At 72.2% G+C, this 98,703-nt stretch carries 95 protein-coding genes and 1 tRNA gene; 24 read left to right on the plus strand and 72 right to left on the minus strand.

What is annotated here, in order from left to right:
- Positions 1 to 22: 22 nt before the first annotated feature.
- The 6 genes from M3677_RS13830 to M3677_RS13855 form a co-directional block, all read right to left on the minus strand.
- The gene (locus M3677_RS13830) at positions 23 to 598 is read right to left on the minus strand and encodes a DUF6286 domain-containing protein (RefSeq protein ID WP_251160828.1); all 576 of its coding nucleotides are present in this window, start codon (positions 596 to 598) and stop codon (positions 23 to 25) included.
- Positions 599 to 610: 12 nt separating this feature from the next.
- Entirely contained in the window at positions 611 to 943 is a 333-nt protein-coding gene (locus M3677_RS13835) for a hypothetical protein (RefSeq protein WP_251160829.1), read from the minus strand.
- Positions 940 to 1,131: a DUF2273 domain-containing protein gene (locus tag M3677_RS13840; protein WP_066656066.1), complete on the minus strand. Its 192-nt coding sequence runs from the start codon at positions 1,129 to 1,131 to the stop codon at positions 940 to 942. Before M3677_RS13840 ends, M3677_RS13835 begins: the two co-directional genes overlap by 4 nt.
- On the minus strand, positions 1,124 to 1,588 hold the full coding sequence (locus M3677_RS13845; RefSeq protein ID WP_251160830.1) for an Asp23/Gls24 family envelope stress response protein: 465 nt from the start codon (positions 1,586 to 1,588) through the stop codon (positions 1,124 to 1,126). The genes M3677_RS13840 and M3677_RS13845 overlap by 8 nt, the downstream gene beginning before the upstream one ends.
- 288 nt (positions 1,589 to 1,876) lie before the next feature.
- The gene (locus M3677_RS13850; protein WP_251160831.1) at positions 1,877 to 4,663 is read right to left on the minus strand and encodes a non-ribosomal peptide synthetase; all 2,787 of its coding nucleotides are present in this window, start codon (positions 4,661 to 4,663) and stop codon (positions 1,877 to 1,879) included.
- 132 nt (positions 4,664 to 4,795) lie between these two features.
- On the minus strand, positions 4,796 to 5,905 hold the full coding sequence (locus M3677_RS13855; protein WP_066653401.1) for an acyl-CoA desaturase: 1,110 nt from the start codon (positions 5,903 to 5,905) through the stop codon (positions 4,796 to 4,798).
- A 306-nt stretch (positions 5,906 to 6,211) separates the two neighbouring features.
- Between M3677_RS13855 and M3677_RS13860 the strand changes: the two genes are divergently transcribed.
- Complete coding sequence (locus M3677_RS13860; RefSeq protein ID WP_251160832.1) at positions 6,212 to 6,460, plus strand: hypothetical protein; 249 nt, start codon at positions 6,212 to 6,214, stop codon at positions 6,458 to 6,460.
- 12 nt (positions 6,461 to 6,472) lie between these two features.
- Here M3677_RS13860 and M3677_RS13865 read toward each other — a convergent pair whose 3' ends face one another.
- The 6 genes from M3677_RS13865 to M3677_RS13890 all read right to left on the minus strand — a co-directional run bounded on the left by M3677_RS13865 (position 6,473) and on the right by M3677_RS13890 (position 10,764).
- Positions 6,473 to 7,144: a DUF4166 domain-containing protein gene (locus M3677_RS13865; protein WP_251160833.1), complete on the minus strand. Its 672-nt coding sequence runs from the start codon at positions 7,142 to 7,144 to the stop codon at positions 6,473 to 6,475.
- Positions 7,141 to 7,770, minus strand: coding sequence for an SRPBCC family protein (locus M3677_RS13870; protein ID WP_251160834.1), 630 nt, complete (start codon positions 7,768 to 7,770; stop codon positions 7,141 to 7,143). The genes M3677_RS13865 and M3677_RS13870 overlap by 4 nt, the downstream gene beginning before the upstream one ends.
- A gap of 220 nt (positions 7,771 to 7,990) precedes the next feature.
- On the minus strand, positions 7,991 to 8,971 hold the full coding sequence (locus tag M3677_RS13875) for a GNAT family N-acetyltransferase (RefSeq protein ID WP_251160835.1): 981 nt from the start codon (positions 8,969 to 8,971) through the stop codon (positions 7,991 to 7,993).
- Between the two features lie 122 nt (positions 8,972 to 9,093).
- Positions 9,094 to 9,167 (minus strand) — tRNA-Pro (locus M3677_RS13880).
- A 170-nt stretch (positions 9,168 to 9,337) separates the two neighbouring features.
- Positions 9,338 to 9,937, minus strand: coding sequence for a hypothetical protein (locus tag M3677_RS13885; protein ID WP_251160836.1), 600 nt, complete (start codon positions 9,935 to 9,937; stop codon positions 9,338 to 9,340).
- Positions 9,934 to 10,764 carry an endonuclease/exonuclease/phosphatase family protein gene (locus tag M3677_RS13890; RefSeq protein ID WP_251160837.1) on the minus strand — a complete coding sequence of 277 codons (831 nt, stop codon included), beginning with the start codon at positions 10,762 to 10,764 and terminating at the stop codon, positions 9,934 to 9,936. The genes M3677_RS13885 and M3677_RS13890 overlap by 4 nt, the downstream gene beginning before the upstream one ends.
- Before the next feature lie 71 nt (positions 10,765 to 10,835).
- Here M3677_RS13890 and M3677_RS13895 point away from each other — a divergent pair, with 71 nt between their 5' ends.
- Both M3677_RS13895 and M3677_RS13900 read left to right on the plus strand, forming a co-directional pair.
- Positions 10,836 to 12,350 carry a hypothetical protein gene (locus tag M3677_RS13895; protein ID WP_251160838.1) on the plus strand — a complete coding sequence of 505 codons (1,515 nt, stop codon included), beginning with the start codon at positions 10,836 to 10,838 and terminating at the stop codon, positions 12,348 to 12,350.
- Between the two features lie 90 nt (positions 12,351 to 12,440).
- A complete protein-coding gene (locus M3677_RS13900) occupies positions 12,441 to 14,606 on the plus strand; it encodes an ATP-dependent DNA helicase RecQ (protein ID WP_251160839.1) in 2,166 nt (721 codons plus the stop codon).
- A gap of 230 nt (positions 14,607 to 14,836) precedes the next feature.
- Here the strand turns inward: M3677_RS13900 and M3677_RS13905 are convergent, their stop codons facing one another.
- From M3677_RS13905 to M3677_RS13915, 3 genes are read right to left on the minus strand one after another with little or no spacing between them, the layout of a single operon-like run.
- The gene (locus M3677_RS13905; protein WP_066653379.1) at positions 14,837 to 15,706 is read right to left on the minus strand and encodes an oxidoreductase; all 870 of its coding nucleotides are present in this window, start codon (positions 15,704 to 15,706) and stop codon (positions 14,837 to 14,839) included.
- A 19-nt stretch (positions 15,707 to 15,725) separates the two neighbouring features.
- Positions 15,726 to 16,277 carry a hypothetical protein gene (locus tag M3677_RS13910; protein ID WP_251160840.1) on the minus strand — a complete coding sequence of 184 codons (552 nt, stop codon included), beginning with the start codon at positions 16,275 to 16,277 and terminating at the stop codon, positions 15,726 to 15,728.
- Positions 16,265 to 16,741 (minus strand): hypothetical protein, encoded by a 477-nt coding sequence (locus tag M3677_RS13915; RefSeq protein ID WP_251160841.1) that lies wholly within the window; start codon positions 16,739 to 16,741, stop codon positions 16,265 to 16,267. Before M3677_RS13915 ends, M3677_RS13910 begins: the two co-directional genes overlap by 13 nt.
- A gap of 212 nt (positions 16,742 to 16,953) precedes the next feature.
- Between M3677_RS13915 and M3677_RS13920 the strand changes: the two genes are divergently transcribed.
- Positions 16,954 to 17,139, plus strand: coding sequence for a hypothetical protein (locus M3677_RS13920; protein ID WP_066653367.1), 186 nt, complete (start codon positions 16,954 to 16,956; stop codon positions 17,137 to 17,139).
- A gap of 129 nt (positions 17,140 to 17,268) precedes the next feature.
- Here M3677_RS13920 and M3677_RS13925 read toward each other — a convergent pair whose 3' ends face one another.
- The 22 genes from M3677_RS13925 to M3677_RS14030 all read right to left on the minus strand — a co-directional run bounded on the left by M3677_RS13925 (position 17,269) and on the right by M3677_RS14030 (position 39,641).
- The gene (locus M3677_RS13925) at positions 17,269 to 17,769 is read right to left on the minus strand and encodes a hypothetical protein (protein ID WP_066653364.1); all 501 of its coding nucleotides are present in this window, start codon (positions 17,767 to 17,769) and stop codon (positions 17,269 to 17,271) included.
- Between the two features lie 11 nt (positions 17,770 to 17,780).
- Positions 17,781 to 19,307, minus strand: a complete 1,527-nt coding sequence (locus M3677_RS13930) for a hypothetical protein (protein ID WP_251160842.1) — start codon at positions 19,305 to 19,307, stop codon at positions 17,781 to 17,783.
- Positions 19,300 to 20,154, minus strand: a complete 855-nt coding sequence (locus M3677_RS13935) for a hypothetical protein (protein ID WP_251160843.1) — start codon at positions 20,152 to 20,154, stop codon at positions 19,300 to 19,302. Before M3677_RS13935 ends, M3677_RS13930 begins: the two co-directional genes overlap by 8 nt.
- Positions 20,151 to 20,702, minus strand: a complete 552-nt coding sequence (locus tag M3677_RS13940; RefSeq protein WP_251160844.1) for a hypothetical protein — start codon at positions 20,700 to 20,702, stop codon at positions 20,151 to 20,153. Before M3677_RS13940 ends, M3677_RS13935 begins: the two co-directional genes overlap by 4 nt.
- 80 nt (positions 20,703 to 20,782) lie before the next feature.
- Entirely contained in the window at positions 20,783 to 21,079 is a 297-nt protein-coding gene (locus M3677_RS13945) for a WXG100 family type VII secretion target (protein ID WP_058728075.1), read from the minus strand.
- Positions 21,080 to 21,208: 129 nt separating this feature from the next.
- Positions 21,209 to 25,672, minus strand: a complete 4,464-nt coding sequence (locus tag M3677_RS13950) for an FtsK/SpoIIIE domain-containing protein (RefSeq protein ID WP_251160845.1) — start codon at positions 25,670 to 25,672, stop codon at positions 21,209 to 21,211.
- Positions 25,673 to 25,730: 58 nt separating this feature from the next.
- Entirely contained in the window at positions 25,731 to 26,261 is a 531-nt protein-coding gene (locus M3677_RS13955; protein ID WP_066653332.1) for a hypothetical protein, read from the minus strand.
- A 70-nt stretch (positions 26,262 to 26,331) separates the two neighbouring features.
- The gene (locus M3677_RS13960; protein WP_066653329.1) at positions 26,332 to 26,931 is read right to left on the minus strand and encodes a hypothetical protein; all 600 of its coding nucleotides are present in this window, start codon (positions 26,929 to 26,931) and stop codon (positions 26,332 to 26,334) included.
- Between the two features lie 15 nt (positions 26,932 to 26,946).
- A complete protein-coding gene (der, locus tag M3677_RS13965) occupies positions 26,947 to 28,470 on the minus strand; it encodes a ribosome biogenesis GTPase Der (RefSeq protein ID WP_066653326.1) in 1,524 nt (507 codons plus the stop codon).
- 122 nt (positions 28,471 to 28,592) lie between these two features.
- The gene (gene cmk / locus M3677_RS13970) at positions 28,593 to 29,258 is read right to left on the minus strand and encodes a (d)CMP kinase (RefSeq protein ID WP_066657980.1); all 666 of its coding nucleotides are present in this window, start codon (positions 29,256 to 29,258) and stop codon (positions 28,593 to 28,595) included.
- Between the two features lie 218 nt (positions 29,259 to 29,476).
- Complete coding sequence (locus tag M3677_RS13975) at positions 29,477 to 30,601, minus strand: prephenate dehydrogenase (protein ID WP_251154836.1); 1,125 nt, start codon at positions 30,599 to 30,601, stop codon at positions 29,477 to 29,479.
- 20 nt (positions 30,602 to 30,621) lie between these two features.
- Complete coding sequence (locus M3677_RS13980; RefSeq protein ID WP_066657976.1) at positions 30,622 to 31,377, minus strand: pseudouridine synthase; 756 nt, start codon at positions 31,375 to 31,377, stop codon at positions 30,622 to 30,624.
- A 605-nt stretch (positions 31,378 to 31,982) separates the two neighbouring features.
- The gene (locus tag M3677_RS13985) at positions 31,983 to 32,381 is read right to left on the minus strand and encodes a hypothetical protein (protein ID WP_251160846.1); all 399 of its coding nucleotides are present in this window, start codon (positions 32,379 to 32,381) and stop codon (positions 31,983 to 31,985) included.
- A 191-nt stretch (positions 32,382 to 32,572) separates the two neighbouring features.
- Entirely contained in the window at positions 32,573 to 33,259 is a 687-nt protein-coding gene (gene scpB / locus M3677_RS13990) for an SMC-Scp complex subunit ScpB (RefSeq protein ID WP_285844818.1), read from the minus strand.
- On the minus strand, positions 33,249 to 34,016 hold the full coding sequence (locus M3677_RS13995; protein ID WP_251154860.1) for a ScpA family protein: 768 nt from the start codon (positions 34,014 to 34,016) through the stop codon (positions 33,249 to 33,251). The genes scpB and M3677_RS13995 overlap by 11 nt, the downstream gene beginning before the upstream one ends.
- Positions 34,017 to 34,128: 112 nt before the next feature.
- Positions 34,129 to 35,007: a ParA family protein gene (locus M3677_RS14000; RefSeq protein WP_066653324.1), complete on the minus strand. Its 879-nt coding sequence runs from the start codon at positions 35,005 to 35,007 to the stop codon at positions 34,129 to 34,131.
- 110 nt (positions 35,008 to 35,117) lie between these two features.
- Positions 35,118 to 35,951: an SseB family protein gene (locus M3677_RS14005; RefSeq protein ID WP_251160847.1), complete on the minus strand. Its 834-nt coding sequence runs from the start codon at positions 35,949 to 35,951 to the stop codon at positions 35,118 to 35,120.
- Between the two features lie 5 nt (positions 35,952 to 35,956).
- A complete protein-coding gene (gene priA, locus M3677_RS14010) occupies positions 35,957 to 36,703 on the minus strand; it encodes a bifunctional 1-(5-phosphoribosyl)-5-((5-phosphoribosylamino)methylideneamino)imidazole-4-carboxamide isomerase/phosphoribosylanthranilate isomerase PriA (protein ID WP_066653322.1) in 747 nt (248 codons plus the stop codon).
- Between the two features lie 109 nt (positions 36,704 to 36,812).
- Positions 36,813 to 37,448: an imidazole glycerol phosphate synthase subunit HisH gene (gene hisH, locus M3677_RS14015; protein WP_066653320.1), complete on the minus strand. Its 636-nt coding sequence runs from the start codon at positions 37,446 to 37,448 to the stop codon at positions 36,813 to 36,815.
- On the minus strand, positions 37,445 to 38,047 hold the full coding sequence (gene hisB, locus M3677_RS14020; protein ID WP_066653318.1) for an imidazoleglycerol-phosphate dehydratase HisB: 603 nt from the start codon (positions 38,045 to 38,047) through the stop codon (positions 37,445 to 37,447). The genes hisH and hisB overlap by 4 nt, the downstream gene beginning before the upstream one ends.
- Positions 38,044 to 39,168, minus strand: a complete 1,125-nt coding sequence (locus tag M3677_RS14025) for a histidinol-phosphate transaminase (protein ID WP_251160848.1) — start codon at positions 39,166 to 39,168, stop codon at positions 38,044 to 38,046. Before M3677_RS14025 ends, hisB begins: the two co-directional genes overlap by 4 nt.
- Positions 39,169 to 39,266: 98 nt before the next feature.
- The gene (locus tag M3677_RS14030) at positions 39,267 to 39,641 is read right to left on the minus strand and encodes a LysM peptidoglycan-binding domain-containing protein (protein WP_066653310.1); all 375 of its coding nucleotides are present in this window, start codon (positions 39,639 to 39,641) and stop codon (positions 39,267 to 39,269) included.
- Positions 39,642 to 39,876: 235 nt separating this feature from the next.
- Here M3677_RS14030 and lexA point away from each other — a divergent pair, with 235 nt between their 5' ends.
- A complete protein-coding gene (gene lexA / locus M3677_RS14035) occupies positions 39,877 to 40,521 on the plus strand; it encodes a transcriptional repressor LexA (protein WP_066653301.1) in 645 nt (214 codons plus the stop codon).
- A gap of 195 nt (positions 40,522 to 40,716) precedes the next feature.
- On the opposite strand, the gene hflX is transcribed toward lexA, so the two are convergent.
- Positions 40,717 to 42,255, minus strand: a complete 1,539-nt coding sequence (gene hflX / locus M3677_RS14040) for a GTPase HflX (RefSeq protein WP_251160849.1) — start codon at positions 42,253 to 42,255, stop codon at positions 40,717 to 40,719.
- Positions 42,256 to 42,316: 61 nt separating this feature from the next.
- Between hflX and M3677_RS14045 the strand changes: the two genes are divergently transcribed.
- A complete protein-coding gene (locus M3677_RS14045) occupies positions 42,317 to 42,931 on the plus strand; it encodes a class I SAM-dependent methyltransferase (RefSeq protein ID WP_251160850.1) in 615 nt (204 codons plus the stop codon).
- A 283-nt stretch (positions 42,932 to 43,214) separates the two neighbouring features.
- On the opposite strand, the gene dapF is transcribed toward M3677_RS14045, so the two are convergent.
- From dapF to M3677_RS14130, 17 genes are all read right to left on the minus strand, one after another.
- Positions 43,215 to 44,105 carry a diaminopimelate epimerase gene (gene dapF / locus M3677_RS14050; protein WP_251160851.1) on the minus strand — a complete coding sequence of 297 codons (891 nt, stop codon included), beginning with the start codon at positions 44,103 to 44,105 and terminating at the stop codon, positions 43,215 to 43,217.
- Entirely contained in the window at positions 44,102 to 45,070 is a 969-nt protein-coding gene (gene miaA / locus M3677_RS14055) for a tRNA (adenosine(37)-N6)-dimethylallyltransferase MiaA (protein WP_251160852.1), read from the minus strand. The genes dapF and miaA overlap by 4 nt, the downstream gene beginning before the upstream one ends.
- Positions 45,057 to 46,550, minus strand: a complete 1,494-nt coding sequence (miaB, locus tag M3677_RS14060; protein ID WP_251160853.1) for a tRNA (N6-isopentenyl adenosine(37)-C2)-methylthiotransferase MiaB — start codon at positions 46,548 to 46,550, stop codon at positions 45,057 to 45,059. The genes miaA and miaB overlap by 14 nt, the downstream gene beginning before the upstream one ends.
- A 61-nt stretch (positions 46,551 to 46,611) precedes the next feature.
- Positions 46,612 to 47,745 carry a RecX family transcriptional regulator gene (locus M3677_RS18490; RefSeq protein WP_251160854.1) on the minus strand — a complete coding sequence of 378 codons (1,134 nt, stop codon included), beginning with the start codon at positions 47,743 to 47,745 and terminating at the stop codon, positions 46,612 to 46,614.
- Complete coding sequence (recA, locus tag M3677_RS14070; protein ID WP_066653287.1) at positions 47,742 to 48,800, minus strand: recombinase RecA; 1,059 nt, start codon at positions 48,798 to 48,800, stop codon at positions 47,742 to 47,744. Before recA ends, M3677_RS18490 begins: the two co-directional genes overlap by 4 nt.
- 257 nt (positions 48,801 to 49,057) lie before the next feature.
- Positions 49,058 to 49,282, minus strand: coding sequence for a DUF3046 domain-containing protein (locus M3677_RS14075; protein WP_209686053.1), 225 nt, complete (start codon positions 49,280 to 49,282; stop codon positions 49,058 to 49,060).
- 65 nt (positions 49,283 to 49,347) lie between these two features.
- A complete protein-coding gene (locus M3677_RS14080; protein ID WP_058742950.1) occupies positions 49,348 to 49,656 on the minus strand; it encodes a helix-turn-helix domain-containing protein in 309 nt (102 codons plus the stop codon).
- Between the two features lie 155 nt (positions 49,657 to 49,811).
- The gene (locus M3677_RS14085) at positions 49,812 to 50,345 is read right to left on the minus strand and encodes a CinA family protein (RefSeq protein WP_081985245.1); all 534 of its coding nucleotides are present in this window, start codon (positions 50,343 to 50,345) and stop codon (positions 49,812 to 49,814) included.
- A 44-nt stretch (positions 50,346 to 50,389) separates the two neighbouring features.
- A complete protein-coding gene (gene pgsA / locus M3677_RS14090) occupies positions 50,390 to 51,025 on the minus strand; it encodes a CDP-diacylglycerol--glycerol-3-phosphate 3-phosphatidyltransferase (RefSeq protein ID WP_251160855.1) in 636 nt (211 codons plus the stop codon).
- Positions 51,026 to 51,029: 4 nt separating this feature from the next.
- On the minus strand, positions 51,030 to 54,092 hold the full coding sequence (locus M3677_RS14095; protein WP_251160856.1) for a DNA translocase FtsK: 3,063 nt from the start codon (positions 54,090 to 54,092) through the stop codon (positions 51,030 to 51,032).
- A gap of 68 nt (positions 54,093 to 54,160) precedes the next feature.
- The gene (locus M3677_RS14100; RefSeq protein WP_251160857.1) at positions 54,161 to 55,408 is read right to left on the minus strand and encodes an ABC transporter permease; all 1,248 of its coding nucleotides are present in this window, start codon (positions 55,406 to 55,408) and stop codon (positions 54,161 to 54,163) included.
- Positions 55,405 to 56,178 carry an ABC transporter ATP-binding protein gene (locus M3677_RS14105; RefSeq protein ID WP_251160858.1) on the minus strand — a complete coding sequence of 258 codons (774 nt, stop codon included), beginning with the start codon at positions 56,176 to 56,178 and terminating at the stop codon, positions 55,405 to 55,407. The genes M3677_RS14100 and M3677_RS14105 overlap by 4 nt, the downstream gene beginning before the upstream one ends.
- A complete protein-coding gene (locus M3677_RS14110) occupies positions 56,175 to 57,194 on the minus strand; it encodes an efflux RND transporter periplasmic adaptor subunit (RefSeq protein WP_251160859.1) in 1,020 nt (339 codons plus the stop codon). The genes M3677_RS14105 and M3677_RS14110 overlap by 4 nt, the downstream gene beginning before the upstream one ends.
- A gap of 88 nt (positions 57,195 to 57,282) precedes the next feature.
- The gene (locus M3677_RS14115) at positions 57,283 to 58,959 is read right to left on the minus strand and encodes a ribonuclease J (protein WP_209686063.1); all 1,677 of its coding nucleotides are present in this window, start codon (positions 58,957 to 58,959) and stop codon (positions 57,283 to 57,285) included.
- Positions 58,960 to 59,007: 48 nt separating this feature from the next.
- Positions 59,008 to 59,985: a 4-hydroxy-tetrahydrodipicolinate synthase gene (dapA, locus tag M3677_RS14120; RefSeq protein ID WP_058730183.1), complete on the minus strand. Its 978-nt coding sequence runs from the start codon at positions 59,983 to 59,985 to the stop codon at positions 59,008 to 59,010.
- Between the two features lie 415 nt (positions 59,986 to 60,400).
- Positions 60,401 to 60,907, minus strand: a complete 507-nt coding sequence (locus M3677_RS14125; protein WP_209686065.1) for a dihydrofolate reductase — start codon at positions 60,905 to 60,907, stop codon at positions 60,401 to 60,403.
- Positions 60,907 to 61,731: a thymidylate synthase gene (locus M3677_RS14130; RefSeq protein WP_251160860.1), complete on the minus strand. Its 825-nt coding sequence runs from the start codon at positions 61,729 to 61,731 to the stop codon at positions 60,907 to 60,909. Before M3677_RS14130 ends, M3677_RS14125 begins: the two co-directional genes overlap by 1 nt.
- Positions 61,732 to 61,809: 78 nt before the next feature.
- On the opposite strand from M3677_RS14130, the gene M3677_RS14135 reads away from it, so the two are divergent.
- Positions 61,810 to 62,721 carry a TIGR01777 family oxidoreductase gene (locus M3677_RS14135; protein ID WP_251160861.1) on the plus strand — a complete coding sequence of 304 codons (912 nt, stop codon included), beginning with the start codon at positions 61,810 to 61,812 and terminating at the stop codon, positions 62,719 to 62,721.
- A gap of 110 nt (positions 62,722 to 62,831) precedes the next feature.
- Here M3677_RS14135 and M3677_RS14140 read toward each other — a convergent pair whose 3' ends face one another.
- Together M3677_RS14140 and M3677_RS14145 are read right to left on the minus strand one after the other, a co-directional pair.
- A complete protein-coding gene (locus tag M3677_RS14140) occupies positions 62,832 to 63,299 on the minus strand; it encodes a tetratricopeptide repeat protein (protein WP_308201984.1) in 468 nt (155 codons plus the stop codon).
- Positions 63,296 to 64,048, minus strand: coding sequence for a 4-hydroxy-tetrahydrodipicolinate reductase (locus M3677_RS14145; protein WP_209686068.1), 753 nt, complete (start codon positions 64,046 to 64,048; stop codon positions 63,296 to 63,298). The genes M3677_RS14140 and M3677_RS14145 overlap by 4 nt, the downstream gene beginning before the upstream one ends.
- A 22-nt stretch (positions 64,049 to 64,070) precedes the next feature.
- On the opposite strand from M3677_RS14145, the gene M3677_RS14150 reads away from it, so the two are divergent.
- Positions 64,071 to 64,580 (plus strand): GNAT family N-acetyltransferase, encoded by a 510-nt coding sequence (locus M3677_RS14150; protein ID WP_251154818.1) that lies wholly within the window; start codon positions 64,071 to 64,073, stop codon positions 64,578 to 64,580.
- 50 nt (positions 64,581 to 64,630) lie between these two features.
- Here the strand turns inward: M3677_RS14150 and M3677_RS14155 are convergent, their stop codons facing one another.
- Both M3677_RS14155 and M3677_RS14160 read right to left on the minus strand, forming a co-directional pair.
- Positions 64,631 to 65,233, minus strand: a complete 603-nt coding sequence (locus tag M3677_RS14155; RefSeq protein WP_066657952.1) for a histidine phosphatase family protein — start codon at positions 65,231 to 65,233, stop codon at positions 64,631 to 64,633.
- 5 nt (positions 65,234 to 65,238) lie between these two features.
- Positions 65,239 to 66,573 carry a pitrilysin family protein gene (locus M3677_RS14160; RefSeq protein WP_251160862.1) on the minus strand — a complete coding sequence of 445 codons (1,335 nt, stop codon included), beginning with the start codon at positions 66,571 to 66,573 and terminating at the stop codon, positions 65,239 to 65,241.
- A gap of 245 nt (positions 66,574 to 66,818) precedes the next feature.
- On the opposite strand from M3677_RS14160, the gene M3677_RS14165 reads away from it, so the two are divergent.
- On the plus strand, positions 66,819 to 67,466 hold the full coding sequence (locus M3677_RS14165; protein WP_066653259.1) for a TetR/AcrR family transcriptional regulator: 648 nt from the start codon (positions 66,819 to 66,821) through the stop codon (positions 67,464 to 67,466).
- A 124-nt stretch (positions 67,467 to 67,590) separates the two neighbouring features.
- Positions 67,591 to 68,118 carry a YbhB/YbcL family Raf kinase inhibitor-like protein gene (locus M3677_RS14170; RefSeq protein WP_066653256.1) on the plus strand — a complete coding sequence of 176 codons (528 nt, stop codon included), beginning with the start codon at positions 67,591 to 67,593 and terminating at the stop codon, positions 68,116 to 68,118.
- An 81-nt stretch (positions 68,119 to 68,199) separates the two neighbouring features.
- Here M3677_RS14170 and M3677_RS14175 read toward each other — a convergent pair whose 3' ends face one another.
- Complete coding sequence (locus M3677_RS14175; protein WP_066653253.1) at positions 68,200 to 70,473, minus strand: polyribonucleotide nucleotidyltransferase; 2,274 nt, start codon at positions 70,471 to 70,473, stop codon at positions 68,200 to 68,202.
- Between the two features lie 306 nt (positions 70,474 to 70,779).
- Between M3677_RS14175 and M3677_RS14180 the strand changes: the two genes are divergently transcribed.
- Positions 70,780 to 71,991 carry a hypothetical protein gene (locus tag M3677_RS14180; protein ID WP_251160863.1) on the plus strand — a complete coding sequence of 404 codons (1,212 nt, stop codon included), beginning with the start codon at positions 70,780 to 70,782 and terminating at the stop codon, positions 71,989 to 71,991.
- A gap of 27 nt (positions 71,992 to 72,018) precedes the next feature.
- Here M3677_RS14180 and M3677_RS14185 read toward each other — a convergent pair whose 3' ends face one another.
- The 3 genes from M3677_RS14185 to M3677_RS14195 form a co-directional block, all read right to left on the minus strand.
- Positions 72,019 to 72,639 (minus strand): CE1759 family FMN reductase, encoded by a 621-nt coding sequence (locus M3677_RS14185; protein WP_066653250.1) that lies wholly within the window; start codon positions 72,637 to 72,639, stop codon positions 72,019 to 72,021.
- A 154-nt stretch (positions 72,640 to 72,793) separates the two neighbouring features.
- Positions 72,794 to 73,063 carry a 30S ribosomal protein S15 gene (rpsO, locus tag M3677_RS14190; RefSeq protein ID WP_058742593.1) on the minus strand — a complete coding sequence of 90 codons (270 nt, stop codon included), beginning with the start codon at positions 73,061 to 73,063 and terminating at the stop codon, positions 72,794 to 72,796.
- Positions 73,064 to 73,163: 100 nt separating this feature from the next.
- A complete protein-coding gene (locus M3677_RS14195) occupies positions 73,164 to 73,610 on the minus strand; it encodes a VanZ family protein (protein ID WP_066653249.1) in 447 nt (148 codons plus the stop codon).
- A gap of 103 nt (positions 73,611 to 73,713) precedes the next feature.
- Here M3677_RS14195 and M3677_RS14200 point away from each other — a divergent pair, with 103 nt between their 5' ends.
- From M3677_RS14200 to M3677_RS14210, 3 genes are all read left to right on the plus strand, one after another.
- Positions 73,714 to 74,814, plus strand: a complete 1,101-nt coding sequence (locus M3677_RS14200; RefSeq protein ID WP_251160864.1) for a glycoside hydrolase family 6 protein — start codon at positions 73,714 to 73,716, stop codon at positions 74,812 to 74,814.
- A gap of 84 nt (positions 74,815 to 74,898) precedes the next feature.
- On the plus strand, positions 74,899 to 75,951 hold the full coding sequence (locus tag M3677_RS14205) for a M4 family metallopeptidase (protein ID WP_251160865.1): 1,053 nt from the start codon (positions 74,899 to 74,901) through the stop codon (positions 75,949 to 75,951).
- Between the two features lie 17 nt (positions 75,952 to 75,968).
- A complete protein-coding gene (locus tag M3677_RS14210) occupies positions 75,969 to 76,247 on the plus strand; it encodes a protealysin inhibitor emfourin (protein WP_251160866.1) in 279 nt (92 codons plus the stop codon).
- On the opposite strand, the gene M3677_RS14215 is transcribed toward M3677_RS14210, so the two are convergent.
- From M3677_RS14215 to M3677_RS14225, 3 genes are all read right to left on the minus strand, one after another.
- Entirely contained in the window at positions 76,237 to 78,483 is a 2,247-nt protein-coding gene (locus M3677_RS14215) for an ATP-binding domain-containing protein (RefSeq protein WP_251160867.1), read from the minus strand. The two genes, M3677_RS14210 and M3677_RS14215, sit on opposite strands and share 11 nt — an antisense overlap.
- A 208-nt stretch (positions 78,484 to 78,691) precedes the next feature.
- Positions 78,692 to 79,528, minus strand: coding sequence for an aldo/keto reductase (locus M3677_RS14220; protein WP_251160868.1), 837 nt, complete (start codon positions 79,526 to 79,528; stop codon positions 78,692 to 78,694).
- On the minus strand, positions 79,528 to 79,899 hold the full coding sequence (locus M3677_RS14225) for an FKBP-type peptidyl-prolyl cis-trans isomerase (protein WP_058728797.1): 372 nt from the start codon (positions 79,897 to 79,899) through the stop codon (positions 79,528 to 79,530). Before M3677_RS14225 ends, M3677_RS14220 begins: the two co-directional genes overlap by 1 nt.
- Positions 79,900 to 80,144: 245 nt before the next feature.
- Between M3677_RS14225 and M3677_RS14230 the strand changes: the two genes are divergently transcribed.
- A complete protein-coding gene (locus M3677_RS14230) occupies positions 80,145 to 81,461 on the plus strand; it encodes an MFS transporter (protein ID WP_251160869.1) in 1,317 nt (438 codons plus the stop codon).
- A gap of 176 nt (positions 81,462 to 81,637) precedes the next feature.
- Positions 81,638 to 82,726, plus strand: a complete 1,089-nt coding sequence (locus M3677_RS14235; RefSeq protein ID WP_251160870.1) for a YihY/virulence factor BrkB family protein — start codon at positions 81,638 to 81,640, stop codon at positions 82,724 to 82,726.
- A gap of 103 nt (positions 82,727 to 82,829) precedes the next feature.
- On the opposite strand, the gene M3677_RS14240 is transcribed toward M3677_RS14235, so the two are convergent.
- From M3677_RS14240 to M3677_RS14250, 3 genes are all read right to left on the minus strand, one after another.
- Positions 82,830 to 84,314: an aspartate ammonia-lyase gene (locus M3677_RS14240; RefSeq protein WP_251160871.1), complete on the minus strand. Its 1,485-nt coding sequence runs from the start codon at positions 84,312 to 84,314 to the stop codon at positions 82,830 to 82,832.
- A gap of 125 nt (positions 84,315 to 84,439) precedes the next feature.
- Entirely contained in the window at positions 84,440 to 84,736 is a 297-nt protein-coding gene (locus M3677_RS14245; protein WP_066653232.1) for a hypothetical protein, read from the minus strand.
- A gap of 55 nt (positions 84,737 to 84,791) precedes the next feature.
- The gene (locus M3677_RS14250) at positions 84,792 to 86,048 is read right to left on the minus strand and encodes an inorganic phosphate transporter (protein ID WP_081984745.1); all 1,257 of its coding nucleotides are present in this window, start codon (positions 86,046 to 86,048) and stop codon (positions 84,792 to 84,794) included.
- A gap of 116 nt (positions 86,049 to 86,164) precedes the next feature.
- Here M3677_RS14250 and M3677_RS14255 point away from each other — a divergent pair, with 116 nt between their 5' ends.
- The 3 genes from M3677_RS14255 (at position 86,165) to M3677_RS14265 (ending at position 89,959) form a co-directional block, all read left to right on the plus strand.
- Positions 86,165 to 87,853: a sodium:proton antiporter gene (locus tag M3677_RS14255; protein WP_251160872.1), complete on the plus strand. Its 1,689-nt coding sequence runs from the start codon at positions 86,165 to 86,167 to the stop codon at positions 87,851 to 87,853.
- 349 nt (positions 87,854 to 88,202) lie between these two features.
- The gene (locus tag M3677_RS14260; protein WP_251160873.1) at positions 88,203 to 89,612 is read left to right on the plus strand and encodes an ABC transporter permease; all 1,410 of its coding nucleotides are present in this window, start codon (positions 88,203 to 88,205) and stop codon (positions 89,610 to 89,612) included.
- Positions 89,613 to 89,659: 47 nt separating this feature from the next.
- Positions 89,660 to 89,959 (plus strand): hypothetical protein, encoded by a 300-nt coding sequence (locus M3677_RS14265; RefSeq protein WP_066653223.1) that lies wholly within the window; start codon positions 89,660 to 89,662, stop codon positions 89,957 to 89,959.
- On the opposite strand, the gene M3677_RS14270 is transcribed toward M3677_RS14265, so the two are convergent.
- Positions 89,956 to 90,462 (minus strand): 8-oxo-dGTP diphosphatase, encoded by a 507-nt coding sequence (locus M3677_RS14270; RefSeq protein ID WP_251160874.1) that lies wholly within the window; start codon positions 90,460 to 90,462, stop codon positions 89,956 to 89,958. The two genes, M3677_RS14265 and M3677_RS14270, sit on opposite strands and share 4 nt — an antisense overlap.
- Positions 90,463 to 90,546: 84 nt before the next feature.
- Here M3677_RS14270 and M3677_RS14275 point away from each other — a divergent pair, with 84 nt between their 5' ends.
- Both M3677_RS14275 and M3677_RS14280 read left to right on the plus strand, forming a co-directional pair.
- Positions 90,547 to 90,897 carry a tryptophan synthase subunit alpha gene (locus M3677_RS14275; RefSeq protein WP_066653218.1) on the plus strand — a complete coding sequence of 117 codons (351 nt, stop codon included), beginning with the start codon at positions 90,547 to 90,549 and terminating at the stop codon, positions 90,895 to 90,897.
- 35 nt (positions 90,898 to 90,932) lie between these two features.
- A complete protein-coding gene (locus tag M3677_RS14280) occupies positions 90,933 to 91,823 on the plus strand; it encodes an aminodeoxychorismate lyase (RefSeq protein WP_251160875.1) in 891 nt (296 codons plus the stop codon).
- 138 nt (positions 91,824 to 91,961) lie between these two features.
- Here the strand turns inward: M3677_RS14280 and M3677_RS14285 are convergent, their stop codons facing one another.
- Positions 91,962 to 93,161 (minus strand): amidohydrolase, encoded by a 1,200-nt coding sequence (locus M3677_RS14285; protein WP_251160876.1) that lies wholly within the window; start codon positions 93,159 to 93,161, stop codon positions 91,962 to 91,964.
- A gap of 110 nt (positions 93,162 to 93,271) precedes the next feature.
- Here M3677_RS14285 and M3677_RS14290 point away from each other — a divergent pair, with 110 nt between their 5' ends.
- Both M3677_RS14290 and M3677_RS14295 read left to right on the plus strand, forming a co-directional pair.
- Positions 93,272 to 94,504 (plus strand): Fic family protein, encoded by a 1,233-nt coding sequence (locus M3677_RS14290; protein ID WP_066653211.1) that lies wholly within the window; start codon positions 93,272 to 93,274, stop codon positions 94,502 to 94,504.
- Positions 94,501 to 96,672 (plus strand): S9 family peptidase, encoded by a 2,172-nt coding sequence (locus tag M3677_RS14295; RefSeq protein ID WP_066657945.1) that lies wholly within the window; start codon positions 94,501 to 94,503, stop codon positions 96,670 to 96,672. Before M3677_RS14290 ends, M3677_RS14295 begins: the two co-directional genes overlap by 4 nt.
- Before the next feature lie 107 nt (positions 96,673 to 96,779).
- Here the strand turns inward: M3677_RS14295 and M3677_RS14300 are convergent, their stop codons facing one another.
- Positions 96,780 to 98,318, minus strand: a complete 1,539-nt coding sequence (locus M3677_RS14300) for a CYTH domain-containing protein (protein ID WP_251160877.1) — start codon at positions 98,316 to 98,318, stop codon at positions 96,780 to 96,782.
- A gap of 60 nt (positions 98,319 to 98,378) precedes the next feature.
- On the opposite strand from M3677_RS14300, the gene M3677_RS14305 reads away from it, so the two are divergent.
- Positions 98,379 to 98,651, plus strand: coding sequence for a mycoredoxin (locus tag M3677_RS14305; RefSeq protein WP_066653207.1), 273 nt, complete (start codon positions 98,379 to 98,381; stop codon positions 98,649 to 98,651).
- Positions 98,652 to 98,703: the final 52 nt, after the last annotated feature.

The following is a 98,703-nucleotide window of genomic DNA, read 5'->3' on the forward strand; positions in this document are numbered from 1 at the left end:
TTGAAGCCGCGGTTGGTGGTGGTCATGCCAGGGTTCCCTTCTGTTCCACGGTGACCTGCACCGACGAGCCGTGCTTGCCGCCGAGGCGACCGAGCCGGTCCCCGACGGCGTGCTCGACGGCGCTGGCGTCGACGGGGATGCCGGACAGGGGCACCACGTGCACCTGGGTGCGGTGCCCACGCGCGGACGCGGTCGTGTTGGTCTCCGGGACGCCTGCTGCGTGGGCGGCGGCGTTCGCGGCGGTGGAGGCCAGGATGCGGGTGTCGATCACGACCGCGCCGCGGTCACGGTCGATCCCGGAGCGGGGCTGCCGGCCGGGCTTGAGGGCCAGCACGACCAGGACGATGCCGAGGATCACCAGGGCGGCGGCGATGACCTCGATGATGGTGGTGAACGCGGCGTCGGGCGTGAGGGCGGTGTCGACCACGGTCTGCGGGTCCGCCAGCAGCGGCTGCTGCCCGATGGCCTTCAGGACCGCTTCGGTGCCGATCCACGCCGCGACCAGTGCGACGACGACCAGGGTGATCGCGACCGCGGTGGACCGGGACCGGTGGATGCTGCGACGACGCAGCCGCTTCTCGAGCTGTTCGGTGCTCATGTGCTCTGTCTCCTACCGGACCCGGCCCTCGTGCTCACGCACGATCCCGGTCAGTTCGATGTGGGTCCGACCCACGTGACGGCCCGCCAACTCGCCCACCCTTCTACCCACCGCGTCAGCGGCGGCAGCGGCCGCGGCGACGATGTCGGCTTGTTCGCGCACGGGACCCGTGACGTCGAGGACGATGGACCCCCGGTCGTCGTCGAGTCCCACGCGCAGACGCTTCGCGGGCACGCCGAGCTGTTCGGCTGCGGCTGCCCGCGCCAGCGCCGTGAGCGCTCGTGCGGTGATCTCGACGCGGCCCGGGACGGCAGTCGCGTCGACTCCTACCGGGCCGGCGCTCACCGGGAGCTCCGGCGTCCGGTCAGCACGTCGGTCAGGGCGCCGCGGTCGATCTTCCCGGTCGTGATGGCGGCCACGAGGGCACCGACCAGACCGAACACGATCACCAGGACGAAGCCCCAGAACCCGAACTGCAGTGCCACGACGGCGAGGATGGCGCCGATCAGCGCGCCGACGAGTGTGTTACTCAACGCGGGACTCCTTCTTGTCGTCGTTGTCGTCGTCATCACCCGGGATGTAGACGTCCTGGACGGTCACGTTCACCTCGGCGACCTCCATGCCGACGATCTGCTCCAGGGCACGGGCGACCGACGAACGGACACCGTCAGCGACCTGCTGCAGCGACACCGGGTACTCCGCGACGATCACGACGTCCGCGGCGACCTGCTTCTCGCCGACCTCGACCTTGACGCCCTGACCGTGGTCACGCTGCCCGATCGCGTCACGGATCGCGCCGATCGCACGGGCAGCGCCGCCGCCCAGCGAGTGCACACCGTTGACCTCACGAGCGGCGATGCCGGCGACCTTCGACACGACGGTGTCGTCGATCGTGGTCTTGCCCGCAGTACCCGAACCGTTCTGGCCGGCCGAGCGCGACGCCGCCGAAGCGGTCGCCGGAGTGGTCGAGGTGGTGGTGGTGTCAGCCATTGGTGTCTCCCTTCGAGGACCCGCCGGGACTCGTTCCCAGCGGTTGCTGTTCACGGATGAGACGGGCTGACACCGAGATTCGTCACGTCCCCCGTTCCGTGTCGGGCATTTCCCCAGGAAACGGACTTCGAGGGCCGTTCCTGTACCCCGATCTGCCACCGGAGTGCTCGTTGTGGTGCGCAACCGGACAGTGTCGGTGCGCTCCGGTCGGAAGACGCACGTCGACGACGGACGGGAGGCGCGACACCGGTCCGGTGCCGCGCCTCCCGTCCGTCCGTCCGCGCTCGCTCAGGGCGTCCCGCTCTGCCGGGCGACGAGCGCCGCCACCTCGGCGACGTGTGGTTCCCGCAGCACCGAGCTGTGCTCGGCGTGCACGCGCACCGCGTCCACCGGTCCCCGGAGGTACCGCGCCCACCGGGCCGGACCGGAGTCGTTGCCGTCGGCGACGACGAGCGTGACGGGGCCCGCGTACGGGCGCGGCTCCCACCGGCGGGACACGAGGAGCGCCTGGTCGAAGAAGGCCCGGAAGTGGCGCTGGCCCTGCCAGCGGACCACCCCGGCGCCGACGCCCCGAGCCCGGCGGCCGATGCGCGCGAACGGGGTGGCGGAGCGACTGCGGAGCGCACTCGTGCGCACGGCGAGCCGCCGGAGCACGCCGGGCACCGGACGCGCTGCCGGCCGGCCGAGGTCGAGCTGCCCGAACTCGACGGTGTCGGCCCGCTCGGAGGCCTGCTCGGGCAGGTGGGTGTCGAGCAGGACGACCCGGGCGACCTCGTGACCGGCACCGGCGAGCACCGAGGCCATCTCCAGGGCGACGAGGCCGCCGAACGAGTGCCCGACGAGGGTGTACGGGCCGGAGGGCTGTACGACCCGCAGGAGCTCGATGTAGCGGCGGGCCATGGCCGGGATGCTCCAGTCCGGCACCGAGCGCCGCTCCAGACCGTGCTGCTGGAAGGCGAACACCGGACGGTCACCCAGGTGACGGGCGAGCGGGACGAACGTCAGTGCCAGGGCTCCGGCACCCGCGACGCAGAACAGGGGGTCGGCGTCGCCCGCTTCACGCGCCGTCAGCGTCACGACGTCCGGGTGACCGGGGACCGCGGCGGCGCCGAGGCGGATCCGCGCGGTGAAGCTGCGCAGCGTCGGGTGCCGGAGGAGTTCCGACGAGGGGACGTCTACGCCGAGCCGGTCGGAGACGGCGGCGAGCATCTCCTCCGCCGAGAGCGAGTCGCCACCGAGTGCGGAGAAGTCGTTGTCGAGCCCGACCGCCGGCAGCTCGAGCGGCCCGACGGCGGGCAGCCCGAGCACCTCGGCCCAGATCTGCCCGACCGCGAGCTGCCACTGGTCGTAGGTGTCCTCGCCGAACGCCGCGCCGTCTCCGCCCACCGTGGTGCTGAGCGCGGGTGCCTCGGGCAGGCGGGTCCGGTCGACCTTGCCGCGCTCGTTCCGGGGCAGCGTCGTCACCGGGACGATCGTGGTCGGCACCATGTGGTCGGGCAGCAGGTCGCGGAGGGCCCTGCGGATCGCGGCCGGTGACGGCGAGCGGCGACCCGGGCGGCTCACGACGTAGGCGACGAGCCGGGTCGGCGCGGGTGGGGCCTGCACCGCGACGACCGCCGCTTCCTGCACCGCGTCGACGGTGCGGAGCGCCGCCTCGACCTCGCTCGGCTCGACCAGGTGCCCGCGCACCTTCGCCGCGTCGTCGGCGCGGCCGAGCAGGGTGAGCCGGCCCTGGTCGTCGAAGCGTCCGAGGTCACCGACCGTCCACGTCGGCGTGCCGTCCGCGGCGGTGCCCGCCCGGTCTGCGGTCGCGTCCGGCGCGCCCCAGTACCCGCTCGTCATGGCGTCGGAGACGCAGACGACCGCACCGCTCTCGCCGACGTCGGCCACGGAGCCGTCGGGTCGGCGGACCTCGATGCGCTTGCCCGTGACGATCCTGCCGGCGGGCACGCTGCGCTCGGGCACCGGGTCCCCCGCGCGGATCTCGTGCACGGCGTACACGGCGGTCTCGCTCGACCCGGTCTGGTTGCAGAACGACGCGCCGGGGCCGAGCAGCGGCCGCAGCGCCGTGACGTCCGTGCCCGTCACCGCCTCGCCGAGGGTGGCGACGACGCGGAGCGCACGCAACCGGTCGTCGGAGGGGTCGAGGGCGCCGGTGATCGACCGCAGCAGGTGCGGGGTGGTGTGCAGTGTCGTCAGGCGTGCGTCGCGGACCCAGGTGACGAGGCGGTCGACGCCGGTGCGACGCGGATCGGCGACGTGCACGGAGGCACCGGCGTGCAGGGCCGACAGCACGAGCGTCAGCCCGGCGGCGAACCCGTGCGGGAGCACCGAGGCCACGCGGTCCGTCGGGACGAGCCGGAAGGCCTCCCGTTGGGCGACGCTGTCGACGACGAGCTGCCGGTGGGTCATCGTGACGCCCTTCGGCACCCCGGTCGACCCCGACGTGAAGACGACGACCGCCGGGTCGCGACCACCGCGTTCCCGGGCTCCCGGGACGACGGCGAGGTCGCCCTCGGTCGCGGCGGCGGTCCGAGCGACTCCGAGCAGGTCCTCGAGCGACAGCACCCGGCCCTGCTCGGGGACGAGGGCCGCGGCGCGGTCGGCGTGCTCCGCGTCCGCGACGACGTCCACGATGCCGGCGAGCGCCACCACGTGCTGCAGCCGGGCCCCGGGGAGGGACGGGTCGAGCGCGACGACGACACGGCCCGCGTGCAGGAGTCCGAGGAGGGCGACGACCGACCCGGCACCGTGCGCGACCATCGCGCCGACGGGGACGGGTGCACGGCCCTGCTCGACGTCGACCCCGCGGCCGGTGTGGTCGTCGGGGGTGAGCTGTGCGTCCAGGAGCAGGCCGAGGGCGCGGGCGGTGCGGTCGAGGGCACCGTGGGTGGTCTCGCCGTGCTCGTCGACCAGGGCGAGGGCATGCGGGTCGCGGTCGGCGACGACGGCCAGACCGTCGAGGACGGACGGCTCCGTCCCCGCGTGCGGCGGCGCCGCCGCTCCGGGGTCCACCGTCGGCTGCCGCGTCGTCGTCCTGTCGGTCGTCGCCGTCGTGTCGGTCGCCGTGGTCACGAGACCCCCTTCACCGTGCGCGCGGACTGTGGTCGCCCGACGGTACCCCGGGGGTGCGCTCCGCAATGGTGGCTGTGCGGCAACCCGCGCAGACCTGCGAGGTCCCGCAGCCCGCCGGCGCGGAGGACCGCGTCAGTGGATGCGGAGCTCGGCGACCATCGGGCAGGCGAATGGGTCGCGTGCGGCGAGACCGACCCGGTTCAGGTAGCGGACGACGATGCCGTACGACCGCAGCAGCGTCGTCTCGGTGTACGGCACGTCGAGCGTCTCGCAGTGGTCGCGGACCAGCAGGCGGGCCTGCTTCAGCGCCGGTCGCGGCATCGACGGGAACAGGTGGTGCTCGACCTGGTAGTTCAGGCCACCCATCAGGAACGACACCCACCAGCCACCGCGGATGTTCCGCGAGGTCCGGACCTGTCGGGAGAAGAAGTCGACCTTGGCGCCGTGCGCGATGGTCGGCATGCCCTTGTGGTTCGGGGCGAACGAGGCGCCCATCATCACGCCGAACACGGCGAGCTGCACACCGAGGAACGCGCACGCCATGCCGAACGGCAGGAACCAGAACACGACCGTCAGGTAGATGCCGAACCGGGCGACGAGCATGCTGCCCTCGAGCCAACGGTGCCGTGCGTCGGCCTTCGACCCGGTGCCCGTCACGATCGACGTCACGGCGTAGCGGTGCAGGTTCAGCCCCTCGAGCGTGAGCAGCGGGAAGAACAGCCAGCCCTGGAAGCGCAGGAAGGTCCGCATCAGCGGGCCCTTCGCCTCGGCGGCGTCCTCGGGCAGGAAGCGGATGCCGTCGGGCGCGATGTCGGGGTCCTTCCCGACGGTGTTCGGGTTGCCGTGGTGGCGGGTGTGCTTGTTCATCCACCACGAGTAGCTCAGGCCGACCATGAACGTGCCGAGCCACCGGCCCGCGTGGTCGTTCCACTTCTGCGACGCGAACACCTGACGGTGCGCGGCCTCGTGCGACAGGAACGCGAACTGCGTGAAGATGACCCCGAGCGCTCCCGCGACGATCAGCTGGAACCACGAGTCACCGAGGAACGCGAACGCCACCCAGGCCAGCGCGAGACCTGCGACCAGGCTGCCGAACAGGGACCAGTAGAAACCGGTGCGCCGACGGAGCAGGCCGTTCTCCTTCACCTGCGCCAGGAGCGCGGAGTAGGTGGACGTACCGTTGCGGCTGCCCGGACCGGGTCGGGTCCGGGTGTAACCGGGGGCGAGCGGGGTGGTCGTCATCGAGGACCGACCTTCTGTGGTGAGCGATCCTTCGACCGATCCGGAGAGTTCACGCATCCGCGCTTCCGGCGACAGTAGGTCACGGAACCGGGAGAACGCCTGGACGGCGCGCGCACGTCCGGGAAACGCAACCCGTGGCGGACGGGAGGCGCGGGACGACGCCGCCACGCGCCTCCCGTCCGGCGGCCGGTGGCGGTCCGCCGGGCGCCCACGCTCGGCGACCATCGTTGCGGGATCGAGACGGCCCGTCACCCCGGTGCGTGCGAGCCTGGTCGCACCTGACCACGGGAGCGGACGGAGCACGCTGTGGACCGAGCGATCGCGTGGGTCGTGCTGGCACTCGTCACGGCCGTGCCGGCACTGCTCCTCGCCGTCACGCGGGTGAGCTCGTGCGCCGATGCGGCGCCGGGTGCGGGCACGAGCCGGTGCACGAGCGGACCCGTGCTCGGGGTCGCCGGGTCGTGGGCCGCCGGTGCGGTCGCCGTCGTGGTCGTCGCGATCGCGATCGTCCAGGTCGTGCTGGCGGTCCGTTCCGGCCGAGCGGCGACGGACTGACGCCCGGCCGTCTCAGGTCCGCGCTTCGGTGCGGACCGGCTTCAACCGGTCCGGCGCGTCGGTGGCGGGGGTCCACTCGCACGTGAACGTCCCGCGGTACCCGAACAGGAAGCCGAACACGCGGTTGTGCACCTCGAGGTCGACGTGGAACGCCTGGTCGTCCTCCGACCACCACTCGTGCAGGGTGGCGCGACCGCTCAGGAGCATCGGGAACCGGAACGAGACCGGCCCCTCGTGGAACCGCTGTGCGTCGGACGTCAGTACGAGCCCGCCCCGCTCGTCCACCGCCAGGTCGAGGTCGACCGCCAGGTGCTGGTGCGTGCCGAGGTAGTCGAGCACCCTGCCGTCGACGAGCACCATCGTCGCGTCGAAGCGCGCCGTGCGACCGGGCCTGGTCTCGTACGTCCGCACGAACGTCACCGTCTCGCGGCCGAGCTCGTCGCGGTACGGGTGGTTCTCGATCGTGAACGGCACGTCCTCCCCCACGTCGGGGACCAGGATGTTCCGGAGCCGTCCGATCTGCAGGAAGGGGACGGTCCACCACGGGCCGCGTCGGATCGACGACATGACGCCACGTCCGGTGCAGGCCTCGCCGGCGTCGAGGCCGACTCCGAAGCGTCGTCGCATCATCGGGTGGAGTCGCTGGAAGTCGGCGCCGAGCGCCTCCTCGAACACGGACGTCATCGGTCGTCCCTCGGGTCGGGCAGCGTCGCCAGCGTCGCCGGCGCGTCGTGCAGGTGGTCGGTGCGTCGGGCGCTGCCTGCGGGTGCCCGCAGCGTCCTGGAGGCTCGTGGCCGGTCCCGGCGCCAGGGCTGCAGGACCGATGTGAGCGGCCACGCCTCCGGTGCGGGTCCGCCCTCGAGCCAGATCCGGAGGCGGTCGAAGCTCCACGCGGTCGCCCAGCCGAGGAGCGGCCGGACGACCAGGTCCAGCGGCCCCCATCCGCCGTCGTAGTCGTAGCCGGTGACGAACCGCGTGCGCCCGTCGTCGGTCGGGACGTAGCGCCAGTAGCCCCGGCCCGTGCGGATCGGCGAGAGGCGGTCGGCGGTCCCGAAGCGCAGCGCCGACGTGCGCGATCCGTCCGGGCGGCGGCGTTCCCCGATGCTCACGCCGGTGCCGTGCACGTCGTGCAGCGGCGAGCGTCGGACGTAGCGGAAGTGCGTCGGTGCCCCGTCCTCCGCGCCCGCGGGCACGATCTCCGAGAACCGGACGTCCCAGCGCACGTGCTGCTCGGGGTCCTGCGTCGCGGCCCACACGCGGTCGAGGTCCGCATCGATGACGGTCTCGACGTAGATGCCCCTGGTCCCCACGTGCTGACAGTAGCGCCTGCGCGGCGGAGACCGGCGTCACGCCGGGGACGGGTCGTCGCGGCGGTGCCGTCGGTCGTCTATCAGCCGTTCCAGGCGTCCCGCAGCGCGCGTGCCAGAACATGGCGGGAGCGTGACGCAGCGGTCTTCGCCTGTCCTGTCGCCCTTCGTCCCGCGTGAGCAGCGACGGCCAGCGGCTCCAGCGAACAGGGTCGGTCCTCGGTCACCTGACGGGCCGCGACCCCGGCATCCCGGGCCAGCCGTCCGGCGTCACCCAGGCCAACGTGGCGCAGACCGCCCGACCGCTGGCGAGGGCGCTACGCAACGAGGGGGTGTTGTCGGCGTGGACGTGTCCCCAGAGCACGTCGGCCTCCGTCGCGGGGAGCCGCCGCGCCAAGGCCCGGAGGACCGCCGGCCCGAGTCCCTGTCCGCGGTGGTCGTCGTCGAGCGCGATCTCCTCGACGACGAACCCGGTGAACCCGTACGCGTCGTCCCGAGCGGCGGCGACGACACCGGCGGCCCGTCCGTCGACCACGACCTCGAACAGCAGTCCCTGTTCGTCGGCGTCGCCGAGCCCGTCCTCGTCGGCGGGCGCCGCCCACTCGTCCAGGTCGGGCGTGACGCGACGGACGGTCTCGTAGATCGCGGCGACCCTCGGCGCCGCAGCCTCGGGCGTGGTCGGGACGAGTCCGACCGCGGAGGCTCCCGGCGTCTGCTCACGACCGGCGATCACCGACACCGGCCCCGCGACCACGAGTTGGTCGGGTGCCACCGAGGACCCGTGTCCGGCCAGAGCGCGGACGCGCAGGAGGTCCCCGGGGAGTCGGACGCGGAAGCAGAGCGGCGAGAAGGCACGGAAGTCCTCGAGCACGGAGCCGAGCTCCGCCAGACCGGCTGCGTCGGGGCGCACGCTGGTCGCGATCACGTCGACGAACGGCTTCGACACGTCGCGGCCGCGGAAGCGGATCCCGGTGAGGGCCCATCCGCCGGAGGGCAGCTCGACGACCCGGTTCGCCCAGTCGAGCGGGTCCGGGACGGCGAGTCCGACGGCGTCGCGGACCGCCGCTCCCCACGAGGTGTCCCCCACCAGTGCGAGGTCGGGTCCGACCGTCCGCAGCAGGTCCGATCGCCAGTGCTCGTTCCAGCGGGCCAGGTGCTCCGGCGCCCACGGCACGAGGGCGGTGAGCAGATCGTCGTCGTCCATCCCGGTCGACGCTAGGAGGCCGAGCAGCGGCGGCGCAAGAGCGGCTGGCACCGCTCCCCCGTGCGGAACGCGGAGAAGCCCCCGGCGAGAACGTGTCTCGCCGGGGGCTTCATCGGTTTCGGTCGGGCTGACAGGATTTGAACCTGCGACCCCTTGACCCCCAGTCAAGTGCGCTACCAAGCTGCGCCACAGCCCGTGAGCTCTCACGAGCTCTGAGCCCCGAGAGGCTCGGAACTCCGTCTCCGGCGTTCCACCGCCCGCGTCCGACCGGAGCGCGAGCAGCCCGTCAAGCATAGCGGACGCCGGACCCTGCTCGTGCCACGGCGCGTCGCCGCCTCCACGGGAGCGATCGGTCGGGCCGGGCCGTCAGCCCTGCGGCGAGCGCGCTGGCTGCTGCACCACGTCCCGCTCGGCCGCCAGCCACGGCAGCGCGAGCCCGACCAGCAGCCCGCCGAGCCCGTCCGCGGCCAGGTCGCCGATCGTGTCGTCGTACCCGACGTAGATCGCCGAGTCGACGAAGTTGTGCCCGAGCCATTCGCACATCTCCCACACGGACCCGATCGCGAGCCCGAGGGTGAACACCAGGAGCGACACGGTCACGCGTCCGGCGTCCGGGGCGTGCGGCACGAGCCGGAGGTCTGCGGCGATCACCGCGAGCAGCGCCGCGAGCAGTCCGGTCAGGACGACGTGGATCAGCTTGTCCCAGAGGAACACCGACGTGTACCACTCGAGCGCGCTCGACCACCCGGCGACGAGCACCAGCACGCAGACCGCCAGGTCGAACGCGGGCCGGAGTCCGAGCATCCGCGGCAGGACCACCCCGAACAACGCGAGCGACATCACCGCGAACGACGTGCTCCCCCAGCCGATCGTGGCCACGGGGATGCTGAGGAGCGTCAGGACCCGCACCACGTCGGCCGGCAGGAACCGCCGGCGCAGGAAGGTCAGCCCGAGCGAGCGCATCACGAGGCCCACCGCACGACCGCGTGCACGGCCGCGTGGTCGGAGGGCCAGACACCGCCCGGTCGGCGCACGTTCACCGCGACCCGGTCGACGACGGCGTCCTCGGTCACGAGCACCCCGTCGATCCGCCGGCCGCCGACACGCGGCTCCCGGTAGTGCGGGTACGTCCCGTAGGCCTCCCCCACCTGCCGGGAGGCTCGTCCCCAGCTGTCGACGACCCCCGCGTCCGCCAGTGCTCGCCAGGGTGCCGACCCGGCCGGGCAGTTCCAGTCGGCCATCACGACGGCCGGCAGTCCGCGCTCGCGGACGATGCGCCCGAGCAGCTGCGCGCCGCGCAGCCGTGCCCAGGACGAGGCGACGTCGAGGTGCGTCGCGATCGCGGTGAACTCCCGCCCGGTGGTGCGGTCCGCGACGACGGCGCCGACGGCGTGCCGCGGGAAGGCCGTCGCCCAGGACCGTGAGCCCGGGCGCGACGGCGTCCGGGACAGCGCCCACGTGCGCCGCTCGACGACGTCGAGGCGCTCCCGGTCGAGGAACAGGCCGACCGCCTCGCCACCGCCACGCGCACCGCGACCGACGACCACGGGTTCCCAGCGTGACCCGAGACGGGCCGTGAGGTCCGCGGTCTGGGCGGGCAGTGCCTCCTGGACGGCCAGCACCGTCGGCTGCTCGCTGGCGACGAGCGCGACGACGGCGTCGCGGCGACGTTCCCACGCGTCGGCGTGACCGGGCGCGTGCGGCACCCGACGTCTGACGTTGAGGGTGGCGCAGTGCACCTCGGGGGCCACCACCGCCCCGATCGTCGGGTGGTCGTCCGGCGCGGATGGCATGCACCCTGTCTACGAGACGACACCTGTTGCGCTCACAGGGTGTCGTGACGGTCCCTCGTAGGGTGGCTCGGATGCGTTGCGCTCGTCCCACCCGTACCCTGCTCGCACTGTCGGTCGCCGGGCTCCTGCTCGGCGCTGCCGGCTGCACCTCCCACGACGACGCGCCGACGGTCGCGCAGCTGGCACGGTCCTCCGCCGACTCGGTGGACGTCGTGGCCCAGCAGGACCCGTCGGCGCGCTCCGTCGCCGCGAGCCGAGCGCTGTTCGCGTCGGCTCCCGGTGCGGTCGTGGCGTCGGCCTCCGACGCGGGTGCGGTGCGCGACGCGGCGAGCGCCGCGCGTGCGGCGCACGTCCCACTGCTGCTGACGTCCGACGGCGGCACGCCCTCGTCGACACCGTCCGCCGACGCAGGCGACGACGGTGACCGGGTGGCAGCCGAGCTCCGCCGGCTCGGGGCCGACTGGTACCAGGCCGAGGGCAGCGTGGCGGTCGACACCGACGTCCCGGAGCAGGACGCGCCGGAACGGGGCGACGTGCCCGAGGCGAGCGATGCCTCCCGTCCGGCGACCGTGGTCGTGTCCGACCGCCGGTCGGAGGCCGCAGCCGTGGCCACGGCGGAGGCTGCCGGCGCCCGTGTGGTCGCGATGCCGGACGGCGTGACCGACCCGGCTGCCGCCCCGGACGTCGTGTCGGCCCTCCACGACCGCGCGGAGCACCCGACCGTGCTGGTCGGCTCGGCGTTCGGCGACCTGCCGGACCCGCAGTGGACGGTCCGGGCGGCGGAGAGCGGTTGGCAGCTGCCGCACGGCGGGCAGCGGCCCTTCGACGGACACCGCTACGTGGCGCTGTACGGCGCTCCCGGCGCGCCGGTGCTCGGGGTGCTGGGCGAGCAGGACCCGGCGGCGACCGTGCGCCGCGCCGAGGGGACGGCGAAGGAGTACGACGGGCTCGGCGACGAGCCGGTGACGCCTGCGATGGAGGTCATCGCGACCGTCGCCGCCGGGGACGCCGGGGCGGACGGCGACTACTCGACCGAGCTGCCGGCGTCGACGCTGGAGCCCTACGTCGACGCGGCGAGCGACGCCGGGATGCCGGTCATCCTCGACCTGCAGCCGGGGCGGTCCGACTTCCTGTCGCAGGCGAAGCGGTACGAGTCGCTGCTCGCGAAGCCGAACGTCTGGCTCGCACTCGACCCGGAGTGGCGACTGACCGCCGACCAGGTGCCCCTGCAGCAGATCGGCAGCGTCTCGGCGTCCGAGGTGAACGAGGTCTCGTCGTGGCTCGCCGACCTGGTGCGGTCGAAGGGCCTGCCGCCGAAGGCGTTCGTCCTGCACCAGTTCCGGCTCTCGATGATCCAGGACCGGTCGTCGCTCGCGTCGCACCCGGAGCTCGACGTCCTCATCCACGTGGACGGGCAGGGCTCGCAGCCCGACAAGCAGGCGACCTGGAAGGCGCTGCACCAGGACGCACCGGAAGGCGTGCACTGGGGCTGGAAGAACTTCTACGACGAGGACACGCCGATGCTGTCACCGCAGCAGACGATGGCCGACGTGCAGCCGACGCCGTCGCTCATCACGTACCAGTAGCGGGGTCGCGTCTCGTCGCGTCCCGTCGTGGTGTCCACAGCCTGGAGGGCCGGGGCACGGTGCGTCGGCGGGTGCTGACAGCATGGGGTCATGTCTGGTCTCGGTGTCGGTTCGTCCGTCGGCTCACCTGCTCCTGCGGCCCCGCCGTCCGCCGAGATCGCTGCGGAAGCGCAGGCGGCCCTCGCCGCCCTGACCGGGCGACCGGACGCGGTCTTCCACCCCGGGCAGCTCGAGGCCATCTCGGCGCTCGTCGAACACCGGCAGCGTGCCCTCGTGGTGCAGCGCACCGGGTGGGGCAAGTCGGCCGTGTACTTCCTCGCGACCCTGCTGCTGCGGCGACGTGGCGGCGGCCCGACCGTGCTCGTCTCGCCGCTGCTCGCCCTCATGCGCGACCAGGTCGCAGCGGCCGCGCGGGCCGGCGTCCGCGCGGTGTCGATCAACTCGGCGAACGCGCACGAGTGGGCGGACACGCAGGCGGCCCTCGCGCGTGACGAGGTCGACGTGCTCCTCGTCTCCCCCGAACGGCTCAACAACCCGCGCTTCCGCGACGAGCAGCTGCCGACGCTGATCGCCCGGATGGGCATGCTCGTCGTCGACGAAGCGCACTGCATCTCCGACTGGGGACACGACTTCCGCCCCGACTACCGCCGGCTCGCCGAGCTCATCCGCTCCCTCCCTCAGGGTGTCCCCGTGCTCGCGACGACGGCGACCGCGAACGAGCGCGTGGTCGAGGACGTCGCGGAGCAGCTCACCGCGGGCCCCGACGCCCCGGTGTTCACGATCCGCGGTTCGCTGGCGCGTGCGTCGCTGCGGCTCGGCGTCCTGACGCTGCCGGACGCCCGGCAGCGCCTCGGGTGGCTGCTCGCGCACCTCGGCGACCTGCCCGGCAGCGGCATCATCTACACGCTGACCGTGTCCGGGGCCGAGGACATCGCCCGACTCCTGCGCGAGAACGGGTACGCCGTCCGCGCCTACACCGGGCGGACCGACACCGAGGAACGCGAGCAGCTCGAGCAGCAGCTCAAGGGCAACGACCTCAAGGCGCTCGTCGCGACGAGTGCGCTCGGGATGGGCTTCGACAAGCCGGACCTCGGGTTCGTCGTGCACGTCGGCGCTCCCTCGTCGCCCGTCGCCTACTACCAGCAGATCGGTCGTGCCGGGCGTGCGACCGACAACGCCGACGTGCTGCTCCTGCCCGGACGCGAGGACCGCGAGATCTGGCAGTACTTCGCGAGTGCGTCGATGCCGACCGAGGCCCGCGCCTCCGCCGTCCTCGGCGCGCTCTCCACCGACACGGCGATGTCGACCGTTGCGCTCGAGGGCCTCGTCGACATCAAGCGATCGACACTCGAGCTCCTGCTGAAGGTGCTCGACGTCGACGGCGCCGTGCACCGTGTCGCCGGCGGCTGGGTCTCGACCGGGCAGCCGTGGCAGTACGACGCCGCCCGGTACGAGCGGGTCGCCGCCGCCCGCGAGGCCGAGGCCGCGTCGATGCTCGCGTACGAGTCCACCTCGGCGTGCCGCATGCAGCTGTTGCAGCAGGACCTGGACGACCCGTCCGCTGAGCCCTGCGGGCGCTGCGACAACTGTGCCGGTGTCTGGTACCCGACGTCGATCTCGGAGTCGGACACCTCCGGTGCGGCTGCCGCGCTCGACCGGGTCGGCGTCGAGATCGCGCCGCGCGCGCAGTGGCCGTCCGGCATGGCCTCGCTCGGCGTGCCCGTGAAGGGCAGGATCCCGGCCGGCGAGCTCGTCGAACCGGGCCGCGCCGTCGCCCGGCTCACCGATCTCGGCTGGGGCGGGCCGCTCCGGGCGCTGTTCTCGGCCACCACTCCGGACGGACCCGTGTCCCGCGAGCTGGTCGACGGGTGCATCCGCGCCCTCAAGGACTGGCCCTGGGCCGAACGGCCGACCGGCGTCGTGGCGATGTCGTCGCGGTCGCGGCCGGAGCTCGTCGGGTCGTTGGCGCAGGCGCTGTCCTCCATCGGGCGGCTGCAGTTCCTCGGGACCCTCGGACGGAGCGGCGGGGAGCCCCGCGGAGACGGTGCGACGAACAGCGCCTACCGGCTGGCCGGGGTGTGGGACACCTTCGTGGTGGACCCGGAGCTGGCTGCGGCGTTGGCGTCGCACCAGGGGCCGGTGCTGCTCGTCGACGACCTGGTGGACAGCCGGTGGACGGTCACCGTCGCCGGGCGGGAGCTCCGGCGTGCGGGGGCGTCGGCCGTGCTGCCGTTCGCGCTCGCGACCGTGGCCTGACGCCGGCCGGGTCCGGCAGACCGTGTCCGTGGTCCGTCCGGTGGCGCGGGGTACGGAGGTGCGGGGTGTGGGCTGCGGGGTGCGGGGTGCTCGGTGCGGGGTGCGGGGTGCTCCCGCACAACCGGAAGCACGTCGTGCCAGGGATTCCCGTGGTGCGACGTGCTCCCGGTTGTGCAGGCGTCGGTGCGTGCCGACTCCAGCTTCGGCTCCGCCCGCATGCGCCGCTCGGGTCAGGCCGCGCCGATCGCGTCCAGCTCGCGGATCGCGTCCGCCGGCAGCGTGATGCCCGCGCCCTCGACGTTCTGCCGCAGGTGCTCCACGGATGACGTACCCGGGATGAGCAGGATGTTGTCCGAGCGCTGGAGCAGCCATGCGAGGGCGACCGACAGGCGCGACTCCCCCAACCGCTGCGCGACGGTGTCGAGCGCCTCGGACTGGATGGGCGAGAATCCGCCGAGCGGGAAGTACGGCACGTAAGCGATGCCCTCGGCCGCCGTGAGGTCGACGAGGTCGTCGTCGCCCCGCTGCGCCACGTTGTACATGTTCTGCACGCAGACCACGGGCGCGATCCGGAGGGCCTCGACGAGCTGCGCGCCCGTCACGGTCGACAGTCCGAGGTGGCGGATCTTGCCCTGCTGCTGCAGTTCGGCGAGTGCCTCGAACTGCGGTGCGATGCTGCCCGACTCCGGGGCGTCGAACCCGCCGACACGGAGGTTCACGACGTCGAGCTGCTCGAGACCGAGCCGCTCGAGGTTCGCGTGCACGTCCTCGACGAGCTGCTCGGGCTTCCGCGCCGGCGGCCACTGCCCCTTGTCGTTCCGGCGCGAACCGACCTTGGTGACGATGTGGACCTGCTCCGGGTACGGGTGCAGGGCTTCGCGGATGATCTCGTTCGTGACGTGCGGTCCGTAGAAGTCCGCGGTGTCGATGTGGGTGATGCCGAGCTCGACCGCGGTGCGCAGCACCCGGACGGCCTCGTCGCGGTCGGCCGGCGGGCCGAACACGTGCGGGCCGGCGAGCTGCATCGCGCCGTAGCCGAAGCGGGTGACCTCGAGGTCGCCGAGGTCGTAGGTGCCACCGGGGAGGCTGTTCGTCGTCATGGTCCGACCATGCTCCCGATCACTGCGGTGTGCCTGGCCCTGGTTGTCCCCTGGTCTGCGAGCCCTCGCCCGGTGTGGTTTCTGCGTCGACGGGCCAGGTGCCGATCTGCTGGTCGAGCGTTCGGCGTCCGAAGCTCGCCTGGTACCCGATCTTCTCGACGAGCGCAGGGGTCGACGGGAACCCGACGTCCCGCCAGCCGGAGTCCTGCGCGATCCGTCCGATCTCGAGTTGCGGCTCCGTTCTGATCCGCAGGACGACGCCTGCGTCGGGTTCGCGCCCGCGCGTGGACCAGGCCAAGGGAAGGACCGCGTCGATCAGCTCGGCGACGTCCTCCTCCGAGCGCCCCGCGTCGGGTGCCGAGATGTCGACGGCGATACGGTGGTGCGCGGAGAGCCCGTCCGTGGTCTTCTCCTCGTCGACCGTTGCAGTCGACACGTTGGGCAGGGCGTTGATCTCGGCAGCAACCGCTTCGCGCGATGCAGCCACTTCAGCGTCCGGGCCAGACGCCGAGCACCCGCTGAGCGCAGGGATGAGCGACAGCAGGACGCCCGCCGCGATCAGCCTCCACACGAGCTCATCCTGCACTGCATCGCCGTCGGTGCAGCAGCGGGCCACTCGCCCAGGCGCTCCCGCAGGAGACTCGCCGGGACGATCGCCGACGTCCTGCCGGGGACGGCGGCTCCTTCCTCGACCCAACCGGACCGCTGCAGGAGCTTCCCCACGCTCAAGTCGGGCGCGCCGCGCACGCCGATACCGACACCGTTCGCGAGTTCTCTGCTCGCGTGCACCGACCACCCCGTCTGGACGATCGCATCGATCTCCGAATCGGCGATCGTCTCGTTCGTGGATTCTGGTTCCAGGGTCAGGATGATCAATGCCCTGTTCGAGTTCGACGCGTCGAGCCCCGAGGTGCTCTGTTCGACCGAGACCTCAGCAGCGGCGATGCCCGGGAGCGTCCGGAGGTACTCCTTCGCGTCTTCAGGAGTCTGTCCCCGAGCAGCAGAAGCAGGCGTACAGCCCGGCAGGACGAGCACACCACACAGCAATACCGCAACGATCGACCAGGCTCGGACACCTCGTCCGCCATGCGGTGTACTCCTCGAGGAACGTCCGCTGGCCGTCCGGGTCGCGGGTCGACCACGGTGCTCGTCAGCGAGATCGCCCGATTGCTCCGCTCTCGTCAACTCAGTACTCACGAGGCACATCGAAGTCGTCCGGCAGCGCGAAACACGGCGATCCTGAATCGATGTCGATGACAGATCCGCCCTCTGCGAGCGGGCTGAGACCGCTCGACGAAGAGCAGCCGCTCAGCGAGATCGAGAAACCGCCGGCAACGACGATTGCAGTAACGATCATCGCCCTCGTACTCCTTGACCGCGCGCGCATCGAGTACCTGTCCCTCCCGCTCGACTGTTCACCGATGCTCCGTTGAGCCAGCATCGGACGAGGTGAGCGCTGCACGGGCGAACAGTCCCGCATCGTTGCACTTCACCGACCCACGCCGGCGTTCGCTCTCCTGCGCTCGCTCGTCAAGATTGCTGCGCTGTCCAGCGAAGCGCTGTCAGGGCGCTTCACCTGGCCAAGGACCGAAGCGTTCCTTGAGTTCGTTCGGGGAGAGCAGGACGAGCTGCTTCAACTCGGCGGTCGAAGTCGTGTAGGCGGCTTCTGACCAGCCCCGTTCCTTTGCCACATCTCCGATGGCGAGCTGCGGACTCGTCCTCAGACGGATGAACACTCCCGTGTCGGGTTCTGCTTCGTTGACGGACCATCCGAGCTGTGCGAGTTGGTCGACGAAGGCGGGCGCCGCCGATGCATCCTCGACCGTCGCAGCGATCGAGACTTCATGGTGTTCGTTGAGCCCGGACACGGTCTTCTCTTCTTCGATGGAGACGTCGGACAGCCCCTCGATCGAGGAGAGCTGATTCCGCGCCTCTTCGAGCGACTGCCCACCCGTGGGATCCTGCAGCGAAACCGATGGTGCGCTGGATGGAGCCGTGCGGAGTGCACTGCAACCAGACAGCGCCACGACCGCCATCATCGTGACGACGATGCCCGTACGCACCCTTCCGCCTGTCACTCTGATCTCCTCTGCACTTGGTAATCCGTCACGGTTGTCGTCTTCCCGTTCCCTCCGAGAAACTGCGTGATTGCAGGGTCGTCATTCACTGAGGGGTCACCGCTGGCCATGACCGCGTATCGATTCGCATCGTGTGCGGTGGCGACAGTCGGCGCGTCGTGTTCGTTGGCCTTCAGCGGCGGATCCCCACGAAGCGTCGTCCAATCTCTGGGATTCGGCGTTCCGTCCAAGGCCGCGATCGGATCAGCCGTGGACTCGAGGGCTGTCACGTGCACGTCGGACGGGATGTCCATCGCACCGATCGGGGAACCAGCGGTCACCACCTGCTGGATGTTGTATCCGCTGTCACCCGCGGCGACCGCACCAGCCGTGATCCCGCCGAGGCTGAAGCCTGTCAGCATCACGGGTTCGTCCTTGACCCCTGCCTTCCGTAGAGCCTCGATGACGGCCTGCGAAAGAGCGGTCTGGTCACCGTGACGCATCGCAATCACGTCCGAGGTCAGATCATTTGGGGTGTCGCCGGCCTCGGGATTCCAGCTCTGTGTGCTCGGGATCTGGACTGTGAAGCGAGTGACGCCGTTCTCGTCAACCGTCTTGAACACCCGGACGTTCGCGAAGTCTTCTTGGCCCATCCGGTCAATCTGACCCGAACTCGCGAGCAACGAGCTGACGTCGGTCGGGATGATGTTCCCGGCCCCATCGGTGGTGAACTGCTGACCTGTCTCACGGATGCCATCGACGAGAGCGCGCTGCCGCCGATCATCGACTTGGCTGTCGGACAGGACACCGTCGATGAAGCGCGGCACACCGTCCTCGAACAAGCCGAACTGGCGACCATCCCCGATCAACGTACTGAGGAGGCCGTCGTAGGTGTTCGTCGTGCGGAGATCGCCCAACCAGGCTTGCTCCATCGCGACGATGTCGGGACTCATCCACGGCAGAGCTGCGGAGAAGTTCCTGTTGAAGGACCGAGCCGCCGCCAGGGTGAACACCGCGGTGCGCTGGGTCAGGTCGCCATCGGTCCTCAGCGCGGTGAGCGCTGCTTCGCTGAAGGACACCGTGACGATGCCCAGGACGTCGAGTGCAACGCCGCTCCTGACAGCCTCGGTGGCGAGCGCTCCGAGGGCGATCGTGCCGTAGACGACGGTCCCGGTGACGAGCGCCACCGTCTCAGCGACATCCGTCGTGGTCGCCCAGGTCGCAGCTGCTGCGACCTGCAAGCCGGCGACGGTGAGAGCAAGCCCTGCCTCGGCCGCCTCGTACACCTTCGAGAACGACGCCGTGATGATCACCAGCGCCTCGGTGGAGACGATCGTCACGCTGAGCTGCGCCGAAGCGTTCATCACCGCGCCCTCGGCCGCGAGCGCCGTACCCGGCGACAGGATCGCCGAAGCGAGCAGGTTCCCGTCCACCGACAGCGCCCCGACCTTCGGTACGAGCGGCCCAGCGAAGGCGTTGAGCGCGGTGATCCCCGTGGTCAGGCGATCGATCTCCGCGTAGTCGACCTTGATCCCGTCAGACATCTCGATCCCTGATGAGTCCAGCGACGAGCCCGAGCAGATCCGTGCGGATCTCCTGGTCCGTCTGCGCCGTCACGGTGACCGTGCCGGCATCGGTGAGGAGTTCGGGCGTGACCTCCGAGCCACGCGCTTCCGCGTCGAGTCCGACGCTCATCCGCAGCCATCCGCGGCGGGTGCCGAACCAGTCCGCGACGAAGACCGGGCCACGGTCAGCGGTGAAGGCCTTCACGCGGAAGCCGTGCTGCACGGGCTCGGCCAGGCCACGGAACAGGCCGACCGCATCGGTCGGGACGTGCAGTTCGTCGACGACGGCATCGAGCACCCGGGCGTCGCCGCGCTGGATGGCGTCGACCAACGCTTGCGAGGCAACCGTGCTGACCGTCGTCGTCCCACGGGCCGGGTCGGTGACCTCGAGCGACGGGATGAGTTCGACGAGTGACGACCACGCCTGGTCGAGCACCGTTCCGCGCAGGTGCGCACGGCTGCCGTCGCCGGGTCGCGCGCTCCGCACGGTGAGGTGCGAAGCAGCGTCGCCCCCGATGACGGTCGAGTGCGCCCACGTCGTGTCGGGCGCCCAGGCGCTCACCTGGATGACGATCGAGCCGGCGTTCTGCAGTGCGAGCGTGAGCAGGAACGGCGCGTCGAGGTCATCCGACCACGACTCAGCGTCAGCGTCGGGCTGTCGCGTGAGCACCCCGCGCTCGACCAGCGCTCCCGTGGACTGCTGCTCCGGCGCACCCCCGGGCACGAACGACGGCAGGACGAGCCCGGGCAGGTGCTCACGGACGGTTCGTAGCTCGTCGGCGGTCAGGTCCCAGTCGATGACGTCGGTCGCCGGTGCCTCGGTCATCCCACGCCGTTCCGGATGGCGGCGCCGCGCACGTCGATCCAGTCCTTCGACCCGGACGGCGGCGGTGACGGCACCTGCGCGATGAACGACCTTGCTCTCGCGACCTGGCCGTCGGAGACCTGCTGACCACCGAGCTCGTGGACGGAGACACGGACGTGGTCGGGCTCCCCCGAGCCCGCGGCACCGATCACCTGCATGAAGCCGTTGACTGCGTTCGACGCGACGTCCTTGACGGCGTTCACGACGTTCGCCGCCAGGTGCGCGGCCTGGTTCCAGAGGTCACGTGCGATGCGTTCGGCTTCCGCGATCTGTGCCTTCACGGCGTCGACCGCCTTGGCGTGCGCATCGAGTGCGTCTGCTGCCTCGTCGAGCAGCTGCGCCTTCTTGCCGAGCTCCGTGCCCGACTCCTGGACTCGACGACGCACGGCGTCGGCGGCCTTCCCCGCCGACGACAGCCCGTCGGCCTGCGCCACGAGCGCGCTCGCCCGTGACCGCAGCCCGTCGGCATCGTCGCGCAGCGCACGGGCCTTCGCCCGGAGCTGTGCCATCTCCCCGTACATGCTCTACCCCCAACGGAGGAGACGGCCGGCACCTGCAGCGCCGGCCGTCCCTGGTCCGGTCGTCCCGATCAGCGCCCGAGTCGCGACGCGAGCTGCTGGTCGACGTCGCCCAGCGTCTGCGCGGTCGTGCGGAGGAACTGCGCGAGGTCGTTGAGCCCGCCGATGGTGTTCTGCGCTCCGCTCGTGAAGCGGTTGTACGCCTCGTTGTAGGCACCGGAGGAACGGTCCGTCTGGAACCCGGCCTGGGTCAGCGACGCGATCTGCGCCTGCAGCTTCGACAGGGTCGCGTTGATCTCGTCACGCCCTGCGAGCAGACGGTCGGCGTTGCTGTTGAGCTCCTGGTAGGAGACGTTGATGTTGGCCACGTTGCACCCCTTCACGGTGGACTGGATCGCCAGCCCCTCCGGCGACCGCGACAACGGTAACACCGGTCCGGAACAAATCGCCCATGCGATGTCCACACCCCCGTTCGAGGGGGACGAGCGGGTCCCCGATCAGGAGGACTCGGGGTCCCGAGCGACCTGCACGCGGGTGATCCGCCCGGAGTCGACCATGATGCCGCGCCCGACGGGGAAGTCGGTCCGGGTCACCCGCGGGAACGCCGTCCGGAAGAGCGTGAGCCCGTCGGTCTCCTCCGGTTGCAGGGCGATCCCGGCACGCGCGGTCTTCAGCTCGGCGAAGAGTTGCCACGCGTTCGGGGCCGTGACCGTGTCGGCCTCGGCGAGCACGAACACCCCGGCACGGCGGGCGGCCTTGATGAGCCGCGCGACCTGGCTCTCCGCGGGCAGCCCCTCGAAGTCACCGACGTTCTCGATCACGATCACCGGGTCCGGCCCGCTCGACGCACCGCTCTCGAGCGCGGTCGCGAGCTGCGAGGCGATGGCCTCGGCGTCCGTCGCGTCCTGCGCCGCCGACGCCCAGTCGGTGGCGTCGCGCAGCGTGGACCGCCTGCCGACGACCAGGTGCGCGGGTCGGTCCGGCCACGTCGCGCGAACGGACCGCAGGACGGTCCGCATGGTGGTCGAGCGTCCGGAGCCGAAGGGTCCCGTGACCACGAAGAGGCCGTCGGTCGGGATGCCCACCGGGCCGAGGGTGTCGTCCGCGAGGCCGATCGTCGGTCGCCCGGCCACGGCGACCGGCAGCGCGCCTCGATCGACGTCCTCGGGCAGTCGGCGGATCGGCGGGGCCTCCGCGACACCACGGCGCAGCAGGTCGGCGGCGAGCTCCTCGACCGCCGCTGCCTGCGCGACGAGGTCGGCGCTGCCACCGGGCACCGCCACCTGGACCTCGTGCTCGTCGACGAGTCCCCTGCCGGGCACGGCGTCCTCGAGCACGTCCGCCGGCACGTCGGCCGCGTGGTACTCCATCTCGGTCGCCAGGCGGAGCACGATGCGCTCGCCGATCGCGGCCTGCAGGTTCGACGGGAAGGCCGCGATGCGGTCCGCACTCATCACCAGGTGCACGCCCAGCGCGCGCCCGGTCGCCGCGATCGCGACGAGCTGGTCGAAGACCGGCTGGGTGCCGAGGCGGAACTCGTACTCGTTGCGGAACGCCCCCATGCCGTCGACCAGGACGAGGATGCGCGGTTCGGCGATGCCGGTCACGTCGCGGTACTCGCTGAGGTTCGCGGCCCGGGCGGCCGCGAACCGCCCGGAGCGGTCGGCGACCGTCGACTCGAGGTCGGCCAGGAGGCGCGTGATCCGTTCGTCGTCCGGCCCGCTGATCACGGTGCCCACCGTCGGCAGCGCCTCGAGCATGCGCAGGCCACCACCGCCGAAGTCCAGTCCGGTGATCCGGACCGGGAACCGGTCCGCTGCGGCGGAGGCCGCCACCGCCACGGCGCGGAGCGCCGCGGACTTCCCGGCCCCGCCCGCGCCGAGCACGGCCACGTTGCCGGCCGCATCGAGGTCGAGACGGAACGGGGTCTGCCGCTGGGACTCGGGTAGGTCGACCGTCCCGATCACCAGTGCCGACCCGTCGGAGGCGGGCAGTGCCTCCAGGCCGACGGCATCGGGCAGCTGGTCCAGCCACGGCTTCCGCGGGACCTCGAGGCCCTGCCGGTCCGCCGCGCGGACGATCGTGGCGGCGAGCCGCTCGATGTCGCGCGCCCGCGTCGAGTCGCGCGGTGCCCGCGGTGGACTCGGCCAGGTGCTGCCGGGGCCGAAGGGAAAGTCCTGCACGTCGACGTCCGGCTCGTGCACGACGTCGTCGGAGCGACCACCGAGGTAGGCGGTCTGGAAGTCCAGCACGCGTCCCGGGCCGATCTTGGCGGCCGCGCGACCGGGGGTGCCCGGGTCGAAGAAGGCGGCGTCGGCCACGCCGAGGACGTCCTCGCTGTCGACCGGGTCGGCGACGCGGAGGGCGATGCGGAGGTTCGTGTTCGCCCGGAGGGAGTCCTTGATGACCCCGCTCGGGCGCTGGGTCGCCATCACGAGGTGCAGTCCGAGGGACCGACCGCGCTGCGCGACGTCGATGACGCCGTCGATGAACTCCGGGATCTCGGTGGCGAGTGCGGCGAACTCGTCGATCACGATGACGAGCACGGGCGGTGCCGCCGGGTCACCGCGCTGCTCGAGCGTGACGAGGTCCTTCGCGCCACGATCGTTGAGCAGGTGCTCGCGGTACCGGAGCTCGGCCCGCAGCGAGGTGAGGGCGCGGCGGACGAGGTGCGGGTTGAGGTCGGTGACGAGCCCGACGGTGTGCGGCAGGCCGACGCACTCGGCGAACGCCGCGCCACCCTTGTAGTCGACGAGCAGGAACGTGAGTCGATCCGGCGCGTACTCGGTCGCCATGCCCATGATCCACGTCTGCAGGAACTCGCTCTTGCCGGCGCCCGTGGTCCCGCCGACGAGCGCGTGCGGGCCGTGGGCGCGGAGGTCGAGGGCGAGCGGCTCGCTCGGTCCCTGACCGACGACGGCACGGACGCCGCCGCTCTCGCGCCCGGATCCCGGTGACCACGCGGCAGTCAGGCTGTCGTTCTTCGACCACCGTTGGACGATCGCGGACGGGTCACCGGCGACGTCGCCCTCGTACAGGTCGACGAACGCCACGCTGTGCGGCAGGTCGGTCTCGTCGAGGACCCGCGCGCCGGAGTCCTGGATCGGGGCGATCGCACGGGCGACGGTCGCTGCTTCGATGCTGTCCACCCGGTCGAGCTCGTCGAGCACCACGGACTGCCCGGACCGGACGAAGCCGACCGTGGCAGACCCGCTCGTCCGGTCGAGCACGATGTGCGTCCGGCAGACGACGGGCAGTGCCTGCAGCGTGGGCGCGAGCCAGAGGACGTGGACGCCGAGGTCCGGGCCCTCCTCGGCCAGGGCGACGAGACGGGCACGGTCGGCGGGAGCCTCGGCGGTGACGAGCACGACGACGGCCGGCGTCGCGGGCAGGCGGTCGACGGACTCGCCGTGGTCCTCGTCGAGGGCGCGGGACTCGTCGATGCGCGACCGGACCTGCTCACCACGGCCCGAGCCGGCTGCACGGCGGGTCGCCACGAGTCCCTCGAGCTCGGCCAGCAGCGTCGAGGCGCCGGCGAAGTCGTGCACGAGCCCCGTGGACCGCAGTGGGCTGTAGGGCGAGTCGACGTGCGGGAGCCACTTCAGCCAGGACCACTGGTCGGTGGTGGTGCCACCGGCGAAGGCGGTGAGCACGAGGTCCGCCGGGCTGTGCAGCCCCGCGAGCTGCACCACGAGCGACCGTGCGACGTCGTCCGCCGCCAGCCCGGTGCCGGCGACACCGATCGCGCCGGCACGTTCGAACGTCTCCACCACGGGCACCGGCCCGACCGTGGCGTACTCGTCGACGAGTGCTTCGGCGCGGTTCCAGTCGTCGACGCTGCCGGAGTTCCTGGAGGGCAGCGTGACGGTCGACCGCGACGGCTGCGTGCCGGCACCGAAGCGGACCTCGAGGAAGGTGGTGTGCTCGGGCTTCCGGGTCCACAGCAGCGCCGAGCGGTCGCGCATCGCGGCCGTCACGACGGCCGGGGCGGGCGACTCGGCCGTCCGCGCCGCGATCTCCGTCGTGCGGGCCGCCGCCAGCCGCTCGCGCGAGTCGGCGAGCGACTCCTCGAACCGCTGGCGTTCGTCGCGCCGGCGCCGCCGGGCCTGGACACGCTGGTCGATCCACGTCCCGATCATGATGACCGGCGAGAGCGCGATGAAGATCAGCGTGTACGGCTGCTTCGTGACGAGGAACAGGACCGCGCCGAGGATGATCGGCGCGATGATCGCGATCATCGGCAGCCGGGGCTTCTCCCCCGGGACCGGGATCTCGGGCAGCGTGAACTGCCGGCCGCGGTGCGCTGGCTCGACGCGGGGCGAGCGGCTGAAGTCCACCTCGGGGACCGCGGACGCCGGGGTACCCGTGCCCGGCACGGACGGTGCGGCGGGCAGCGGTCGGATGCGCAGCGTGGTGTCACCGACCGAGACCGTCGTCTCCGGGTCGACGAACGCCCGCGCGACGAGCCGACCGTCGACCTCGACCCCGTTCGCGGAGTTCAGGTCGACGACCTCGACCGTGTCGCCGATCGTGACCGTGGCGTGACGACGGGAGACCAGGTCGTCCCCGGCGAGCCAGACCTGGGCCATCGCGTCGCGGCCGATCAGGTTCACCCCTTCGGACAGGGTGTACTCGTTGCCGGCATCCGGCCCCGAGACGACGTGCGCCACGGCCGCGGGGGCGTCCTCGACGTCGTCGCCCCGGCGGCGGTCGGTCGCGGCGACGACCTCGACCCGGCAGCCGGAACGGAGCGACGACTCGTGCACCGTCGCGGACGGGTTGAGCAGCCGGGGCTGCGGTCGGTCGGGGAACCACACGCGCAGCGTCAGCGGGACGCCGTCGGCCGCCGTCCGCCCACGGGACAGCCGGTCGGCGAGCGAACCGATGGTCGCCGTCACGTCCGCCGTCACCACGACGTCGCGGTCTGCTCGTGGCCCCGCGATGGTCACCTTGAGTTTCACACACCACCCCCGTGCCGACCATCGTACGGGTGCACGCCGACCTGGGGACCGCCGTCGGTCAGTCCGTGGAGTGGTCCTCCCGCGGCGTGCGGACCGGCTTCGGGAACGTCGCGCGCATGTGGTCGCTCGTCAGCACGTCGCCGATGCCGATCATCAGGAGCGAGAAGAGGATCTGCTCGATGACCATCCAGAACGGGTAGAGCCCGGGGATCGCAGCGACGACCAGGGTCACGACCGGGAAGATCCTGCTGAAGAGCCGGAGGCGCTGGTACGCCCAGTAGTAGCCGAGCTGCGCCCGCCACGCGAACACGTAGAGCGTCAGGGTGATGAGGAGCACCACGGTCGCCCGGAACCAGACGGCCCAGGCCACGGTCTCCCCCGCACGGGTGAGCAGCACGGCGACGACGATCGCCGCGAGTCCGACCGCGGTCTCGGCGACGAGCAACCAGCGGATCCACCGGAACGAACGGACCGTGTCCGGGTGGGCGAGCATGTCCTCGCGGATCACGTAGTCGGCCTGTCGCCCACCGGCGAGACGGTCCAGGTGCAGCCGGCACCAGAGACGGTCGGCGAGGACGGGGAGACGCACACGTCAATGGTGCCGCATCCGGGACGTGTCCGAGGTGCGGGCCGGTCCTCGTCGGTCGACGCGGGTCCCCTCAGTCGGCGGGGACGAGCAGTGCGACGCCGAGCACCTCGTCGGTCTCGTCGTCCACCAGGGCCGCGGAACGGGTGTCCGCCTGGAGCGACGAGCCGTCGGTGATGAGCGAGAAGCCCCCGGACGTGTGTTCGTCGACGGAGGCCGTCACGACGCCGGGGGCGTGCGCGAGGGTGCTGCGGTCGGGCATCGCGTCCGGCGACAGGACGAGTCGGACCGCGCGCGTGCCCGGCGGCGAGGACAGGTCGTCGATCCGGACCGCCACGGACGACTCGTCGATGCGCTCGATCCGGACGGTCGCGGCGATCCCGTCGACCAGGGGCACCACGGTGCCGGAGACGGGCAGGACCCGGCCGACCCAGTCCTCGACGCTGCGCGGGACGTCCGGTCGTCGGTCGGCACCGGGGATCGGAGCGCCGAGGGCGTTCGACACCCCGAGCGGTCCGGCTCCCTCCGGTGCCGTCGACGCTCGGTCGGTGGCACGTGCGGTCCGCACGACGTCGTCGTCACCGGTGACGAGCCAGGCGGCACCGACCCCGGACACGACGACGGCGAGCGCCAGCAGGCCCGCCAGGGGGCCTCGCCGTGCTCGCCGTGCCACGTCGTCGTCCGACCGCTACGTGCGCTTGCGGCGCTCGCGCACCCGCATGTTGACGTTGATCGGCGTCCCCTCGAAGCCCCACACCTCGCGCAGACGACGCGTGATGAAGCGGCGGTACTGCGGGTCGAGGAACGCCGAGGTGAAGAGCACGAACGTCGGCGGCTGGCTCGACGCCTGCGTCCCGAACAGGATGCGGGGCTGCTTGCCGCCGCGGACCGGGTGCGGGTGCTCCTGCACGAGCTCGGCGATGAAGGCGTTGACCTTGCCTGTCGGGATGCGGGTGTCCCACGACTCGAGTGCGGTCTCGAGCGCCGGGACGAGCTTCTCGAGGTGGCGACCCGTCCGGGCGGAGATGTTCACGCGCGGCGCCCAGGCCACGTGCGCCAGGTCCTGCTCGATCTCGCGCTCGAGGTAGCGACGCCGGTCGTCGTCGAGCAGGTCCCACTTGTTGTAGGCCAGGACGAGTGCCCGACCGGACTCGAGGACCAGGTCGATGATGCGCAGGTCCTGCGTCGAGATCGGCTCGGTCACGTCGAGCACGACGACGGCGACCTCGGCCTTCTCGAGCGCCGCGGTCGTGCGGAGCGACGCGTAGAAGTCCGCGCCCTGCTGCAGGTGCACGCGCTTCCGGATGCCGGCGGTGTCGACGAAGCGCCAGACGCGCCCGCCGAGCTCGATCTGCTCGTCCACCGGGTCGCGCGTGGTGCCCGCGAGGTCGTTGACGACGACGCGCTCCTCGCCCGCCGCCTTGTTCAGCAGCGAGCTCTTGCCGACGTTCGGGCGCCCGAGGATCGCGACGCGACGGGGGCCGCCGACCTCCTGCTTGGCGACGGCCGACGTGTCGGGGAGCGTCGTGATGATGAGGTCCATCAGGTCCGCGACACCGCGGCCGTGCAGCGCCGAGACGGGGTGCGGCTCGCCGAGCCCGAGGTTCCAGAGCTCGAAGGCGTCGAGGTCACGGCGGTCGTCGTCGGCCTTGTTCGCCACGACGATGACCGGACGGTCGGTCCCACGGAGCATCTTCACGACGTGCTCGTCGGTGGCGGTGATGCCGACCGTGACGTCGACGACGAAGAGCACGGCGTCGGCCAGGTCGACGGCGACCTCGGCCTGGGCGGCGACCGAGGCGTTGATGCCGCGGGCGTCGGGCTCCCACCCGCCGGTGTCGACGAGCGTGAAGCGCTTGTCGTTCCACTCGGCCTTGTAGCTCACGCGGTCGCGGGTGACGCCGGGGACGTCCTGCACGACGGCCTCGCGTCGACCGATGATGCGGTTGACGAGCGCCGACTTGCCGACGTTCGGCCGCCCGACGATCGCGAGCACCGGGTACGCGGGCAGGTAGTGGACGCCGTCCTCGCCGAGTTCGCCGGCGTCGAGGAGCGCGACGTCCTCGTCGTCGAGCTCGTACTCGTCGAGCCCGACGCGGAGCGCGTTCGCACGCTGGTCCGCCTCGGCGTCGTCGAGTCCGGCGAGCCGTTCGCCGAGCGCGTCGTCGTACTCCGGGAAGTCGTCGTTGTCGTGGCTGTCCTGCTGGGCCATGGTGGGTTTCCTCGTGTGCGACCGGAGCCGCGGTGTCGGTGGCCGGTGCCGGCCGGGCCGGTTCCCCGGCCGTGGTGACCGGGCAGCCCGGTCGTGGTGACCGGGCGGCGCCCGGTCGTGCGTCAGTGCGTGGCCGCTCGGGCCAGGTCGACGACCGCCTGGACGGTCTGGTCGAAGTCGAGGTCGGTGGAGTCGAGCGTCGTGACGCCGTCGGCGGCGTTCATGAAGTCGACGACCTTCGCGTCCGCCGCGTCTCGACGGGCGAGTGCGGCGGAGGTCTCGGCGGCTGACTGCGTGGTGACCTCTGCCGAGCGCCGAGCCATCCTAACCGACTCGTCGGCGGTCAGCAGGATGCGGACCTCGGCATCGGGTGCGACGACCGTGGTGATGTCGCGCCCCTCGGTGATGATGCCCTGCGCGTCGGCCTTCCGCATGACCTGTCGGAAGAGCTGCACGAGCTTCTCGCGGACCTCGGGCAGCTTCGCGATGTGCGCGACCGCTGCGGTGACCTCCGGCGTGCGGATCGCGTCGGTCACGTCGGTGTCGCCGACGCGCACGAAGTACTCGTCGGGGTCGGTGCCGATCGCGTAGTCGAAGGTGTCCCAGCTCGCCACGACGGCCGCGGGGTCGTCGAGGTCGATGCCCTGCTGCAGTGCGTGCCACGCCAGGGCGCGGTAGGCGGCACCGGTGTCCTGGTACCCGAAGCCCAGCGCACGGGCCGCGGCGCGCGAGACGCTCGACTTGCCGCTGCCCGCGGGGCCGTCGACCGCGATGACGGTCTTCGCCACGAAGGCGCCCTGCGGCAGACCGGACGGGACCGGGGCGCTGGTCGAACCCGGCTCGCCGCCGGGGGTGCCCAGGCCGCCGGCCGGCCCGCCGAGCGCGCCGCCGTCGGCTCCGCCGGCCGTTCCGTCGCCCGGCGGCGTCGGGGTGGGCAGGCCGGAGTCGGGACCCTCGGGTCCCCCGGTGACGCCGGACTCGTCCAGGGTGACGTGCGTGTCGTCGTTCATGCCCATGCTGCTGCGATCCTCCATCCGCGCCCCTCGAGTTCCTCGACGAGTCGCTGTTCCTGCTCGGGCACGACCGACACCTCGACGATGCCGATCGGTGCGCCCGGTGAGTGCTCGAGGCGCATGTCCTCGAGGTTGATGCCGATCTCCCCGATGAACTGCAGGAGTGCGGCGATCTGCCCCGGGGTGTCGTCGACGAGGACGACCACCTGGGCGAAGCGCTTGGTCGTACCGTGCTTGCCGGGGAGCCGCTCGACCCCGCGGTTGCCGGCGGCGATGGTCTCGGCGATCGTCCGGGGGGATCCCTGGCCGTCCGGGTCGTCGAGCGCGCGGAGGACCCGGTCGAGGTCGTCACGCAGGTCCGTCAGCACCGGCCGGATGTTCGCAGCGTTCGCCCCGATGATCTGCACCCACAGGCCGGGGTCGCTGGCGGCGATCCGCGTGACGTCGCGGACACCGCCGCCCGCCAGGTCGAGCGACCCGTCGGGGGCTTCCTGCAGCCGCGCGGCCATCAGGGTCGAGACGAGCTGCGGCGCGTGCGAGACGTACGCGACGGCGAGGTCGTGGGAGTCCGGCTCCATCGGGACGACCGTCGCTCCCACGTCGAGGGCGAGGTCCTCGACCACCGCGGCTCGCTGGTAGGAGATGGCGTCGTGGCCGGCGATCACCCACGGGCGTCCGACGAACAGGTCTGCCCGCGCCGCCGTCGGTCCGCTGCGCTCCCGGCCCGCCATCGGGTGCGACCCGATGTACCGGCTGACGTCGGCGCCCGATGCCCGCAGGCGTTCGAGCGGCCCGGTCTTCACGCTCGCGACGTCGGTCACGACCGCGCGCGGGAACGCGACGAGCTCACGCTCGACCACCGCTGCCACCACGTCCGGCGGGACCGCGACCACGATGAGCTCCGGCTCGTCGCCGTCGGCCGGTCGACGACCCGCGCCGTAGTCGACGGCGAGCGCCAGCGCGGCCGGTGAGACGTCGTCGAGCACGACGTCGACGCCCTTCTCGCGCAGGGCGAGCCCGATCGAGGCGCCGAGCAGCCCGGCGCCGACGACCCGCACGGGTCCGCGCAGCCGCCGGTCGATGTCCGGTTCGGCGAGCGGGGCGGGGGCGTCGGTCACGGGCCTCAGCCTACCGAGCGTCAGTCGGCAGCCTCCTCGTCGGCGTCGCCCGGTGCAGCACCCTTCGCGTCGCGGGCGATGCGGAGGAGCGCCCCGAGCTCGACCGTGGACAGCTCGCGCACCCTGCCGATCGGCAGCGATCCGAGCTGCAGCGGGCCGAACGACCGGCGCACGAGCTCGAGCACCGGGTGGTCGACCGCGTCGAGCATGCGTCGCACGATCCGGTTGCGCCCCGAGTGCAGGCTGATCTCGACCAGGGACTCACCGCGAGCGGACTCCAGCAGCCGGACCTTGTCCGCGGCGATCGGTCCGTCCTCGAGTTCCACCCCGTCGAGCAGCCGCTGCACCGTCGCCGGGTTCACGTTGCCCGCGACCTTGGCGATGTAGGTCTTCGTCACGCCGAACGACGGGTGGGCCAGCACGTGTGCCAGGTCGCCGTCGTTCGTCAGCAGGAGCAGCCCGGACGTCTCGGTGTCGAGCCGACCGACGTTGAACAGGCGCTCCTCGTACCGGTCGACGAACTCCGACAGGTCGCGTCGACCGCGCTCGTCCTGCAGGCTCGACACGATCCCGACCGGCTTGTTGAGCAGCACGTACCGCCGGGAGCTGTCGACCTGCACCGGCACGCCGTCCACCGCGATCGCGTCCGTCTCGGGGTCGACGCGGCGTCCGAGGGCGTCGACGACCTCACCGTTGACGGTGACGCGACCCTCGACGATCAGGTTCTCCGCGACCCGCCGGGACGCGATGCCCGCAGCGGCGATCACCTTCTGCAGACGCTCGCCGTCGGCCTGGAGGCTCGGGACACCCCCGGCGGACGCCCCTGCCTCGGTCGCGTCCCAGTCGGGGATGATCGGACGTTCGGGCGTGCCCTCCACCGGGACGCCGTGCTCGTCACGAGCGCCCTCCGGGCGCGGCGTCGTCCCGCGCTCCGCGCTGCTCGGCACGCGTCCCCGCGCGCCCGCGCCCGGCCGGTCACCGTTGCGTGCGGTGGTCGTGCCGCCGACGTAGCGACGGCCGTTGTGCCAGACGGTGCTCGGTCGGCCGTCGGGGGTTCGGCGGTCCTCGCGCGCTGGGTCACGGCGGTCGTCACGGCGGTCGTCCCGGCGGTCGGCGCTGCGGTCCGGTCGGCTACCGGCGTCGCGACGGTCTGCGCCGCGGCGGTCGTCCTCGCGCCCGCGGTACCCACCACGCTCACCACCCGAACGGTCATCACGCCCGCGGTACCCACCGCGCTCGCCACCGGACCGGTCGTCACGGCCGCGGTACCCACCGCGCTCGCCACCGGACCGGTCGTCACGGCCGCGGTACCCGCCGGAGCGGTCGTCTTCGCGACGGACGAACCCGCCGCGGTCGTTGCTGCGCTGGTCGGTGTCGCGGCTCACGAACCGTCCGCGGTCACCACCGGATCGCTCGTCCCTGCCGCGGTACCCGCCACGGTCAGCACCGGAACGGTCGTCGCGCCCGCGGTACCCGCCACGCTCGCCACCCGAACGGTCATCGCGCCCGCGGTACCCGCCCTGGTCCGAGCCGCCGCGGTACCCACCACGCTCACCACCCGAACGGTCATCGCGCCCGCGGTAGCCGCCCTGGTCCGAGCCGCCGCGGTACCCACCACGCTCGCCACCCTGCCGGTCGTCACGCCCGCGGTACCCGCCCTGGTCCGAGCCGCCGCGGTACCCACCACGCTCGCCACCCGAACGGTCGTCACGCCCGCGGTACCCACCACGGTCACCACCGGCACGATCCTCACGCCCGCGGTGGCCGCCGCGGTCGCCACCCGTCGGACGCTCCTCGCGTCCGCGGTACCCGCCACGGTCCTCACCGGACCGGCCGTCCGCACGGCCGGGACCAGCGGCGCGGTCGCGCCCCGCGCCTCCAGACCGACCCGAGCCGGAGCGGTCGGAACCGCGACCGTACCCGCCGGAGCGTCCGTCGGATCCCCCTCGGGACCCACCTCGTCGTTCGTCCTCAAACGCGGCCATCGGGGATCCCTTCGTTGTGCCCGAAACCGTCCGCGCCGTCCTCCAGCAGAGGCGAGATCAGCGGCAGTTCGTCGAGCGAGTTGATGCCGAGCTGCTGGAGCAGCAGGTCGGACGTGACGTAGTTGACGGCCCCGGTCTCGGCGTCGGTGAACGACTCCTCGATGAGCCCCCGGGTGACGAGCGTGCGGACGACACCGTCGACGTTCACCGCTCGGATCGAGGCGATCTGCGACCGGGTGATCGGCTGCTTGTAGGCGACGACCGCGAGGGTCTCGAGCGCGGCCTGCGACAGTCGGGCCGGCCGCTCGGCCTCGACGAACTGCTCGACGACGTCGTCGAGCTCGCGCCGCACGTAGAAGCGCCAGCCGCCGCCGACCTCACGGAGCTCGAAGCCGCGACGGACGGTGCCGTCGACACCGTCGAAGTCGGCGACGAGCCGCTCGATCGCCTGTCGGACGGCGGGCACCGGCGCGCCCACCGCGGCACCGAGCGACACGAGCGACTGGGGCTCGTCGGCGATCATCAGGATGGCCTCGAGCTGCCGGTCGACCGGCAGGTCCGGGTGCGGGGTGTGCTGGGCGTGCAGTTCCTGCTCGACCGCGCGGGCCTCGGCGACCTCGTCCGCTCCCCCGGGCTCGGCACTCGACGCGGCGGCACGTGTGTCATCCGTCATAGTCGGCTCCCAGGTTCGCGAGGCTCTCGTCGGACCAGTCCTCGGCGGTCCAGCGGAGTGTCAGCTCCCCCAGCGGTTCGAACTGCTCGAACGAGATCGACGCGTTCCGGTACAGCTCCAGGATCGCCAGGAAGCGAGCCACAACGATACCCGTCTCCGAGACGCCGGCCACCAGCTCACGGAACGACACGTCCTCGTCGGCGCGGGTCCGGAGGATCGACACGACGATCGCGGCCTGCTCCCGGATGCTCACGAGCGGGGCGTGCAGGTGGTCCAACCCCACGGTCGGGATCTCCCGCGGTGCGAAGGCCAGCGTCGCGATCGCGGCGAAGTCCTGCACCGACAGCGTCCAGACGAGCTCCGGCGTGCGGGCGCGGAACCGTTCCTCGAGGCGGACCTTGCGGACGTGCCGGCGGGACTCCTGCTGCCACCGTGCCCCGAACCACTCCGCGGCCTGCTTGAACGCCCGGTACTGCAGGAGACGTGCGAAGAGCAGGTCGCGGGCCTCCAGCAACGCCACGTCCTCGGCGTCGACGAGCTCACCCTGCGGGAGCAGCCCGGCGATCTTCAGGTCGAGCAGGGTGGCCGCGACCACGAGGAACTCACTGGCCTCGTCGAGCTCGTCGGCGGACTCGGCCTGGCGGACGTACTGGATGAACTCGCCGGTGACGGCGCCGAGGGAGACCTCGGTGATGTCGAGCTCGTGCTTCGTGATCAGCGAGAGCAGCAGGTCGAAGGGACCGTCGAAGTTGCGCAGTCGGACCCGGAAGCCCGGGGTGGTCGTGGTGCCCGCGGGCGCGCCGTCGACGGCGCCGTCGACGGCGCTGCGGTCGGCCGGCGTCGTCGGGTCGGCCGATGACCTCGGTGGGTCAGGCGACGGCGCCACGCTCGACGAGCTCCCTGGCGAGCGCCCGGTACGCGTGCGCCGCGGCGTGCTCCGGCGCCGTCTGCGTGATCGGTCGCGCCGAGACCGTCGCGTCCGGGAACTTCACCGTCCGGCTGATGACCGTGTCGAGCACGTGGTCGTCGAAGGTCTCCACCACGCGCTCCATGACCTCGCGCGAGTGCAGCGTCCGCGAGTCGTACATGGTCGCGAGGATGCCGTCGAGCCGCAGCGCCGGGTTGAGCCGGTCACGCACCTTGTCGATCGTCTCGATGAGCAGCGCCACGCCACGCAGCGCGAAGAACTCGCACTCGAGCGGGATGAGCACACCGTGTGCTGCCGTCAGGGCGTTGACCGTCAGCAGGCCGAGGGACGGCTGGCAGTCGACCAGGATCAGGTCGTAGTCGTTCGACACCTTGCGGAGGACGCTCGCCAGGATCTGCTCGCGGGCGACCTCGTTGACGAGGTGGACCTCGGCGGCGGACAGGTCGATGTTCGCGGGGATCACGTCGAGCATCGGCACGTTCGTCTGGCGGATGACCTCGCGCGGGTCCTTCACGGAACCCATCAGCAGGTCGTAGACCGTGGGCACGTCGTGGGTGCGGACCCCGAGGCCGGCGGACAGGGCGCCCTGCGGGTCGAAGTCGACGGCGAGGACCCTGCGGCCGTACTCGGCGAGCGCGGCGCCGAGGTTGATCGACGTCGTGGTCTTGCCGACGCCGCCCTTCTGGTTGCAGAGCGCGATGATGCGAGCCGGGCCGTGGCCGTCGAGCGGCGCGGGCACCGGGAACTGCCGGACGGGCCGACCGGTGGGGCCGACCGGGGTCTGCTCGGAGCCGGGGGTGGTCGTCGGGTTCGTGCTCACCCCGTCATCGTACCGGCGTGGCGCGAGCGGCCCCCGTCGCACCGCCGCACGGGCCGCAGCGGGCGGGACGGCGCCGGGCCGTGCCTCCCGGCCGCACGGTCGGTCCTGCGTCAGGCGGGTCGCAGCGCCACGCGCATGCTGTCCACCCGGTCCGCGATCACGGCGTCCGCCGTCCACCGCTGCTGCAGCCGGCCGACGAGCGCCTGGACGGCAGCCTGGTCGAGCCCCGGGTGCAGCGCCAGCCCGACCGTCAGCTCGGCACCGGCGAAGCGTCCGAGCGGGTCGCCCGGCGACAGCTCGACGCGTGCGACGGCGGACTCGTCGACGACGGAGGCGGCGAAGGCCTGCCCGACCTCGGCGTCCTCGAAGCACGGCGTCCACGGCAGGTCCTGCCCGATCGCCCACACGGCGGGTCGACGGAGCACGAACTCGGTCGGCGCGGTCGGGTCCAGCACGACGAGCTGCGTCTCCTCGCTCGCCGCAGCCATCGCCACCCGGCGTGCGTCCGCGGGGACCGGTCGGGCGGTGGCGTCCCAGGACCGCATCGCCTCGGCGGACGTGAACGCCGGCATGACGCTGCGCCCGTCGGGGCCGGCGACGGTGACGATCGACAGCTCCTGGGTCTTGTCGACGAGCTTCCCGTCGGGGGTGTGCCCGACGTCACCGGCCTCGGCCACGAGCGGGATGAGCAGTCGTGCGCCACGCAGGGCCTCGACGACCTCTCGCTGCGACCCGCCCTGCTGCAGGGCGGTGATCGCGGCGACGAGCGCCGGTTCCGCCAGGCCGTCGTCGTCGGCGTAGACGTCGTCGTGGGCGTCGAAGGTCCGTCCCGCCCACGGGTTCCCCGCCGAGTCCGCGGCACCGCCCGGGGTGTGGGCGTCGTCGTGCGCCCCCGATGCCGGTGCCTCGGGCCCGGTGCCGCGACCGTTCGAGATGCCCGCCACGGTGCCTACTCCGAGGCGATGTCGAGGGCGGCCGGCAGCGTGAAGGCGCCGGAGTACAGCGCCTTGCCGATGATGGCGCCCTCGAGACCGTGCGGCACCAGCTCGCGCAGCGCTCGGAGGTCCTCGAGCGTCGAGATGCCGCCCGAGGCCACCACGGGCTGGTCGGTGCGGTCGCAGACCTCGCGCAGGAGCTCGACGTTCGGCCCCTGCAGCGTGCCGTCCTTCGTGACGTCGGTCACCACGTAGCGGGCGCACCCGGCGGCCTCGAGCCGGTCGAGCACCTCCCACAGGTCCCCGGCGTCCTCGGTCCAGCCGCGGCTCGCCAGCGTGGTTCCGCGGACGTCGAGTCCGACGGCGATCTGCTCGCCGTACTCGCCGATGACGCGCGCAGCCCACTCGGGCTTCTCGAGCGCCGCGGTGCCGAGGTTGACGCGCGCAGCACCGGTCGCGAGCGCCGCCTCGAGCGAGGCGTCGTCGCGGATCCCGCCGGAGAGCTCGACCGAGACGCCCTCGACCTCGCGGATCGCCTTCGCGATGACCGCCCGGTTGTCACCGCGCCCGAACGCCGCGTCGAGGTCGACGAGGTGGATCCACTCCGCACCCTGGTCGCGCCAGGTGCGGGCCGCGGCGACGGGGTCGCCGTACGAGGTCTCGCTGCCGGCCTCGCCCTGCGTGAGGCGGACGGCCTGGCCGTCGACGACGTCGACGGCGGGCAGCAGGACGAGGGGCGGGGTCGAGGTGAGGTCGGTCATGGTCCTGTCGGTTCTCGGTGGGGTGTGGTGCGGCCGCCCCGGTGGATGCCACGGCCGGGAGGCGCGGCTCGCGTCCGTCGGGCGGTCGTGCGCCCGGTGGACGGCCGGGTCAGAGCGAGTCGACCCAGTTGCGGAGCAGCCGGATGCCCGGCTCCCCCGACTTCTCCGGGTGGAACTGCGTGGCCGTCAGTGGGCCGTTCTCCACCGCGGCGACGAACCGCTGCCCGTGCTCGGCCCAGGTCAGACGCGGCGCACGGAACGGGCCGTAAGCGTCGAGCGGGAAGTCCGTCACGCCGTACGAGTGGACGAAGTAGAACCGTTCGTCGTGCAGGCCGTCGAAGAGCACGGAGTCCTCGGGGGCCTCGACCGTGTTCCAGCCCATGTGCGGCAGGACCTCGGCACGGATCTCCTCGACCGTGCCCGGCCACTGGCCGAGCCCCTCGACGTCCGCACCGCGCTCGACCCCGCGGGCGAACATGACCTGCATGCCGACGCAGATGCCGAGCACCGGTCGCCCGCCGGCCAGACGGTGGTCGACGATCTCGCCGCCGCGGACGCCCTCGAGCTGGTCGACGACGGCGGCGAACGCGCCGACACCCGGCACGAGCAGACCGTCGGCGCGGAGCGCGGCCTGCTTGTCGGCGGTCAGGGTGACGTCGGCGCCGGCGCGCTCGAGCGCCTTGGCCGCCGAGTGGACGTTGCCCGATCCGTAGTCGAGGACGACGACGTTCGGCTTCGCGGTCACAGCTTCCCCTTCGTGGACGGGATGCCGTCGACCCGCGGATCGAGCTCGACGGCGCGGCGCAGCGCGCGCGCGAAGGCCTTGAACTCGGCCTCGGCGATGTGGTGCGGGTCGCGGCCACCGAGCACACGGACGTGCACCGTGATGCCGGCGTTGAACGTGATCGCCTCGAACACGTGGCGCACCATCGAACCGGTGAAGTGCCCACCGATCCGGTGGAACTCGAACCCCTCGGGCTCACCGGAGTGCACGAGGAAGGGACGACCGGAGACGTCCACCACGGCCTGGGCCAGGGCTTCGTCGAGCGGGACGAGCGCGTCGCCGTAACGGCCGATGCCGGCACGGTCGCCGAGGGCCTGCTTCAGGGCCTGCCCGAGCACGATGCCCGTGTCCTCGACCGTGTGGTGCACGTCGATGTCGGTGTCGCCCGTCGAGCGCACGCGGAGGTCGATGAGCGAGTGCTTGCTGAACGCCGTCAGCATGTGGTCGAAGAAGGGCACGCTCGTCGAGACGTCGGACGAACCGGTGCCGTCCAGGTCGAGCGAGAGCTCGATGCTCGACTCGCTGGTGCTCCGGCTGATCGAGGCGGTGCGGGCGGTCATGCGTCAACCCTAACCGGCGGCTGGGCGGCGGCCACGCGGCGCATGGCCTCGAGGAACGCGGTGGTCTCCTCCTCCGTCCCCGCACTCACGCGCAGGTGGTTCGGGATGCCGAGGTCGCGCACGATGACGTCCTGGTCGAGCAGGGCCTCGAACGCCGCGCTCGGGTCGGCGACCCCGCCGAACAGGACGAAGTTCGACCAGGTCTCGTACGTGCGGTACCCCATCGCCCGCAGCTCCGTGACCATCAGGTCCCGCTGCTGCTTGATGTCGTCGACCATCGCCAGCATCGCCGGAGCGTGCCGGAGCGCGGCCACCGCCGCCGCCTGCGTCAGCGCGGACAGGTGGTAGGGCAGCCGCACCAGGCGGAGCGCGTCGACCACGGCGGGGTCGGCCGCCAGGTACCCCACGCGGGCTCCGGCGAAGGCGAAGGCCTTGCTCATGGTGCGAGAGACCACGAGCCGCGGACGGCCGGGCAGCAGCGTGACGGCGCTCGGGGCGTCCGAGGGCATGAACTCGGCGTAGGCCTCGTCCACCATCACGATGCCGTCCGTCGCGTCGTAGGCCGCCCGGATCGTCTCGATGTCGAGCGGGGTGCCCGTCGGGTTGTTCGGGCCGCACAGGAACACGATGTCGGGTCGGTGCTCCCGGATGGCCGCGACGACCGTCTCCGGCGCGATGCGGAACTCGTCGTCGCGCTGCGCGGGGATCCAGCGCGTGCCGGTGCCGGACGCGAGGATCGAGTGCATCGAGTACGTGGGCGGGAACCCGAGCACCGACCGGCCCGGGCCACCGAACGCCTGCAGGAGCTGCTGCAGGACCTCGTTCGACCCGTTCGCCGCCCACAGGTGCGCAGGGGTGAGCTGCTGCCCGGCGGAGAGTCCACCGTTCAGGTAGCCCGCGAGGGACTCGCGGAGCTCGGTGAACTCGCGGTCGGGGTAGCGGTTCACGGTCGCCAGGGCCTGCCGGATCGAGGCGACGATGTCCTCGGCGACGGCCTCCGGTACGGGATGCGTGTTCTCGTTGACGTTGAGCTGGACGCGCACGTGCTTCTGCGGAGCTCCGTACGGGCTCTGCCCACGGAGGTCGTCACGGATCGGGAGGTCTTCGAGCGTGGTGTCCACCGACCCATCGTAGGCCGGGACCCCCGACGGCGACCGGCCGTCCGGACGGTGGTCAGGCGAGCGCCGACCGGACGGTGGTCAGGCGAGCGCCGACCGGATCAGTTGCCCGCGGTGTACTTGACCGGGATCGCGATCTGCTCGCCGGCCTGCAGCGTCGAACCGTCGAGGGCGTTGAGGCTCACGACGTCCTGCACGAAGTCGCGGGGGTCGGCCTGCGGGGCGGTCTCCTCTGCCAGCTGCCACAGGGTCTCACCCGGCTGCACGGTGACCGTCTCGAAGTGCACGGGAGCACCGGCACGCGAGGAGTCGCCGGCAGAGGCCTGTCCACCGTTCAGCACGGAGAGGGCGACGACGAGGAAGACCGGGAGGGCCGCGACGGTCGTCAGGACGATGCGGCCGCGGCGCGTGATGCGCAGGCGGGTACGGACGGCGGGCGTCGCGGTGCGCTGGTCAGCGATGGCGATGGTGCTCATGTCGTTCTTGCCTTCCCGTTCGGAGGAACCGAAGTCGTGTACCGAACATAGTTTCGAATGCGACCTCGCACAAGTCCCAGGAAGAGATCTGTGCGGGATTTTCTGCCGACACGCTCGAACAGGTGTTTGGCCGACCCGGAGCGGTCGGATACTGTTTCGATCGACTGGGACGAGTCAAGCGGGGACCACTGACATTCCTGCCCGACCGCCCGGCACCGACGAAGGGCGAGACGACGTGGCGGACGAACTGCGGGTCCAGAAGCCGTTGACGGCGAAGCAGCAGGCGATCCTCGACGCGATCCGCGCGTCGATCGCCAGCCGGGGCTACCCGCCGAGCATGCGGGAGATCGGCGACGCCGCCGGCCTCTCCTCGCTCTCGAGCGTCTCCCACCAGCTCGGCCAGCTCGAGCTCGGCGGCTGGATCCGTCGTGACCCGAACCGTCCGCGCGCGCTCGAGGTCCTGGTCGACGAACCGACCCCCGACGTCGAGACGCCCGACGTCGACGCCACGACCCTGGTCCCGCTCGTCGGCCGGATCGCCGCCGGTGTGCCGATCACGGCCGAGCAGCACGTCGACGAGATCGTCCCGCTCCCCCGGCAACTGGTCGGCACGGGTGACCTCTTCATGCTCAAGGTCGTCGGCGAGTCGATGATCGACGCAGCGATCTGCGACGGCGACTGGGTGGTCGTCCGGTCGCAGCAGACCGCGGACAACGGGGACATCGTCGCCGCGATGCTCGACGAGGAAGCGACCGTCAAGGTCTTCCGCCAGCGCGACGGCCACACGTGGCTGCTCCCGCGCAACTCCGCGTTCGAACCGATCCTCGGCGACGCGGCCACCGTCCTCGGCAAGGTCGTGGCGGTCTTGCGCTCGATCTGACGCCGGAACAACGCGGAGCAGCCCGCGCCGCGGACTTCCGTGGCGCGGGCTGCTCCGCGTTGTGCGAAGTCACGCCGCACCGTCCGACGGCGCGACGTGAGCAGGCGATCGCACCGTACCGCGCAGGGGCCGGACCGGCGCGCCGGAGCCGACCCGTGCCTCCCGGCCGGGGGTGTGGCGCGACCGCCTGCGGGACTACGCCGTCGCGACCGGCGTGACCACGTACGGGTCGAGCTCCGCGACCTGGCGCTGGAAGACGCGCACCCGCAGGCGGGTGCCGTCCTCGACGTAGTCGGTCGTCTCGACTGCTCCCGCGTCGTGCAGTGACGACACCAGGTCGCCACGGTCGTACGGGATCACCACCGTCAACTCGACGTCCGGTTCTGGCAGCCGTGCCTCGATCGCGGCGAGGAGCTCGGGCACGCCCTCGCCCGTGCGGGCGGAGACGAACACCGCGTCCGGCACGAGTCCGACCAGCACGAGTCGCTGCGCCTCGTCGATGAGGTCCGCCTTGTTGAACGCGACGACCTCGGGGATGTCCCGCGCTCCGACGTCACCCATGACGTCGCGGACCGTCGCGAGCTGCGCGGAGGGGTCTGGGTGCGACCCGTCGACCACGTGCACGATGACGTCGGCCTCGCCGACCTCCTCGAGCGTGGAGCGGAAGGCCTCGACCAGCTGGTGCGGCAGGTTCCGCACGAAGCCCACCGTGTCGACGAACGTGAACTCGCGGCCGGCGCTGCTCTCGGTCCGGCGCACCGTGGCGTCGAGGGTTGCGAACAGCTGGTTCTGCACCAGGACGCCCGCGCTCGTCAGGCGGTTCAGGAGCGAGGACTTGCCGGCGTTGGTGTACCCGGCGATCGCGACGCTCGGCACCTCGTTGCGGTGCCGGTCGGCGCGCTTGGCCTCCCGAGCCGGTCGGAAGCCCGCGATCTGACGGCGGAGCTTCGACATGCGCGTGTTGATGCGCCGGCGGTCGAGCTCGATCTTCGTCTCACCCGGACCACGGGACCCCATGCCGGCACCGCCGGAGACCTGACCACCGGCCTGGCGGGACATCGACTCACCCCAGCCGCGCAGACGCGGCAGCAGGTACTGCAGCTGGGCCAGCTCGACCTGGGCCTTGCCCTCGCGCGTGGTGGCGTGCTGGCTGAAGATGTCGAGGATCACGGCGGTCCGGTCGATCACCTTCACCTTCACGACGTCCTCGAGCGCTCGGCGCTGGGAGGGGGCGAGCTCCGTGTCCGCGACGACCGTGTCGGCGCCGGTCGCCTTGACGACCATGGCGAGCTCCTCGGCCTTGCCCTTGCCGAGGTAGGTCGCCGGGTCGGGGTTGGGCCGGCGCTGCAGGAGCCCGTCGAGGACCACGGCACCGGCGGTCTCGGCCAGGGCGGCGAGCTCGCGGAGGGAGTTCTCGGCGTCCTGGGCGTCGCCCTGGGGGTACACGCCGATCAGCACGACCCGCTCGAGCCGGAGCTGCCGGTACTCGACCTCGGTGACGTCCTCGAGCTCGGTGGAGAGCCCGGTGACGCGCCGCAGGGCGGCGCGGTCCTCGCGCTCGTACTGGTCGCCGTCGCCGGACCAGCCGTGCTCGTCGACCGATCGTGTCTGGATGGCCTGGGCCGGAGCGAAGATCGCCGACGTGGCCCGGGTCTCGGCATTGCGGAGGACGCGTTCCACGACACCCTCGGCGCTGTCGTCGGATCGTCCGTCGTTCATGGTGGTTTCCGTCATCTTCTCCACAGGGTACCGCCGCCACGCCCGGGACACACGGGCTCGCCGGTACGGTTCTTCCATGGCGAACGAGCACTACTTCTCCGCGAACCCCTCGTCGGAGGCCCGTGAGCGACAGGTGCACGTCACGCTCGCCGGACGGTCGCTCACGCTGTCCACCGCCGCGGGCGTGTTCAGCCCGGACGGTGTCGACCGCGGCACCAGGGTGCTGCTCGGCTCCGTGCCGCCGCCCGCGCCCGAGGGCGACCTGCTCGACATCGGCTGCGGGTGGGGGCCGATCGCGATCACGATGGCGCTCGAGTCGCCGGACGCCCAGGTCTGGGGCGTGGACGTCAACGAGCGGGTCCTCGGTCTCGCGCAGCGCAACGCCGTCGCAGCCGGGGTGTCGAACGTCACCGTCGGGCTGCCGGACGAGCTCCCGGCGGACCTGCGCTTCCGCACGATCTGGTCCAACCCGCCGATCCGGGTGGGCAAGGACGAACTGCACGCCATCCTGCTGACGTGGCTGCCCCGGCTCGAGGTCGGCGGGGACGCCTGGCTGGTGGTGTCGAAGGACCTCGGCGGGGACTCCCTGCAGCGGTGGCTCGGGGACGCGCTCGGGGACGGGTTCGCGGTGTCGCGGGCCACGACCGACAAGGGCTTCCGCGTGATCCGGGTCCGCCGGACCGCCGAGTAGCCCGGGGCAGGGCGCAGGCGGCGGGTCGGGCTGCGCTGGGCTGCGCCCGTACCCGCGCGAGACGCCGGCGTCGACGCGAGACGCATCCGGACAGCCGAGACGCCGCCGAGATCGACGGCGTCTCGCGCGCATGACGGCGTCGCGAGGACACGCCGGCGTCTCACGAGCACACCTGCGCGTCGTCTCCGCCTCGCCGTCCCACTGGCACGACGGCGTCCCGCTCGCGCCGGCACGGCGGCAGCGCGGTACCGCGGCACCGCAGCACCGCAGCACCGCAGCACCGTCAGACGGTCAGGTCCCCGGAGAACACGAGCTCCGCCGGACCGGCCAGCGCGACGTGCTCGCCGTCCTCCGCCGCGAACATCCGCACGGTGACGACCCCGCCCGGCACCCGCACCCGCCAGGTGTCCGGCGCCGAGGGCCCCGCCCAGTACCGCGTGGCGAGGGCGGCCGCGACCGCACCGGTGCCGCAGGACAGCGTCTCGCCGCTCCCCCGTTCGTGCACGCGCATGGTGATCTCCCCCACGCCGTCCTTGACGAGGGGCTCACCGGGCAGCACGAACTCGACGTTCGCGCCCGCTGCGGGCGCCGGGTCGAGGACGGGGACGTACGTCAGGTCGACCTCGGCGAGCTCGTCCTCGGTCGCCACGGCCACGACGACGTGCGGGTTGCCGACGTCGATGCCGAGTCCGGGTCGTGCACCGTCGAGCTCCTTCGCCCGCACGGTGACGTCGTTCGCCCCGCCGCCCTCGATGCCGAGGCCCCAGCGCCCGAGGTCGGCCGAGAAGCCGTTCGTGGTGCGCTGGACGTCGACGAGCCCCTTGCGGCTGCCGACCGTGAGCGTCTCCCCCGGCGCGAGGTCGACGAGCCCGGACTCGGTCAGGTACCGCGCGAAGACGCGGATGCCGTTCCCGCACATCTCGGCGACCGAGCCGTCGGCGTTGTGGTAGTCCATGAACCAGGTGGCGGCGGGTTCGACGGCGACGAGCGTGCGCCCCTCGGGGATCGCTTCCGACCGGACCGCCCGGATGACACCGTCGGCGCCCACGCCGAAGCGGCGGTCGGCGATGGCCCGGATGCGCTCAGGGGTCAGGTCGACCGTTGCGTCGGGGTCGGCGAACAGGACGAAGTCGTTGCCCGTCCCCTGGCCCTTCGTGAAGTGCAGCTCGGTCACGGCACGATCCTACGGGCCGCCGCATGCAGCCCCGCGACGTCGGCGCCGCTGACGTCGACCACCTCGGCGTCGTACCGCTTGAACCAGGACACCTGTCGCCTGGCGTACTTGCGGGTCGCGACCGCCGTCGCCTCCACCGCCTCGGCCGTCGTCGCTCGGCCGTGCAGGACGTCGAGCGCCTGCGAGTACCCGATCGCCGCGCGCGCCGTGCGTCCCTGCTCCAACCCCTCCGCGCAGAGCGCCTCCACCTCGTCGACGAGGCCGTCGGCGAACATCCGCTCGGCCCTCGCGTGCAGGGACGCGACGAGCCCGCTGCGCTCGCGGTGCAGGTGCAGCACCCGGGCCGGTCGCCATGCGCGGGGCGCGGCCGGGAGGCGCGGGGTCACGACCTCGGACCGGCTCGCGATCTCCACGGCCCGGATGAGCCGCCGGGGGTTGCGGGAGTCGACGTCGGCTGCCGCGGCCGGGTCCAGGGCGCGCAGGCGCGCGAGGAGGGCGTTCGGCCCGTGCTCGGCGTGCTCGCGCTCGAGCTCGGCGCGGAGCTCCGGGTCGGTGCCGGGGAAGGCGAGGTCGAACAGCACCGCCGACACGTAGAGCCCGCTGCCGCCGACGAGCACCGCGGTGCCGCCGTCCGCCGTGATCCGTTCGACGTCCGCACGGGCGCCGCGTTGGTAGGCCGCGACGCTCGCCTCGTCGGTCACCGCGAGCACGTCGAGCTGGTGGTGCGGGATGCCCCGCCGCTCCGCGACCGACAGCTTGGCGGTGCCGACGTCCATGCCGCGGTAGAGCTGCATGGCGTCGGCGTTCACGACCTCCGCGGGACGGCCGCTCGCCCGCAGCCGTTCCGCGACGGCGAGGGCGACCTCGGACTTGCCGGTGCCGGTCGCACCGACGACCGCGATCAGGTCGGGGGTACCGTCGTGGCGCGGTCCGACCGCCGCGAGCGGCCGGTCAGCGTCCGACACGGAGGCTCGGCAGCCCGAGCGAGACCGGACGGGGCCCGGTGCCCGGGGCGGACGGGGTCGGCACACCGCAGCTCTCGGCCTGCGCACGGTCCCAGGCGTCACCGGCACGGGTCCGACGGATCCGCAGGGGGCCCTCGTTGTCGGCGATCAGGAAGTGCGGGGCTGCGCGCGTGATCTCGACGGTGACGACGTCGCCGGGACGCGGGACGGCGGAGCCCTGCGGCACGGCGAAGTGCACGAGGCGGGAGTCCTCGGCACGGCCGGACAGGCGGTGCGTGGTCTCGTCCTTCTTGCCCTCGCCGGTGGCGACGAGCACCTCGACGCTCCGACCGACCTGCTTCGCGTGCTCCTCGGCGGTGATGCGGTCCTGCAGCGCGATGAGCCGGTCGTAGCGTTCCTGCACGACCTCCTTCGGCAGCTGGTCCGGCATCGTCGCCGCCGGCGTGCCCGGACGGATCGAGTACTGGAACGTGAAGGCCGAGGCGAACCTCGACTGCTCCACGACGCGCAGGGTGTCCTCGAAGTCCTCGTCGGTCTCACCGGGGAACCCCACGATGATGTCGGTGGAGATCGCTGCGTCCGGGATCTTCGCCCGCACGCGGTCGAGGATGCCGAGGAACCGTTCACTCCGGTAGCTCCGACGCATGGCCTTGAGCACCCGGTCCGATCCGGACTGCAGCGGCATGTGCAGCTGGGGCATGACGTTCGGGGTCTCGGCCATCGCGTCGATCACGTCGTCGGTGAACGCGGCCGGGTGCGGGCTCGTGAACCGCACGCGCTCGAGGCCGTCGATCTGACCGGCGGCCCGGAGCAGCTTGCCGAACGCTTGACGGTCGCCGAACTCCACGCCGTAGGAGTTGACGTTCTGCCCGAGCAGCGTCACCTCGATGGCTCCGTCGTCGACGAGCGCCTGGATCTCGGCGAGCACGTCGCCCGGACGACGGTCCTTCTCCTTGCCACGGAGCGACGGGACGATGCAGAAGGTGCAGGTGTTGTTGCAGCCGACGGAGATCGACACCCAGCCGCTGTGCGTGGAGTCGCGCCTGGTCGGCAGCGTCGACGGGAACACGTCGAGCGCTTCGAGGATCTCGATCTGCGCCTCGTCGTTGTGCCGGGCCCGCTCGAGCAGGGTCGGCAGCGACCCCATGTTGTGCGTGCCGAAGACGACGTCGACCCAGGGCGCCTTCTCGAGGATGACGTTCTTGTCCTTCTGCGCCAGGCACCCGCCGACGGCGATCTGCATGCCGGGGTGCGTGCGCTTGATACCCGCGAGCTGCCCGAGGTTGCCGTAGAGACGGTTGTCCGCGTTCTCGCGCACGGCGCAGGTGTTGATGACGACCACGTCAGCCTGCTCGCCGTCCGACGCCACGTACCCGGCCGCCTGCAGCGACCCGCTCAGGCGCTCCGAGTCGTGGACGTTCATCTGGCACCCGTGGGTGCGGACCTCGTAGGTTCTGGGGCGGGCTTCGACGGTGGCCATGATCGTCCCAGTGTAGGTCGACCGCGGCGTCCGCAGGACGGCCGTCGAGCCCGCCGCCGCGCTACTCGAAGCGGACGGTGCCCCCACCCGAGGGCGAGCGTCGCGGCGGACCGTCGAGCGCCCGCTCCACCGCGATGCGGACGACTCCCGAGCCGTACCCCTTGCGCATCAGGAAGCCGCTCAGGCGCCGCTCGGCAGTCGCTCGGTCGAGCCCACGGAGTTGGCCTGCACGCTTCTCAGCGAGCTCGATCGCGCGGACGAACTCGTCGTCGGCGTCGTCCTCCGCGGCCTCGAGCGCCGCGTCGATCGCCGCCTGGTCGATGCCACGGCGTCGCAGCTCGGCGACCACGCCCTGGCGGCCGAGGCCCTTGCGCTCGTGCAGCCGGTCCACCAGGTCGGTGGCGAGGGCCACGTCGTCGAGCAGACCCACGCGCACCAGTCGGGCGACCTCGTGCTCGACGACGTCGTCGTCGAGGTCCTGCTTCGTCAGCAGCTGCCGCATCTCCGACTCGCTGACCCCCTTGCGCCCGAGCGCCCGCATGCTCACGCGCTCGGCATCGGCGCGCTGCTCGTCGAGCGGCCGTGGGGCGTCCGCCGGGTCGATCTCGTCACCGCTGGCGATGGCGAACACCGATGCGCTCGCGGCGTCCGCAGTGTCGTCGTCGTACCCGTGCTGCTCGGCGCGTGCACTCCGACCGGAGCCGTCGCCGACGACCGGCGACACCCACTCCGCCTCGGACTGCTGTCCGCGGAAGGGGATCGCGGCCGGCACCGGCGGGTCGTCCTCGACGGGCGTCCCCGTCGCCGACCCCGAGCTGGCGGACTCGTCGTGCGCCGCGGTGGTCGACGCTCGGCCGAACCGCCGTTCGTCGTCACCCAGCACCATCGACTCGGGCGCCCAGCCGTCGTCGGACGACCCGGTGCCGCCGGGAACGCCACGCTCCGCGCGCGGAGCCAGATCGACCGGGCTCAGGCTCGGCTCGACCGGGTTCGGCTCGACCGTGCCCGGCCCGACCGTGCCCGGCCCGACCGTGCCCGGCCTGACCGTGCCCGGCTCGACCGTGCCCGGCTCGACCGGGCTCGATCGAACAGGTTCCGGCTCCGCCGGCGGGGTGCGTCGACCACGACGGGACCGCGCACCGAACAGGTCGGTGACCGGTGCGAGGCCCTCGTCGTGGTCGTCTGCGCCGGTCACGCGCCCTTGCGCTCCGCCAGCTTCGGCGCGATCGACTCGACCGGAGCATCGGCCTTGGCGCCACCGACGCCGAGCTTCGCGAGGATCTTGCCCTCGATCTCCGCCGCGATGTCTGCGTTCTGGATCAGGAACGAGCGCGAGTTCTCCTTGCCCTGCCCGAGCTGGTCGCCGTCGTAGGTGTACCAGGCACCCGACTTCTTCACGATGCCGTGGTCGACACCGAAGTCGAGCAGCGAGCCCTCGCGCGAGATGCCCGTGCCGTACAGGATGTCGAACTCGGCCTGCTTGAAGGGCGGAGCCATCTTGTTCTTCACGACCTTGACGCGGGTGCGGTTACCGACGGCGTCGGTCCCGCTCTTCAGCGTCTCGATGCGACGGATGTCGAGGCGGACCGACGCGTAGAACTTGAGCGCCTTGCCGCCGGCGGTGGTCTCCGGGCTGCCGAAGAACACGCCGATCTTCTCGCGCAGCTGGTTGATGAAGATCATCGTGGTCTGCGTCTGGTTCAGGCCACCGGCGAGCTTGCGCAGGGCCTGGGACATGAGGCGCGCCTGGAGACCCACGTGCGAGTCGCCCATCTCGCCCTCGATCTCGGCACGCGGCACCAGGGCGGCGACCGAGTCGACGACGATCAGGTCGATCGACCCCGAGCGGACGAGCATGTCGGCGATCTCGAGCGCCTGCTCACCGGTGTCGGGCTGCGACACGAGGAGGGCGTCGATGTCGACACCGAGCTTCTTCGCGTACTCGGGGTCGAGCGCGTGCTCCGCGTCGATGAAGGCTGCGATGCCACCCGCGCGCTGCGCGTTCGCGATGGCGTGCAGCGTCAGGGTCGTCTTACCCGACGACTCCGGGCCGTAGATCTCGATGATGCGGCCGCGCGGGAGGCCGCCGATGCCGAGTGCGACGTCGAGCGCGACGGAGCCGGTCGGGATGGTGGCGACCGGCGCGCGCTCGTCCGAGCCGAGACGCATGACCGTCCCCTTGCCGAACTGCCGGTCGATCTGGGCGAGTGCGGTCTCGAGGGCCTTCTCGCGGTCTGCGGGTGATGGCATGGGGTGCTCCTTCATGCTCGGTGTCGGCCGCCTGTAGGCTGTCGCGTCCACCCCAGCCGGTGGTGCAGGGCTGGTGTTCGGCGACAAGGCTTCGGGCTGTTCCCGATGACCTCGAACCTAGGGCGGGCCACCGACATCACTGCCTGCGACCGCGCGACCTGTGGACGATGGTCCGGGACAGCGCCGATGTGCAGGAACCTAGCACCGATCGAACACGCGTTCGAGCAACACGCCGAACACAGTTTCGGACGACGGCGTCAGTCGCGCGGCTCCGCCAGGCCCTTGCCGTGCCGCTTGTCCAGCGGGACGTCCTGGGAGTCACAGAGTGCTTCCCACACCCGCCTGGCGTCGATGCCCGCGTCGAGCGCGTCCGCCGCCGAACGTCCACCGAGCTCCTCGAGCACGACGTCGCGGGACACCACGGCGCCGTAGGCCTCCCCGAACACCTGGTCGACGGCTCGCCAGAACTCACTCACGCGCATCGGTCCAGCGTAACGACGAACGCCCCCGCCGGCGGACCGGCGAGGGCGTTCGAGGGGGTGGTGCGTCAGCGCACCGCGAGGTCGTTGTCGAACTCGGCGACGAGGTCGTCGGGCAGCGTGTCGGGGACCGGGGTGAGCCCCTCGACGACTGCGAGACGGTCGCCCACCTCGCGCATGATGGTCGAGATCGGGGTGTCGAGGGCATCCGCGACCGAGGCGAGGATCTCGGAGCTGGCCTCCTTCTGCCCACGCTCGACCTCACTGAGGTACCCGAGCGCGACACTGGCCTTGGATGCGACCTGACGGAGGGTCCGGCCCTTCTGCAAGCGGAAGTCCCGAAGCACGTCGCCGATCTCCTGACGAACGAGAACCATGTGGACTCCTCCTTCCTGTCGTCTCCGCGCCCGCCCGGTCCGGGTGACCTGGGGTCGGGTTCAGCAACAGTAGCGTTGCCGTTCGCAGCATGCTAACCACGCCGGCTGCCGTCCTGCTGGAGATTGCGTGGGATGTAACCCAGTGGCAACAGGACCTATTCCCCGCTGTCGACCTCGGTCGTCATCCGTGCCAGGAGTTCGGAGACGGTGGCCGAGCGGATTGCTGCCCGGTCCCCCTCGAGGTGCAACTCCGTCGCGACACTGCGTTCCGCGGATGCGATGCCGACGAAGACGGTGCCCACCGGCTTGCCGTCCTGCGGGTCCGGTCCGGCGACGCCGGTCGTGCTGATCCCCCACGTGGCGGGGACGCCGTCCACCGCCAGGGCCGTCCGGACGCCCGAGGCCATCTGCCGTGCAACCTCCGGGTCGACCGCGCCGTTCGACGCGAGCAGGTCGGCGTCGACCCCGAGCACCGTCGCCTTCACCGGCGTGGCGTAGGCGACCACCCCGCCGCGGACGACGGCGCTGGCCCCGGGGACGCCCACGAGCGTCGCGACGACGAGTCCGCCCGTGAGGGACTCGGCGACCGCGACGGTCTCGCCCCGGGCGGTCAGGACACCGACGAGCGCGCGCGCGAGTTCCTCGTCCGACACCGACCCCGACTGCGACCCCGACTGCGACCCCGGCATCGACGACCGACCCGTCGGACCGGCGGCCCCGGTACCGGCCGACGTCATGCTGCTCGGCGGTTGTGCTTCCAGGCCTGCCACAGGTAGTCCGCCCCGCTGAGCACCGTCGCGAGGAGCGCCGCCGTCATGAGGATGCCGTTCACCCAGTGCGCCAGGTCACCGACGACGTTCCACCACGGGAACAGTGCGAGCGTGATCGCGACGGCCTGCAGCACGGTCTTGATCTTGCCGCCGCGGCTCGCCGGGATGACCCGGTCGGACAGCACGGCGAAGCGGAACACGGTGATGCCGATCTCCCGGAGCATGATCAGCACCGTGACGATCCACGGCAGCTCATCCAGGATCGACAGCGCGACGAGGGCACCGCCGATCAGGACCTTGTCGGCGATCGGGTCGACGAGCTTGCCGAAGTCCGTGACCAGGTTCTGGCGTCGGGCGATGATGCCGTCCGCACTGTCCGTGACGATCGCGACGACGAACACGACGGCCGCCCAGACGCGCAACGACGTGTCCTGGCCGCCGTCGGAGAGCAGCATCACGAAGAAGAGCGGCGCCATGAGGATGCGCACCACGGTGATGATGTTGGCGACGTTCGCGGTCGATGCCGGGCCGTCCCCCTTGCGGAGCAACCGTCCGCGCCAGGGGAACCGAGCCCCGTGTGTGGTCTCCGAGCTGGTCACGTGCTCACTCCCTGCCCGTCAGTCCCCATGCGTCCTCGTCCGGTCCGTCGTCCTCGACCTCAGGGTACCCGCGGGTCATGTCCGCCACCGGGTCCGAGCCGTACCGGTCGTCGTCCTGACCACCGGCACCCGCCCCGGCGGGTCCGGCAGGAGCCCCGGAGCCGGCCGCAGCCGGAGCCGGGTCGGCCCCGGCGACGGAGGTCGTGCCTCCCGGCCGGACCGACGGCGGTCCGTCGGCAGCCGGAGCAGCCGGCGGCTCCTCGCCCCGGAGCTTCGCGAGCACGCCCGGGAGCTGGTCGGGCGTGACGAGCACGTCGCGGGCCTTCGACCCCTCGGACGGCCCCACGATGTCACGCGACTCCATGAGGTCCATCAGTCGGCCCGCCTTCGCGAAGCCGACGCGGAGCTTGCGCTGCAGCATCGAGGTCGAGCCGAACTGGGTCGAGACGACCTGTTCGACCGCGGCGAGCAGGAGCTCGAGGTCGTCGCCGATGTCGGCGTCGATCTCCTTGCGCTCCACCACGGCCTGGACGTCCTGCCGGTACTCGGGGCGCGCCTGGCGCGTGACGTGCGCGACGACCTCGGCGACCTCGCTCTCCTGCACCCAGGCACCCTGCACACGGACGGCCTTCGACGAGCCCATCGGCAGGAAGAGCCCGTCACCCTGCCCGATGAGCTTGTCGGCGCCCGGCTGGTCGAGGATGACCCGCGAGTCGGTGACGCTCGTGACCGCGAAGGCCACGCGCGACGGGACGTTCGCCTTGATGAGACCGGTGATGACGTCGACCGAGGGCCGCTGCGTCGCGAGCACCAGGTGGATGCCGGCGGCACGGGCGAGCTGGGTGATCCGGACGATCGACTCCTCGACGTCCCGAGGGGCGACGAGCATGAGGTCCGCGAGCTCGTCGACCACGACGAGCAGGTACGGGTACGGCTTGAGCTTCCGCTCGCTGCCGGCGGGCAGGACGATCTCGTCGTTCTGCACGGCCTTGTTGAAGTCGTCGACGTGCCGGAACCCGAACGACGCCAGGTCGTCGTACCGCATGTCCATCTCCTTCACGACCCACTGCAGCGCCTCGGCGGCCTTCTTGGGGTTCGTGATGATGGGCGTGATGAGGTGCGGGACCCCGGCGTAGATCGACAGCTCGACGCGCTTCGGGTCGACGAGGACCATGCGGACCTCGGACGGCTTCGCGCGCATCAGCAGCGAGGTGATCATCGAGTTGATGAACACCGACTTGCCGGAGCCCGTGGAGCCGGCGACGAGCAGGTGCGGCATCTTCGCCAGGTTCGCGACGACGAAGCCGCCCTCGACGTCCTTGCCGACGCCGATGGTCATCGGGTGCTTCGACTTCGTGGCCGCGCCGGAGCGCAGGACGTCGCCGAGGGAGACGATCTCGCGGTCTGTGTTCGGGATCTCCACGCCGATCGCGCTCTTGCCCGGGATCGGCGACAGGATGCGGACCTCGTTCGACGCGACGGCGTACGACAGGTTCTTCGACAGCGCCGTGACGCGCTCGACCTTCACACCGGGACCGAGCTCGATCTCGTAGCGCGTGACCGTCGGTCCGCGCGAGAACCCCGTGACCTTCGCGTCCACCTTGAACTCGGTGAGCACGCCGGTGATCGCCGCCACGATGTCGTCGTTCGCCTGGCTGCGGGCGACCGAGGGGGTGCCGGCGCTGAGGGTGGTGGCTGCGGGCAGGCGGTACGGGGCTGCCGGGTCCTCGTCGGCGGCGGTCGCGGCGGGCAGGCCGTCGTCGGCGGCTTCGGGCTCGGGCGCCGTCGGCGAGACCACCGGGGAGACTCCGGCGTCGGGCCGGGCGACCGCCGCGGGCTGCTCGGGCACCGGGGTGCCGAAGTCGCGGAGGGCCTGTTCGGCGACGGCGAGGTCCTGCTCGACCTCCTGTGCGCCGTGCACGTCGTCGTGCTCGACCGAGTCGTTGAGGTTCACCGAGGCGGGCACCGCGGGCGTGTGGTCCACGAGTCCGGCGGCCGCGCCCGCGTTCGCGCCGACGGCCGGAGCAGCGGCACCGGCAGCGGCAGCCGTCCCGGCACCACCGGCACCGGTTCCGCGGTCGGGCACGGCCTGCGTCGCCGACGCGGGCAGCACGGGGCTGTCGTACGCCGGGTCCTCCTCGCGCCCGGACTTGTTGCGGCGCCACCACGGGACGGTGCTCTCGGCGTCCTCACCGCCGGCAGCCTGCTCGTCCTCGAACCCGAGGTCCTCGAACAGCGGGAAGTCGGTCTGGTCCTTCGTGCGGCGCTTCGACGTCCGTGCTCGGGGCGCGGCCGGAGCGGCGTCCGCCTCGGTGGCGGGTTCGTCCTCGGCCACGGGGGCCGGCGCACCGAACAGGTACGCGTACAGCTCGTGGAGCCGGCGTCCGGTCTTGTTCGGCGGGGTCTTCGTGATGATGAAGAGCGACAGCACGAGCAGCACCACCGCGACCGGCACCGCGACCCACACGGTGGCGACCGCGACGAGCCAGCTGATCACCACCCAGCCGAGGACACCACCGGCGGCGGCCAGGGCGACCATGCCGTCGGACGCGCTCGGCTGCCCGCCGAACACGTGGCAGAGCGACGCGATGGAGACGAGCATCAGCCCGAGACCGATGCCGATCCGGGTGTTGTCGTGCACCGACGCCGGGTGGCGGAAGAGCCATCCGGCGAAGACGATCATGATGACGGGCAGTGCGACCGCCAGTCGCCCGAAGAGCCCGCCGAACGTGTAGGCGTCGAGCGTGACGGACACCGGGTTCGTGGGGTTGAGCCACTCGACGACACCGCCCGCGAGCGCGAGCACGAACAGGAGGAACGGGAAACCGTCGCGTCGTTCGTCCTTGGCGAGGGTCTCCTTGCCGAGCAGCCGGAACAGTGCTCCGACGCCGTGCGCCATCGCGAGCCATGCGGTCACGACGGGGTTCTGCTCGCGGAACACCGGGGTGGGTGCCGCCTGCGGCAGCTTCTTCGTCGTGGCCTGCGTGCGCGACGTACCGCGCGACCCGCTCCCGCGGGACGACGTGGACGCGCGCGAGCGCGTGGTCGACTTGGTGCCTCCGGCCATGCGAGGGAGCCTAATCCCCGCTCGGGACATTCCGTGGATGCCCCGCCGCGACCGGACGCCCTCCGCGCTCAGTACCGGATCGCGTCGATGACCTTGACCCGGACCGCCACGATCGCGGGCAGGAACCCGGCGAGCGCCCCGACGAGCAGCGCCGAGCCGACACCGATCAGCGCCGCCTCGACCGGGAAGGGCGCTCCCCCGACGTCGACCCCGCTCGTGATGAGCCCCCGGACGGTCTCGTTCCCGAGCACCGCCGCGCCGACCATGACGCCGATCCCGCCGGCGACCAGCGTCCCCAGCACGTTCTCGAGCAGCACGGCGACGAAGATGCGTCCGGCGGTCGCACCGACCCCGCGTCGGATGCCGATCTCGCGGATCCGCTGCCGGACGCTCACCAGCGACACGTTGAGCAGCCCGAGCCCGCCGAGCACCAGGACGAGGACGGCGACCCCGGCGATCACCCAGCGCAGCGCACCGAGCGGGTCGCCGTCGACCGAGCCGGCCGCGTCGGAACGGTTCGCGTCGACGGTCCACCCGGGGCCGAGCGCCCGCTCGGCATCCGATGCGATCCGTCCGGCGACCGCCTTCCCGTCGCTCTCCGGTACCCACACCTCGAACAGCCGCTGCGAGCCGTCGTCGGGTGCGGCCTCCGCGCTCGACGTCGCGACCGACTGCGCCAGCTGGTAGAACATCGGCTCGGTGTCGTACTCCGAGGACACGTACCGGCCGATCACGACCGCGGTGACGTCGGGCGTCCCCGGCAGGCGCACGACCGGGTGCGTGACGACGTCCGGGCTGCCGAGACGGTCGAGGAACGCCTGGTTGACGACGAGCGCCGGCGCGAGTCGGTCCCGGTCGTCCTCGGTGAACCACGCGCCGTCGTCGACGCGGACGCGGTGCATCTCGGCGTACGCGGGGTCGACGGTGACGCCCTGGGCCAGGGTGACCCCGTCGGGGAACTGCACGGGGCGCTGCGTCCACGACGCCTCGGTCGAGAACCGGACGTGGTAGCGCTCGGCGCCGGCGCGGAGTTCGCGGTCGAGCGCCGCGGCGTCGGCCGCGGCAGCGGCACCCGTGCCGTCCCCCGTGGCCGAGGACGAGCCGGTGACCTGGTAGGTCGCCGGCCGTCCGCCGTACTGCTCGTTGAAGGCGGCGGTCACCCGCTCGGCGAGCGACCCGAACCCGACGACGACCGCGAGCGACGCCACCGCGATCGTGACCCCGATCAGGCTGAGCACGACCCGGCCGCGGTGCACGCGGAGCTCCTGCCAGGACTCGACGAACGTCCCGACGACGGTGGTGAGGAGCCGGTTCACGCCGCCACCCCCGGCCCGTCGACGGAAGCGGACGCGGAGGCGGACTCGGACGCGGAGGCAGACGCGGACGCGGACGCGGTATCGGACGCTGCCGTGTCGACGACGAGCCCGTGGTCGATCCGGTGGACGACGTCCGCCCGTGCTGCGACCGCGGTGTCGTGGGTGATGGTGACGAGCGCCGCGCCGGTCTCGGCCGCGACGGTCTCGAGCAGCTCCATGACCACGCGGCCGGTGTCGACGTCGAGTGCACCGGTCGGCTCGTCGGCCAGGATGAGCCGCGGCGACCGGACGAGTGCCCGGGCGATGGCGACGCGCTGCTGCTCCCCGCCGGAGAGCCGGTGCGGCTGCGTGTCGGCACGGTCGGCGAGGCCCACCCGGTCGAGCATCTCCAGTGCCAGGCGACGACGCGACCAGAACGCCCGGCCGGTCGCGTAGAGCAACGGGACCTCGACGTTCTCGACCGCGGTGCGACCCTGCAGCAGGTTGAACTGCTGGAAGACGAAGCCGACGTCCGCGCCGCGCACCCGGTCGCGTCGGACCGAGCCGGCACGGCCGACGTCCCGCCCGTCGAACTCGTGCAGCCCCTCGGTCGGGGTGTCGAGCAGGCCGAGGACGTTGAGCAGCGTCGACTTGCCCGAACCCGAGCGGCCGACGATGGCGACGCGGCTGTCCGCCTCGACGTCGAGGTCGACACCGCGCAGGATCTCCAGCGTGGAGCCGTCGGGGAGCGGGACGGACTTCCGGAGGTCGCGGACGTGCACGAGGCTCATCCGGTCACCACCGCGCCGTCCTCGGCGAACTCGTCCTCGGGCTGCGCCTCCTTGCCGGGGACGAACTGCAGGACGGTCTCGCCCTCGGTCAGCCCGTCACGCACCTCGACCGTCTCGCCGTCGTTGAGGCCGAGGGCGACCTCGCGCTCGGAACGCTTCCCGTCGTCGTCGACGACGGTGACGACGCCGCGCTGCGCGGTCCCCTGCACGGCGGTCGTCGGGAGCGTCAGCACGCCCTCGGCCGAGCCCGCGGACACGGCGACCGTGACCTCGAGCCCCGGGAACACGGTGACGTCCCCGGGAACGTCGCACCGCAGCTGCGTCGCACCCTCGGCACCCGAGGAGCCCCCGCCACCGTCCGCACCGTCGGCACCCGCGTCCGACGGCTCGCCCGCCGCCGAGGCGGACGCGGAGCTGAGCGCGAGGTTCGTGCAGGTGAAGGGCGCCGGCCCGTCCGTGATCGTCACGGTCGCCTCGGAGGGACGCGAGGTGAGTCGGTAGAGCTGCGCGGCCTCGAGCGTCGCGGTCACACGGTACGACTCCGGGGCGACCCGGGCGACGGTGTCACCGATCGCGACGGGCTGCTTCGCCACCAGGTCGAGTCCGGACACCGTGCCGGACGACGAGGCGACGACGGTCGCGAAGGTCACGGACGCCGGCAACGGCTCGCCGTCCTCGGTCGTGCCCTCCGCCGGGGTCTCGACCCGCAGGTCGATGATCGGCGCGCCCTGCTCGACGTGCGTGCCGTTCGTCACGAAGACCCGGTTGACGGTGCCCTCGGCGGTGGAACGCACCGGCGTCGCGGCGACGGACTCGACGTGACCGGTCGCCTCGACGTCGTTGACGACGTCCCCCGTCTCGACGGTGACGGTCGGGTCCTCCAGCTGCGCGGTCGGGGTCGTCTCCTCGCCCTCGGGCTGCGCCGCGAAGAAGGCGAGGCGGACGAGGGACACCGCGATGGCGGCGAACACGAGGAACTTCAGGCCGGGCCACACCCAGCGACGCAGGACGGTCACCCTGGGACGGTATTGGCTGACATACCGAGGGAGCATCAGCCTGTGGGATGACGCAGGTCGGCCACCCGGCCGGCTGCGGCGCGTCTGCCTACGCCTCGATGACCACCGGGACGATCATCGGGCGGCGGCGGTGCTTCGTGTTCACCCAGCGGCCGACGGTGCGGCGGACGACCTGCTGGAAGGCGTGCGCGTCCCGTGTGCCGTTGCCCGCCGCGTCGGCGAGCGCCTTCGCGATCTGGGGACGGACGTCGTCGAAGACGGAGTCGTCCTCGGCGAAGCCGCGCGACTGGATCTCCGGGCCGACCACGCACTGCCCCGTCGTGAAGTCCACGGCGCAGAAGATCGAGATGAAGCCCTCCTCCGCCAGGACCCGACGGTCCTTGAGGTCGGCGTCGGTGATCTCGCCCACGGTCGATCCGTCGACGTAGACGTAGGCGATGTCGAGTTGTCCGGCGACGCTCGCGACGCCGTCCTTCAGGTCGACGACGATGCCGTCCTGGCCGAGGATGACGTTGCGCGGCGGCACACCCGTCTGGATCGCCAGGTCGGCGTTCGCGTACAGGTGGCGGTGCTCGCCGTGCACGGGCAGCACGTTGCGCGGGCGCAGGATGTTGTAGCAGTAGAGGAGCTCGCCGGCCGACGCGTGACCGGAGACGTGCACCTTCGCGTTGCCCTTGTGGACCACCTTCGCGCCGAGCTTCGTCAGCCCGTCGATGACCCGGTAGACGGCGTTCTCGTTGCCCGGGATGAGGCTCGACGCGAGGATGACGGTGTCGCCCTCGCCGATCTCGATCTGGTGCTCGAGGTTCGCCATGCGCGCGAGGACGGCCATCGGCTCGCCCTGCGACCCCGTCGACATGTAGACGATCTGGTCGTCCGGGACGTTCTTCGCCTTCTTCGTGTCGATGAGCACGTCGTCCGGCACCCGGAGGTAGCCGAGCTCGGCGGCGATGGTCATGTTGCGGATCATCGACCGCCCCATGAACGCGACCTTGCGGTTGGTCGCGGCGGCGGCGTCGAGGACCTGCTGCACGCGGTGGACGTGCGACGAGAAGCTGGCGACGACGACCTTCTTGCGGGCGCGGGAGATGACGTTCTCGAGCACCGGTCCGATGTCACGCTCGGGCGCGGTGAACCCGGGGACGTCGGCGTTGGTCGAGTCCGGCAGGAACAGGTCGACGCCCTGCTCGCCCAGGCGGGCGAAGGCACGGAGGTCGGTGATCCGGTCGTCCAGCGGGAGCTGGTCCATCTTGAAGTCACCGGTGTGCAGCACGCGCCCGGCGGGGGTCGTGATCGCGACGGCGAGGGCGTCCGGGATGGAGTGGTTCACGGCGACGAACTCGAGGTGGAACGGACCGAGCTGCTCGGTCTGGTCCTCCTGCACGACGAGCGTGTAGGGCTTGATCCGGTGTTCCTTGAGCTTCGCCTCGACGAGCGCGAGGGTCAGCGTCGAACCGATCAGGGGGATGTCGCCCTTGAGCTTGAGCAGGTAGGGGACGGCGCCGATGTGGTCCTCGTGCCCGTGGGTGAGCACGACACCGAGGACGTCGTCGAGACGGTCCCGGATCGGCCCGAAGTCGGGGAGGATGAGGTCGACGCCCGGCTGGTGCTCCTCGGGGAAGAGCACGCCGGCGTCGACGACGAGCAGCTTGCCGTCGAACTCGTACACGGTCATGTTGCGACCGATCTCGCCGAGACCCCCGACGGGGATCACGCGGAGGGTGCCGGGTTCGAGCGGCTGCGGTGTGGAGATCTGGGTGGGCATTCGGTCCTGACTGTCGTGCGACGCGCTACCGCTGCGCCGCGTGCTTTCCTAACGTGTGGTGCCTGGCACCTTCGGCAGTGCGCCGCCGGCCGCCGCGTTGCGGTCCGGGCGGAAGTTCGAGAAGTCGGCACCGGGGATGTCCCGGACCGCTTCGAGGGAGGTCTCGATGGCGTAGGCCTCGGTGTCCTCGGGGCCGACGAGCGGCAGCCGGACGCGCGGGCTGCCGATCCGGCCGAGGCCGTGGAGCACGTACTTCGCCGCGACGGTCCCGGGGACGTGGGTCATGATCGCACGGACGAGCGGTTCGACGCGCTTGTGCTCCGCGGTGGCGGTCGCCAGGTCGCCGCGGTTCACGGCGTCGACGATCGTGCGGTACGGCGTGCTCGTGATGTTCGCCGTGACGCCGATCAGCCCGGTGGCGCCGATCGACAGGTGCGGGAGCACGTTCGTGTCGTCGCCCGAGAAGTACATGAGGTCGGTGTTGTTGAGCACCCGGGAGACCTCGGCGAAGTCGCCCTTGGCGTCCTTCACGGCGAGGATGTTCGGGTGGTGCGACGCCCGCACGATGGTCTCGTACGTGATCGGGATGCCCGTGCGGCCCGGGATGTCGTACAGGATCACCGGCAGGTCGGTGGCGTCGGCGATCATCCGGAAGTGGGTGAGGACGCCCGCCTGGGTCGGCTTGTTGTAGTACGGCGTGACGATCATCACGCCGTCGGCGCCGGCCTTCTCGCTCTGCTTGTAGAGGTGGATCGCGTGCGCGGTCTCGTTGGAGCCGCCGCCCGTGATGATCTTCGCGCGGCCCGCGGCGACGGACTTGCCGACCTCGACCAGGCGGAGCTTCTCCGGGTCGGTCAGCGTGCTCGTCTCACCGGTGGTGCCGGTGACGACGATGCCGTCGGCGCCGGCCGTGATGCAGTCGTCGATGTGCTGCTCGACGCCGGGCCAGTCGACCTCTCCGTCGGCCGTGAACGGCGTCACGAGGGCGACGAGGACCTGACCGAAGGGATTCTCACGCGGGGACACGCCCTCCAGCGTACCGGGGATGCGCGACGGCACCGCCGTCCGGTCGGACGGTGCGCGGCTCGCGGACGGTGCGACGCCGCGGCCGGCTCCGGCGCGGCTCGGCTGCGGCCGGGAGGCGCGGCCCGGCTCCGTGCGGGAGGCGCGGCCCGCGGACGGCGCACGGCTGCGGCCGGGAGGCGCGGCGCGGCTCCGTGCGGCGACTCGCGGCCCGGCGGGTGGACGCCGCGCGCTGGCGCGGTGCACAACCGGAAGCACGTCGCGCCAGGGGATTGCGTGGCGCGACGTGCTTCGTGTTGTGCGCGAGCACGTCGCGCCGGCGCGTGCCGGCCGCGGGCGCGTGCCGGCCGCGGGCGCGTGCCGGCCGCGGGCACCGCGGGCACCGCGGGCACCGCGGGCACCGCGGGCACCGCGGGCGCTACGCGCGGCGGCGCCACTCCCGGAAGCGGTAGCGGGTGGCGTCGACGCGCGACTCCTGCCACGGGCCCTCGTCGACGAGCTCCCACGCGTCGTCGAGCGCCGGCGCGCGGGTGTCTCCCGGTACGTCACGGTCGACGATCGTCTCGGACACCCGGTCGGCGAAGGGCAGGGCGTCGGCGTAGACGGCTCCCCCGCCGATCACCCACACGGTCTCGTCGGTGTCGAGTGCGGTCGCCAGGTCGTGCACGACCTCGGCACCCTCCGCCGACCACGAGGGGTCCCGCGTCAGCACGACGTTCCGACGCCCCGGCAGTGGTCGGAAGCGCGGCGGCAGTGAGTCCCAGGTGCGCCGCCCCATCACGACCACGGCGTCGCCGGTGACCTGCCGGAAGTGCGCGAGGTCCTCCGGGACGTGCCACGGGATGCCGCCGTCGGCGCCGATCACACCGGACGCGGTGCGCGCCCAGACCATGCCGACACCGCGGACGGGCTCGGTCCAGGCCATCAGACGGCGACCGCGGCCTTGATCGCCGGGTGGTGCTCGTAGTCGACGACCGTGAAGTCCTCGTACACGTAGTCGTCGATCGAGTCGCGCGAAGCGATCTCGAGCGTCGGGTACGGGTACGCCGTGCGGGAGAGCTGCTCGCGGACCTGCTCGACGTGGTTGTCGTACACGTGGCAGTCGCCGCCGGTCCACACGAAGTCGCCGACCTCGAGCCCGGTCTGCGCGGCGATCATGTGCGTGAGCAGCGCGTAGGACGCGATGTTGAACGGCACGCCGAGGAACATGTCCGCGCTCCGCTGGTACAGCTGGCACGAGAGCTTGCCGTCGACCACGTAGAACTGGAAGAACGCGTGGCAGGGGGCGAGCGCCATCTCCGGCACGTCGGCGACGTTCCAGGCCGAGACGATGAGACGACGGGAGTCCGGGTTCGTCCGGATCTGCTCGATCACCTGGGCGATCTGGTCGACGTGCTCCCCCGACGGGGTCGGCCACGAGCGCCACTGCACGCCGTAGACCGGGCCGAGGTCGCCGTCCTCGTCCGCCCACTCGTTCCAGATGCGCACGCCGTGCTCCTGCAGCCACCGGGCATTGCCGTCGCCGCGCAGGAACCAGAGCAGCTCGTAGGCGACGGACTTGAAGTGCACGCGCTTGGTCGTGACCAGCGGGAAGCCCCGCGACAGGTCGTACCGGAGCTGCGCGCCGAAGATGCTGCGCGTGCCGGTGCCGGTGCGGTCGCCCTTCGGCGCACCCTCCTCGAGCACCCGGCGCAGCAGGTCTTCGTAGGGAGTGGGGACGGTGGGATCGGGCTGCACGGTCTCGCTCACACGGAGAGCCTACGTCCACGACACGGCGAGCCTCCGTCCACGAGGAGAACCCGGGGCTCGCTGAGTACCGTGGGCCGCATGTCGACCCAGCCGCTCTCGATCCTCGTCGCCGGTGCGTCCGGCTTCATCGGGACCCCCCTCGTCCGCGCCCTGCGCGAGGCCGGACACCACGTCACGACCCTGACCCGCAGCGAACCCCGCACCGCGAGCGCGTTCCGCTGGTCCCCCGGCACGCGACCGCTCGACCCGGCGGTGCTCGACGGCGCGGACGTGGTGATCAACCTCGCCGGCGCGAACATCGGCAGGCTGCCCTGGACCGAGTCGTACAAGCGGGAGATCCTCGACTCGCGCGTGCAGGCCACCGAGACCCTCGTCGAGGCGATGCGCCACGCGACGAACCCTCCGGCGCTCTTCCTGTCCGGGTCGGCCTCGGGCGTGTACGGCGACCGTCCCGTGGACGTCCTCGACGACGACGCCGAGGCCGGCCGGGGCTTCCTCGCCGACGTCTGCACCCAGTGGGAGGCCGCCGCGACCGCAGCCCCCGAGGGCGTCCGCGTCGTCCTGCTCCGCACCGGCATCGTGGTCGGGCAGGGCGGCGGCGCACTCGCACCCCTCGTGCCGCTCACCAAGGCGGGACTGGGCGGCAAGCTCGGCACCGGTGGCCAGTTCTGGCCGTGGATCGCGCTCGAGGACGAGGTCGGCGCGATCGTGCACCTCGCCACCAGCCCGGAGGCCGCCGACGTGCGCGGCCCCGTCAACCTCGCCGGACCGGAGGCCGCGGTGTCGAACCGCATCACCCGCCGCGTCGCCGAGGACCTGCACCGCCCCTACCTGTTCAGCGTGCCGGCCTTCGCCCTGCGCACGCTGCTCCGCGAGGCCGCCGACGAGATGCTGCTCTCGAGCCAGCGCATGGTGCCGCGCAAGCTCACCGGGTCCGGCTACCGGTTCCGGTGCGAGCACGCCGAGGACGCGGTCGACGCGGCCTTCTGACCCGACGACCGGAACGACCCGACGAACCGGAACGACCCGACGACCGGAACGACCCGACGACCCGGCGGACGGGAGGCCCGTGGCGGACACCGCCACGGGTCTCCCGTCCGTCAGCGGGTCGCCGCCGCCTTCGCCAGTGCGGTCCGCATCGCCGCTCGCGCGCGCTTGCGGTCACCGGCGGCGTCGTAGACGATGCCCAGTCGGTACCAGCCGCGCCAGTCCTCGGGGTCGGCCTCGACGGCGTCCCGGTACCGCGGGAACAGCTCGTCGGCTGCCTCGCGCGTGGGGCGCCCCGACGGGCGGACGGGGACGACGTCGTCCGGGGTCGCGCCCTCGCGCTCGAGCCGCGCGCCGAGCCGTGTGATGCGCAGCCCGAAGCGGACCTCGAGCACGAGCAGCAGCGCGCCGATCGCCGCGACGACGAACAGCGCGACGCCGATGCCGATGCCGATCGGCTGCCCGGTCGCCACGAACGCGACCGCACGCTGACCGACGAGCCCGATGTAGAGCGCGAGCAGCAGGGTCATCAGCGCCGCACCCCAGAACGGGGAGCGGAGGGACTGCCAGGTCGGCGTCACGGCTGGCCGATGCCGAGGACGCTGCCGAGCCCGACGGTCAGGCCGCGGGCACCGACCACGGCGGACAGCGCCGCGCGGACGCCTGCGACGTAGGCCACGTCGTCGTTCGTGTCGTGGCGGATCGTGACGGTCTCACCGGGGCCGCTCAGCAGCACGTCCTGCACCGCCTTCACCCCAGGCAGGCGCAGGGAGTGGATCGGGACGCTCGCCACCTGTTGCCCGCGGGCACGCTGGTCGACGTGCGGGGCGTCGACGGGACCGACCTCGCGACGGGCGTCCGCGATGAGCTCGGCGGTCCGGACGGCGGTGCCCGACGGGCTGTCGATCTTGCCCGCGTGGTGCGTCTCGACGATCTCGACGGACGGGAACCACGGCGCGGCGATCGTGGCGAGGTGCGTGGCGAGCACCGACCCGATCGAGAAGTTCGGGACGACGAGCACACCCTGGTCGGGCCGCGCCTCGAGCCCGGAGCGGAGCGTCGCGAGGCGGTCGAGCGACCAGCCGGAGGTCCCGACGAGGACGTTCGCGCCGCTCGCCAGGGCGTGGTCGACGATCGCGGGGCTCAGCGCCGGGACGGTGACGTCCACCACGACGGCTGCTCCACCGAACACCGACGGCGGTGCCTCGTGCACGGCGTCCTTCGAGGACAGCGACGCGACGAGCTCGAAGCCGTCGAGCGACTCCACGACGGAGGCCACCAGGCCCCCGAGACGACCGGTGGCGCCGACGACGGCGACGGGAGTGACCATGGCTCCATCCTAGGATCGACGCATGCCGCTCCAGGTCAGGTCCGTGCCCGCCGACGCACCCGAGGTCGACGCGCTGCTCGACGCCTACCTCGACGAGCGCGAGGCGACCTTCCCGAGTGCGCAGGGCTCGTACTCGCGGAAGCGCACCCCGGCCGTCGAGTTCACGGCGCCGAACGGCGTGTTCGTGGTCGCGTACGAGGTCGACGAGGACGGGGCGCTCCCGATCGGGTGCGGCGGCCTGCGACGGATCGCCGCCCGTGCGGACGGCGATGCCACCCCGGACGACGACGCACGGTTCGAGGTGAAGCACGTCTACGTCTCCCCCGCCGGACGGGGTCGGGGCGTCGCGACCGCGGTGATGGACGCACTGGAGGGCGCCGCGCGGGACCTCGGCGCGACGAGTGTCGTCCTCGACACGAACGACTCACTCGTCGCCGCGGGTGCGATGTACCGGAGCCGCGGGTACGAGCGCACCGCTGCGTTCAACGAGAACCCCAACGCGACCGCCTGGTACCGCAAGCCGGTGCGCTGACCGGTGTCGTGCCTCCCGGCCGGCCCCGTGGCGCGCTGGGTGGTGCGCCGCTAGACGGGTTGTTCGACCGGCAGACCCGTGCGGAGCTCCACCGGCAGGTGGGCCAGGTCGTTGAGGGTGACCACCTCGGCCGGCTTCGCGGAGCGGATCCGGATGATGGTGAGCGCCGTGTGCGCCACGTTGGTGCCCATCCAGCGCCACTCCGGTGCCTGGAAGGCCTCGCGGACGAACCAGCCGATCACGGCGTTGTGCGTGATGAGCAGGTCGTGGCGGTCCTCACGCGCCGGGGTGAACCACTCGGCGACGGCGTCGCCCATCTGGGCCTGCCCGGCGACGATCTCCTCTTCCGTCACGCCGCCGTACCAGCCCTGGTACGCGTGCGGCATGTCCGGCGTCGGTCCCGACGGGATGCAGTCGAAGAGCAGCGTCGAGGGCTCCGGCTGGATCGAGGGCAGCCGCTGTGCGAGGTACGCAGCCGTCTCGCTCGGGGCGTCGAGCGGCGAGTGGTACACGCCGTCGAAGGGCACCCCGCCGAGGCGGTCGGCGACGAGCACTGCCTGGCGCTTGCCGCGTTCGGAGAGCTTGCCGTCGCGGAGTCCGTGCTCGGCGTCCTGGTGTTCGCCGTGCCGGACGAGGTACAGGTAGTGCGACACGTCCGTCACCCCTCGACGCCGATGGCCGCGGCGAGTTCGTCCCGCTGCACGGCTCCCACCACCGAGGTGATCGTGGGTCGGGTGAGCAGGTCGCGCGCCAGGTCGAGCACGTCGCCGGCGGTGACCCGGTCGACCCGCTGCAGCGCGGTGCCGAGGTCGGTGAACTCCCCCGTGCCCAGTTCGGACCGGCCGAGGCGGGTCATCCGGGCGTCGGAGTCCTCGAGCGAGAGCGTCAGGGCTCCCTCGATCTGGCCCTTGGCGCGGCGGAGCTCGTCCTCGGTGATGCCGTCGTCGACCATCCGTGCGAACTCGGCGTCGATGATCTCGACCACGCCGGCGACGTTGTCCGGGGCACAGCCGGCGTAGACGCCGAAGGCGCCGTTGTCGAGGTAGGCCGGGGCGAAGGAGGACACGGCGTAGGCGAGTCCGCGGCGCTCGCGGACCTCCTGGAAGAGGCGCGAGCTCATGCCCCCGCCGAGCACGGCGTTCAGCACGCTGAGCACCGGGCGGCGTTCGTCGCGGAGGTCCAGCCCCTGCGAACCACGGAGCATGCTGACCTGCTCGGTCGGCCGGTGCGCGACGGCGAGGCGCGGCACCGCCGGGTCGGCGACGGGCTGCGGAGAGCGCCGGGCGAGCGGCGAGGCCCGCGGGGCGTCGCGGAAGACGCGCTCGACGAGTTCGCGGAAGCGGTCGTGGTCGACGGCACCAGCGGCGGTGACGACGATGCCGTTCGGTGCGTAGTGCTCCCGGTAGTGGTCGAGGACCTCGTCGCGCCCGACGGCACGGATGCTCTCGGGTGTCCCGCCGATCGGACGGCCGAGGGGGTGCCCGTCGAAGGCAGCGGCGAAGAAGGCCTCGCCCGCGACGTCCGCCGGGTCGTCGGCGGCCATCGCCAGCTCCTCGAGGATGACGCCGCGCTCGACGGCGAAGGCGTCCGCGTCGAGCACCGAGCCGGTGACCATGTCGCCGATCACCTCGACCGCCATCGGGACGTCGGTGTCCCGGACCCGCGCGTAGTAGCAGGTGTACTCCTTGGCGGTCGCGGCGTTGTGCTCACCGCCCACGGAGTCGAACGCGATGGCGATGTCGAGTGCGCTGCGTCGACCGGTGCCCTTGAAGAGCAGGTGCTCGAGGAAGTGCGTGGACCCGAACTGCCCTTCGCGCTCGTCACGGGACCCGACACCGACCCAGAAGCCGAGGCTCGTGGAGCTCGCCCCCGGCACCGACTCGGTGAGGACCCGGACACCGGACGGCAGCACGGATCGACGGACGAAGGCACCACCGGACGTCAGGAAGGACGTGTCCTGGGCCTCGAGCGGCAACGGCACTGGCTGGTTCATCGCAGGAGAGCCTACTGACCCGGCAGGGCCGATCATCCAGATTCCACAGGCTCGCGGCGCGTGCCTCGAACTGGGGTACATCCGAGGAGGATAGAAAGACTCGTCTGTCTGTCCTCACTGTGGTACAGTCGTCACATCGGGTCGGAAGCCCCCCTAGATTCCGACCCGGTGGCTCGGGACATCAGTCCTGCGCGGCGGAGTCCCCCCACTCCCCCGCGGAGCCGATGAGTCCGAGGAGCAGCGCTGTGACGGTCGATTCCCCCCAACCGGCCGTCCAGCGTCTCCCCGGCCCGAGCACGAACCTCGCGTCGCCGGACGGGTCGAGCGTCCCCCCGGCTCCCCGCTCCGGCGGCGCGAAGGTCCGCATCCTCGAGACCGCGTCGAGACTCTTCTACGAAGAGGGCATCCGCGGCGTCGGCGTCGACCGCCTGATCTCCGAGGCGAGCGTCACGAAGGCGACGTTCTACAAGCACTACGGGTCGAAGGACAACCTGATCCTGGCCTACATCCGGGCGCAGGACGAGCGGGTGCAGCAGGCCTTCGCGCGCCTGGTCGAGGAGGCAGCCTCCCCGGTCGAGGCCGTCCGCGCCTGGGTCTCCGCCGTCTCGGACGACGTCGGCCGACCGGACTTCCGCGGCTGCGCCTTCCTCAACGCCGCTGCCGAGTACCACGATCCCCGCGACCCGGTCCGCCAGGTCGTCGCCGCGCACCGCGACTGGTACACGGAACAGCTCTTCGCGCTGCTGCAGCGCGCCGGACACCCGATGCCGGGCGACGGCGCCGACGAGCTCATGCTCGCGCGCGACGGCGTCATGGCCGGTGCGTACGCCGGCGACGCCATCGCGGCCACCGCCGCGCTCGGGCGGGTCGTCGAGCGCGTCATCACGCGCTGACCGGGACGGGCGCGTCCGACGCCTCCCGGGTGGGCAGCGGACGGCCGGGAGGCACGTGGCGGCGCCGTCCCGCGCCTCCCGTCCGTCCCATCCACGGGACAGGCCGCGGGTGTTGGCTGGACGCATGGCCAACGACCCCAACTGGAACCTCCCCGAGGTCCCCTCGTTCACCCTGACCAGCCCCGACTTCAGCGACGGTGGCGCACTGCCCGACTGGGCACGCGGCTCCGACGCCGGTGGTGAGGACCGCTCCCCCGCGCTCGAGTGGTCCGGCGCCCCCGACGGCACGCAGAGCTACGTCCTCACCGTGTACGACCCCGACGCGCCGACCGGCTCGGGCTTCTGGCACTGGAGCCTGACGGACGTCCCGGCCTCGACCACGTCGCTCCCGCAGGGCGCCGGCACCGACGACGCGCTGCTGCCCGCCGAGGCGCTGCGGCGTCGCAACGAGTACGGCACGGACACCTTCCTCGGTGCCGCCCCGCCCGCCGGCCACGGTCCGCACCGCTACGTCTTCACCGTCAGTGCCCTCGACGTGCCGGTGCTCGAGGCCCCCGCCGACGCCACGCCGGCGGTCGTCGGCTTCCTGCTCCGCGAGCACCTGCTCGGCCGCGCGCAGCTCACCGGCACACAGGAGACCCCCGCTTCCTGACGCCGCCCGGGACACGGCGACGGCCGCCGCTCCAGCAGGAGCGGCGGCCGTCGTCGTGTCAGCAGCGCGAGGCGCGAGGGATCAACCCTCGGCGTTGTCCTCGGTGTGCTTCTCGTGGCCCTCGCGGCCCTCGGTGTCCACCTCGTCGGCGACGACCGGCGCGAGCGAGAGCTTGCCGCGGTCGTCCACCTTGGTGACCTCGACCAGGACCTTCTGGCCGACGCCGAGCACGTCCTCGACGTTCTCCACGCGCTTGCCACCGGCGAGCTTGCGGACCTCGGAGACGTGGAGCAGACCGTCGCGGCCCGGGAGCAGCGACACGAAGGCACCGAACGTCGCGATCTTGACGACCGTGCCGAGGAACTGGTCCCCGATCTCCGGGTTCGTCGGGTTCGCGATGGCGTTGACCTGCGCACGGGCGGCCTCGGCCGACGGGCCGTCGACGGCGCCGATGTAGACGGTGCCGTCGTCCTCGATCGAGATGTCGGCGCCGGTCTCGTCCTGGATCCCGTTGATCGTCTTGCCCTTCGGGCCGATCAGCTCGCCGATCTTGTCGACGGGGATCTGCACCGAGATGACGCGCGGAGCGGTGTCCGCCATCTCGTCGGGGGCGTCGATCGCCTCGGTGAGCACACCGAGGATGGCCGAGCGGGCCTCCTTGGCCTGCTTCAGCGCGGCGTCGAGGACCGACGACGGGATGCCGTCGAGCTTCGTGTCGAGCTGGATGGCGGTGACGAACTCGGAGGTACCGGCGACCTTGAAGTCCATGTCGCCGAGGGCGTCCTCGGCACCGAGGATGTCGGTCAGCGCCGCGTAGCGGGTCTGGCCGTCGACGGTGTCGGAGACGAGGCCCATCGCGATGCCCGCGACCGGCGCGCGCAGCGGCACACCGGCGTTGAGGAGCGACAGGGTCGAGGCGCAGACGGAGCCCATCGACGTCGAACCGTTGGAGCCGAGGGCCTCGGACACCTGACGGATGGCGTAGGGGAACTCCTCGCGCGACGGCAGCACCGGCACGAGGGCGCGCTCGGCGAGGAAGCCGTGCCCGATCTCGCGACGCTTCGGCGAACCGACGCGACCGGTCTCACCCGTCGAGTACGGCGGGAAGTTGTAGTGGTGCAGGTAGCGCTTCTTCGTGACGGGCGACAGCGAGTCGATCTGCTGCTCCATCTTGAGCATGTTCAGCGTGGTGACGCCGAGGATCTGCGTCTCGCCGCGCTGGAAGATCGCCGAGCCGTGGACGCGCGGGATCACGGCGACCTCGGCGTCGAGCGGACGGATGTCGGCGAGGCCGCGACCGTCCATGCGGACCTGCTCGGTCAGGATGCGGCCGCGGACGACCTTCTTCGTGACCGACTTGTACGCACCGCTGACCTGGCCGTTGGCGGACTCGGGGAGCTCCCCGGCCTCGACCTTGGCGGCGACGGCCTCCTTGACGCGGGCCTTCAGGGCGTCGTCCTTGTCCTGACGCTCGAGCTTGCCGGCGATCTGGTAGACGTCCTTGAGCTCGTCGAGGGCGAGGGCCTCGACGGCGGAGTAGACCTCGGGTGCGTACGGCGGGAAGACCGGGTAGTCCTGGATCTCCTTGGCCGACTGTGCGGCCATCTTCGCCTGCGCCTCGACGAGGACCTTGAGGAACGGCTTGGCCGCCTCGAGGCCCTGCGCGACGATCGCCTCGTCGGGCTTGGTGGCGCCGCCCTGGATGAGGCCCCAGGCGTGCTCGGTCGCCTCCGCCTCGACCATCATGATCGCGACGTCCTCGTTGCCCTGGTCGTCGGTGACGACACGGCCGGCGACGGTGAGGTCGAAGACCGCTTCCTCGAGCTGCGAGGCCTTCGGGAACGCGACCCACTGGTCACCGATGAGCGCGAGGCGCACACCGGCGATCGGGCCGGAGAACGGCAGACCGGAGATCTGCGTCGACGCGGACGCCGCGTTGATCGCGAGCGCGTCGTAGAACTCGTCCGGCGCGATGCTCAGGACGGTGATGACGATCTGGACCTCGTTGCGCAGGCCGTCGACGAACGACGGGCGCAGCGGCCGGTCGATGAGACGGCAGACGAGGATCGCCTCGGTGCTCGGACGGCCTTCGCGACGGAAGAACGAACCGGGGATCTTGCCGGCGGCGTACGAGCGTTCCTCGACGTCGACCGTCAGCGGGAAGAAGTCGAAGCCCTCACGCGGGTGCTTGCCGGCGCTGGTGGCCGAGAGGAGCATGGTCTCCTCGTCGAGGTACGCGGCGACCGCGCCCTGGGCCTGCTGTGCGAGGCGGCCGGTCTCGAACCGGACGACGCGCTTGCCGAACTTGCCGTTGTCGATGACGGCTTCGGCGAACTTGATCTCGGGACCCTCCAAAAGGGTGCCTCCTTGACGTGTTCGGCAGACCTGGGCGACGGCACTCGTGGTGCGTGCGCGCCGAGGGGTCGGGGCGCATGTCTGGCCAGCAGTAGAAGCACTCGGGACTCCGAACGGCCCGCGAGCCACCACCGATGACCAGCTCCGTGCCCGGTCTGCGCAGTGTTGTGTGCCAGCTCCGCGAGTGTGACGTCCGGAGCGTGACGTCCGGAGAACGGTCCCCGGACGATGAGGACTTTACCAGTCCTCAGGCACCCGGCGGGTGTTGCTCCTGGCGAACGGGCGTGTCCCCGGTAGCCTGCCGACATGCGCACCAGCCCTCCCCGGCGCGTGCTCGTCGCGGCCGCCGTGGTCGTGGGCGCGCTCGTCGCACCGGTCGTCACCGCCCTGCCCGCGAGCGCGTCGACGACGGAGTACCCCACGTGGCAGGACGTGCAACGCGCGAAGGGGAACGAGCAGGCCGCGGCCGCAGAGGCGACGAAGGTGCAGGCGGCACTGCGGTCCGTGCAGGCCGACGCCGCGGCGAAGTCGCAGACCGCCCTCGACGCCTCCGAGGCCGCCGACCGTGCCGAGGCGGACCTCGCGTCGGCGACGCAGACCGCCACGGCGCTCCGGTCCCAGGCCGACACCGCCGAGCGCACCGCCACCCAAGCGCAGGACCGTGCGGGGCAGCTTGCCGCGACCCTGTACCGGGACGGCAGCCAGAACGCGATGACCACGCGCATCGCCACCACGGACGACCCGGACCAGCTGCTCTACCAGCTCGGCGCCGTCGACCAGCTCTCGAGCACGTGGGAGGGCGTCCTCGAGGACGCCTCGGTCGCCGGCCGGACGGCGGAGTCGCTGCACGACCAGGCCGAGCGCGCCGAGTCCGAGCGGAGCACCCTCGCCGCCGCCGCCGAGGAACGGTCCGCCACGGCCCGGACGGCCTCCGACGCCGCCGAGCGGGCCGTCGCCGACACCCAGCAGCACAGCGACGAGCTCTACGCGCAGCTGGCCACCCTGAAGGACACCACCGCCACGACCGAGCAGCGGTACGAGCTCGGCGTGCAGGTCGCCGCACAGAAGGCCGCGCAGCAGCGGGCGCGCGAGCGAGCCGCCGCAGCCCAGCGCGCGGCGGCGGCAGCCGCCCCCTCGGCCCCGGCGCCGGTCGCGACCAGCGGCGGGACCGACACGTCCTACCCGAGCACGGGCGGCGTCACGGTCGACCCGGCCGGTGCGCAGGCGTACGCCCGCAGTGCGATCGGCGCCTACGGCTGGGGCGGCGACCAGTTCTCGTGCCTGGTCTCCCTCTGGAACCAGGAGTCGGGCTGGCGGGCCAACGCCCTCAACGCCTCGAGCGGTGCGTACGGCATCCCCCAGTCACTGCCCGCGAGCAAGATGGCGGTCGCCGGGGCGGACTGGCGGACGAACGCCGCCACCCAGGTCAACTGGGGGCTGGCGTACATCCACGACGCCTACGGCTCGCCCTGCGCGGCGTGGAACCACGAGATGAGCGTCAACCCGCACTGGTACTGACCGGCCGACACCGTCCGGTACCGCGGGTCAGTGGCCGAGGCCACCGAGCAGGGACGCGAAGTCGGTCGGCGCGGCGAGCGTCTCCTGCTGCGGCGTCCGCCGGGAGGCGCGGATCGCCCAGGCCAGGTCGACCCCGGCCCGGCGGATGCGTGCGTCCAGCGCGGCGGAGTCCGCCTCGCTCCCCCAGTCGTCGGTCGCGGCGAAGACACCGGTCGGTACGACGGCGGCGCGCAGGTACGCGAACACCGGGCGGAGGGCGTGGTCGATCGCGAGCGAGTGCCGTGCGGTGCCCCCGGTCGCCGCGAGCAGCACCGGCAGGTCGGTCACGCCGTCCTTGTCGAGCACGTCGAGGAACGACTTCGCCAGACCGCTCATCCCCGCGGTGAAGACCGGGGTGACGAAGACGAGCGCGTCGGCCTCGAGCACGGTGCGCTGAGCGGCGGCCAGGCCCGGTGCGGCGAACCCGGTGAGCATCGCGTCGACGATCTCGTGGGCGATCGGACGCAGCTCGACGTGACGGACGTCCACCGTGCCTCCCGGCTGGTCGGCCGAGACGGCGGTGACCGCGGACGCGGCGAGCCGATCCGCGAGCAGGCGGGTGGAGCTGGGCTCGGAGAGCCCGGCGGAGACGACGGCGATGGTGGTCATGACAGTTCCCGACTTTCGATGCGTTTGCATGAACATCGTACCGAACCGTGACCGGGGCGCAACCATTCCCGGTCGTGGCCGGCCGGGGACGAGGAACGCCCCGGTCCTCACGAGGAGGACCGGGGCGTTCGGTCACGCAGTGTCTGCGAGTCGACTAGCGACGCAGGCCGAGGCGCTCGATGAGCGCACGGTAGCGGCTGATGTCGACGTCGGAGAGGTACCCGAGGAGACGGCGACGCTGACCGACCATGAGCAGCAGACCACGACGCGAGTGGTGGTCGTGCTTGTGCTCCTTGAGGTGCTCGTTCAGGTCGTTGATGCGACGCGTCAGAACGGCGACCTGGACCTCGGGGGATCCGGTGTCGCCCGGGTGGGTCGCGTACTCTTCGATGATCTCCTGCTTGACCTTCGCGTCAAGTGCCATGGATGATCCCCTTCCTGTCCGTTGCGCGGTGCTCATGCCTGATGCATGGGCGCTCTTTGTCCGCGGCCGTTCGACGGCAACCGGACGAGACTACCAGAGTTCAGGCAGGGCGGGCGCGCAGCCGCTGCCGTCGCGGCACCGGCAGCAGGCTCCGGACGAGCCCGACGAGGGTGGCACCGAGCAGCCCGCCGAGACCGTTCGACAGCACGTCCCGCGGATCCGCGACCCGGTACGGCAGGAAGCGGGCCTGCGCGAGCTCGATCCCGACCGACAGGACGACCGCGACCACGGCGCCCAGCAGCCACCAGCGACGCGGCAGCCACAGCGCCGCGATCATCCCGACGGGGACGAACATCCCGATGTTCGCGAGGAACTCGACCCGGTCGTAGGTGAACCAGGCACCGTGCGGCAGCTGCTGCAGCCAACCGATCACGTGCAGCACGAGCTCGTCCTGCGCATGCGTGAAGACCCGCGGCGTGAGGGTCATCCGCCAGATCACCCAGGCGTAGCCGGCGGTGAGGGCGAGCAGCAGGAGCTTCCGGAACATCCGGTCAGTATCGCTGCCGGCTCCTGGCAGCCGGCCGCGCCCCACCTGGGCGGACGCCGGGCCACCCTGGCACGACGCTGTGGCCTGCTGCCAGCATGGACCTATGCCGGAGCAGGGGACGCGCGGCCGCACCAGGGGCAGCGGACGACGACAGTGGGCGGTGCTCGCCGTCGGAGCGGTCGTCGCCGTGGCCGTGGGCGGGCTCGTCCTCTCCACGGTGTCGGGGTCCGATGACGGTCCGGACGGCACCGGCACCCCCGGCGCGACGACGACGAGGAGCAACGGTGTCGAGCCGGGCCGGGCGATCGCGGAGCGCGAGTCGGCCGCGGCCGCGTTCCCGGGCGGCCTGGCCCACCAGCCGGACCAGGACGGACAGGCTGCGCGCCGAGCCGCCGCGGCCCGGGCGGACGGCGAGCGCGCGACCGCCGAGCAGATCGACGTCATCGCGGACCAGCCCGTCGCGACCTGGCTGACGAACCCCTCCGAGTCCGTCACCCGACAGGTCGTCCGGCGGGTGGTCCGGGGCGCCGAGCAGCAGCACCGCACGCCCGTCTTCGTCCTCTACGCGATCCCGGACCGCGACTGCGGCAGCTACTCCGCCGGCGGCACCGCCGAGGACGCCTACCTGCCGTGGGTGCGGTCGGCCGTCCGGGCGATGGCCGGCTCGCACGCGGTCGTGCTCGTCGAACCGGACTCGATCGCGCAGATCCACGTCTGCGAGCGCCTCGGCCGGGAGCGCCTGCGACTGCTGGACCGCGCCGTGGACGAGCTCACCGGACACGGGTTGACGGTGTACCTCGACGGCGGCAACGAGGACCGGGTCCCCGTGACCGAGATGGCACGGTGGCTGCGGGCGGCCGGGGTCGACCGGACGCAGGGCTTCGCGACGAACGTCTCGAACTTCTACCGGGTGGACACGGAACACGCGTACGCCGACCGGTTGGCGGACGCGATCGGTGGCGACCCGCACTTCGTGATCGACGTCTCGCGGAACGGGCAGGGCTGGCGCGGCACCTGGTGCAACCCCGAGGGTGCGGGACTCGGACAGGCACCGCGCGTCACCGCGGGGTCGACCCGGCTCGACGCCCTGCTCTGGGTGAAGACGCCCGGGCTCAGCGACGGCACCTGCAACGGCGGACCGGCGGCCGGGCAGTGGTGGGAGTCGTACGCCCTGGCGCTGGTGGAGCACCGCCAGCGCGACTGACCCGCCGGGCCCCCGCAGCCCCAGCCGGCCAGCCGCTCCGGACCGGGCAGCACCGTCGTCGGTCGTCGGTGGTTCCATGGCGCCATGACCGCCACCCGCCGCCACTCCGTCGTCCCGCCGTACCTGCTGCGCGCCGTCGCCGCCGCGTCGGAGCACCCCCGCGCGGCCTCGGCGGCACGGACCGCGCTGGCCGAGATGGACGTCGTCACCGCTCCGAAGCACGAGCACCGCGTCCGACCGCAGGGCATCAGCGGCTCGGTCGACCGCTCGCCGCAGCGCACCGTCGCCGACGCGCGCGGCACGACCACCCTGCCCGGCACGGTCGTCCGGCGCGAGGGCGACCCCGACTCCGGTGACGCCGCGGTCGACGAGGCGTACGCCGGACTCGGCGCGACGCACGCGTTCTGGCTCGACGTGTTCGGCCGGGTGTCGATCGACGGCGCCGGGCTCCCGCTCGACGCCACGGTGCACTACGGGCAGGACTACGACAACGCCTACTGGGACGGGCGGCGCATGGTGTTCGGCGACGGTGACGACGAGGTGTTCCGGCGCTTCACGATCGCGCTCGACGTCATCGGCCACGAGCTGGCCCACGGCGTGACCCAGTACACCGCCGACCTGACGTACCAGGGGCAGTCGGGCGCGCTGAACGAGTCGGTCAGCGACGTGTTCGGCTCCCTGGTCGCGCAGTACGCCGCGGGGCAGACCGCCGACCAGGCGACGTGGCTCATCGGCGAGGGGCTCTTCACCGACGCCGTGCACGGCGTGGCACTCCGGTCGATGCGGGCGCCGGGTACCGCGTACGACGACCCGGTGCTCGGGAAGGACCCGCAGCCGGCGACCATGGCCGACTACGTCGAGACCACCGAGGACTCCGGCGGCGTGCACCTGAACTCGGGCATCCCGAACCACGCGTTCTTCCTCGCCGCGACCACCATCGGCGGGTACGCGTGGGAGGGCGCGGGAGCCGTCTGGTGGGACGCCCTGACGTCGCCCGAGACCACCGAGGACATCGACTTCGCCGGCTTCGCACGGGTCACGGTCGACGCCGCCGCGGCACGCTTCGGGCAGGGCTCGACGGAGCACGCCGCGGTCGAGGACGCCTGGCGGAGCGTCGGCGTGCTCACCGGTCCGTGACGGCGTACAACCGGAGCATGCACATCGTCGTCCGCCGCAGTGGTGGGTTCGCCGGGCTCTCGCGGGGCTGGCGGATCGACACCGACTCGTGCGACGACCCGGACGCCTGGGACGACCTGGTCGGCGCCCTCCCGCGCGAGGCCCCGGCGCGGCGGCGGCAGGCGGTGCCCGACGACTTCACGTGGACGGTGAGCGTCGCCCGCACCACCGTCACGATCCCCGGCAGCCAGCTCGACGGCGCGTGGGCGGCCCTCGTCGCGCGGGTGCGCGACGAGGGCGAGCCGATCAGTCGGTGACGTCGACGACGACCAGCCGTCGCGTCGGTCGCGTCATCGCCACGTAGACCGCGGCCGCGGCGCGTGCCGCGTCGGCGCCGACCCGGTCCGGGTCGACGAGCAGGACGCCGTCGAACTCGAGGCCCTTCGCGTCCGCTCCCGAGAGCACCGTGACCGACCCCGGCCGCGGTGAACCGAGCCCGCGGACGTCGGCGTCGGTGCGGGCGAGTCGGTCGCGGACGGCGGTGAGCTCGGCCTCGGGCACGATGACGCCGATCGTGCCCGAGCCGATGCGCTCCCGCTCGGCGTCCACGTGCTCGGCGACCGTGTCGAGCAGCGCCGCCCGGGGCACGGACACGCGGTCGACCGGGTCGCCGTCGCGCACGGCCTCGGTGCGCGTGACCGCCAGTCCGGCGGCGTCGGCGAACGCACCCGCCGCCTGCACGATGGAGCGCGGCGTGCGGTAGTTGACCGTGAGCTCGGCGATCCGGTGGTCGAGCGGCACCACGGGCGCACGTCCGCGACGGCGGCGTGCGAGCGCACCGACGACGTCGTCCCACGTGCGTGCGGCGGCCGGCGAGGAACCCTGCGCCATGTCACCGACGATCGTGAACGACCGCAGCGGGTTCCGGCGGGCGAGGACCCGCCACTGCATCGGTGAGAGCTCCTGGGCCTCGTCGACGACGATGTGCCCGTAGGTCCACTCGCGGTCCTCGGCGGCGCGCTCGGCCGTCGTGCGTGGATCGCCGCCCTCGGCGAAGGACCCCGCGACCTGCTCGGCGGAGACGATGCCCTCGACGCCCATGTTCTCGATCGCCTGGCGGGCGTTCTCGATGTCGCGGTTGCGGCTGGCCTTGGCCGCGCGCTTCGCGGCACCGCCGGTCGGGTCGAACGGCCCGAGGAGCTCGGCGGCCTCGTCGAGGAGCGGGACGTCCTCGATCGTGAAGCCCGCGCCACGCGGTCGCTGGAGCAGTGCGCGGCGTGCGGGTGTCCAGTCCGGCGTGAGCGAGGCGAGCCAGTTCGGGCGCGCGTAGAGGTCCTCGAGGAACTTCTCCGGCGGCAGCGGCAGCCACGCGGTGTTGAGCAGGACACGGGCGTCGTACGAGCTGCGGATGTCCTCGCGCAGGACCTTCTCGTCGGCCTCGTCCACCGTCGTGCCGCGGGCGCGGAGCTGGTCGGCGAGCAGGCGGGTCATCGCGTCGAGGGCGATCTTGTTGAAGGTCACCCGGGCGACGTTGTGCGGCTTCCCGCGGTCCTGCGCCCGCTTGAGGGCGTCGGCGACGAGCTGCGGTGGCACCGTGAGCCGCTCCCCCTCGACGTCGAGCACGACCGACTCGGTCGGGACGACCTGGCGGGAGCGGACGGCACGGCGGAGCAGCGACGCCATCTGCGCCGAGCCCTTCACCGCGGCGACGTCCCCGTGGTCGTGCATCGTCGCGTGCACGCCCGGGTACAGCGACCCGAGCGAGGCCATCACCACGCCGGTCTCGCCGAGCGACGGCAGCACCTGCTCGATGTACGTCAGGAACGCCGGGGACGGCCCGACCATGAGCACGCCGGAGCCCCGGAGCCGGTCGCGGTGCGTGTAGAGCAGGTACGCGGCGCGGTGCAGCGCCACGGCGGTCTTGCCCGTACCGGGGCCGCCCTGCACGATGAGGACACCCTCGAGCGCGGAGCGGATGATGCGGTCCTGCTCGCCCTGGATCGTCGCGACGATGTCGGTCATCCGACCGGTGCGCTCGGCGGTGACCGCCGCGAGCAGCGCTCCCTCGCCCTGCAGGTGCGTGCGCTCGTCGTCGTACAGGGACGCGTCGAAGACCTCGTCCTCGACGTTCACGACCGTGCGACCCTCGAGCGTCAGGTGACGGCGGGCGCGCATGCCCATCGGGTGCGCTGCGGTCGCCTGGTAGAAGGCGCTCGCACCGGGGACGCGCCAGTCGAGCAGGAGCGGTCGGTGCTCGACGTCGCGGAGGCCGACGCGGCCGATGTACCGGAACGTGTCGTCGGGCGACTCCGGCTCGGACACCTCTAGCCGACCGAAGACCAGGCGGTCGCCGACGCGGTCGAGCGTGGCGATCGTGTCCTCGTACAGGCGTGCGTAGGCGTCACGCTCGCTGCGGCTCTGGTGGTTGCCGCCGACCGCCTGGCGGCGGGTCTCGGCGAGACGCTGCTCGGCCTCGGACGTCAGCTCGTCGAGACGGGTGAAGAGACCGTCGACGTAGCTACGTTCGCGGTCGGTCTCGGTCGGTTCGGACACACGCCACCCTTCGGGAAACAGGGGTGTCCAGTGTAGTCCCGCCGGGCGACCTCCGGGGGCGACGAGACGCACGGGCGACCGGGGGACGGACGGGAGGCGCGGTGTCGGCCGACACCCCTCCCTCGCAGGCTCGGTCGGCGCGCCCCGCGCGACGCTTCGCGTCGCCGCTCAGCGGGGCGCGCCCGTCCGTCCGTGGGGGCGGCAGCCCCTACATCTCCTCGTGCGTGTCCGGGTCGCCGTCCCAGAGACGCCCGCGCTCGAGCCCGGAGATCGCGCGGACCTCGTCGTCGGTCAGCGCGAAGCCGAAGACGTCGAGGTTCTCCCGCTGCCGGTCCGCGTCGCCGGACTTCGGCACCGGGACCGCGCCGAGCTGGACGTGCCAGCGCAGCACGACCTGGCCGGGCGTCACGCCGTGCGCGGCCGCCGCGTCGAGGACCGGCTGCTCGGTGAGCAGCTCGGACTGCTTCGCGAGCGGGCTCCAGCTCTCGGTGACGATGCCGTACTCGGTGTGCACCTTGCGGAGCTCGGCCTGCGGGAAGTACGGGTGCAGTTCCACCTGGTTCACCGCCGGGGCGACACCGGTGGCGTCGATGATCGCCTTCAGGTGCTCGGGCGTGAAGTTCGAGACGCCGATCGAGCGGACCTTGCCGCTGTCCCGGAGGTCGACGAAGGCCTTCCACGTGTCGACGAACTTCCCGACCGACGGGTTCGGCCAGTGGATGAGGTACAGGTCGACGCGGTCCAGCCCGAGGTTGCCGAGCGTCTCGTCGATCGAGCGGTGTGCCTCGTCGTAGCCGTGGTGCCGCCCGGGCAGCTTCGACGTGACGACGAGGTCCTCGCGGTCGACCTCCGACTCGCGCACGGCGCGGCCGACGGCGTCCTCGTTGCCGTAGTTCAGCGCGGTGTCGAGCAGCCGGTAGCCGCTCGTGATCGCCGCGCCGACCGCTGCGGCGCCCTCGTCGCCGTTCAGCCCGTAGGTGCCGAGGCCGAGCTCCGGGAAGCGGTGGCCGTCGTTCAGCTCGATGGTGGGCGCGCCGACCTGCATCAGCGGACCCCGAGCAGGTCGATGATGAAGATGAGGGTCTTGCCGGAGAGGAAGTGCCCGCCGCCGGCCGGGCCGTAGGCGAGCTCCGGCGGGACGGTGAGCTTGCGGCGCCCGCCGACCTTCATGCCGGGGATGCCCTCCTGCCAGCCACGGACGAGTGCTGCGAGCGGGAAGTCGATCGGCTCACCGCGGTTCCACGAGCTGTCGAACTCCTCGCCGGACTCGTACTCGACGCCGGCGTAGTGCACCTTCACGGTCGAGCCGGGCTGCGCGACGTCGCCGTCACCCTCGACGATGTCGGTGATCACGAGCTCGGTGGGGGCCGGGCCCTCGGGGGCGTCGAACTCGGGCTTGCTGTTGAGGTCAGTCATGGCGTCAGTCAACCAGCTGGGGTGTGGTGGCTTCCCCGGCGGCGCGGGTGTCTCGCTCCCCGCGAACGGGCACGATCCGTCACGCTCAGCGGACGAACGCGACACTTTCCGCCCGCTCGCGTCGCCCGAGCCCGCAGATTCCGCCCGCTCGCGTCGCCGGAGTGCGCAGATTCCGCCCGCTCGCGTCGCCGGAGCCCGCAGATTCCGCCCGCTCGGGGCGGCGCAGGCCGCAGAATGGTTCCACCGTGACACGACCTGACACCGCACCCCGCCGCCGCCTGCTCGCCGACCTCACCCCGCTCCGCCGCTCCCCCGCGTTCGCGCGGCTCTGGGCCGGCACGGCGATCGCCGGCATCGGCACGCAGATGACCACCGTCGCGGTCGGCCTCGAGGTGTACGAGATCACCCGCTCGACCTTCGCGGTCGCGCTCGTCGGCGTGATCGCCCTCGTCCCGATGATCGTCGCCGGGCTCTACGGCGGGATGCTCGCGGACGCCTTCGACCGGCGGCTCGTGGCCCTCGTGTCCGCGATCATCGCCTGGGCCGCGGTCGCGCTCATCGCCACGCACGCCTGGCTCGGGCTGCACAGCGTGGCGCTCCTCTACGTGCTCGCGACCGTCAACGCCGTCGCCGCGACGGTGAGCAACGCCTCGCGTTCGGCGATCGTCCCCCGGCTCGTCGGGACGGACCTGCTCCCGGCGGCGAGCGCCCTCGGTGGCATCGCGTCCGGGTTCCAGGTGACGGTGGGCCCGGCGATCGCCGGTGTCCTCATCGCGAGCGTCGGCTTCGCACCGACCTACACGATCGACGTCGTGCTCTTCACGTTCGCCTTCCTCGGCGTCTTCACCCTCCCCCGGATGGCGGCGGAGCACGACGCCCTCCGCCCCGGGCTGCGCTCCCTGGTCGAGGGTGCGCGGTTCCTCAGGCGGTCCCGCAACATCACGATGACGTTCGTGCTCGACATCGTCGCGATGACGTTCGGCCAGCCGCGCGTGCTCTTCCCGGCGATCGGGGCGCTGGTCATCGGCGGCGGGTCGATCACGGTCGGCACCCTGACCGCCGCCTACGCCGTCGGCGCGCTGCTGTCGAGCGTGTTCTCCGGCCCGCTCGGGCACGTGCGACGCCAGGGCGAGGCCGTCGGCTGGGCGATCACGGCGTACGGCGCGGCGATCGCGGCGTTCGGCGTCGTCATCGCGGTGGCGCACCTGCTCGGCGGGCGGTCCGGCGAGGCCTTCGGCGTCGAGATCCTGCCCGCACTCGGACTCGCGGCGCTGTTCCTCGCGGCGGCGGGCGGCGCGGACAACGTCAGCTCGGTGTTCCGGAACACGATCCTGCAGGCGGCCTCGCCCGACGGGATGCGCGGACGGCTGCAGGGCATCTTCATCGTGGTCGTGACCGGCGGCCCGCGCCTCGGCGACCTGTACGCCGGCCTCGTCGTCGCGGCCGGCATCGCGTACCCGCCGATCATCGGCGGCGTGCTGATCATCGGCCTCGTGGCACTGCTGCTCCGGCTGGTGCCCTCCTTCCGCCGGTACGACGCACTCGACCCGCACGCGAACTGACCGGCGGGTGCCGGCCCCGTCAGGTCCGAGACTCGGCCTGGCGGACGAGACTCGCGCGCGGGAACGGCGAATTTGTCCGCGGGGCCGAGTCTCGTGCACCTGCCCGAGGACGGGAGGCGCGTGGCGGTGCCGCACCGCGTCTCCCGGCCGTCGTGGGGTCGGGTACGGTACATCGCATGCCCGACAGCGCCTCGCGCGACCTGCAGCGGACCGGCGTCCGCGCGGTCGTCCGGCGCACCTACCACTCGGTGATCCGCCACCGCGTCGTGGACGCCGCGGCCTCCCTGACGTTCTTCGCCCTGCTGACCGTGTTCCCCGCGGCGCTCGCCGTCGTGTCGGCCCTGTCCGTCGTGGACCGGCAGGGCGACAGCCTGACCGACATCATCCAGGTGCTGGGCTTCATCGTCCGTCCCGAGACCGCGCAGCACCTCGAGGGGCCGCTGCGCCAGCTGCTGACGCTCGACAACCCGTGGGTGGGCTTCTCGATCGGGCTCGTCCTGACGCTGTGGTCGCTCTCCGGGTACGCCACGGCGTTCGGACGCGCGATGAACACCGCCTACGAGGTCGAGGAGGGCCGGCGGATCTGGAAGTTCCGCAGCATGATGCTCCTCGTCACGTTGCTCGTGATGGTGGGCGGGGCGATCGCGATCGTCATCCTGCTCGGCACTCCGACGATCTCGGCGGCGATCGTCCGGCAGCTGGGGTTGGCACCGTGGATCGACGACCTGTGGAACGTGGCGAAGTGGCCCGTGCTCGCCGTCGTCCTCGTGGTGATGGTGGCGGTCCTCTACTACGCGACGCCGAACGTGAAGACCCCGCAGCTGCGGTGGGTGTCGGCCGGAGCGGCGTTCGCGATCGTGACCTGGGCGGTGGCGACCCTCGGCTTCTCGATCTACGTCGAGACGGTCGGCGGCAGCGGGAACCGGGCCTACGGGTGGCTCGGTGGCGCGATCCTGCTGCTCGTGTACCTGTACATCTCGAACTTCGTGCTCGTCGTCGGCGGGGAGCTCGACTCCGAGGTCATCCGGATGCGCCAGCTCCTCGCGGGCATCGAGGCTGACGAGTCGATCCGACTGCCACTCCGCGACGTCACGCGGAACTTCACGCTCGCACGCTGGCGCGACCAGGACATCGCTGCGGCGCACCGGGTCCGGCTCGCCGCGCAGCAGCGTGCCGAGGACGAGCACGAGGAGCCCTCGCCGACCGAGGAGCACCTGCGCGCGATGTCGCACCAGGTGCGGGTCGGCGAGCCCCCGCTGCCCTAGGCTCCAGCGCTCGCGCGGCGCTCCGCACGACGCAACGGCGGCGACGCCTCGCAGCGTTGTACTGCTGCGCAGTGCCGCCGAGGTTGCGTCCCGCGGGACGGGGTCAGCGCTCGCGCGCGACCCGCTCCGCCTCGGCGTCCAACATCTCCTCGGTGACGATCGGGATCGCCCCCGTCGCGAGCTCGATGCCCGACAAGCGCGCCGGCGACAGGACCCGCTGCACCTGGTCCTCGTCCATCAGCCCCGCCGCCGTGACGAGCGTCGCGATCGGCGTCGAGGTCGTCAACGCGGTGTGCGCGATCGACGCCGCGGCCGCGTAGCCGATGTAGGGCGTCAGCGCGGTGACGACGCCGACGTTGGTGTCCACCTGCGCGGCGAGCTTGGCCTCGTTCGCCTCGATGCCCGTGACGCAGTTCACCCGGAGCGTGGCGCACCCGCTCGCCATCCACTGCAGCGACTGCAGGATCGAGTGGGTGATGATCGGCTCGAAGGCGTTGAGCTGCAGCTGCCCGCCCTCGGCGGCCATCGTCACCGTGGTGTCGGCACCGGCGACGGCGAACGCGATCTGGTTGACGACCTCCGGGATCACCGGGTTGACCTTGCCCGGCATGATCGACGACCCCGCCTGGCGCGCGGGCAGCGTGATCTCGCCGAGCCCCGCCTGCGGCCCCGACGCGAGCAACCGCAGATCGTTGCAGATCTTCGACAGCTTGGCCGCGCTGCGCTTCACCGTGCCGGACAGCGTCATGAAGGCACCGGCGTCACTCGTCGCCTCGATCAGGTCGGGTGCGGTGACGATGTCGAGCCCGCTCGCGACCTGCAGCTGCCGACGGACCTCGTCGCGGTACTGCGGGTCCGCGGTGATGCCCGTGCCGATGGCCGTCGCCCCGAGGTTCGTCTCCGCGAGCAGCGGCGAGACCGTGCGGAGGAGCAGGACGTCCTCCTGGATGGTGTGCGCGAACCCGGTGAACTCCTGCCCGAGGGTCATCGGCACGGCGTCCTGCAGCTGCGTGCGCCCGACCTTCAGGACGTCCTGGAACGCCCGGCCGCGCTCGGCGAACGCGTCGGAGAGCAGTTCGAGCTGCTCGGTGAGCCGCCGCACCCCCAGGATCATCGCCAGCTTGATGCTCGTCGGGTAGGTGTCGTTCGTCGACTGGCTGCGGTTCACGTGGTCGATCGGGTGCAGGTACGCGTAGTCGCCCTTCTCACGCCCGAGGATCTCGAGGGCGCGGTTGGCGAGCACCTCGTTCGTGTTCATGTTCGTCGACGTCCCCGCGCCGCCCTGCACGACGTCGACGACGAACTGGTCGCGGAGGCTCCCGTCGCGGACCTCCTGCGCCGCCTGGTCGATGGCGTCGGCACGCTCGGCGTCGAGCACGCCGATGGCCTTGTTCGCCCGCGCGGCGGCCTGCTTCACGGTCGCGAGCGCCTCGATGAGGTCCGGGTACACGGCGATCGGCACCGACGTGATCGGGAAGTTCTCGAGCGCCCGGAGGGTGTTGATGCCCCAGTACGCGTCGGCGGGGACCTCGAGGGATCCCAGCGAGTCGGTCTCGGTCCTGGTGCGCGCTGCTTCGTTGCCGGTCACCCTGTCGAGGCTAGCCCGTCCGGCCGGTCGGGTCCGGCAGGTGGGCGCGCGTGGTGACCGTCGACGGACGGGAGGCCCGTGGCGGCGTCGCCACGGGCCTCCCGTCCGTCAGGTGGACGTGACCGTCAGTGGAACTGCGGGACGATCAGGTAGATGCCGTAGAGCACGGCCAGGCCGGAGACGGCGAAGCACGCGACGGCGAGCGCGCGGAACGCGCGGACGCCGGGCTGGACGGTGCCGGGCTGGGGGAAGCCGGCCGTGGCGGGGCCGACGGTGCCGTCGTCCTTCACGGTGTACTTGCCGGCGCGCGTGTCGGCGGCGCTCCAGAGGCGCAGGCCGATCGAGTAGACGAGGACCACGAAGCACGCGGAGACGACCGCGACGATCGCCACGGTGAGGAATGCGAACCAGTCGATGCCCATCAGCGGATCCCTCCGCCCAGGGATGCGAAGCTGCGCGAGTCAGTGGCGATGCCCATCAGCGGCGCCCTCCGTTCCGTCCGGCCATGCGGCGCAGGGTGCGCTCACGGCTGAGCTCGGCGCGCCGCTCGGCGACCTGGGCGGCACGCTTCTTGCGCTGCATGTCGCGGAGCTCCTTGCGGGTGAAGACCGCGTTGGCGGCCACGTCCACCTCGATCGCGGCGGCCTGGTCGTGCGGCTTCCGCAGCGACCAGAGGTAGAGCCCGAGGATGACGGCTGCGCCGACGACCGCGTCGATGACGAGTCCCCCGACACCGAGCCGGGCGATGCCGGACGCGATCGCGCCGACGGCTGCGGCGGCCGGCAGCGTGATGAACCATGCGACGACGATCTTGCCCGCCGTCGACCACTGGATCTTCGAGCCACGACGGCCGAGCCCGGCGCCGATGATCGAGCCCGACGACACCTGCGTGGTCGAGAGCGCGAAGCCGAGGTGGCTCGACGCGAGGATGGTGGCTGCGGTGGACGCCTCGGCGGCGAAGCCCTGGGTGGCGCGGATCTCGGTCAGACCCGACCCGAGGGTGCGGATGATGCGCCAACCACCGGTGTACGTGCCGAGTGCGATCGCGAGCGCACACGCGACGACGACCCAGAACTGCACGCCCTGGTTCGCCGACTGCGCGCCCGAGGCGATCAGCGTCAGCGTGATCACGCCCATCGTCTTCTGCGCGTCGTTCGTGCCGTGCGCGAGGGAGACCATCGAGCTCGTGAACACCTGGCCGATGCGGAAGCCGCCGCGCTCGTTCGGGAAGACCGGACGACGGGTCACGCGGTAGGCGATGCGCGTGGCGAGGAGCGAGACCAGCGCGGCGATCACCGGCGACAGGAACGCGGGGATGATCACGACGGTCAGCAGCGCGGCGTAGTTCACGGAGTCGAAGCCGGCTCCGACGATCGCGGCACCGATGAGCCCGCCGAACAGCGCGTGCGAGGACGACGACGGCAGACCGCGCAGCCACGTGATCATGTTCCACACGACCGCGCCGATCAGGCCCGCGAAGATCATCTCCGGGGTGATCGCGACGCCACCGGGGCCCTCGTTGATCAGGCCGTGCGAGATCGACGTCGCGACGGCGGTGCTGAGGAACGCACCGACGAGGTTGAGCACCGCGGCGACCGTGACGGCCACCTTGGGCTTCATGGCACCGGTGGCGATCGGTGTCGCCATCGCGTTGGCGGTGTCGTGAAAACCGTTTGTGAAGTCGAAGAAGAGGGCCAACGCGATGACCAGGACGACTATGAGTGTGATGTCCACCGCGGGCAAGTGTCGCAGCCGATCGGCTCCGGGGCAAACCCTGTCGTCCGCCGCCGCTCCACCCGACCTGCGGGATCGTTCAGCCTGCGAATCATGTCGATGGGAGAATGGACACCATGGACACCGCGGAACTCCTCATCCTGTTGATCGGTTCACTCGCGGTGACCGGCTTCGCGCGGGCCAAGGGGCTGCCCGCGCCGCTGCTCGTCACGGCCGTGGCGCTCGCGGCGTCGTTCCTGCCGGGTCTGCCGGAGATCGAGATCGACTCCGAGGTGATCCTCACCGTCGTCCTGCCGCCGCTGCTCTACTCCGCCGCCCTCGACGTGTCGTGGCAGAGCTTCCGGCAGTCCATCAAGCAGATCCGCCGTCTCGGCATCTTCCTCGTGATCGTCACCGCGCTCGCGGTCGCCCTCGCCGCGTACATCATCATCCCGGACATGGACTGGCCCGCGGCGATCCTGCTCGGCGCCGTCGTCGCCCCGCCGGACGCGGTGTCCGCTGCGGCGATCGGCCGGAAGCTCGGACTCCCCCGCCGGGTGATGACGGTGCTGTCCGGCGAGAGCCTCATCAACGACGCCGCGTCCCTCACCCTCGTGCGGGTCTTCACGCTCATCGCGGCGGGGACGTCGCTGACGATCTGGCAGGACCTCGGCATCTTCGGGCTCGCGATCGGTGTCGGCCTGGCGGTGGGCATCGTCCTCGGGGTCGTGGTCCACTGGATCCGGATGCGCATCAACGACCCGGTCGTCGAGACGATCATGAGCATCCTGCTGCCCTTCGTCGCGTACGTCCTCGCCGAGCACCTCTCCGGCTCCGGGGTCATCGCCGTGGTCACCGCGGGGCTGTACATCGGCTACAACTCGCCGAAGGAGGGCTACGCGACCCGGCTGCAGGAGCGCCCGCTGTGGACGAGTGCGGACGTGATCCTCGAGGGGTTCGTCTTCGCGCTCATCGGCCTGCAGCTGAAGACCGTCGTCCAGAACCTCGTCGAGAGCGACCGCAGCCTGACGCAGACCCTCACCGCGGCGGCCGTCGTCCTGGTCGTCGTGATCCTCGTGCGACCGCTCTTCGTCTTCGAGTCGTACGCGCGCAACCGCTTCAACGGCCGGTGGCTGCGGCCGTTGCGCGTCCGACTGTCCCGCGGTCACCCGTCCCTGCGCTGGCTGCGCGGTTCCGCCGAACCGAAGCTGAACTGGCGGGAGCTCACCGTCATCTCGTGGACCGGCATGCGCGGTGTGGTGACCCTCGCGGCGGCGGTCTCCGTCGTCGGCAACTCGGTCGACGTCAAGGCGCAGGACACCATCTTCGTGATCGCCTTCGTGGTCACCGTCGGCACGCTCCTACTGCAGGGGCTGACCCTGCCGTTCGTGATCCGGGCGCTGAAGGTGCAGGACCCGGCCGAGGGAGAGGCGGACGTCCGCAGCGAGATGCGACTCAACCAACGCACCACCGAGGCCGCGATCGCCCTGCTCGAACGGAGGCGACCGGCGTGGGCCGAGCAGTACGGCGCCGAGGCATCGGACAGCGTCGTGAACCGACTGAAGGCCCGCCTCGAACGACAGGCCGAGACGTTCCGCCGCGACGCCGAGGAAGAGGAGGTCGAGGACCGGAACGCTCCGCTGCGACTCCGCGGCGCCCAGATCCAGGACATCCGCCGCGAACTGCTCGACCGTCGCCGCGAGATCGTGCTCGAGGAACGCGAGAAGGGCAACCTCGACGAGGAGGTCATGCGCCGCGTGCTCGTGACGCTCGACGCCGAGGAACTCGCGATGGACTCGGCCCAGGCCTCCCGCAGCCGGTCCTGACCCGGCGCTGCCGGTCCCGGGCCGCCGCAGCCGGTCCTGCCCCGGCGCTGCCGGTCCCGGGCCGCCGCAGCCGGTCCTGCCCCGACAGCTCACGGGGCGCGGTGAGCACGCCCGGCGTACCGTGATGCTCCGACCAGCAGAAGGAGCAGAGCGCCGAGTGAGCGAGCCGCGGAACGACGTCCCCAGGAAGAGCGACCTCCCCGATCGTGACGGAGCGCCGCGGTCGTCCGCGCCGAAGCCCCGGCAGACCCGGCCCTCGACGCGGGGCGGTTCGCGGCCACGTCGCGGTGCTCCCGTCGCCGGCAGCCGGAGCGCCGGCAGCCGTGCGGGGCGTGTGCGCCAGGCACCGGTGCCCGAGCCGCAGCGGATCAGCCGGTACCGCCGCTGGTACGGCACGCTCCACCCCTCGCTGCAGCTCATCGGGCTGCAGCTCTGGATGCCGCTGTTCTTCATCGTCGGCTTCTGCCTCTGCTACGTCTTCGCCTTCCACGCTCCCCACCCGCACGACGTCCCCGTCGCCCTGGTCGGCAGCGATCCGACCCTCGTCGCCGCCGTCGGCAAGGCCCTGCCCGGTGAGTACGTGTTCCACACGTACGAGTCGCTGGCCCGCGCGAAGCAGGACGTCCTGGCCGGCACGATGGCCGTCGCGTACGACCCTTCGGCGAACGAGGTCTTCAAGGCGAGCGCCCACCAGTTCCAGGTCGCCTCGCTCGTCCCCGCGACGCTGACCAGCGTGCTCACCGGGATCGGAGTCGCCGCCCCGACCGTCACCGAGCTCGCACCGCTGCCCGCGTACGACGAGTACGGCACCGTCGCGATGTACGTCATGCTCGCCTGGTGCATCGGCGGCTACATGGTCGCGATGTTCATCGGCATCATGGGCGGTCCGCTGCGGCACCGCACCCGCATGACGGTGATCGTCGTCGGCGGCCTCGTGATCTCCCTGATCACGAACACGCTCGCAGGCCCGGTCGTCGGCGCGATCCACGGGCACTGGATCGGACTCGTCCTCATCGCCTGGGGCTGGATCGTCGCGATCGGTCTCGCCGTGAACGGCCTGAGCTACTTCGTCGGCCGGTTCATCGCCGCGCCCGCGATGATCTGCTTCGTCTTCCTGTCGATGCCGTCCTCCGGCGGCGCGTACCCGAAGTGGTTCATGCCGGAGCCCTTCGCGTGGCTCAACCACGTCGTGGTCGGCTCGAGCATGGTCGACATGATCAAGCACGAGATCTACGGCGTCGGCCCCGGCTTCGGCCGCGGGCTGGTCACGATGGGCTGTTACGCCGCCGCCGGGCTCGTGCTGATGTTCTTCGGCAAGCAGTGGTGGGAGCGTCGTCGCATCGCGGCGATCGTGAACAACCGCACGACGATGTTCCAGGACGCGCAGACCGCGAACCGCGAGTTCCTCGGGAAGCAGCGGGACGCCGAGCTCGAGCGCCACGGACTGACCTCGACCGAGACCGGCACGCTGAGCGTCCTGCGCGACGACGACTGGGAGGACGAGCGTGTCGCCGGCGACGTCTTCACCGGCGGTCGCGACGGGCTCGAGCAGGAGACCACCCCGACCGGACGCATCCCCGTGGTGCGGCAGGCGGACCGGCCCGGCCCGGCCCGACCGGGAGGCTCGCCCAGCGGCCCCCGCACCCGTCCCGTCCCCCGCGTGGACGCGTCCGGTCGCCGCCCGGCCCCGGCGGGATCGCGCACGACGCGGACCGGCGCGCCCGACGAGCGCCAGCACGGACGGCACGCCGAGCGCTGACGCGCGCACGCTCGGCCGCTCCCCGGAGCGCGCGTATCCTGTTCCGCATGCACCCGCGCACCGCCTGGCACCGCGTCCTCGTCACCGCCGTCGTGGCGTTCCTCGTGCTCGCGGCAGCGCTCTACGCCGCGAGCGTGTTCCTCGCCCCCGCCGACGGCCGGAACACCGCCGGGCTGTTCGTCGGCTGGGCGATGTTCGCGGTCCTCGGGGCGATCGCGGCGGGCATCGTCGACTTCTTCGTCCGCCCGCTCGGTGGTCGCAGCGGGGACGCCGACGTCCTCGCCGCCGCGGAGGAGGCGCGCACCGGCAGCACCCGCGTCCAGCAGGGTCGTGCGGGCGCCCGCTAGACGCCTTCGCCGCTGAAGCCCGAGACGGTCGCGTTGTCCGCCGCGAAGGTGAAGCGCGCCGTGACGCTCCCGCCGGCCAGCACGCCCGGCAACCAGTAGCGCGCGTCGTCCCACATCGCGTCGTAGGGCACCGCGTCGACGGGGACCCACCGCGGCTCCAGCTCGTCGCTGCCCGACGGGGTCCCCTGCCAGCGGCGGCAGACGAAGACGTCCGAGCGCTGCGACCAGGACGGTCGGAACGGAAACCGGTAGTCCAACGTGCCACGCGCCTCCAGGTCGTCCGACTCGAGCCGCAGACCGACCTCCTCCGCCACCTCGCGCACCGCTGCCGCCACCGGCGGCTCCCCCGGCTCGCGCTTGCCGCCCGGACCGACGAGGCGCCCGGCCCCGAGCCCCCGACGTTTCTCGCCGAGCAGCACCTCGGCGCCGTCGGGACCATCACGGAGCAGGTAGACGACCACGACCGGGGCGTGCTGGGACTTCGTCTCGTCGCGTTCGGTCACGGTCCCCAGTCTGGCGGACGTGTCCGGTGGACGCTCCGCGCTGGCGTACGATCGCTGGCATGGCAGGCGTGCTGCGGGGGCACCATGGCTGAGCCCCGCAGGACCGGGCGCAGCCTCGAAGTGCTGCGCGCCGAGGCCGCCGAGGAGATCTCGATGATCGTCGAGCACCGCAGCCGTGCAGGCGAGGACCCGTGGGAGTTCATGCCGACGCTCCCGACCGTCGACGAGCAGGTCGTGCTCATCCTCCGCGCCGATGCCGTCGAGCTCGACGCCGCGATCGGGCAGCGCAGCGTGCACTGGGCGGGCCACCCGGCCTCCGGGCAGGGCACCGAGCTCGGCGAGGAGTACCACCGGCTCCGCCGGATCGCCCTGCAGCACCCCGAGCTGACGCCGGCGGTGTGGAAGCTCATGGGCGCGCTCCCCGGGCGCGACTGACGACCACCGACCCGGTGCTGCGGTTGGATGGTGGCATGACCGACACCGTCCTCGCCGTCCTCAACCAGCCCTCGCGCGACGCCGCCCCGCACGACGCCGAGGCCGACGCGTACACGTGGGCGAAGCCGCTCGAGGAGCACCTGCAGGTGCAGGACCTCGGGGCGATCCGCGGCGACGGGGTGTTCGAGACCATCACGGTGGTCGACGGGCGGCCGCAGGCGCTCGAACCGCACCTCGCCCGCTTCGTGCGGTCCGCGGCGATGCTCGACCTGCCCACGCCGGACGTCGACGCGTGGCGCCAGGCGATCGAGGCGGTGTGCGCCCGGCTCGACCCGGTGCACGAGGCCTTCGCGAAGACCGTCATGACCCGCGGCGTCGAGGGCTCGGGTCGACCGACCGGCTGGGTCTACGCGGCACCGTCCGGCGACCAGACGCCCGCGCGGACGGCGGGCATCGCCGTCGTGACGCTCGACCGCGGCTACCGGCACGACGTCGAGCGGACCTCGCCGTGGTTGCTGCAGGGCGCGAAGACGCTGTCGTACGCGGTGAACATGGCGGCGCTCCGCGAGGCCGAGCGCCGCGGAGCGGACGACGCGCTCTTCGTCTCGACGGACGGGTACGTGCTCGAGGGCACCCGCGCGAACCTGGTGATGTCCGTCGACGGCAGGTTCGTGACGCCGCGGACCGACATCGGCATCCTGGCGGGGACGACGCAGGCCGACGTCTTCCGGTTCGCCGAGGGCGAGGGCATCGCGACCTCGTACGAGCTCGTCACGCTGGCCGACCTGGAGGCCGCCGACGCCCTGTGGCTGCTGTCGAGCGTCCGCCAGGCGGCACCGATCCGGTCCGTGAACGGCGTCGCGCGGGAGATGGACCTGCCGATGACCGAGCGCATCAACGACTTCCTGCTGTCCCGCGACGCCTGACGCTCGGCGCCCCCTCCGCGGAACGCAACGTCGGCGGTTGCGCGCAGCGGTACGGCGTTGCGAGCAACCGCCGAGGTTGCGTCTTGCGGACGGGAGGACCGTGGCGGGGCCGCCACGAGCCTCCAGACCGTCATCCGGTCACCAGCGCGGCGTGGTGACGCCCGTCCCGTCGGCCCACTCGTACACGGACGCGCCCTCGATCCAGACGCGCGTCGCGCGGCTGGTCGCGGCCAGCGGGTCGCCGTCCCACAGGACGAGGTCGGCGTCGAAGCCCGGTGCGATGCGGCCGACACGGTCCCCGAAGCCGAGGAAGGCCGCGGGGTTGGTGGTGAGGGCCTCGAGCGCGGTCTGCCAGGGCAGGCCCTCCTTGACGGCCGCCGTGGCCTGGTCGACCAGCATCGCGATCGGCACGACCGGGGCGTCGGTGGTGATGGCCACGCGGACACCGGCGGCGGCGAGCGCCACGACGTTCGGGATGCCGCGGTCGCGGAGTTCGACCTTCGAGCGGCTCGTGAACAGCGGGCCGTAGATCACCGGGACGTCGCGCTCGGCGAGCAGGTCGGCGATCTTGTGCGCCTCGGTGCCGTGGTTGACGACGAGCCGGTACCCGAACTCGTCGGCCAGGCGGAGCGCGGTCGCGAGGTCGTCGTGCCGGTGGACGTGCTGGTCCCACGCGAGCTCGCCGTCGAGCACCCGGACGAGCGTCTCGTTCGTCAGGTCGCGGGTGAACGGCTCCCCCTTCGCGGCGGCGGCCGCACGGGCGGCGCGGTAGTCCTGCGCGGCGACGAACGCCTCGCGGACGACCTTCGCCACGCCGAGGCGCGTCGACGGCGTCCTCCCCTTGTCGCCGTACACGCGCTTCGGGTTCTCGCCGAGGGCGCTCTTGACGCTGACGGCGTCGGAGATGAGCTGCTCGTCGATCGTGCGACCACCCCAGGTCTTGATCGCGACGGTCTGCCCGCCGATCGGGTTGCCGGAGCCGGGCTTCACGACGATGCTCGTGATGCCGCCGGACAGTGCGTCGCGGAACCCCTCGTCGTCGATGTCCACGGCGTCGATCGCCCGCACCGCAGCCTGGTTCGGGTCGGTCATCTCGTTGGTGTCGTTGCCGGCCCAGCCGTTCGCCTCCTCGTGGATGCCGACGTGGCCGTGCGACTCGACGAACCCGGGGACGAGCCAGGCGCCGGCGGCGTCGACGACGGGGAGGCCGGGCGGCGGAGCCACGTCGGGGCCGACGGCGGTGATGCGGCCGTCCTCCACGACGACGGCACCCCCGTCGAAGGGCGGAGCGGTGACGGGGACGACGTGGGCCCCGGTGACGACGAACGAGTTGCGCATGCCACCACGGTACGGCGGAGCACCGTCGTCCCCGCGACATACCGATCCCTGGCGTCCGCGGTCGCGTCCGTCCTACCGTCTCGACACCGACGATCGACGCAGGAGGCTCCGTGTCCCGACCCCGACCACCCTGGCCCGCCCACGACACCGTCGTCCGGCCGTGGCGCAGCGCCACCCGCGGCGACCGGACCGTCCGGCAGACGGCGACCGTCACCGCTTCGGTCCCACCGTGCATCGCCGACGCGCACTGGGAGCCCGACGGAGCGACCGCTGCACTGCTCGACCGGAGCCTGACGGCGCTCCGGGCGCTCGACGAGGACGGCGGAGCCGGTCCCCTGCACCGGCTGCTCACCCGGACCGAGGCGGTCGCGACCTCGCGCATCGAGCACGAGGACGCCACGGCCGAGGACGTCGCCCGGGCGCTGGTGGGCGTGCGCGCGAACACGAGCGCCTCGGTGATGGTGCAGGCCGGGGACGCCCTCGAGCGCCTGGTGCGGGCAGCCGGAGCCGGACACCTCGACGAGACCGCGCTCCTCGACGCCCACCGTGGTCTGCTGCGCGGCGACCCCGTGGACGGCCCGCACGCGGGTCGCTACCGCACCGTGCAGAACTGGATCGGGGGCGGGCGCACACCACGGGACGCCGACCACGTCCCACCGCCGCCCGAGTTCGTCCCGTCGCTCATGGCCGACCTGTTCGCGTTCCTCGCGCGCGACGACCTGCACCCCGTGGCCCAGGCGGCGATCGCACACGCGCAGTTCGAGTCGATCCACCCGTTCACCGACGGCAACGGACGGACCGGTCGCGCGCTCGTCGCGGCGGTCCTGCGGCACCGGGGTGCGACGCGGACCGCGAGTCCACCCGTCTCGTCCGTCCTGGTCGCCGAGCGCACCCGGTACTTCCAGCACCTGACGCAGTACCGCGAGGGACACGTCGACGCGTGGGTGCGCGACGTCGCGATCGCCGTGGGCGCGGGGTCGGACGAGGCGCTCGTGACGGGGCTGCTGCTCGACGAGGTCGCCGCGGACCGTGCGGCGACGACCTGCGCCGCCGGCCCGCACGCGGTGCTCGGGCGGGCGCTCGACCAGGACGCCGTCCTGACGGAGGACCACGCGGAGGAGCTCCTCCGCCGCGCGATCGCGCGGGGCGACGTCTCGGGGACGGCCGAGACGCTGCTCGAGACCACGGTCACCGACCTGTGCCGCGCCGGGGTCCTCCGACCGGTGACCGCCCGTCGCCGTCGCCGTGCGTGGATCGCGCCCGCGGTGGCGGCCGAACTCGACGCCTTCGCCGAGCGCGTTCGAGCAGGTGTCGAGGCCCGGGCGCATAGGGTGGCGTGGTGAGCAGTGAGCACGCCCAGGCCACCCCGCCGACCGCCGCGAAGCGGCCCGTCACGCGGACCCACCACGGCATCGAGTTCGTCGACGACTACGAGTGGATGCGGGACAAGGAGTCACCGGAGACCCTCGCCCACCTCGAGGCCGAGAACGCCTGGACCGAGGCACAGACCGAGCACCTGACCGGCCTCCGCGACCGCATCTTCGCCGAGGTCAAGAACCGCGTGCAGGAGACGGACCTCTCCGTCCCGGTGCGCATGGGCGACTGGTGGTACTTCACGCGGACGGCCGAGGGCAGCCAGTACGGCGTGCACTGCCGCGCACCGATCACCGGCCCGGACGACTGGACGCCGCCCGCGGTCGACGAGGGTGCGACGGCCCTGCCCGGGGAGCAGGTCGTCCTCGACGGCAACGCCCTGGCCGAGGGGCACGACTTCTTCTCGCTCGGCAGCTACGACATCAGCGACGACGGGACCCGTCTCCTCTACGGCGTCGACGTCGAGGGCGACGAGCGCTACACGCTGCACGTGCGCGACCTCACGACGGGCACCGACCTCGGCGACGAGATCCCGGACACCGGCTCCGGCGCGACCTTCGACCCGTCCGGGCGCTACGTGTTCTACCCGACCGTCGACGAGTCCTGGCGTCCGGACCGCATCTGGCGGCACACCGTCGGCAGCGCCACCGGCGACGACGTCGTCGTGTTCGAGGAGTCCGACGACCGCTACTGGGTCGGCGTCGGCGTGACCCGCTCGTCGCAGTACATCGTCATCGAGCTCGGCTCCAAGATCACGTCCGAGGCACTGGTGCTCGACGCCGCCGACCCGACCGGCGAGTTCCGGGTCGTGTGGCCGCGGCGCGAGGGGGTCGAGTACGAGATCGAGCACGCCATCGTCGGCGGGAGCGACCGCTTCCTGGTGCTGCACAACGACGGCGCCGAGAACTTCGAGCTCGTCGACGTCCCCGCCGACGACCCCACCTCGGAGCACGACCGCCGCGTCGTCGTCGCGCACCACACCGAGCGCCGCATCGAGTCCGTCGACGCCTTCGCCGGGCACCTGGCGCTCGAGTACCGGGCCGAGGCGCTCCCCCGCGTCGCCGTCATCCCGATCGAGGGCGACGGCTACGGCGACGCGCACGAGGTCCCCTTCGACGAGGCGCTCTTCTCGGCAGGGCTCGGCGGCAACCCCGAGTGGGAGCAGCCGACCCTGCGCATCGGGTACACGTCGTTCGTCACCCCGTCCGAGGTCAGCGACCTCGACCTGGCGACCGGCGAGGTCACGGTGCTCAAGCGACAGCCGGTCCTCGGCGGCTACGACCCGGCCGACTACGTGCAGGAGCGTGACTGGGCGACGGCCCCGGACGGCACGCAGGTGCCGATCTCGCTCGTCTGGCGCCGCGACGCGGTGGACGCCGACGGCCCGGCACCGCTGCACCTCTACGGGTACGGCTCCTACGAGCACTCCATCGACCCGGGCTTCAGCGTCATGCGCCTGTCCCTGCTCGACCGCGGCGTCGTCTTCGCGGTCGCCCACGTGCGGGGCGGCGGCGAGATGGGGCGGCACTGGTACGAGGACGGCAAGACGCTGACGAAGAAGAACACGTTCACCGACTTCGTCGCGGTCGCCGAGCACCTGATCGAGAGCGGTCGGACGAGCGCCGACCGTCTCGTCGCCGAGGGCGGCAGCGCCGGTGGCCTGCTCATGGGCGCCGTCGCGAACCTGGCGCCGGAGCGCTTCGCCGGCATCCTGGCCGCCGTCCCGTTCGTCGACGCGCTCACGAGCATCCTCGACCCGGACCTGCCGCTCACGGTGATCGAATGGGACGAGTGGGGCGACCCGCTGCACGATGCCGAGGTCTACCGGTACATGAGCGAGTACTCGCCGTACGAGAACGTGCGCGACGACGTGCAGTACCCACGGATCCTCGCCGTGACGTCGATCAACGACACCCGTGTGCTCTACGTCGAACCGGCGAAGTGGACCGCGAAGCTGCGCGAGGTCGGGGCGCCGGTCCTGCTGAAGACCGAGATGGCCGCGGGGCACGGCGGCGTGAGCGGCCGGTACGACTCGTGGCGCGAGCGCGCGTTCGAGCTCGCCTGGTTGCTCGAGGTGCTCGGCCTGGCTGACGTGAACCCCGCGGCGGCCTCAGCGGAGCCGATCGCCGCCGGCTGAGCGCCGCCGCTGCCGATCGTCCCGCGGGAGCAACAGGACTCCACCGGAGTTCGGTGGAGTCCTGTCGCTCCCACGGAATGCTGCGCGACGCAGCGCGCCGAGCCGCGTCAGACGCGGTTGAGTGCCTGCACGGCCTGGTCGTACGAGTCCTCGGCGAGCCGCACGCGGTCCCCCGCGAGCACGCCGTACCCGAACGTCCCCTCACCACCACGCTCGGCGATGCCGGAGTGCACCCGGAGCACGTCGAGGGCGTGCAGGGAGCGCACCCGCTCGGTCAGCACGTCCGCGGCGTCCCCGATGCGCTTCCACAGCGCGTGCGGGAAGGCGTCGTCCCCGAGCACGTCCATCGCCGCCCGGGCGCGGGTCGCAGCGCGCCAGGCGGTCTCGGTCGCCGCACGGTCGGCGGCTTCACGGTCGACAGGGCCGACGCTCTCGTCGTCGTCCCCGACCGCGTTCCGGACCAGGTCACGGACGCGTGGCTTCTCGACCGCCGAGACGTCCTGAGCGACGTGCTTCGGCGACCGGAGCGCCCACGCCGTCGGCGCCGGACGCTCGACGGCGTCGTCGAGGGCGTCGAGGAGTTCGAGGTAGCGCTCGGAGTGCAGGAAGGCCGTGACCTCGCCGACCGCGACGGCACGGCGCTCGCGGGTGGCGGCGAGCACCCGCTCCCGGGTCATCGCGTCGACGAGCAGGTCCTGTGCCGGCGTCGATGCGTGGGGCAGACGCTCCACGAGGTAGTCGGCCAGCGCAGCGCGCGCCGTCACGGCGGCGAGGGCGTCCGCGGCCTCGGCTGCTCGGTCGGTCGCCGGGGTCGCCGGGAACGCAGGACGGTACGAGCCGAGCACGGCGGCGATGTCGAGGGAGGTCCTCGCCGTCTCGCGGAGGTCCGTCTCCGCCCCGGCGCGCAGCTGTCCTTCGAGGGCGAGCAGGGTCGATCGCAGCTTGCGCAGGCGCTTCGTCAGTGCCCGCGCCGCGGTGTGCTTCTCCGGCTTCTCCGCCGTGCGGAGCCGGGCGGCGGGCGCGCCCTCCAAGCCGCGGGCGAGCTTCGAGGTGACCGCCGCGGGGTGCGCGTCGATGTCGGCGAAGCGACCGTCGAGTGCGGCGAAGAGCTCGTGCGCCACCTGTTCGTCGACGCCCTCGGCCACCTCGACCTCGACCTCGCGCCAGGTGCGCGGGGTCGCGGGCGCGTGGTCGTCGAGGCGCTGGGCGACCACGCGGTCGTCGGCGAGTTCGGCGACCTGGTCGTCGTCCTCGTCGAGCAACCGCACGACCGCCCGCGTGGTGGTGATGCGGACGACGGGGCGCAGGCCGCGGCCCCGGCGCTCGGCGAACAGCGCGGCCAGGACCTCGTCGGGCACGGTGTCGGGATCGTCCGTCAGGGCGAAGTGCTGCTCGTGCCGGACGGTGTCCGACGCGGCGCGCTTGATGTGCCATCCCGCGTCCGGGCCACCCGTCCGTCGGCGGACGGTCACCCGCGAGGCGACGAGGTCGTACCGCTCGGTGTCCCAGTAGGTGGCGTCGAGGCCGAACGGCTCCTGGCGCTCCGTCCGGGCGATGCTGCCGACGCCGATGAGGTCCGGCAGGTCGTCGCCCTCGGGCATGTCGTACGTACGCTCGATCTCGAGGTGGGTGTCCGTGTCCGTCACGCGGTCCTGTCTACCAGGGGTCACCGGGGTTCCCCGAACCGGCGGGGTTAGCCTGGGCACATGAGCGAGACAGTCACCCGCGACGCGTTCGTGCCCGAGGCCGGCGGCGTCACGATGTTCACGACGAGCTGGTGCGGCTACTGCGCCCGGCTGAAGAACCAGATGTCGAAGGCGGGCGTGCCGTTCCGCGAGGTCGACATCGAGCAGACCCCCGGCACCGCGGAGCTCGTCGCCGAGGTCAACGGCGGCAACCAGACCGTGCCGACGCTGGTCTTCCCGGACGGCAGCACCGCGACGAACCCGTCCCTGGCCGAGGTGCAGTCGCGCGTCTGACGCGAGGCGCCGACGGCGCGCTGCACAACGAGAAGCGGGGGGGGGGGGGGGG

Source organism: Curtobacterium sp. P97 (assembly GCF_023712445.1).
GTDB lineage: Bacteria > Actinomycetota > Actinomycetes > Actinomycetales > Microbacteriaceae > Curtobacterium.

Excerpts from the sequence above, each read along its gene's own strand:
- priA (WP_066653322.1), bottom strand. The coding sequence starts at position 36,703 with ATGACCGACCTCACCTCGACCCCGCCCCTCGTCCTGCTGCCCGCCGTC.
- M3677_RS13940 (WP_251160844.1), bottom strand. The coding sequence starts at position 20,702 with ATGGCACAGCTCCGGGCGAAGGCCCGTGCGCTGCGCGACGATGCCGAC.
- M3677_RS14045 (WP_251160850.1), top strand. The coding sequence starts at position 42,317 with ATGGCGAACGAGCACTACTTCTCCGCGAACCCCTCGTCGGAGGCCCGT.
- miaB (WP_251160853.1), bottom strand. The coding sequence starts at position 46,550 with ATGGCCACCGTCGAAGCCCGCCCCAGAACCTACGAGGTCCGCACCCAC.
- M3677_RS14255 (WP_251160872.1), top strand. The coding sequence starts at position 86,165 with ATGGACACCGCGGAACTCCTCATCCTGTTGATCGGTTCACTCGCGGTG.
- der (WP_066653326.1), bottom strand. The coding sequence starts at position 28,470 with ATGGCCCAGCAGGACAGCCACGACAACGACGACTTCCCGGAGTACGAC.
- M3677_RS13905 (WP_066653379.1), bottom strand. The coding sequence starts at position 15,706 with ATGACGACGAACAGCCTCCCCGGTGGCACCTACGACCTCGGCGACCTC.
- M3677_RS14030 (WP_066653310.1), bottom strand. The coding sequence starts at position 39,641 with ATGAGCACCATCGCCATCGCTGACCAGCGCACCGCGACGCCCGCCGTC.
- M3677_RS14160 (WP_251160862.1), bottom strand. The coding sequence starts at position 66,573 with ATGAACCAGCCAGTGCCGTTGCCGCTCGAGGCCCAGGACACGTCCTTC.
- M3677_RS14085 (WP_081985245.1), bottom strand. The coding sequence starts at position 50,345 with ATGCCGGGGTCGCAGTCGGGGTCGCAGTCGGGGTCGGTGTCGGACGAG.
- hflX (WP_251160849.1), bottom strand. The coding sequence starts at position 42,255 with ATGACGGAAACCACCATGAACGACGGACGATCCGACGACAGCGCCGAG.
- M3677_RS13935 (WP_251160843.1), bottom strand. The coding sequence starts at position 20,154 with ATGACCGAGGCACCGGCGACCGACGTCATCGACTGGGACCTGACCGCC.
- M3677_RS14200 (WP_251160864.1), top strand. The coding sequence starts at position 73,714 with ATGCCGGAGCAGGGGACGCGCGGCCGCACCAGGGGCAGCGGACGACGA.
- M3677_RS14080 (WP_058742950.1), bottom strand. The coding sequence starts at position 49,656 with ATGGTTCTCGTTCGTCAGGAGATCGGCGACGTGCTTCGGGACTTCCGC.
- M3677_RS14245 (WP_066653232.1), bottom strand. The coding sequence starts at position 84,736 with ATGGGCATCGACTGGTTCGCATTCCTCACCGTGGCGATCGTCGCGGTC.
- M3677_RS13900 (WP_251160839.1), top strand. The coding sequence starts at position 12,441 with ATGTCTGGTCTCGGTGTCGGTTCGTCCGTCGGCTCACCTGCTCCTGCG.
- M3677_RS13845 (WP_251160830.1), bottom strand. The coding sequence starts at position 1,588 with ATGGCTGACACCACCACCACCTCGACCACTCCGGCGACCGCTTCGGCG.
- M3677_RS14075 (WP_209686053.1), bottom strand. The coding sequence starts at position 49,282 with ATGCGCGTGAGTGAGTTCTGGCGAGCCGTCGACCAGGTGTTCGGGGAG.
- M3677_RS13920 (WP_066653367.1), top strand. The coding sequence starts at position 16,954 with ATGTCGATGACAGATCCGCCCTCTGCGAGCGGGCTGAGACCGCTCGAC.
- M3677_RS14280 (WP_251160875.1), top strand. The coding sequence starts at position 90,933 with ATGACCGACACCGTCCTCGCCGTCCTCAACCAGCCCTCGCGCGACGCC.
- M3677_RS13875 (WP_251160835.1), bottom strand. The coding sequence starts at position 8,971 with ATGGACGACGACGATCTGCTCACCGCCCTCGTGCCGTGGGCGCCGGAG.
- M3677_RS14305 (WP_066653207.1), top strand. The coding sequence starts at position 98,379 with ATGAGCGAGACAGTCACCCGCGACGCGTTCGTGCCCGAGGCCGGCGGC.
- hisB (WP_066653318.1), bottom strand. The coding sequence starts at position 38,047 with ATGACCGCCCGCACCGCCTCGATCAGCCGGAGCACCAGCGAGTCGAGC.
- M3677_RS13855 (WP_066653401.1), bottom strand. The coding sequence starts at position 5,905 with ATGACGACCACCCCGCTCGCCCCCGGTTACACCCGGACCCGACCCGGT.
- M3677_RS14185 (WP_066653250.1), bottom strand. The coding sequence starts at position 72,639 with ATGACCACCATCGCCGTCGTCTCCGCCGGGCTCTCCGAGCCCAGCTCC.
- M3677_RS14285 (WP_251160876.1), bottom strand. The coding sequence starts at position 93,161 with ATGCGCAACTCGTTCGTCGTCACCGGGGCCCACGTCGTCCCCGTCACC.
- M3677_RS14145 (WP_209686068.1), bottom strand. The coding sequence starts at position 64,048 with ATGGTCACTCCCGTCGCCGTCGTCGGCGCCACCGGTCGTCTCGGGGGC.
- M3677_RS13895 (WP_251160838.1), top strand. The coding sequence starts at position 10,836 with ATGCGTTGCGCTCGTCCCACCCGTACCCTGCTCGCACTGTCGGTCGCC.
- M3677_RS14170 (WP_066653256.1), top strand. The coding sequence starts at position 67,591 with ATGGCCAACGACCCCAACTGGAACCTCCCCGAGGTCCCCTCGTTCACC.
- scpB (WP_285844818.1), bottom strand. The coding sequence starts at position 33,259 with ATGACGGATGACACACGTGCCGCCGCGTCGAGTGCCGAGCCCGGGGGA.
- M3677_RS14105 (WP_251160858.1), bottom strand. The coding sequence starts at position 56,178 with ATGAGCCTCGTGCACGTCCGCGACCTCCGGAAGTCCGTCCCGCTCCCC.
- recA (WP_066653287.1), bottom strand. The coding sequence starts at position 48,800 with ATGCCATCACCCGCAGACCGCGAGAAGGCCCTCGAGACCGCACTCGCC.
- M3677_RS14235 (WP_251160870.1), top strand. The coding sequence starts at position 81,638 with ATGCCCGACAGCGCCTCGCGCGACCTGCAGCGGACCGGCGTCCGCGCG.
- M3677_RS14135 (WP_251160861.1), top strand. The coding sequence starts at position 61,810 with ATGTCGACCCAGCCGCTCTCGATCCTCGTCGCCGGTGCGTCCGGCTTC.
- M3677_RS14210 (WP_251160866.1), top strand. The coding sequence starts at position 75,969 with ATGCACATCGTCGTCCGCCGCAGTGGTGGGTTCGCCGGGCTCTCGCGG.
- M3677_RS13865 (WP_251160833.1), bottom strand. The coding sequence starts at position 7,144 with ATGACGTCCGTGTTCGAGGAGGCGCTCGGCGCCGACTTCCAGCGACTC.
- M3677_RS14265 (WP_066653223.1), top strand. The coding sequence starts at position 89,660 with ATGCACCCGCGCACCGCCTGGCACCGCGTCCTCGTCACCGCCGTCGTG.
- M3677_RS13930 (WP_251160842.1), bottom strand. The coding sequence starts at position 19,307 with ATGTCTGACGGGATCAAGGTCGACTACGCGGAGATCGATCGCCTGACC.
- M3677_RS13830 (WP_251160828.1), bottom strand. The coding sequence starts at position 598 with ATGAGCACCGAACAGCTCGAGAAGCGGCTGCGTCGTCGCAGCATCCAC.
- rpsO (WP_058742593.1), bottom strand. The coding sequence starts at position 73,063 with ATGGCACTTGACGCGAAGGTCAAGCAGGAGATCATCGAAGAGTACGCG.
- M3677_RS14150 (WP_251154818.1), top strand. The coding sequence starts at position 64,071 with ATGCCGCTCCAGGTCAGGTCCGTGCCCGCCGACGCACCCGAGGTCGAC.
- M3677_RS14125 (WP_209686065.1), bottom strand. The coding sequence starts at position 60,907 with ATGGCCTGGACCGAGCCCGTCCGCGGTGTCGGCATGGTCTGGGCGCGC.
- M3677_RS14225 (WP_058728797.1), bottom strand. The coding sequence starts at position 79,899 with ATGACTGACCTCAACAGCAAGCCCGAGTTCGACGCCCCCGAGGGCCCG.
- M3677_RS14095 (WP_251160856.1), bottom strand. The coding sequence starts at position 54,092 with ATGGCCGGAGGCACCAAGTCGACCACGCGCTCGCGCGCGTCCACGTCG.
- M3677_RS14205 (WP_251160865.1), top strand. The coding sequence starts at position 74,899 with ATGACCGCCACCCGCCGCCACTCCGTCGTCCCGCCGTACCTGCTGCGC.
- M3677_RS13890 (WP_251160837.1), bottom strand. The coding sequence starts at position 10,764 with ATGCCATCCGCGCCGGACGACCACCCGACGATCGGGGCGGTGGTGGCC.
- M3677_RS14180 (WP_251160863.1), top strand. The coding sequence starts at position 70,780 with ATGCGCACCAGCCCTCCCCGGCGCGTGCTCGTCGCGGCCGCCGTGGTC.
- M3677_RS14115 (WP_209686063.1), bottom strand. The coding sequence starts at position 58,959 with ATGCCCACCCAGATCTCCACACCGCAGCCGCTCGAACCCGGCACCCTC.
- M3677_RS14275 (WP_066653218.1), top strand. The coding sequence starts at position 90,547 with ATGGCTGAGCCCCGCAGGACCGGGCGCAGCCTCGAAGTGCTGCGCGCC.
- M3677_RS14195 (WP_066653249.1), bottom strand. The coding sequence starts at position 73,610 with ATGTTCCGGAAGCTCCTGCTGCTCGCCCTCACCGCCGGCTACGCCTGG.
- M3677_RS14220 (WP_251160868.1), bottom strand. The coding sequence starts at position 79,528 with ATGCAGGTCGGCGCGCCCACCATCGAGCTGAACGACGGCCACCGCTTC.